The sequence below is a fragment of the Kitasatospora azatica KCTC 9699 genome, assembly GCF_000744785.1.
Classification (GTDB): Bacteria; Actinomycetota; Actinomycetes; order Streptomycetales; family Streptomycetaceae; genus Kitasatospora; species Kitasatospora azatica.
This window is the reverse complement of record NZ_JQMO01000001.1, coordinates 1-107,804: the sequence shown is the minus strand read 5'-3', so window position 1 is coordinate 107,804 and position 107,804 is coordinate 1. Positions and strand designations below refer to the sequence as shown.

The window sequence follows — 107,804 nt, the reverse complement described above, 5'->3', positions numbered from 1 at the left end:
TTGGGGAGCAGTGACGCGATCCCCTTCCCCGGCCAACGCACACCCTGAGCAGCCGCCGCGCAGGACGACTCGTCGCGTTCCGCACAGGGCGCGCAGGCGGCGCCTCAGGGCTCGCGGCGAATAGTTCGCAACCAAAGTGATTCCGCCGGACCGCCGGTTTGTGTACGTGCTTCCGGGCGCTCTTACCCAGGCGGGCGCTTCGCACTGATCCTGATGATCGGCCAAGGTCGCCGCTGAACCGTGGCCTCGGCCTCCCACGCCAGCTTGTTCCTATGAGAGGAAACTTGTGGCCATCGGAATTCGCCTGCCGCGCGGCTTCGCCGTCCTGGGCGCCGCCCTGCTCGCGCCGCCCGCCGCCGTTCCGCTGACGGCGTCCAGCGCCGCGGCGGCGTCCCCCATCTGCCTGAGCGGCAAGCTCCAGTACGACTACCAGTCGGCCGAAGCCGGCACGGGCAAGCCCACGATGACCAAGCCGGTCCGCAACGCGAACGTCCAGCTGTGGGGCAGGGAGAAGTCCACCGACACCCCGCACCAGCTCACCGCCGACTACCAGTACACCGGCGTCAACGACGGCGGCTTCAACCTCTGCTACACGCCCACCTCCACCACGTCGATGAGCAGCATCTGGGTGCGGTCCCGCACCGAGAGCACCAAGCTGTGGAAGGTCAGCGACACCACCGGCACCCCCTACACCCTGGACTCGCCGACCCTGACCAACGTCGCCGCCAGCACCTCCGTCGGCACCCTCAAACCGTCCGCCGACACCGCGCGGGCCTGGCACGCCTTCGATACCGTCAACCTCCTGTGGTGGTACCGCAACAACCCCACCAGCGACTGCTGGTCCACCCACGAGCCGAACAGCAACGCCTGCACCGAGCTCAACGTCCAGTGGAGCGCCAACTCGGCCGACGGTCCGTACTACGACCTGGCGGGCACCGTCCACCTGTCCGCCGCCGACCCCGACTCCGAGCACACCGTGCTCCACGAGTCCGGCCACTTCCTCATGCACCGCCTGTACAACGGACGGTGGCCGGCCATCACCAACTGCAGCCCGCACTACATCAACCTGGCCAGCTCCGGCACCTGCGCCTGGGCGGAAGGCTTCGCCGACTCCACCGCCGCCTACCTCCTCGGGGACCACCGCTACGTGTGGCCCAACGGCAGCAGCTACAGCTTCACCTACACCACCGGCTGGAACACCGGGGACCAGGTCCAAGGCAACGTGGACGGCTCACTGCTCGACCTGTGGAACAACCTCGACGACGGCTGGAACAGCACCATCAACGTGATGGCCGCGCAGACGCCCTCCACCTTCGCCGAGTACTTCAAGACCGACCGGCCCACGGCCAACCCCCCGCTCGCCACCACCGCAACCGCGCTCACCTACCTGGCCGCCCACGCCATCAACTACGGCCCCACCATCGTGGGCGACGGCCGGACCCACGCCCTCTCCAACAGCGGTGGGATGGCCCTGGAACGTGCCGACCAGTGCGGCACCTCCGGCAGCTCCCCCGCCATCCTCAACACCTACGACCCCACGCGCGCCAAGCAGCAGTGGACGCTGCGGGCGTATCCGAACGGCACCGCGAAGCTCATCGACGGCTGCCCGGACGCCCTGGTGCTGACCGCGCCCACCACCGCCGGCGGCCAGGCCACCCTACGGGCCGTCAACTCCTCCAACCCCTACCAGGACTGGCAGGTCACCCAGAACGCCAGCGGCACCCTGACGATCACCAACCCGGCGACCGGATACTCCCTCGACAGCGCCGCCGTCACCCTCGGCGCCGCCGTCACCGCCAACCCGGCCGCCAACGCCAACACCCAGAACTGGGCCGCCCTCACCTGACAGCCCGCAGCGCGCCGGCGCTCCCGCAGCCCCCGGCCGCGGGAGCGCCCCACCCACCAGCACACGAGCCTGTCCACAGGCGCGCCGCGCGCTGGATCACTGCTGGACCCGTCCATCACGCACGAAAAGGCGCGCGGCCGCGCGGTGCGGTGCGCGCGGCGGCGCGGTGCGGTGCGCGCGGCGGCGCGGTGCGGTGCGCGCGGCGGCGCGGTGCGGTGCGCACGGCGGCGCGGTGCGGTGCGCACGGCGGCGCGGTGCGGTGCGCACGGCCGCGCGGTGCGGTGCGCACGGCCGCGCGGTGCGGTGCGCACGGCGGCCCTACCGGGCCAGGCGCTGACCGAGCGCCACGCGCAGCAGGGCGAGCGCGTCGGCGGCACTCGCGCAGCGCGGTTCCTGGACGCCCGGGTTGGTCGGCCAGGTGGGGCTCCACATCTACGAAGACCCAGCCGGTCAGAGGCAGCTGCGGCGCACCCCGGGGCGGGCTGCCGGAACCTGGTCGGCGCCGCGCGGGCGGCCAGAAGCTGGTCGTGCCGGTCCATTCACGCTGTACACAGACCGGTCACCAGTAGCAGCCAGGGCCTCCTGGCGCTCGTCACTGCGCCGGTCGACGTGCGCAACCTCGAACCTGCGCGCAGTGGTCTGGCGTGTCCAGAGAAGCATGATCGAGGCGGCCAAGGTGAGCAGCGCGGCCCCGCCCCATAGCGTCGGTACCAGGCCGGCGACGAAGTCGGATCCGCTGCGGTAACTCCCGCAGACGGAGAACACGGTGGAGCCGACGGCGACTCCGAGGACGCCTCCGGTCTCCCGTAGGGCGCTGTTCACGCCGGCTGCGGGGCCCTGCTGGGCCGGGCCTGCGCGGGTCATCAGTAGGTGGGCGGAGGGGGTGAAGAAGAGGGCCATGCCGATTCCGCCAGCGAGCAGTCCTGGGACCTGGGTGGGGTAGGCGACGTCGGGTACGGCGGTCGTGGCGAGCCAGGCCAGGCCGAGGGCGCTGAGTCCCAGTCCTGTGGCTGTCAGGGCCCTGGCGTGGCGGTCGGCCCATCGGCCGGCCAGCGGGGCCACCAGCAGTGGCATGGCTGTCCACGGCAGCATGTGCAGCCCGGCCTGCAGCGGAGTTTGTCCCTGCACGGTCTGGAGGAACTGGGCGAGTAGGAAGACCGCGCCGAAAACTCCGGCGTGCAGGAGGAAGCCGGCCGAGTTGAGGGCGGTGAAGTACCGGTCGCGTAGCAGGGCGGGATCCAGGAGCGGGGCTTGGGCGCGATGCTGCCAGGCGAGGAAGCAGCCCAGCAGGGCGGTGCCGGCTGTGGCGACGGCGATGCGCAGTGGGGTGTTGCCATCGCCCAGGCCGGTTCCCGTCACCGCCAGGAGGATGCCGAGCAGGCCGAGGCCGGCCAGGGCGGTCCCGAGCAGGTCGAGTCGGGCGTGCGTGCCCCGGCTCTCGCGCAGCCGCCCTCTGGCGAGTGGCAGCAGCGCGCAGCCGATCGGGACGTTCAGCCAGAAGATCCCACGCCACGACCCGCACGCCATGACCGCTCCACCGACCAGCGGGCCGAGCGCTACGGCCACCCCGATTACCGCGCCCCACAGGCCCAGGGCGAGCCCGCGCCGTCGCTCTGAGACGGCGTCGGTCAGCAGGGTCAGGCTCAGCGGCTGAATCAGGGCCGCGCCCGTGCCTTGCACGACACGGGACACCAGCAGCGGCCTGACCCCCGGTGCCAGGGCCGCGAGAGTCGAGCCGGCGGTGAACAAGGCCAGCCCGGCGGTGAAGACTCGCCGGCGACCGTAGCGCTCGCCGAGGACCGCGGCCGGCAGCGGGAGCACGGCCAGGGTGAGTGTGAAGGCGTTGACCAGCCAGCCCAGCTCATGGGCATCGAGTCGCAGGTCGGTGCGAAGGACCGGCAGGGCAGCGGTGACGATGAGGTGGTCGAGGCCGCATACGAATCCGGCGATCGCGGTGATGATGCAGGTCCACCGGGCAGTTCGTGGGCTTCGTGCGCCGTCCTGGCAAGCCGCGCCTCGAACTGCCCTCACCGGACGGCGGCCTGCGCGGCCGGGTTATGAACCGGCGGTGCTGCGGGTCGGGAGGCCGACTGCCAGGGGACGCAGCGGACGGAAAGCTCGCCGGTTGGGCTGGTCCGCGGGAAGAACGATGCTCCCGGTCGGCGGTGGATCTCTCGCATCGCCTCCGGCACGCTCAGGTCGTAGGCGTGGTCGCCGAGGTAGCCGGGCTCGCTCGGCGGGCCGGAGGGGCAGGGGGAAGAGGATGTCCGGTATCGGTGGGCGTGGCCTGCCGTCAGGATCGCGGGCAGGGCGCGGTTCTGATAGAGGCGGTAGCCGTCCGGTGAGGGGTGGAAGCCATCCGGGCAGTAGAGCGCTCGCGGGTGGCTGCGGAACTCCGGTGCTGTCAGCGACACCACCGCCGCCCCGGCCCGCAGTGCGGCGGCGGTCTGCAGACTCGCGAGCCGCTTGGACCTCCGTCGGCCCAGCGGGCGGGCCCAGCGGCGTACCGCTCGCGCCGCTGATACGTCAGGGCAGGAGGTGACCACCACCTGCCAGCCGCCGGCCCGCAGGCGCTCGACATGGCCGGCGAGCCGGGCCGCGGTGCGGCGCAGGCTCACCGGGAGAAACACGTCGTTGCCGCCGATCTGGACGATCGCCACTCCCGGCTCCTGCGCCGCCACCGTGCGAATCTGGCGGCTCATCGAGGCGGTGGTGGCGCCGGCCCGGGCTTCCACCTGGACCTCGACCGGGCAGTCCAGGCCCGCTGCCAGTGCGTCGGCCAGGACGGCGGCGACGGTCTGCTCGACCCGGGTCACCCCGACCGTGACGGCGGAGGAGTCGCCGAGCACCGCCAGCCGAAGCGGTTCTCCGTGGGTTGGGCCGCGCAGCCCCTGCGGGTCGGGCACGCCCGAGCCGTCCCACAGGGGGTTGCGCAGCACGAGCCGGAACCCGGCGCGGGCGCCCGCGCGGCGTGCCCTGCGCGCTAAGCGGTCGCGCAGGGCACGCCGGGAAGCCGGGGACGGGGCATGGACGGGGGCATGGATGTCTCCTCTGATTGGCGCGGTGGATCGGTCCGACGAATTTCGGCGGTGCCGGACATGCGTCGTCCGCAAGCCGTCGGACCGGGCCGTAAGACGGTCGCGGTCCCTGCGTGTCGGACCGTGTTCGGCCTGATCGGGACGTGTGCGGCCCGTGGCTGAGCGGGCTGGCCGGAGGGCATCGGCGCTCGTGCGGTCGGTGTCAGCCGGTTCGGGCGGGGGCCGTGAGACGGGTACCGGAGGTGTCGAAGTCGAGGGTGGCTCCGAGCGGGTTCTCGTCGGCGTAGCGGTGGTCCGCGGTGTCGATGACGAGGGCGAGCCGGTGTCCGGGGCGGATGGTCCAGGCGGTGGCGGGTAGAACCACGTCCACTGGCAGCGGTCTCCCGGCGGGTTGGCCGTAGAAGGAGTAGGGCGTGTGGCTCAGCAACCGGGCCGTTCCCAGAGGGTCCACGTCGTACAGGTAGCTGACGAATGTGCCGTGGTCGGCGGAGCCGGTCACAGTGGTGTGCAGCCGCGGTGAGCCACGCAGTGCCCAAGGAGTGTCGAGCGGTCGGCTCTGCCACACGGCGGCCAGGGGCGGGACAAGCAGCGGGAGCACGGTGGTGGGCGGCAGGCCTACGGTGTCGAGGCGACCGGCAGCCGGGAAGAGACCGGAGTCGGCCGGCGAGTCGGCGCCGGCGACCAGGCGGACGGAGTCGGCGCCCGGGAGGGCAGGCTCGAGCTGTACCGCCCTGAGGGCGAGGTCGAGGGCGGCCCAGGTCGGGTAGCTCTCCAGCCGGTCGTCGTCGCGCGGGCGCATCAGGACGGGCCCCAGTGCCTGGGCGCCGTTGGGCCGGCCGCGCAGGAAGTGGTCCAGCCAGTCGGTGGCGTGCTCCCACACCCGGGCCTCGGGCTGGAGCAGGTCCGCTTCGCGGGCGCTGGAGTCACCGTGGCCGCCAGGACTCATCCACAGTTGGCGGGGGCCGGTCAGGGCGTCCAGGAAGTGGCCGCTCTGGCCCGCGGGGACCAGCGGGTCGCTCCATTCGCCTGCCATGAACACTGCGGTCTGATGGGCGTTCAGCTCCGGTACGAAGGAGGCCGGCGAGCGCTGCGTGGTCCAGTCGCGGACCGCCGCGATGTCCTCTCCTGAGCGGATCCGGGCCATGGCATCGCGCGTGGCCGGGCTCAAGCGGCCGTTGAGCCGGCCGATGACCTCCTGAAACGTCACCATCGTGCCGGCTGGGGTGTTGCCCGGATAGAAGGAACCCGCGAGGTCGGTCCACGGACACAGCGCAGCCACCGCCTTGATGCGGGCGTCGTGGGCGGCCGCGTTCAGGCTGAGCGCCGCGCCGTAGGAGGAGGAGAGCATCCCGATCCGGTCCGGGTCGGCGCGGGTGTGCGCCAACGCCCAGCTGATCACCTCGGAGGCGTCGGAGACGTCGGCGGGGCCGGTCATGTCGATCTCGCCACCCGAGCGCCGCAGCCCGCGCGGGTCGTAGGCGACCACCAGGTATCCGGCCCGCGCCAGCTCTCGGTGACGGTCGATGATGGTGTCCAGCGGCATGGCCCACCAGGCGCCGGGAATGACGAGCAGCGGGTGCGGTCCGGGCCCGGCGGGCTGGTACACGTCCACGGCGAGCGCGGTGCCGTCCGGGACGTGGACAGTGGTGCTGTAGGTACTCCCTCCACTCGCCTCGGCGCTGTCGACGGCCGGGAACGCAGTGGCGGCTTCAGCCGCCGCGACCGGCCCAAGGACGCCGCAGAGCGCCAGCATCGAGGCCAGCAGCACGCGCGGGGCCACCCGCCGGCCGACCGACGCGACGCGGTTGCCTGTCATCGGTTCACTGCGGGCTGACGGCGCAGCGCCTGCTCGATCACATCGGCGGCTCGGGCGGCGCCGCCGGCCTCCTGGACCTGACGGCGCATCGCGGCGACAGCGCGCGCGACGTCCGAGTCCGCGGCGACCTGCAGGACCGCCTCGCGCAGGGCCTGTGGCGTCGCCAGCTCCCGCGGCAGGTGCATCCCCAGAGACAGCTGCTCGATCTGGTGGGCGTTGGCCCGCTGCTCGGCCATCTGCGGCACCGCGACCAGCGGAACGCCGTACGCCAGGGCCTCCATCGTGCTTCCCATCCCGCCATGAGTCACGAACGCGCTCGCCTGGGCGAGGACGCTCAGCTGCGGCACGCTGGAATGGATCTCGATGCTGTCGGGAACCGGCCCGATCTCCCGGGGATCGACACCCGCTCCGACAGACATGACGACGTGCCAGGGCAGCTCCGCGAACGCCTGCACGCACGCACGGTAGAAAGACGGCCGGCGCGTGTACTGCGAGCCGAGCGAGACCAGCAGGACCGGAAGACCCGATGCCGGGGCCTGCCAATGCCCCTGGTACGAGCGGTCTCCGAGCGCCGGACCGACGAACGCGACCTTCTCGGCAGCCACGGTCTCCGCACGTCGCTGGAAGCTGCGCGGGAAGAACGCCACCGCCTCGCGGGGCGCGAGCGTGAGTTCGTGGACCGAGGCGGTGACGCCGTGGGAGGCCAGTGCGGCGGCAAGTTGCGCGTACCCCGGAATCTGCGCGATGTCCGCCACCCCGAGCAGCTCCTGGACGATCCCCTCGTAGGGCAGATGGGTGGGCGCCAGCTGAACGGCCGGCACCCGCCAGCGCGCGGCCAGCAACGGGCCGGCCCACGCGTACATGTCGTACAGCACGATCTCGGGATGGTCGTCGGCGAACGCCGCCGCCAGGTCGGGAAGCGCGACGACGGTCTGCATGACGGCCTGGGTGACCCCCGCCGCCAGGTCCTCCGGCGCCTCCTGGCCCGCAGCGGCGTCCTGGTAGACCACCGGGGTCGCCCCGACAGCCTTCACCTGCGCCGCGAACTCCTCCGTGACCGCATAACTCACGCGGTAGCCCCGTGCGACGAGCTCCGCCACCACAGCAAGCGTCGGGTTCACATGCCCGTGCTGCGGGACGTTGAACACCGCGACGTGCCCCCTGCCTCCCACGGCGGACCGGGATGCCGGGAAAGCGGCACGAGCGTGGGGAAGAACAGTCACGGTGGCTCCATCGGATAGACCATCACCGCCAAAGCGGGCGGGATCATTGCAGCGATCAACTGCCGTCCAGCAGCGAGGAACCGGCCGATACCGCCTAGTTCGCCCACACGAGGCCGGCGCCCCACGGTTGGTTGACAGACCACCGGACCACCCCCTGCCGCCGCGATGCCGACCGACCGTCGACACCGGCGAACTCACCCGCCAAAGAGGTACTCCTCCCGCCTACTCGACAGTGCGGTTCCCGAGGCGGCGATCTGACAGACTTCGATCTTGGTGTGGAGGTCCGGGCCGGGCCTCCACACCAAGCCACGGCGAACCTTGGCATCGGGGTGGAGGACGACTAGGTGCCCGTCGATTTAGGCGGTGCGCAGCCCAGCCTCGGCGAGGCAGGCTTTGGAGTTGGTGGGCGCCAATCGGGCCGCCGTTGCGGGAGGCGCAGGCGCTGACGCCGAGAGGACGCCGCAGGGCAGAAAGTGCTGGTCGGTGGGCTGCCAGCGGACCGCGACGGCCAGGTCGCGCGGTCCAGGTTGGAGTACCGCGCCGGGGCGGCCGTCCCCGGCCTAGACGACGTCGATGCCGGCGGCCGCGAGGGCGGCGTCCCACGGCGGCCGGTCGTCGTCGCCCGCGAGGGCCACGGTTCGGGTCGGGATCGGCGCGGTGGCGCGGGTCGTACGTCCGGCGACCCTACCCGGCCTTCCTGGCCCGCCCCTCCTCCTCCGCTCCCCCTCTCCGGCCGGTGGCGCCGCGAAGCGGGGCCGCCGGGCCGCGGACAACACCTCACGCCGTCGGCGCGCAGCTTCAGGTTGCCGGGATCTCGTCTCCGCTCCTGCCTGCGCGCCCACTCCCCTGCTCTCCTTCTCCTGCGACAGGCTCCGGTGCCCGGACTTCACCCGGCATCACAGCCGCAGGGGTCAGGGAGAAGTAGTCGGCCTCCGCCAACCTTGGACAAACGGGCCGTGAGCTGTACAAACGCCGCTTCCGGCAGCACCGCCTGACGCAACCTCAAGTAGCAACCCCGAGTAGCAACCGGCAGTAACAACCTCCAGAAGCAACCTCAGCGGGCAACCCGCGCCGGGCCGGGTCGGTGTGCCTGGACTCGTCGCTTCGTAGTTGGCCACTTTGCAGGCCAGCTGGGCCAACGCTTTTCCCAGCTTGTTGGCCAGTCTGAGCGGCCTGGTTGGCCACAGGTCAGAAGCGGATGAGTCCCCGGCCGAGCAGCACCGGCGGCCTTCGGCGCCGGCCCTGCCAGCACGGGCACCGTTTCGGACCGGCCCGAGACAATCGGGAGCCCGGGTCATTTCTCCAGGGCTGCCGCGATGCGGTCGAGGTCAGTGAGCAGCGCGGCCATGCGCTGTGGCGGGATCGCCTCCACCATGCGCTCTTCGATGGCGTAGACGGCGGCTTGGACCGCGGCCAGGCGTGTGTGGCCTTCCTCGGTGAGGTGGGCGGGCCGGGCTCGGCCGTGGTCGGCGGTGGCGGGGCGGGTGATCAGTCCCGCTTCCTGCAGGCCACGCAGGACGACGTTTCCGGACTGCCGGGTGACGAAGGTCGCGCGGGCGAGGTCGGCGTTGGACATGCCGGGGTGCAGGGCCAGGAGTTCGAGAGTGGCGTACTGCGGCACGGTCATTCCGTGCTCGCGCAGGACCTTGTCCATGGCGCTGCGCAGCGCGGCCTGGGCGCGTTTGAGCATGTAGCCCACGTGTTGGGTGACGTCTTTGGCGGGGTGCGGCGGCTCGGCCAACGGGCTCTCCATCATGTCAGCATTTTGACATAGGTTTCTCGGGATCCTAGTCTCCGCTATGTCAAAGTTCTGACATCAAGGATCGAGGGATACCCATGCCTGCCACCATCGACGGCCCCGACTTCGTCGCCCTGCAAGTGCGCGACGTGCAAGCAGCAGCGACCTTCTGCGAGCAGCACCTGGGCCTGCGCCGGGCCGCCGTCTCGCCGCCCCACGCGGTCGTGTTCGACACCAAGCCGACCCCGTTCGCCGTCCGCGAGCTCCTCCCGGGCGTCGACCTCGCCGACACCGCACGGCCCGGCCTGGGTGTGGTGCTCTGGTTCCGGACCGCGGACGCCCACCAGCTCCGCGACCGGCTCACCACCGCCGGAGTCAGGATCCTGACCCCCATGGCGGACAGCCCGTTCGGGCCGATGTTCTCCTTCGAGGGCCCCGAAGGCTACACACTCACCGCGCACGGAGGCTGACCGCAACCGCCCCTCTCCCTCACCCCCACCGGGTCCCGCGCAGCGGACCACCCGTCACACCTCGGCGCGCAGCACCAGGAAGTCGGCTTCGCCTCTCTGCTCCTGGTCTGCGCGCCTGCGCGGAGCACGGTCCATGTGCGGCTGTTGGAACCGGCTTCGACGGTGGCAGGCAGGTACGGATTGCCAAGAGCCCCGATCGGCTCAGGAGTCCTGGACGAGCAGCCTGCCCTGGGCGCCGTCCTCGGAGACGAAGGCGAACAACCTCGGCGACGAGCCGAGGTTGAGGTGGAACGGCGCCCAGTTCGAGTCGAGTTGCAGCAGCAGCCGCCAAGGGCCGCCGTCCGGCCACTCGTCGCCCTGGAAGAACAGCGGTGTTCCGCCGATCTTGTCGCCGTCGATCAGCTCGACGTGGTAGCGGTCCCGGTCGGCGGAGGGCAGGGCTTCGAGTTCCTCATCCGTCATGGGACCGGGCTCGTCGGCGGGGAGGAGATCGACGGTGAACTCCACCTGCGACCCGTCGACGCCGTACAGCCCGGGTCCGGTCGTCAGCGGGCGCACCGGGCCGGCACAGTCGCCGCCTGGCTGCACGATCACCGCGTTCTCGCCGCCGTCGGGGTCGACGACGTCGGGGTCGAAGAAGTCCTCTTCGTGATCGGCGTGGGTCACGAAGACGTAGGCCACCCTCCCGTGGCCGACCGCTCCGAGTACCGGGCCCAACTCGATCTGGCCGACGAACCGCATCGGCCGGTCCCATGCCGCGCTGATCGGCCACTGCGGGCCCGCCAACCACACGGGCTGGCCGCCGAACTTGGTGGTCGGCGTGGAGATCGGCCGGCCGGCCACGGAGAAGCCCGTGATGCGCAGTGTTCTCACCATGACCGGCATCATGCCAAGCGACAGCGACATCGCTGCCGTGTCCGAGGAGGACCGCCGGTCAAATCCGGCCCCCATTCGGCCCGGGGCGCTCGCGGAGCACTTCGCGAAGGCCGGCCTCGACATCCACGATGCCATCAAGATCATGAACGGCGGCATCGTGATGTGCCTGGAGCAGGACCTCGCGAAGGCCGCCTTCGACGTCCAGGAGATCGTGCAGGTCGTCGGCGACGGCCTGCAGGCCATCAGCGAAAGCCTGATCGTCATCTGCCGACGGCCGCTTCTCCGGCAGCTCGCGAAGACCCCTGAGCACTCTTTCCAAGAGCACCGTATCCGGCAGGCCGTCGCCCGGCGCGTGAAGGGCCACCAGGCCGGCCTCCACCAGGTCCGCGATGAGAATACGAGTCACACCGAGCGGCATGGAGAGCAGCGCCGACACTTCGGCCACCGACTTGGTCTCACGGCACAGGTCGTATACGCGCTGGTGCTCGGGGAGCAGCTTCGCGGGTGCAGAGCTCGCCGTGGTAATCACCAGTGCCTCGATGGCCAGCTGGTAGCGCGGGCGGGTACGCCCGCCGGTCATCGCGTACGGGCGGATCCACGGCGAGTCGTCCGTTTCGGTGGCTGCCTCGTCGTGGAACATGTGCTGGTCACTGTTCACCGGTCGTCCTCGCTCTCCTTGAGACGGTCGGTGGCGGCTTGGCGAGCCCGCATCAGATGGGCCCGCACTGTTCCCGCGTTCAGCTCGAGTTGCTCCGCGATCTCCGTTGGAGTGAAGCCCTGGAGCGTCAAGGCCAGGACCTGGCGTTGACGGGGAGGAAGGTCTCGCAGCACCTTCAGCACGTCGTGCCGGGTCTCGAACTCGGTGAGGGCGTCGACGTACGGCACCAGGGACGTCGGCTCCGGAAGGTCCTCGACGGGTTCCTCCATCCGCACTTGCGCAACCTTGCGGATCCACATCCGACCAGCGGCTTTGTAGACATAGGCCCGGGGGTGGGCGACGCTTTCCCAGCGCCGGAACAACTCGATCATGCACTCCTGAGCGGTCTCTGCCGCAACCGCCGCAGGCGCGCCGCTGGCGATCAGATACGCGATCAGCGGGTTAATTCTCGCGCGGTAGAAGGCGGAGAAGGCCCGGACGGTCTTGGAGTGCTCAGCGGCCCGGTGATCGATATGAGCCGGTTCGGCGAGGGGATCGGCGTCCTCAGCCGGGTCGTGGACACTCACGACACGTTCCTCATCTCCTGGCCGCGGGCGACCTGAATGTGAATGCTGTGGCCGTCGGGCCGACGCTCCACGATCTCTACCCGTCCGCCGTCGGCGATCGAGCGGGTGACCGAAGTAAGGTGCTGGCGCTGTACCTGCTCGTGCCGGGTTCGCCACCGCAGGCGTAGCCACAGACCAGCCAGCACACATGCCTTGCCGGTGATGATTGACACGACGCTCAGGACAACGGCTGCCGTACTCATCCGGTTCCCCTCCTTCGAAGGTCGGGCCGGCATGGCCCGACACCAGCTGAGAGGCCCGACGGGCCGTCACCGTGTACCGGAGCCGCAGATTTCTCAGCGATGCCGCCAACCGGCCAGGAAGTCGATCCGGGATCTGGCGTCTGCGCCGATGCCAGAGGCGATGCCGCGCACGCGCCCTCGCCATAGCGGCCGCCATGTTCGTACGCAGGCGGCAACCAACGCAGAGCAGTGCGCCCGGGTGCAGAACTACACCCGTGACCGTCCGGTCCGGCGGGCGGTTGCACCGCCCCAGCGGCCCACACCGGCTGCCCATGGTGATCACCACCGGCCGGAAACGGGACAATGATCAGATGACCGGCAGTCAGCACCTCCCCCGCGGGATCAGCGCCCTGATCCCGACCGCCCACACCACGGCCACACCCGGCGAGCGGGCCGCCGCCCAGATGCTCCACCTGCGCGAAGCCACCGTCCCGGTGCCCGTACTGGCGGCCGCCGCCGAACTGATCGCCGCCCACCTGGACGACCAGGACCCGGTCACCCGCGAAGCCGCCACCGCCGTCCACGCCCGACTGCTCGCCGCACTCGAGGACGCCGCACCCGGCCGGTAGCCGACACGCTGACCCGGTACTGGCCAACGGCCAGTACCGATGCAGCGGAGCGCGTTCGGCCGGGGCAGCACCCAGGGCGTCCCGCCGCCACAGCGCGGCGCCGCCTGTCGTCGCGTCAGGGGCCGTGAGGGGGTACCCCCTTGTCCTGCCGCCCTCTCGCGCGCCCGACCAAGGTCTGCGCCGGCGGCGCGCCTTTTCGCCGTTGCTCGTCGACGGCTCGATTCCTGGCGGGAAACCAGTCGGATAGGTGCCTGATCAGTGGTCCGAAATGTGAGATTCGGCCCGAACATCATGATCGGCTTCCTTGCCGCTCCACCAGGGCGGAGATCCCCCCTTTCGTCTGCGTGCCATCGCACTTCACTCCGGAGGACAAGCAATGCGGCACCGTCATACGCTACTGGGCACCATGCTCATGACCGTCGCTCTTTTGACCACCGTCGGCCCCGCACATGCCACGGCGAGCCAACACGGCCCCACCCACCTGCCCAGCGCCGTGGTCTCGCCGCCCGCGTTCAGCGACGGCAGCTTCGAGGAGCCGACCGCGCCCTCGGGCGGCTTCACGACTGTGGTCGTCGGGCAGAGCATCGGACCGTGGACCGTCACCCGAGGCTCGGTCGACCTGATCGGTGCGGGGTTCTGGGCGGCCGCCGACGGCGACCAGTCCGTGGACCTGAGCGGGGTTCAGGCGGGTACTGTCACGCAGAGCTTCGCCACCAACCCCGGGACTCGGTACCTGGTGAGCTACGCCCTGGCCGGTAACCCGAACGGCCTGCCGCTCATCAAGACGGGTCAGGTGCGAGTCAACGGAACCGACGTCCAGGACTTCACCTTCGACGTCGGCGGTAAGTCCACGGCCGACATGGGCTATGTCACGCAGAGCTTCCAGTTCGTTGCCAGCTACCAGCTGACGACGCTGAGCTTCGTCAGCACGACCTCCTCGGCCTACGGTCCCGTGCTCGACGGGGTGAGCGTCACCGCCATCTGCTGTTCCACTTGCGACAGTGAGGTGTAGGAGCAGCAGGTCGACGCCCGGGTGCCAGTGCCGACGTGCGCACCCTGCGCGGTAGCTCCCGGACATCCGCCCGACCGGTTCGCCGATCTGATGACCCTTCGCCTGAAACCGGTCTGGCCCCGCATCGCGCGTCGGCCGACAGGGGCCAGAACCAGGTTCCAGGCTTCTAGATGCCAGGTGGTTGAACGCGGCTGTAGGGGAGGGCGTTACTGGTGCCACCCGGCGTGGTGACAGTCACGTTGACCGGGCCGGCGCTGCCGGTAGGCGCGGTAGCGATGATCTGGGTGGCGGACACCACGACGAAGGACGCCACAGTGGCACCGAAACTCACCGCCGTGGCATTCGTCAGATTCGTGCCAGTCAAAGTCACCGAGCTGCCGCCGGCAACCGGCCCCTTGTCCGGGGCAAGCGAGCTGAGAGTCGGCACCTGCAGATAGGTGTAGGAGACACCGTTACTGGTACCACCCGGCGTGGTCGCGGTGACCTGAACCGTCCCGCCACCAGGAGGCACCGTAGCGATGATCTGGGTGGCGGAGACCACGACGAAGGGCGTCGTGGTGGCACCGAAACTCACGGCCGTGGCATTCGTCAGATTCGTGCCAGTCAAAGTCACCGTGTTCCCGCCGGCAACCGGCCCCTTGTCCGGGGCAAGCGAGCTGAGAGTCGGCGGGTTGAGGAGGAAGTAGGGGAGGGCGTTACTGGTGCCACCCGGCGTGGTGACAGTCACGTTGACCGGGCCGGCGCTGCCGGTAGGCGCGGTAGCGGCGATCTGGGTGGCGGAGACCACGACGAAGGGCGTCGTGGTGGCACCGAAACTCACGGCCGTGGCATTCGTCAGATTCGTGCCAGTCAAAGTCACCGTGTTCCCGCCGGCAACCGGCCCCTTGTCCGGGGCCAGCGAGCTGAGAGTCGGCACCTGCAGATAGGTGTAGGAGACACCGTTACTGGTGCCACCCGGCGTGGTGACAGTCACGTTGACCGGGCCGGCGCTGCCGGTAGGCGCGGTAGCGATGATCTGGGTGGCGGACACCACGACGAAGGACGCCACAGTGGCACCGAAACTCACGGCCGTGGCATTCGTCAGATTCGTGCCAGTCAAAGTCACCGTGTTCCCGCCGGCAACCGGCCCCTTGTCCGGGGCCAGCGAGCTGAGAGTCGGCACCTGCAGATAGGTGTAGGAGACACCGTTACTGGTACCGCCCGGCGTGGTCGCGGTGACCTGAACCGTCCCACTGCCGGGAGGCGCGGTAGCAGCGATCTGCGTGCCGGAGACCACGACGAAGGACGTTGCGGCAGCCGTGCCGAACTTCACCGAGGTGGTTCCGACCAGATTGGTGCCGGTGAGGGTGACGGAGGTACCCCCGGATCCGGCTCCCTGATTGGGACTGATCGACGTCAAGGCGGGTGCGGCCGACAGCACTGTCGGCGCGGTCGCCGAGTCGGAGTTCTGGGAGGTGTTGATGGACGCTCTCCTCACAGGGAGTGGCTCCGGGGCGAAGGTGCAGGCTCGCCTCAGAGCGGAGGGTTGTGATGGTGCGCCTGGGCAGAGGCGGTGTGCCTCTGCCCAGGCGCAGGTGGTGCCCGGCAGGGTGGACATGCCGAGTACGCGGCGGGCCGGTGTCAGATACCGGGGCCGGCCACGTAGGTGAAGCCGCCAGTCATGGTGGCGCTACCGCCGGTGGTGGTGACCACGACGTCCACCGCGCCCGCGGTTCCCGGCGGGGTGGCAACGGACAGCGTGGTGCTGTTGATGACGGAGAACGCCGCCGACGTGCCGTCGAAGGTGACCGACTGGGTGGTGGCCAGGTTCGTGCCGGTGATGGTCACTGCGGTCCCGCCGGAGGTCGAACCGGAGCTGGGCGAAATGGTGTTGACCGTCGGCGCGTCCTCGTACGTGTAGGACAGGCCGTTGTTGGTGCCGCCGGCCGTCACGACGGTGACCGGCACTGACCCCGCCCCGGTCCCCGCCGGCACGGTGACGCTGAGCTGGCTGTCGGAGATCACGGTCGGGGTCGCACTGTTGGGACCGAAGTTGACGGCCGAGGCGGTGGACAGGCCGGTCCCGTTGATGGTGATGGTGTTCCCGCCCGAGGTGGGCCCGGAGGTGCCGCTCAGGGATGCCTTGAACGGCGGGCCGATGTAGAAGAACGACAGCGGATTGCTGCTCCCGCCCGCGGTGGTCACGATGACGCTGACCACGCCGGCTCCCGAGGGGGAGACGACGGTGACCGAGGTGGGGGTGTTGGCGGTGATGGCGGCCGACTTGCTGCCGAACTTCACAGCGGTGGTGCCGGCCAGATTGGTGCCGGTGATCGTCACCGTGGTTCCGCCGCCGGTGGATCCCTGGTTCGGGCTGATGGGCATGACGTACCTCCTGATCGGGTTTGGTGGATGTGTACGAGAGCGATCTTTCGGCGGAATCAGGTGCTTCGGCGCGCTCGTCAGCGCCCGGTGCGCACTTGGACTCGCCGACGCGTGAAGTCGCCAGCTCGGCGACCGCCCGGAAACCCGACGGTCGACGTGGCCACATCGGCGTCCGGCTCTGGAAAGGTCCGTTGTTCTGAGCCCGGGTTCGGGCCGACCTGGTGCTCAGGTCGCTCGACTCAGAAGGAGGAGTGACGAAGATCCGAGGGCCGGTACTCGGGTGAGCATGTAGGTGGTGGTCGGCAGGGACTCCGAATCCAGGCCCGGCGCGGCGGCCTGCAAGCCGTCCAAGACGTGGATTCGCAATACGTCGGCCCCTTCTGACGTTGCGGGTGGTCCCAGTGCGCCGACTCGGGCTGCCTCAGCAGCCGAGCCGGTGGATCCTGCGCTCCGCCGGTGCCGGTAGCCTGCACCGGCCCCGAATGGTCCGTGGGGCCGACGAGCGGTTCACCCTGTCGGATACCTACAGTGAGCCATTTGCATTAGGGCGGCGGCAATGGTAGCGAGAGAGCGTCACCTGAACAGCAGAGCGCCTGCGGCGCAATCCTGCAGAAATCATTCACCCCACTCCCCCGTCGTACCATTCCACACCAATTCGTCAAATTCCTTGTACGGCATGGATATTGACCGATCTGGCATCGCAGCCAGCGCGACACCGCCAAACTTTCTCAGGAATGTCGCGTCATACGAACCGCAATTTCTACTCTCGGGGCGGTACCAGGCATAGTGGCCTCACAATTCCGCTCCCCGCTTCGGCTATGACGGCTGCCTGAGCGAATCGAGTGATTGCTGATTCCCTCGGCAATGCACGAGCATTATCTGGCGACCTGCCTGCACGCTGTTCGCATGGAGCCCACAAAAGTCCTGATGCCGGGACAGCAGCAGTCGGCCTTGAGACGACTAGCCATGACGGTCCTGCTAACGATCACGGCCATGGTGGCCGCAGCCGGGGCCGCACGTGCAGCCACACCGCTTTTCGCCCCAGCAGCCGACTACGCGGCCGGGCGCGCGCCGCGTTCGGTGGCGGTGGGGGACTTCAACGGCGACAACCACCTCGACCTGGCCGTCGCCAATGCCGGCTCCAACACCGTGTCAGTGCTACGCGGCGTCGGGAACGGCACCTTCCAGCCGAAAGTCGACTACCCCACCGGATCAACACCGTTGGCACTGGCGGTAGGTGACTTCAACGGCGACAACCACCTCGACCTCGCCGTCGCCAACCTCGGCTCCAACACCGTGTCAGTGCTACGCGGCGTGGGCGACGGCACCTTCCAGCCGAAAGTCGACTACCCCACCGGATCAACACCCTCCGGCCTGGCAACAGGCGACTTCAACGGCGACAACCACCTCGACCTGGCGGTTGCCAATGCCGGTGCCGCGACCGTGTCGGTGCTACGCGGTGTGGGCGACGGCACCTTCCAGCCGAAAGTCGACTACCCCACCGGATCAACACCGTTGGCACTGGCGGTAGGTGACTTCAACGGCGACAACCACCTCGACCTGGCGGTTGCCAATGCCGGCTCCAACAGCGTGTCAGTGCTACGCGGCGTCGGGAACGGCACCTTCCAGCCGAAGGACGACTACCCCACCGGATCAACACCCTCCGGCCTGGCAACAGGCGACTTCAACGGCGACAACCACCTCGACCTCGCCGTCGCTGCCACCGGCTCCAACAGCGTGTCAGTGCTACGCGGCGTCGGGAACGGCACCTTCCAGCCGAAGGACGACTACCCCACCGGGGCCTCGCCGTACGCGCTGGTAGCGGATGACTTCAACAGTGACGGTCACCTCGACCTCGCCGTCGCTGCCACCGGCTCCAACGCCGTGTCAGTGCTACGCGGCGTCGGGAACGGCACCTTCCAGCCGAAGGACGACTACCCCACCGGATCAAGTCCGTTCGCTCTCACGGTGGGAAATCTCAACACCGACGGCCGGCCGGACCTGGCCGTCGTCAACACCGACGCCAACAGCGTGTCGGTACTCCTCGGCATCCACACGCAGGCGGCTGCGATCACCAGCGCGGATGAGGTGACGTTCACGCAGGGACACAGGGGCGAGTTCACCGTCACATCGACGGGCGTGCCGGTACCGAGACTGTCCGAGTCCGGAGCGCTGCCGCCGGGTGTGGCCTTCGAGGACAACGGCGACGGAACCGCCTCGATCTCCGGCACGCCGGCGGCGGGTTCCAATGCCTCGTACGTGGTGACGCTGACGGCCCACAACTCGGCCGGACCGGATGCCACCCAGACCTTCACACTGACCGTCAAGGAAGCCTCCCCCAAGCCGCCCTGCCCGGAAGACCAACACCCTGGCGACGGGCACCACTGCGATCCCGCGGGCCGTGGCGACGGGCACCACTGCGATCCCGCGGGCCGTGGCGACGGGCACCACTGCGATCCCCCGGGCCGTGGCGACGGCCATCACGGCGAGCTCGCTGCCACTGGCGCGTCGTCGGTGCCGGCCTGCGCGATCGCCAGCACCGTGCTGCTTCTCGTCGGTGGGGCGGCAGTCAGGCTCGCTGCCCGAACCCACAGCGTCCGGGGCGCACACTCGCCAGCGGCATGACTCACCACCTGGGTGCCGGGTAGGGCGCGCTCTGCGGCGCCCGAGCGCACCTCCGCGGGCGCGCGCCGGGCCTGGGCCTGTCCTGCCGCACGGAACCTGCCGTGCAGCGGGACGGGCCCCATGAGTCGTCCCCTACCTGAGCGGCGATCGATCGGAACCCGTCATCGGACAGTGGTGGGGGGACTGTCCCGTCGGAGATGGTGTTCGGCAGCCACATGGAACCGGCGCCTGCGCGCGACAGGCGGCAGAACGGCCGGTCCTGAACGGACCGACCGATGATTCAGACCGCTACCAGGTTCGGCCGACCGGCACGCGGCGGCTGCTTGCGATACAGCGGCGCGGCGATGTCCGGCATACGGCCCTCGCGCACCTCGACCGCCGCCGCGCGCAGTGCGGCCTCCATCTCGCGCTCAGAGCTGTACTTCGCGATGAACGGGTGCAGCCGGTAGCTGTGACCGCGGCCGTCACCGCTGCGGATCACCAGGTTCCGCGCCACGAGCAGCTTCATCCCGCGGCTGACTGCCGATTCCAGGACGCCCAACCGCTCGGCCATGTCCACCTGCGTGTAATTGACCGCTCCACCGGACGCCTGCAGCTCGGACATGATCCCGAGAACCGCGATGGCCGTGGGCGTGAGTTGCAGCCTGTGGATCATACCGAGCACACCGGAAGGAGTGATCTCCATCGTTCTCCCTCAGCTCTCGCGGGCGAAGTCTTCAGGCCCGATCGTATCGGGGAACTCACTGGCCAGCTGCTCCGCCCTCACGTGGGCCAGCACGCCGTTCTGCTCATCGCCGTTGCCTCGGAAGCATAGCCGTGGGTTGACGTCGTAGCGCCCCCGTGCCCGATGGCGGCGAATGTAGTTCAGTTCGCACAGTCGGCCGATCGCGCTATTCACGCTGCTGCGAGCGGCACCGATCTCCTTGGCCATCTCCACCTGGGTCTGAACGAGTTCGCCTCGTGTCTGGGACCCCATCATGTGCAGCAGAACCGCGACCTCGACGGGCGAGAGCCGGTGAGCGACGATGCACCGTGCCAGCACCTTGGCCAAGAACCAATTGCTGGTCAGTGAGTAGCCCATCGATCCGGCCATGTCGTGGCTGGCACGCCTGGGACGGAACTTGACGGTGACCTCGTCGACTGGCCGGGCACTCGCTCCGAGCAAGTCCATCGCGAGCTGTTCGCCGAACTGATCCAGCAGGCTGACCAGCTCGGGCTCCGTCGCTGGCCCGGTTCGGCGGCGCGGCTTGCCTGCCGGCCGCAGAGAGCCACTCCGTGGTTCCGGTTGCACGTGACCTCCAGGGGACCGTTCTGACGCCCAGACAGTACCGGATCTTGCGACTACCTCGAAGATTTCTTGCGGCGAGTCGCAGGACACGTCAACGGACCGGACCGGACCGGGGCAGGCGCGGTCATTGTGTTTCCAACGCCTCACGTGGCAGTCCGTCGACGCAACTGGCGAAAGTTGCGCATTCCTCGAAGTTTGGAAGCCCTGTTCAGGACGCTTCCCCAGGGATCGGCCACATGATCGAGAGTTGACGGCCACGGCAGGAAATCTTCGAGCAATCCGCAAGTTACTGTCCTCACCTCGGGACAGTTCCTCGTGAAGTGTCCCCATTCGGGGACACTTCACGAGGAACAGCGTCATCCTCCAGGTGGAACGAGCCAGCCAGAATCTTCGAGGTATCCGCAAGATTTGCCAGAAGTGTCCCCGCTTACTGGTCACTGCGTGGCCTCTAGTGTCCGCTAGGACCAGACATTGGGTTCCGCGAACCAGCAGGTCAGAGCCAGTTTTTGCCTCGGGCCCTCTTACTAAAGACAGCAAGCACCCGGCTACCCGTCACGGAGTCCGGTCTCCTGGTCGGCTCCCGGCGACTCAGCGCTTGCCAGCCCAGGCCCTACCAGCAGCCTCCAGGCAGTCTGGCTCGACCGGCACCCTCCGGTGGGCTGACCGTACGTGCCGCTACCGCCACCATGGCTGGTCGCCGGCGCTGACCCAGCGATGAGGCAAGCTGGGCTGTACTGCGCCGATCGCGGAAGTCCGGCTGCCGCCGGACCCGGGCCCGGGGGGCCCTTTCCGCGCTCATTCATCAAGGGGCTAGGGACGGAGCGCGAACCGCCTGACGCGCGCAGGCAGGCGACATTGCCTCAGCTGACAAGGGTTCGGGGGCCATGTGGCAGTGGCCGGCCGACTCGGTCATGGTGCTTTCGTCGTGACATTGCCATTCCGGCAGTGGAGCCAGGCGGCGGTCGGGGGCGACAGCGCCCATGGCTTGGTTCCAACGATGCTGTCGGGACGGCGACTTCAGCAGGGGCAGGGCACGCTGAAGCTCAGTCAAAGCCTGTGTGGCCGCATCGTGGACCGACGACCAGAGCAGGGTGATGGCGGTCAGCCATCGGTGCGCAGGCTGGCCGGCGGGTATGACCGCAGTTGCTCAGTACCCGGCGGGAGGACGGTTCGGGTCGGCCTGCTGGACCTTCGCGGCCAGGTCATGGCCGTCACGTGAGACGCCGTACGCGGCCATGACGTAGTTCATCGCCGCGGCGAAGTTCGCCACCGGGTCATAGATCTTGTACGAGGTGCCGGCCTGGTGGTTCTCGGCGAAGGTCTGGGGAATGCACTGGGCGACACCACGCGAGCACTGGAAGGGCGCACCCGGGTGGGCCGAGTCGTTCGGCACTGGGGGTCCCACGGCGTTCGAGTCCGTCAGGTTGATCTGGTACAGGGGGCTGTTGTAGCCCGACTCCCGTGAGGCGATGGTGAGGAATCCGACGGTCCAACTGACCCGGGCGGCAGTTCCGGTGATGCCCAGTGCGTTGAGGGCTTGCGCGATGTAGCTGCCGCACGGGCCGATTCCCGAGCCCCAGGATCCGGCGCCGGAGAAGTCGATCATGGAGGTGGGGATGGGGCCGCGCGTCGCTACCGGGGGCGGTCCGGCGGCCGTTGGATCGCTGCTCCAGGACATCCGGCTCATGAGACTTCGACACCGATCGGGAACGTCTCGGCGTCGACCCGGGTGGTGGTGACGCTGTGGGTGAGCCCCGGGTTCGGGAACACGAGTGCCGTCTGGGCGCTGTTGTCGTTGCCGACCTGGATCGTGCGCACCACGGGAGGTGATCCTACGGCCCAAATGACCACGCGCAGCTGCGCCTTCGGCTTTCCGAACAGGGTGTTGTCGCAGAAGAACGAGACGTTGGAGCAGCTGCCGACGGGGAAGCTGATGGCATTGCTGCCGGTGGTGATCTCGATACCTGAGGGCATGTCTTTCTCCTGTGGGGTGGGTGGGTCGCTGGCGACGGTGAGACAGGCGACGGGTCGAAAGGTGCCGTGCCCGGCGAAGTAGGGGTACGGGATGGTGTGGCAGAGGACACCTGCAGGCGTGAACTCGTATCCGAGGTATGAGGATTGAGCTTCGTTTGCCCAAGCGCCGAATAGAACGACATGCCCCGCGTTACCAGCGGCGTCGTTCAGGATCGCGTCACCCGGCTTCAGGTCTGCCTTGGGAATCCAAGCGGCCTCGCCGTTCGGAACGAATCCTGTCGTGTCGTCCGAGTAGCCCAGGTCCCAACACATCGACACATAGCCTGAGCAGTCCGTGCGGTACCCATCGTGGGTATTGGCCTGGTCGTATACCAGGCCGATACCCACCCAGCTTTGCGCGCGGGGGAGCACTTGCGACCGTCTGATTGTCAGCATGCTTCTTTTCTTCCCAGTGAATTCGGGTTCGAACACTCAGTGCGCGAAACAGTGTGCTTACCCATGCGCCCTGTTGCTGCGCAGCCGCGGCCGCACTGTGTCAACGCCCACCCTGGAGAGCCAGGTCCGCCGCTGGAACTAGTGCCGCGTCAGGCAACCTTCGCCCCGTCGCGACGCCCGGCACGCACTCTCGCCGCACCGGCCGAAAGCCCAAGTACGTCCAGTACGAGGACTTCCGGCCGGCACGCCGAGAGCACGCACCGGACGCCGCTCCTTGACGGGCAAAGGTTGCCTGACGCGGCACTAGCCCTGTGCCATGGTGACCAACCGGGCCCGGTGCCCCTGGAAGCCCAGCCGGACCGTCCTGCCGCTGGCTCCGTTGCGGTTCTTGGCAATGGCCACCTCGACCGTTCCGGCGGTGGGTCCGGTGTCGGTGCCGTCCTCGGCGAGCTCGCGGTGCAGCAGGACGATGATGTCGCTGTCCTGCTCGATCGAGCTGGACTCCTTGAAGTCCGAGACGAGCGGCCTACGTCCGGCCGCGCCGCGGTTGAACTGGGCCAACGCCACGACCGGGAGCTCGAACTCGCCCGCGATCTTCTTGAGACCCCGGCTGATCTCGCCGATCTCGTGTGCCCGGTTGGAAGTTGACTTGGTGTTCTCCGGCGTCATCAGCTGCAGGTAGTCGGCGACCAGCATGGCGGGCGGGTTGCCACGCGAGGCCATCCAGCGCAGCCTGGCTCGCAGCTTCGACAGGGTCTGGCCGGAGTTGTCGTCGAGGATGAAGTTGTGGGCGTTCGCCATCCGGCAGCCGACTCGCGCGATGCGGTCCCAGTCCGCGTCCTCGAGCTTGTGCCGGACCAGGCGGTCGAGGAAGACGCCGGACTCGGCGGAGGTCAGACGGGCCATCAGTTCGCCACCGCCCATCTCCATACTGGCCACCAGGACCGGCCGGTTGCGGTGCAGTGCGACGTGCGCGGCCAGGTTCATCCCGAACAGGCTCTTGCCGCCGGCAGTCGCGGCGCCGACCGTCATGAGCTGGCCGGGCAGCAGCTGGATCACCTCGTTGATGTCTGGCCAGGGGGTGTCGAGCGCGCGTGGGTCGATCCCCGCCTCCTGCTCGTCGATGAACGCCTGCCAACGATCCGCGACCGACTGACGCGGCGTCGTGTCGACGGTGCCGGCCACGAGCGCCTGGAGCTGAGCCATGGCGGCCTGGATGGCTTGTGGAGCGTCGCCCATGGCGGCGTAACCCTGGGCGGTCATTCGGACGCCGGCCTCGATCATGGTGCGAAACGCCGCCAGGTCGCGGACCTTCTCCGCGTAGTACTCGGCGTTCGCGGCGGTGGGTACGGTGTTGATGCAGGTGTGCAGGTAGCTGACGCCGCCTGCCTTCTGCAGCTCTCCGCGGTTGGTGAGCTCGCCGGCTACCCGGATCGGGTCGATGTTGCCCTCGCCGCCGCATCGGTCGTAGATCGCCAGGATCGCGTTGCAGATCAGCTCGTGCGCGGGCCGGTGGAAGTCACCGGGGCTGCGAAGCACGTTGATCACGTCGTCGATGGCCGTGGTGGACAGCATCATGGCGCCCAGTACAGCTTGTTCGGCCTCGATGTCGTTCGGCTGCTCGCGCTCCAGCGCCTGCCGGGCCGCAGACGCGGGAAGGTCGTCGTCGTCCTGGGTCGGCAGGTGTTCGTTGTAGTCGGAATAGGGACGTGCGATGCTCACGGTGAAACTCCTGGTGGGTCTGTCGCCCGGCGGATGAGCGCGGCGTCGGACCCCGCCCAGCGATCGCGGGGCCACCGGCACATCCCCGCGCTGCGGCGGTGAGTTCGAGACGCATCGGGAGTCCGTCGGGCAGGCCGGCGTCCAGCTCCCGCGACAACGGCGTGGCAAGGGCGGCAGCGGGACGGAATATGACACTCTGTAACTATATGCACATGGAGAGTGGTTTTTTTCCTGGGAGTGTGACAGCGCCTCAGTAGACGGGCCTTCACCCATCCAGAGCGCACCGCGCATCATCATCGAGGCTCGGCCCCTTCCACTACATCGAGGCGCGGAAACGATTCTTCAGCTGACGACCGGTCAGCTGGCGTCGAAGCGCTGGAAGGAATCCTCTGATGCGTTCCACTAGAGCCCTCTTCACCGGCGTGGCCGTCGCGGCTGCGCTTGCCCTCACCTCTCCTGGCGTCGCCTTCGCCGGCAGCCCCAACCAGCCGGAGGCGAAGGTCAACGCCCAGCAGGCCGACGGCGGGCACGCGCCCTCCGACAAGGCCGAGGAGCACAAGAAGGAGGAGGAGCGGAAGGGCGAGGAGCACAAGGCCGAGGAGCACAAGGCCGAGGAGCACAAGAAGGACGAGGAGCGGAAGGGCGAGGAGCGGAAGGGCGAGGACCCCCAGAAGGAGCACCGGCACCCGCACGGCGGCATCCACGCCGGAGGCGGCGGCCTTGCCGGGTCCGGCACCAACCTGACCGGCGGTGTGGTTCTGCTGCTCGGCGGCCTGGGCGTGGGTGCCTACGCACTCCGTCGTCGCCAGGGCTCCCTCGGCGCGCTCTGAGTCATCTCAGCCCGTCACCGTGGCGGGCGGTGCGCGGCCACCTCCTGGGGCTGCCGCTCCGCCCACCACGGTGACGTTTTGAAGCCCACGTCCCGTGACTCGAACATGGAAGGCGATGCTGTATGGAGGGTCCGGCCGAGCCCACGCCGTCGCCAAAGCGGGAGCCCGCGCAAAGGAGCGTGTGGAACCGGTGGCTGCTGTGGTTGAGCGCTGGCGCGATCGCGGTCAGCCTCGGGCTGATCGACCAATCCCTCGCGGCGACCGGATCGGCCGCACCGCTGCCCACCCACCAAGTCGGCACGCCCACGTCCGGCACAAGCTCGGCCCCCCGCGCCACCATCGCCCCGGCCCCCTCCGGTCCGAGCTCCCCTGCTCCCAGTTCCCCGTCCGTTCCCGCGCCCGCGACGACATCACCGACGAGGCCGTCGTTGCCCAGCTCGCCGCCGAACCGCCTGCGGATCCCTCAGATTCAGGTGGATGCGCCTTTCGTCGCGCTGGCACTGGACAGCTCCGGCAAGCTCAGCGCGCCACCGGCGGACGACAAGAACCTGGTCGGCTGGTACCAAGGCGGTGTCACTCCCGGCGAGATCGGCACCGCAGTGGTCGTGGGACACGTCGACACCAAGACCGGACCGGCCGTGTTCCTGCCGCTCAGCACCCTCAAGCCGGCAAGCACCATTGACATCACCCGTGCGGACGGCACTGTCGCGACGTTCTCCGTCGACTCGGTCAAGGCCTTCGCGAAGGACGCCTTCCCTGACCACGAGGTGTACGACGACGCCCCCGACGCGCAACTTCGCCTGATCACCTGTGGCGGTGTGTACGACCGCAACCGCAAGGACTACGTCGCCAACGTCGTCGTCTTCGCCCACCTCACATCCGTCCGCCGGTAGCCCGCCGCTGCGCCGTGGCCCGGATTCTCGAGGCGCTCTGCCCGTCACACGCCCTCCGGGGATCTGTGTGCGCTCCAAAAGGAATAACTCTTCGTATATAAGTCATTACTTTGGGTAAGTGACCTTCTGTCGCCCGATTCCCTGGCGACCTCACCTCTCGTCCCAGAAGGAGCCACTCCCATGAGCGTGTCCATCATCGAGGCCCCCTCCCTCAAGAACGCGATCTCGGCCATCACGCGTACCTGGCACGTCCTCACCTTCGCGACGGTGGCCGACGCCGTCCACTTCCTCAACCTGCCGCCGGCGCAGGGACCGGGGGAGGCGGTCTTCTCCTACCGGGCGGACGGGGAAGTCGACCTGATGTACTTCCTCTGACCCGGGGCCGGTATCCGGGACGGCTGGGGAACAGGCGCGCCCGCCGGGAGCGCGCTGGGTTCCCCAGCCGTCCTCGTCGGCGGCTCGCCGAGGACTACCCCGCGGCCGGGCTCTGCCGGGGCCGGGCAGGACGCGTCGTCCCGTCGACGAAGAGCTCCCGCCAGACTGCGAGCGGGCCCCTCCCCCAAAGGCGCACTGCGGCGTCACCGGATCAAGTCACAGCTCTCACCTGTGGTGAAGCGCGTCAGCCTTCACATCCGTGTGACCGTCAAGAGAGCGCCGAGGCCCAGCCCATGCACCCTGTCGACCCCGACCATCGGCAACCCGCCATCGTCCTGGTATCGAGAGCCGGGCCACGCGGGCCCCGGGTCAGGCTGCTGATGGCAGCCGTTCTCATGGCGTTCTGTGCCACAGTCGCCTTACCCCAGGGCGTGGATCACTCGATCGCCCAGCGGCGGGTGGACTACCCCGAACGCAAGACTCTTCGGCCGGTCTCCTACGACCTGGCGTTACCCAGGCCACGCCTACCCGCACTGCCCCCGGGACCCGGGCCACGCCCCCTCCTGCCTGCCACGGCCGGATCGGCGTCGACTTCCTCCGGCAATCGTGCCCTGAACGTCCGTCCGCCCACGGCAGCCGATGACGCGATGATCCCGGGCACCGCGCTGGCGGCCTACCAGCGAGGGGCAGCCGAACGCGCGGTCCTCAGCCCTCAGTGCCACCTCTCCTGGGCGCTGCTGGCCGCGATCGGCAAGATCGCCTCGGACCACGCCAACGAAGGGCGGCTGGCATCCGACGGGACCGCGCTCGCACCGGTCGTCGGGCAGCAGGGCACCGGGACCAGCGACACCGCGAGGCCGGATCCCGACGCCTCGGCTCCGGACGACACCGTGCTTGACGCGGTGGGACCCATGCAGCTTGCTCCCAGCGCATGGAGGCAGTGGGCCGTGGCGAGCCGCCCGGGCACGGCCCCGGACCCGAACAACATCTTCGATGCCGCCGCGAGCGTAGGCGCCCTCCTGTGTGCCGGCAATCGAGACTTAGCGGACCCTGAGCAACTGTCAACGGCAGTGCTCTCGTACAACAGCTCCCGGGTCTATCTGATGGCGGTTCTCAGCTGGACCGTCCGCTATGCGCAGACGGACTCGCGGATCGGTCTGAACCACCAGCTGGCTTTGCCGGACACCGGACTCACCCCGGTGGGCCGCGACGTCGATGCTCCCGGGACGACTCCTGGCGTCGGCGGGAATCCCAGCGTGGCTGCGGCCCCCGCGACGACGCCGCAGGCCACTGCTGCTCCGCAACACCAGGAAGCCGGCACTCCCGCACCAGTTGCCCCCAGCCCGCAGCCATCCGCACCGCCCACGCCCCTGCCGGCGACGGCTCCCTCTCCGCCCATGGCTGCGACGTCGAGTCCCTCTTCCCCGAACGCCGGCACCACGACCGCGCCCGCCCCGCAGGCCCCCGCCACTGGGTCGAGCAGCCCGACGTCAGCGCCGACCGAGCTGCCGTCGCCCGCGCCGCTCCCCAACCCACCCGGACATCGCCCGACATCCGCCACCGACAGGCACCGCACTCTCCAGGGGGCTTGGTGATCAACAGTGACAAGATCGCCGGCCGGCGTCGCCACGCCGCCGGCGTGCTGCTTCCGCTTCCCTTGGCCCTGCTCCTCACGCTGGCCCCGGTCGGCGCGGCCACCGCGCACGCCGAGCCGCCCGCCCCGGTCGGCGCGGAGGAGCCGACGAACACCGCAGCGGACCTGACCGCACTGGCGACCACGGCGGCCGCTGCCGCCAACGCCGCCCAGCAGCGCCTGATAGAGGACTACCCGTCCGTTCTCGCCCTCGGTCTGGACGCCGGTTCCCAACCCGTCACCCCGTGGGCCTCCCGGGGCGAGCGCGCTCTGTCCTGGGCCCTGGACCAGATCGGAAAGCCCTACATCTGGGGCGCCCAGGGGCCCGACGCTTTCGACTGTTCGGGTCTGACCTCACAGGCCTGGCACGTGGCGGGCGTGGACATCCCGCGGACCTCCCAGGATCAGTGGAGTGAGTTGCCCAAGGTGACCGACGGAGACCTGCGCCCGGGTGATCTGGTCGTCTACTTCAAGGGCGCCAGCCATGTGGCGCTGTACGCAGGCAACGGCCTGATCGTGCAGGCGCCGCGCTCCGGCCGGACCGTGTCGCTGTCGCCGCTCGGCGCCATGCCCGTACTGGGAGTGGTGCGGCCGAGCTGAACCGCGACGGCTCACTCGATATCGACGTTGTCCCAGTCAGAAATTGGTGTCCCCACCGCGTTCAGCGCCCCACCCGGCCGAGCGCCTGCCCCGCCTGGCGGGGCGCGGAGGAAGGCGAGCGCAACCGTCCGACGGGCACCTTTCGCACTGATCACCGCCGCGGGCGTCATAGGGGCAGCCTGGCGCAGTCTTTCACTGCATGAGTGTCTTCCACCGGGCGCTGACGATCATCGTTCAGGGTGCGGATCCGACACGCAGCGACGCTCGCCACGCACGTCCAGAGACCGTCGTGCCCCCGTCAGATCGTCCATGCTGATCCAGCCGACCGGCCAGACCCTTGGGGAAATACCTCTGATGCTCAGTCAGACCGACCGCCCGATCGCCCTCGTCATCGGCACCCGTCCGGAGCTCATCAAGCTCGCCGGTGTCGCGCGCCTGCTCGGGGACAACGCCTTGCTGGTCGACACAGGCCAGCACTACGACGAAAGTCTGTCGGCCGACCTCTTCCACAGCCAGTCACTGCCCGAGCCCCAGGCGTACCTCGAGGGTGTCCACGGGCAGTGCCGGGGAGCGCAGATCGGCACTGCGATCTCCGCCCTGACAGCCGTCTTCACCACGACCCAGCCAGCCGCAGTGATCGTTCAGGGCCACACCAATTCGACCAGTGCGGGCGCCCAGGCCGCACAGTACTGCGACATTCCGATCATCCACGTCGAGGCCGGCCTGCGCTCGCACGACCGCACCGTGCTTGAGGAGCACAATCGTCGCGTCGTCGGGGTGCTGGCGGACGTCCACTGCGCCGCCACCCAACAGAACGCCGCGAACCTGATCGCCGAGAACACTGACCCAGCACGTATCAGTGTCACGGGCAACACCATCGTCGAGGCAACACTTGCCGCTCTGCCGGGTCTGAGCGACTGCCAAGGCATGCTCGCCCGACATGGCCTGACGCAGGACCAGTACGTCCTGACGACCATCCACCGACCCGAGAACACCGATGACCCAGAGCGGCTGGAAACGATCCTGCGTGAACTGGCGTCGCTGCCGCTCCCCGTGGTCTTCCCGACGCACCCGCGTACCGAGGGCCTGATCCAGACGTATGGGCTGGCGAAGCTCGCTCAGAGCCTGTACCGCTGCCCGCTGATGGGACACCCGGAATTCCTCGGTCTCGCCCGCAATGCGCGACTGCTGATTTCAGACTCCGGCGGTATGCAGGAGGAATGCACCGTCATCAAGAGGCCGCTGGTCGTCGTCCGCAACCGCACCGACCGGCCCGAGGCGATCACGGCCGGCTTCGCGACCCTGGTCCCGGAGCGCAAGCAGATCTCGCAAGCCGCGCTGAGAATCCTCGACGACGCGGACCTGCCGGCACGGCTCGCCGCGACCCGGTCCCCGTACGGTGACGGGAGAGCGAGCTGGCGGATCGGGCTGCTGGCAATGGCCCTCCAACGCGGCGTGGCCGCCGCCGATGCAGCGGCGGCTGTGCACCAGACCCCGATGTCGACCGACACCGGGCAGGAGCTGGCGATGAACGAGCTGCGGCTGGTGCGCTGAGGCCGACCCATTCCTTCGGCAGCCGCGTGCGCAGCTGAGCGCGCGAAGGCCCACCACCACACGTGTCGCAGGAGAGGAGTGCGACGTCGTCCGTGATCCGTCCTCCTGTCCGACTCGCTTGTACCGGCGCCTCAGGCTTGGCTGGTGATCCACGTGCGAAAACGTTTCAGCTGCGCCAGTTCGCCAACGATCACGTCGTCGCCGACGAACTCCGCTCTGAGTCTCATCAGGTCAGCCAAGCAGTCGTCTACTTCACTGAGAAGAGCTGACCTGCATGACACCTCGCCAGTTGATGCAAAATCATACATATGCCCGAATCCGCGATTCCAGTCCCGTGCCACCGACTGGGCCTCAGCCAGCCCGAACGCCTCCAATGTCTCCTCCTGACCCACTGGCCGCAGTGGCACGAATCTTATGCGGCGAGCGGCGGGTCCGGCAGCCGACAGGAGATGCACATCGATATTCGAGGAATCTTCACATGACACATGATACGAGAATGTAGCACAGTGGACCTGGAAGGTTGTGCGGAAATTTTCGACTTCCGCCGCACAGCGTTACTTGTGCGGCAGAAGTCACGCATATGCCGCTGGCAATCTCTCTCTCGGCAGCGGCCGTATGTCGAGGTGCGGCGAGGTTCTGCCGGGCGGCTACCACGTCGGCGCGGCCGGCCGACCGGATAGGCCGGGAGGCCTGCGATATACAGGCACAGTCCCGGACACCGCCGGTCACATGCGATGAGAGCAAGCCATCCGCGCGCAATGGTGAAGCGAGTCCGTCCGATACCGCCAGATCACCCAGGAATTCCCTGAATGCCTATTAATGAACCAGCTGATGAAACCGGAGAATCCTGCCAGGAACCACGGTCCGTAGACGACGGCCTCCCACATCAGGTCCGGCTCCCGGGCGATATGGGACGCCATCAGGTCCCGCAGGGAACCGAAGGCGGAGACCCAGAAGATCAGAACGAATGCTGTTGCACTCAGGCCCGCGAGGGCGCCGAGCAGTCGGCCGGCCCGTGCGGCGAGGCCGCCCGAGCCACGACTGTGGCGCCGCCGGCCGTGAGCCGGCACGCGGCACGAATGGGTTCCGGCACTGTGGGCGGCCGCCGATTCGTCGATCGTCTGTCGGCGAGATGCGCCGAACGCCGGCATCCCGTCGACTTCCGCCAGGTCGTGGAACTTCGGGTGTTCGGCGACCGGCCACGAACTCTGATCAGGAATTGTCGCCCATGGCTCTCCCGGAAATTCATCCGAGATTTCGCCTTCGAAGGGAATGGAGAAATCGCGCGTGCCATACATGGAATCCTCCGTCGGCTTTTCCGCTGTCTTCTTCTGGCACCTCAGGAGTTCCGGCGCTGCTGTGCTGGGCCACTTCACCCGACTGAGCGTACGCATCCTCGAGCTGGCTCAGCTCCCGGAACAGGGCTGCGATGGGGAGAAATGAGTGGGTCAGCGGGACACGGTGGCCGGCTCGCTCAAAATAGGCTCCCTTCGGCGCACCAAAAAGCTCGCTGTATTCCGGAACGAGGAGCCAATCACCCACCTTGTGACAGGTCAGGTATATCCCCGGTTCGGCATATTCAGGAACATCGTCGAGTTGCGTTCGTGAAGTCACATCCCCACTAACGAAGGCATCGTGGGGCGGATATGGATCCGGTGGCAGCGGTACCGGATCAGCTGGTTGCGGCGGATCCTCCGTCATGATGGCCGACCAGTTCCCTCTAGGCGGTCACCGACCTCGAGGTGAGTGGGTCGTGGCCGCCTGTGCGACGGCGCTGGGGGTGGGTCCGAAGGTGGCCGCACACGGTCGTCACATGCGCAGCGTGCTGTTGATGTCCTGCGTCTCCTCGTGCATGTTCCTGCACCTCTCGCAGGTCTGGAGGTGGCCGCGCATGGCCTCGGCCGCGCACTGCCCCAGCCGCCCCCGCGAGTACGTTGCGAGCCGCTCGACGAAGTACTCGCACCTCGCGGACCAGCTCCTGGGCTTCAGATGTGCCGTCAGGTAGGCTTGCCGCAGTCCTTCGCGGGCGCGGTAGGCGAGGGCTGCGACGCTGTTGGGGCTGATGCCCAAGATGCCCGCGAGATCCGCGGGTTCCTCGGCCTGCACCACCGTGTACCACAGAACGTCCTGCCAGCGTTCCGGCAGCGAGGCGAGTGCCTGGAGCACCAGGCTGTGGTCCATGTTCCTGAGTGCTTCGCTGCCGGCCGAGATGACGGTTTCGTGCTCGTAGGCAGTCACGTCCGGCACCGGCACCTGGCGGTCCGCAATCCTCGACCATTCTGTGACGATATTCCTGAGTACGGTCATCAGGTAGCCTCTGAAAGAGCTGGACGGGCCGCTTCCGGATCTCAGCACGTGGAGCACGCGAACAAATGCCTCGGCCACCAGGTCCTGCGCTGTATGCGGGTCCTTGGCGTAGAGCGAGGCAAAGCGTCTAGCTGCCCGCTCATGCCGCCTGAAAAGCTCCGCGAAGGCCTCTCCATCGCCAGCACGAACGCGATCCGCGAGTTCTTGATCTCCTGCCTTGCTGAGATCTTGAGCCGCCGAAAAGGAATACGATGGTTTATCGCCGGAGGTGCAGCATTCAGTCGGAAGCGACAAAACAACTCCTCGGGCAAATGTACGAAAATTATTTAGGTCGCTTGAAAGGCGAGCCCACCGGGACCGAGTAGGCAAAGTCATCGCGGATGCTATGCCTGGAAGCGGCTTGCCGGGGCCCCGACACGCGAAAGATTCTCCGATTTCAGTCCCCGTGAGCCGCCTTTCAATGCAGCCCGGGTAAAGCCTTCCCCTCATGGTGGGAATGTTTCCGGTGCCGCATCATCGACACAGGATTCCACTCTCGACGGGCGACTAGCAAAGATTCTCGCCGTCGGGTGAACCTGTGCTCGGCCGCGTCATATGCGGGCGAATTCTCCCTCTGCCGTGATCTGTCGACCGGCGGTATTCGAAAGCAGGAGGTCGCCGGCGGGCGGCCCGCCCCAGGCCCTCGCGCGTCGGTCAAGCGCGGGCCGCGGGAGGGCCACGTTGCCTACGTCTTGGTCGACGTGCCGGGGAACCGGGGGCGTGCGCCGACACGCAGGCACGCCGGCAGTGGTGAGATCCTGAACGAGGAGGGAGCAGAACAACGCCCCCACGGGGCCCTCTTGGCCCAGCGGTGGTCCGCCAGCGCAATGATTTCCATGATCGACAACCCGCCCCTGATCGCGTAACGACAGGATTACAGAACGTTACGGTCAGCGTCGAGCGATAACCGGACCGTGCCCAGAGGCGGTTCGTGTTGATCTTTTAGAGGAATTCCGGCGCTGCCAGCAGCTTTCCTTGTGACATCCGGCAGGCGAAGGCCCAAGGGGACCCGACTTCCGTCGAAAACTGTTGGCCCCTGGCGTGTGCGGCCGCCAGGACCGCAGCCACGGCTGCGGCGGTCGGCGTGCCGTTTGGCTCGGGGAGGAAAATGCGCAATTCGGCGAGCAGTAGCGCGAACAGGGCGCGCACGCGAGGCGCGCAGAGCGCGAACCGGCGCAACCAGCCGCGCACGGTGGCCTCGTGACGGCCCAGTTCGTGAGCGATTGGCCGATGTCCTCGCCCTGCGGCGACCAGCTCCAGTGCGGTTCCGATCACGGCCACGGTGTCCGCTCGGCGTGGCAGCGCCAGCTCGGACAGGAGGATGTGCGTGGTTCCGCACCTGGAACACCGGGCCCGCCGTGGATGCAGCAGCAGTCTCGATCCAAGAGTCCCCCGCAGCGCTCGGGGGCGGCCGTGGCCCCAGCCAGTCAGGACTCCGGAGCACCTGGGGCACTCCAGTTCGCCTGCATTGAGGAGTTGTTCGACGCGAAGCGGATCTGCATCAACACTGAGCACTCATCGCCTCCGCTGTGTCCTGCAGCCCTCCGTGCTGGTCACGGGGTATCGAGGGCGGCTCTGTCGTCCTGGCCATGATCTGCGCCAGAGCAACGTCCTTGACGCGTACCCAGAGGTGCGCTCATCCCATTGAGTGATCGGCTGCCGTATCCCGTCATCACCGCCGCGCGGACGCGTGACGAGCGGTGGCGTCATATCTGGCCAGCTGCCGGGTCTTTGAGGGCAGGGTCGTAACACGGGGGGCTGCGGACCACCAGCCCGGTACGGCCGGGTGGAGGAGGAGTTCGCATGCTGCGGTCCCATCTCGCGGCCGTCTGCGCGGCCCTGACGGTCCTGTCGACGTCACTGATCACGATCGCGGCCGCGGAGTACGAACACGGCCGCGGCACCGCACCCCGAGTGGTCCTGCCCGACATCGAGGTTCCCGCAGTGGCGCGCTCGCAGCCACTTGGCGTGGTCCCGGGCGACCAGCAGATCTCGGTGGTCGTCGCCCTGCGGCTACGTGACAGCGACGGTCTGGACCGTTTCCTGCAGGAGGCCAGCTCCCCGGGCTCTGCCGAGTACGGCAGCAAGCTGACACCAGAGGAGTTCGGCGTCCGATTCGGCCCGACCGAGGCCTCCCTGGGGCGGGTCAGGGCGTACCTAGGCGCGCACGGGCTCACCGTGGACGCGGCAGGGACCGATCGTCGGATGATCAGGGCTCACGGGACGGCCGTCGAGATCGGCGAGGCTTTCGGCACCCACGAGAGGGACTACTGGGATCCGCAGGCAGGCCAGGTGTTCTTCGCCAACGACGGGCCGCTGATACTGCCGGAGGACGTCGCGGCTGTGGTCGAGGATGTCTCTGGCCTGAGCAGTCACACCACGCTGAGGCCGCTTCTGGTGGCCGCCGACCAGCAAGGCAGCACGGCTGGAAGGACAACTCCAGACGGCCTGGTGCCATCCCAGTACAACAGCGCTTACCGCCTCGACCGGATGGGCGCCGACGGCTCGGGCACCGCGGTGGCGCTGTGGGAGTTCGACGGCTATTCACGGTCCAACCTCGCCACCTACGACACTCAGTTCGGTCTGTCCGGCCCAGCTGTCACCACCATCGCGGTGGACGGCGCGAGTTACGACCATGCCCCGGGGAAGGACGAGGCCGAGGTGGAACTGGACAGCGAGATCATCCGTGGCGTCGCGCCCAAGGCGACCCAGCTGGTGTACGAGGCGCCCAACAGCGACCTCGGCGAAGTCGACATGGCCGCCCAGACCGTCGCGGAGAACCGGGTGTCGGTCATCTCCATGTCCTGGGGTTCCTGCGAGCCCGACACCGTTCCGGCCACCATGACGGCAGTGACCGACTCACTCCGGCAAGCCGCAGCTCAGGGAATCACCGTATTCGCCGCCTCTGGCGATGCCGGCTCACGGGACTGCGCCACCTCCGCGAGCGGTTCGCAGTTCGAAGCAGTCGACTTCCCGGCCTCGGACCCCTACGTGACTGCGACCGGCGGAACCACACTGAGCCTGATTGGCGATTCCTACGCGTACGAGCTCGCTTGGGACCGCGCCGGCGGCGGACTCTCCGCCGTCTTCAGGCGACCGCCCTGGCAGCGGGGCACGAACAGGGTCAGCACCATGCGTGTCGTCCCGGACGTGGCCGCCGCCGCCGACCCGTCCGCTGGTTTCGCCCTCTACACGCGGGGCTCTGACGGGCCGGCCTGGCAGGTCATGGGTGGCACCAGCGCGGCGGCCCCGCTGTGGTCGGGGTTCACGGCGCTGTACAACCAGAAGGCAGCGGGCGCCGGCAGGCCGGCGCTCGGCCAGGCCAACCCCAGGCTCTACATGCTGGCCGAAAGCGCCGGCTACGACACGGTGTTCCACGATGTGCTCGTCGGCGCCAACCAGAGTTTCAGCGCGGGGCGCGGCCATGACCAGGTGACGGGCTGGGGCTCCCCGGTCGCCGACCAGCTGGCCGCCGCGTTGCTGCGCGGCGCCGCTGGTCCGGTCTCCGCGCCCGGGTACTGGACCAGCCCGTTCGTGGGCGGCGCGGTCGCCATGCGGGTCAATGCCGCGGAGCCAGACAAGGCCAACGACGCGAGCGGGCTTTCTCCCGGGCTGCCGGTCGACCCCCGGTTCGGGTCGGAAACCGGCACGTCGCCAGTGCCGGGAGCCTTCACCATGACTGCGACCGCCACGAGGCGCGCACGGCATCGCCCGGCCGCCGAGAACGGGCGCGGCTACCTCGGGACGGGGTGACCACCCGACAGCAGCCTTCGGCGAGGGGCTCTGGGGGCATTTCGCGTCCGAGTGGATGCATGGACTCGCGACCAGCGGGCAACTCGAGTCCCCCATCGGCGCGCCTGCACGAAATCTAGTGATTTCGGTCGACATTTCGCACAATGCGCGCCATATTTCTCGGCGACGATAAATTGTACTCGAATTATCCTGGCTGGAACGTTTCCGTGGATGGGTCCTAGGACAGGCGACTCCGGGACGATCCGGCCTGGACTGGGGGTCTGTCTGTTGCCCGACAACGGACACCGCCGCGGCCGGTGTGCGCGTCCGCCGCTGTCGGCGCAAATCGGCAGTCAACCGCACCTGCGACGCCGACGGCGACATGAGCGCGCCCCGTCACACGGCGGCGTCCGCGTCCTCTGGGCCGACCGCGCACCACACTCGCTTTCCCAGGCCTTCTCGGGGGTGCCAGCCCCACTCCAGTGCGAGCTGGCTGACCAGCAGCAGCCCTCGACCGGATTCCTGATCGCCCGTCGCCAGACGTAGATCGGGTGACGCGCTGCCGGCGTCATCCACCTCGATCACCAGCCGCTCCTGGTTCACTGCGAACCCGACCCGCACCAACTGCTGCGATGGCGTTCCGTGCAACCAGGCGTTCGTGACCAGCTCGCTCAACAGCAGTTCCCCGACCCAGGAGAACCGGCTCCCATCCTCGACCTGGTCCAGAAAGTCTCGCAGCCGCCGGCGCGCCAGGCCGGGCGAGCGCTGGCTGCACGTCAGCCAGGCATGGTCCTCCACTGTCAACTCGATTGTCCTGGTGAGATTTTCAGACACGGCAAAGCTCCCTAACGGCACGGTGGCGCACGGTGACGAGCCGGGCGGGTACGCCCTGGCGGCTGCCGGACTGGGGCATGGGAGTGCCAGAGCCCACGAGCCCCGTTGCTACTCATGGTCACCACACGACTACGTCTCGTATTCTGCTCCGGTCGATCCACCGTCTGCAAGGCTTCCCTTTAATTGAACCGAAATGACTGACCTGAACATTCGTCACCGGCAGATCTCCGGGATGATTTCATTTCGACTGTGGGAATTTCACAGCCGGGCAGCGAGAACCGGGCAGCCATGACCGATGGTCCGAGAAGATCGACTTGGTCTCGTCCGGCCGAGGCGGCAGAGAGGGCACCGGGTGCCGGATCGCTCAGTCCGTCAAGAAACGACGGACTGAGCGATCCGGCAAGCAAGTACTGGTCGGTTTCAGCCAAATGTGAAGGCCGGCTGAATTCAGGAATCCGCAATCGCCCGCGTACCGGGCTGCTGCCAGGGCTCCCAGGAGCCCGAGCGATCGACACGTTGCAGGGCGGATGCCGGTACTGACGGTTGGTCAAATGAGGGTCGTCCCCGTCATGCGGGAGACCGGGCTCATGGTGGGCCAGCCGTTCAGGGGGAGAAGGGCAAGGCGCTTGCGCAGTTCGGCGGCGGCCGCCCCGGCGCCGGAGTGTTCCTCCAGCACCCGCATCACGGCGACCATTGCCTCCAGTGTGCGATCGCGTAAGATCTGCTCGCCGGCCTCCATGGGGTCGGGGCTGCCAATGCTCGGAACGTCCAGCGCCTCCGCTACCGCTTCCAGCAGGTCAAGCAGGGCTGGGATCGTCAACGGAGCGAACTGGTCCTGTGCCATCAGGCATCCTCCTCGGCCGCGACAGGCTCACCTCGATCTGAAGAGGCCCGTGCCCCACCGGTGATGACGTCGTGCTGAGAAGCCGGCCGGACAGCGGTGCGGCTTCCTTGCCGGCGCCGCCTCGCCCGACTCGGGCCGGGCGGGCTACGACCACGATGGCACGGTCAAGCGGCACGGACGGCAGGTGTGGCCCTGGCCGACCCGCCGACCCGCCGACCCGCCGACTGCGCCACTCGGGCGACGGACGTCATGATCGGTCCTGTTCCCGCTCCATCAGGACGTGCTTCAGAAGTCCCGTCGGATCATCCTGCGGCGTCGGGTGTCCGTGTCCGCCCAGCCGCGCGGCCAGGTCGCTTCCGTAAGTTCGTTCGGACGTGATCGGGTCGGGGTGCGGCTCAACTGCTCTCGTACTGGGGATGTACGGGGGCGGCCGGCCGGTGTCCACAGCCGGGCCGTTCGCATCGTGAAGTCGGCGGGCCTTCTGAACCACATCCTGGTCAGGCGCAGTCGGCTTGGCCCGCGCCCCGCCGATGGAACGCCCGAGCGGCGGCTGGGTGCGAGGACCGGTGCGCGCGCCAGGGCGACCTTGAGGGCCGCCACGCGCGCTCGCGTCGTGATGGGCTGCGGCCGGGCGTGGTCCCCATGCTCCCGGCCGCAGCCGGCCGATCCCCCGGCCCTGCCACCGCGGGCTCGTCGAGGAGGCGACTCATTCGTTGGCCTAACCGGTGCGCGCGAGAGGTCATTGTCTTGGCAACAACCCTGGTTCTGGCAGCGACAGCCGCAACGCTCGGGTGGCCGCATGCCGAGGAGAGCGCGGCCGGCAGCGTCGTCGTACGCATAAACAGCGGCCGCGCAGGCGTGGCTACCCCTGACTTCACGATCGACAGCCTGACAGCGGCTCGCAGCACCGACGACCAGCCCAGCGTCGCCACAGTGGTCCATAACACCGGTGGCCAGCCCTTGGACATGGGCGGAGATCTTTCGATCATGGACGGGGTCGGCGGCTTGAGAGCTGGGCCGTTCCCCATCGCCTTCGGCGTCACGCTCGCGCCTGGCGCCAGCGCGCCGTTGACGGTGCGGTTGGACAAGAAGCTGCCGGACGGCCCGTGGACGGTGGAGCTGCGCCTGGTCGGTGGGATGGTCGAGCACAGCGTGTCGGCCAGGCTGAGCCTTTCGCCCGCCGGCCACGCCGCCCCGGCGGTGCAGCCGTCCCTCGACAGCGCCTGGTCCTCGCGCACATCCGGGAAGGCGGCCGTAGTCCTGGTGCTGGCGGCCATCGTCGCCTACTGGGGCTTCAGGAGACGGTTGGGGCCGCCGCCCCGCTAGCGCTCACGGGCAGAGCGGCCCGGCAGGGCGGGTTGCGCCGCCGGCCCGCCTCGCGCGCCGACCGGGTGGCCTCGGCCCGGGGGTTGCTAGGAGGCGGCAACTTCCATGTGATGTCGAGGCTCGGGCGCGCGGCCCACACCGTTCGGGTAACCGTGGAGCCCCGAGTGACTCCTGCCCTGGGGTGGCCGGCGCGGCGCCAGGCCCTCAAGTTCCTCGCGCTGTCGACGGGTTCGCTCCAGCGCGGTGAGGTTGCGTACCGCGCGACATAGAAGGCTCTTGACGGCACCGTGGCTCTTGTCCATGATCATGGCTGTCTCGGCGACCGTGCACTCGTGGACCAGACGCAGGATGATGCACTCCCGCTGCTGCGCAGTCAGCTCGCATACGACTGTCATCAGTGCCGCCTGGGAGAGCGACTCCAGGACCTGCTCCTCAGCGCTGCGCTCGAAGTCCGAGCCATCCGGCACATTGCTGGTGCTGACCTCCAGGCGGACCCGGCTGGACTTGAAGTAGTCGATCACCAGGTTGCGGGCGATCGTGACCAGCCAGGCATCGAACCTGCGGCCCTTCCATCTGAAGATACCGATCTTGGACAGCATCCGCATGAAGGTGTCGCTGGTCAGGTCCTGGGCGACCGCCCAGTTTCCGACCCGCTGGTAGATGTAGCGATAGACGAGGTTGGAGTACGTGCTGTAGAGAAGCGCGAAGGCCTCACTGTCGCCTTCCTGCGCTCGCCGTACGAGCTCGACCGTCGGGTCGTCGAATGTCGCACAATACGCGCAGCGGCCGGCGTCTGTGTCTGCTCCGGTCCGCCGGACGGAGTTCAGGGTGTGAGGGCACGGAGGCGGGAGCGTGCTCTCCCCGCGGGGCAGGCTGCTGGAATCGGAATGGTGGCTGGCGGTGGTCTCCGGGTGGGCCGGAGCAGCTGCGTCGTTCTGGGTGGGCAGGTACACGGGACTCCCAGAGGCGGAACTGTGGACGGGCACCTCGGCCGGAGTGGGACACCGACCGCAGCCCAGCCGCGTAGAGCGGCGGGTCAGCACAGGTACAGGACTGACTGCAGTGGCGCCGCCGGAGCCTCCAACCCGGCTGCGCAGGGGTGACGCTCCGGGAAAGCTGCTGCCGGCGGCCGTCGACTTCTGGGTGTTTGCTCCATCGGTCACTTGTCAGGAGGTCAGATCACCCTCCTGATGACGCGAACCTCGGCCACCGACCCACCCCTGCTGTCGCGGCGTGGATCGCCCGGGCCGTCACCAGAACCGCAGCAGGAGAGCCCGGCGCCACAGAGTTCTCGCATTCGTTGGTCGTGGTGTGAGCACTTCTGACGAACCGTCACCTCAGGTGGCCCGCAGCGCTCTGGACCCGGACCCGGTGCCCGGCGATGTGCAGGGCCTTGTCCCCACGACCCCGATCTACGACGCCCTGTGCAGGGAATACCGCCGCCTGTTCCGGGCCGTTCCGGGCGACCGGTCGGGCGAGGCGAGTTCTCCCCCCGAGGCGCTGCCTCTGCGGACCCTGCCGAGCGATCGAGGCGAGCCTGCCGTGTTGCCCCACCAGCCACGCCGCCCCAGCGACATGAACCAGACGTGGGAGCCCCCTGGCAAACTGTCGGGCCGGTATCCCAGGGACTTCCCCAACAGCCAGGGTTGGACCGCCGTCGGCTGCGGGCGAATCTGAGTGATGGCCGGTACCAGCGCGCAGCAATGCCGTGCGCGCTGCCCTGAGACAGGGTGAGCTAGCGGATGCCTGGGCCCTGTAGGAGGTGGTGCCGCGCCGAGAGCGCGCTGCGCGGCAGCGTGGCGCCTCAGCCCGGCGTTGGTGAGGGCAGCGGGCTCGCCACTGGGAGCCGAGGCTCGCCGACCGTCACATCTCCCGTTGGAAGGTCGACCCATCGGCCCTGGTACCGAAATGCGCCGTAGAACGTGTATTGACCTGGCTCCAAGTGCTGGGCGGCGGTGTAGACGAGCCCGCTGTCCGCCGACAGGTCGCAGACTGACACGTCGGGCACACCCTGGAAGTCCAGGTTGGTGCCGCCCTCGTCGCGGACCGCGACGGTGAGGTCCCGAAGCTGCGCGCAGCCGCCGCCGATCCGACGCACCGTCAGGCGCACCCGCAGATCGCCGGAGTGCTCGCCGGTCACGACGAGACTGTCCTGGACGACCCCGGGGTGTGCTGCCGGCGTGCCGGGGCTGCTCAGTGGCCCGGCCCCGGCGGCTGCCAGCACCGCGGCAGCTCCGCAGATCGCGGTGTGCACCTTCGCTGCGTACCTGATCAATGTGCCGCCTCCCGAGAGCGCAGCGGGGGATGACGCGATGGCCGTCCTGTGTCCGAGCCCCCGTCCGCGGACGCGAGCACAGCTCCCGCCGGGTACATGGAGGGTTCGGCGGTGGGGTTATGACCCGACGAGCGGTGATTGGCGAGGCCGCGCCGCAGGCGCCGGGGGTGACCGGCGCAGCGGGGCGGTCGGGCACGGCGGGGTAGCCGTCACGAATCTGCTGCTGGCCGCTCCATCAAGAGAGGAAAGCAGGGTCCCGCTTCGGCGCCTCTTCGGGGCGACGCGCTCACGGCCGGGAGCCGCTCCGACCTCCGGCGCCAGGAAGGCAGGGAACCGCACATGTGGTTTTGGCTTCAGCTCGTCCCCATCATCGTCTTCATGCTCATCGGCACGGTCGTGCTCATCCTTCTGCTGTGCCGGGCGGCCAGGCTGAGCGGCGAGGCCGACGAGCGCAGCAATGAAGCCTGGCTGGTCGGCCCGGGCCGATCCTCCGCCTTGGACGGCGATCCGCCACGGCCCTTCGACGGCGCTGACCTTGGCCACGAGTACGTCGAGAAGCCGAACACGTGACCGGCCATCGTCCGCGCGGAGCAACCTTGTTGTGCCGCAGCGGTAGCGATGTGCGTCAGACCGCCGGCACCCCTGACCAGACCCCGCCCGTGCGGCGGCCGAACCACCCCACAGAGAGCGAGCACACCGTGACCGTCCCTCCCCAGCGAGGAATGTTCCCCCGCCCCAGCGCGGATCGCCGTACCCGCCGCTTTCCCGTCCAGGATCCGGACAGCGCGGCTGCCGCCCTCGACTACACCCCGCTGCCGGCCCGGCCCGGCAGGTGGAACCATGCCGGGGAGGAGGAGGTGCGTGCCGACGACATCGACATGTGTCGTCTGCTGTTCGCCGAACGAGCGCCGAGTCGCCCACAACCCCGACGTCCGGCGAACTGGTACGAGGCCGTCATCACCAGGCGCACCGGGCAGCTCGGCTCTTCCCCCGTGCCCAGGCGCCGCTCTGGCGCCGAGCAGCCGCTCGCCCAGGGCGGCAACATCCGTGCCTTGCGTGGCACCGCCTGGGAGGCGATCCGGGAAGCGGCGGCCAGCGAGATCCCGTCCCCGCTGCGTGAGTACGCCAGGATGGTGACCGCTCAGGCGGAGCTGGTCTGCTGGCTGGCCGGCATTCTGAGCGGTTGTCACCAGGCCACCGCGCGCGCCTTGGACGAGCCTGCCGAGGACCGGTGGTCGCGGGCGGAGCTCCCCGACCAGACCAGCCTGACTCACCGGCTCCTCGCCGAAGAGGCGGACGACCAAGGTGAGGACCTGGAGCATCTGGTCTGCGGTCGACGTCACCTCAGGCTCGCGGACTGCCGTCTGGACCTCGTGATCTGGGCACGCCGCGCGGTGCTCCTGGAATATCTGGTCAAGCCGGGGCAGCTGCGCCCGGCCTTCTCGCGGCGCTCTGATGGCCTGTCGGCGGTTCCCCCACTGCCTCCCCGGCCGCCGGCTTCGGGCGGCTGGCGTCGCGGCGCTCTGCGGGAGACGACGTTCACCACCGACACGATGTACGAGTGTGACCGCTCCAGCCGCAAGGCCGAGGGGTGGGGGCCAGGTGGGCCCGAGCGCGCGGCTGTTCCTTCGGTGTGGGTTTGTCTCCTCCAGGCAGGCCGCACCTGGTGGCGCGCGCACAGGAACGGTCGGATGCCGGGCGCCGCGGACGGGGGGCCGCACGCGAGGTCCTGACCACGGCCGTCCATAGGGCCAGTCGCCCGCCGCGCCGACTTCAGCAGTCGGGACACCCTCTGGCTCGGCTGCGACCAGGTTTCAAAATTTTTTCTCCGCGGCGTCCCCGCCAATCGTCGAGGTCAGCGCTACAGCCTTGGCCGGTATCCGGCCGATCGCATGCTGAATTCAGGACAAAGTGCTGACCGGTGGCGTCAGCTGTGGGGCGGAGTCGCATCTGCGCGACAGCCCGTCGCAGCCCTGCGGACGCCTCACCGGGGGACCGTTCGGGCTGCTTGGCCTGCAAGAATGGCGATCCCACGACGGTTGGGGCGTCGAACGCATGCTCAGCTCGGGCCGTCCAGCGGACAACGGAGAAGGAATTGCCTGAGGGTTCCAAGCGACGAATAGCCTGAGTCCCAACCAAGGTAGGCAGTACACAAACGGTATTGAAGACAGCGAAGCGGCCCCCAGTCGCCAAACTTGGGCCGCCGCGCTTTCGCATAAAGCTGACTTCGGCTCCGACGGTATCAGGCGTTACCACGGTTTGTGACGTGGCGCCGCCGTTCGGCCACTGTGTGGCCCAATCTCATCCCGACCGGGGCCGAAGCGCAGCGGAAGGGCTTGAGCAACTTGCGCACCGCCGCCACGAGTTTCGACACCACCACCCCGAGCGCCAGGCGCGTCGGCGAAGCAGAAGCTTTCGCGACCGGCCGCGACGAGCCGGGCCGGCCAGCCAGCCCGTCGGCGGGCTCCCGCCCCGCCTCCTCCCCCGCCGGGCGCGAGCAGGCGCCACCAGGTCCCCTGAAGAGCCGTCCGGGGGGCGCGGTTGCGGGAGCCACCTGATGAGCCCGTCGGACGCCGACATGGCGCGGGTGGTGCCCGGCAGTGAGCCGGTGACGGAGGTGACCGTGCATGCGCACATGGTCTACGGGTCGGGGCTGCCGGACCCGTTGGACATCGTCGTGCTGCTGCACTTGATGTTCATGGTGGCGGGAGGCCAGTCCCCGACCATCACCACCTTGCTGGCCGCGCTGCGAGCTCAGGGCATTCGCAACAGCAACGGGAAGGGCGGGGGCCTCATCGGGCGCGACGCGGTCCAGGCCTCGTTTCGCCGGCTCGTGGCGGCCGGCTTCCTGCGCAGGGTCCAGCAGGCCCACGGGGCACGGGGGCAGTTCGGCGCCGCCGCCTACGAGCTCTACCGGCGTCCCGTGTTCAACCCGGACTGGACGCCGTCGGACCCCTTGCGCCCGATTGGTGACTCTCCGGAATCATCTCAGGTCACACCGTTCACGGTGACACCGGCTGCGGTACCGGCCAGTAACCGTGTTTCCGCAGGTCGGACCGTGGACGCTCACACCGTGCACGGTGACACCGCGCACGGTCACACCGGCCACAGTGGAGGGCGTGTTTCCGCAGGTCGGACCGTGGACGCTCACACCGTGCACGGTGCCGTCCACCCCCCACACCCCCCGGAGGAGGTAACTACCTCCTCCCCCAACCCCCTCACCACCCGTCACGCTCCACCCCCGCAGGACGACCAGCGCTTCAGCGAAGAGGACCTCGTACAGGCCGAGCGCTTCCTGCAGTTGCTGCCACCGCCGTGGTCCGCGGGTCGCCAACTGGCCAAGAGGCTGCGCCAGCCACTGCTGGAAGCCGCCACGGAGCAGGGCTGGTTGTTGGACCGTCAGCTCGTGCAGCAACTGACGAGAAATCCATACAAGATCAACAACTATGCCCGGGTGCTCGAGAAGGACCGGATCGCCAATCTGCCGCTCTACGAGGTGGTGCACGGATCGCGCCCTTCGCGCATCGGCCGCCAGCAGAGCCCGGCGCAACCCGCGGACCGGATCGACGGGCACTGCGGTGCGCTCGAGTGCGATCCGGTCACCCGTACCCGTGAGCATCGCAACGCCGACGGCCTGCTGACCCTGAGTCCCTGTCCGGAGTGCCGGCCCCAGAGGTACCGCCAGCCGCAATGACGGCCGTGTGAACCACCGGGGCGATCAACGCGGCCCGCCCCGGTGGGCTGCCGCCGAGCGCGGCATCAGTCATCAGCTGTCGCCGCCGCGCGTCCGGATGCCTTCAGGCGGCCCGGGAAGGCACCTTGGGCGCACCAGCCGCACTCTTCTTAGGATTGGGGCCGCACCCGCCGCACCCGCCCCCGCACGGGGCCCTCCAGGAGCCCGAGTGGTGACGGGCGGTCAATGGTGCCTGCCTGTCAGGGCGCATTGGCGGGCCCCGAAGCCGCGCCGGCGCTCGGGCATGGCGACTGACGAGAGGTCAGCGCGCCGGCGATTGATCGAAGACCTCTGATGGCCCCGTCCTCCGAGCAGGCGGCACCTGGTCCTCTCCGCCCGGCATTGAGCGGACGTCACCCGTCGGCACGCAGCAGACGTCATCGTCGCGCCCGTTGCCCTTCCACTTCTGCAAGGCGCCGATGAACCGTGCCGCTCTCGCCGTCCGCCTGTCAGTTGCGCCAACGCCGAGTCCGCCTCTGTGCGGTTCAACGGTCGTCACGAGATGACCGCCCCTCCTACCTTGCTCCACAAGGGACTTCCGTTGGACTCACGCACCAGACGCAGCATCGCCATCGCTGCAATCAGCACCCTCGCGGGCGCGATCTGCTCCGCCACCCCGGCTCACGCGGCACTGGCCTCTCCCATCGCCACCGCCTACGTCGCCTCGTCCGATGCCTTCGGGACGTTCAGCGCGGTGCCCCCGACGCCTTCCTCGACCTATCCGCCCGGCGGTACGTCGACCCAAGCCGGCCTCGCCGCGGGCCCGTTCTTCACCAACTCGACGCTGACCGCCATCACCGCCGGGGATCCGGTCGCCGGGACCTCCAGCGCCTCGGCCACGGTGCAGACGATCGACTCGTCGCTCGGCCTGGGCTTCCTGAGCCTCACCGGCGTGCACGCCAGTTGCGAGGCGGGCCCCGGCGGCGCGACCGGGTCCGGGGTGATCTCCGGGGGCTTCGTCTCCACTCCGACGACGCCCGCCCTGGCGTCCCCCAGCGCGACCCGTGCCCCTGCGGCCCCGCGCATTTCGCTGCCCCTCCCGGCGAACGCTGCGCCCAACACCGTCGTCACCATCCCGGCTGTCGGGCAGGTCACGCTCAATGAGCAGTCGACGGACGCCGACGGCGTGCTGACGGTCAACGCCGTCCACGTGGTACTGCCGGGTGTCGTCCAAACCAACATCATCCTGGGGCATGTCACCTGCGGTGGCGCACAGCCGGCCCCCTCGATCGTCAAGAGCGCGGCGGAGGCCTCCTTCGTCCCCGGGGAGACGATCCACTACACCTACCACGTGCGCAACAACGGCACCGAGCCGATGACCGGCATCACCGTGACGGACAGCGGACCGGGCACGCCCACGGTCAGCTGCCCCACGGACCCCTTGGTCCCGGGCGGCTCGGAGGACTGCACCGCCACGTACACCGCGACCGACGCGGACGCGGTGGCGGGGAAGATCACCAACACCGCCACCCTCACCGCTCAGCTGGGCACGGCCACCCCCCGTGCCAAGCGCGCCCCCCAGACCGTGACCGCCACCAGCAACAAGGTGACGGTGCCGCTCAGGGCGCTGACGGTCACGAAGTCGGCGATCGAAGCCGACTTCAAGGCTCCCGGTGAGACGATCCACTACACGTACACCGTCACCAACACCGGTCAGGCCGCTCTGAGCGGCCTGACCGTGACGGACCTGACGCCCGGGGTCGCCATCTCCGGCTGCGGAACCGACCAGCTGGACCCCGGCGAGTCGACGACCTGTCAGGCCACCTACGTCACGACGGCGGCCGACGTCGCCGCCAAGACGATCCTGGACCAGGGCACAGCCACCGCCAGCGACCCCGGCGGCCAGACGGTGACGGCCACCAGCGAGTCCGTCACCACTCCCCTGACCGCCGTGGCAGTGGTCAAGAAGGCAACCGAGGCCGAGTTCACCGCGGCCGGGCAGACGATCCACTACACGTACACCGTCACCAACACCGGCGCGGAGGCGCTGAACGGCATCACGGTGACCGACAGCGGCCCCGGGGCGCCGACGGTCACCTGTCCGACGGACGTGCTGGCGCCCGGTGCCTCGATGGACTGCACCGCCACCTACACCACCACCGACGCGGATGTGGCTGCCGGCAAGGTCGTCGACGCCGCGGCGGTGTCGGGCACGGGGAAGTCCGGCCAGGTCGTCACCGCCGACAGCAAGAGCGTCACCGTGCCGTTCGCCGGACTGAAGATCGTCAAGGCTGTCCAGGAGACCGCCTTCTCGGACGACGGGCAGCAGCTGCACTACACCTTCACGGTCACCAACGTCGGTAACGTCCCGCTGAGTTCACTCGCGGTCACGGACGCCTCGCCGGCCTACACGGCGGTGTCGTGCCCCGTGACCTCGTTGGCGCCGGGTGCCTCCACCACCTGCACCGCCACGTACGTCACCACCCACGAGGACATCGAGGACGGGAGGATCACCGACACCGCGACCGTCACCGCGTCCACCCCTGACAGCACCGTGGTGAACGCCGTGAGCAACACGGTCACGATCGTCGCCTGCGACCCGTGTGATGACCGCGACCACGGCGGCTGCCCGGACGGCGACCCCGGGGACGACCACCACCACCATCACCACGGGGACGGTGGTGTGCCCCGTCCCGGTCCGGAGAACGAGCACCCGAAGCACATCACGGGCGGCCAACGCCCGGGGCTTTCGGACCCCGCGTCCTACCAGCACACCGAGGCCTACCCGCACACCGAGGCCTACCCGCACGGCGGTTCTCTGGCCCAGACCGGGAGCGCGACCACGGAGATGGGACTCACCGCAGCCGGCCTGCTGGGCGTAGGCACGTTCCTGCTGCGGGGTTGGGGCACCCGCGGGGGCCGCGCGGCGCGACGACGCAGATGAGCCCGGCCAGCACCCAGAGCTGACTCAGCAGTCGTCCACCAGCGGGTGGTCAGGGAGCTCGCGGATCTCCTGACCACCCGCCGCCTCAGTGATCGCCCGTCGCCGTCGTCCGACAGCGACGGGCGATCACTGTCGTATCGTCCGCGGCCGTCGATGCCGCGGACAATCGGACAGCGTTCACACGACGCTTCATTTCGCGCTCGAAAGCCCCGCCGGCACGCCCGGTTCACAGCAGGGGAACTCCGGTGACGATGCGAAGGGACCAAAGACGCTGACACCTCGTCATAAGCCTCTCGAGCCCTGCTCCCAAGATGTGCGGAAGTAAAACGCTCCGCCTCTACCGCCGTCTGCGCACAGCACCGCCGTCTGCGGCCCCGCCCCCGGACAGCGACCCTCCCCGGCACGAGGTGGAGCTGTCGAAGGCGGAGGTGGACATCCTGCGCCGCGTCCTCGCGCTCGCAAGCGAGCTCGGCGAGTTCCGTGCCGAGGCACTCACCGCCGCACTCTCACGAGCCCTGCCCATCGCGGGCACCCATCGCTGGACGCTGCAGACCACCGAGGAACAGATGACCGTGATCGAGGCAGCGTTCCGCCTCGACGCCCTGGCCGGCGGCAGCACCCGAAGCCACAACCGCTTCCTGCGCACCTACCGGCAGCTGGGCCACCACAAAACGGTTGGCCTCACCAGCATCCCCGACCCGCGGCACGAGGTTCCTGCGCAGGCAGACGGTGCGCCAGGATGACCCAGGTGAGCAAGACGACCGACGGCCCGCCAGCGTCCTGGCACCCCAGCATGATTGGCGCCGGCCGAGTGCGCCGAAGTGAGGAAGGCATCACGTGACCGACCCCTACCAGCGTGCGTTCGACCTTCTCCTTGAAGCCCAGCGCGCCCTGACCGAAGGTCTCGACCAGGTCCCGCCACACGATCGACAGGCGCTCGGCCTGCCTTCCTTCGTGCAAGGGGGCTTCCCTGGCGGGGCACGCATCGAAGCCGCGCTCTACGCGACGATTTCGGCCCGGCACCTGGTCAGCTCGGCCATGGGGAACGAGCTTCCCGGGCAGCCGATCCTCCAGCGCACCCAGAGATTCCTCGCCCTGGCCGGCGGGTACGTGGCGCTCGCCTCGGAGATCGAGGCCCAGGAGCGGGAGGCCGATCGGAGCAGCGGCGCCTGAGCCGCGCGGCCCAGAACGCCGGTGGCCGGCCGCCTACGGCGCTGGAGGGTTTCCTCGGCTGCTGGTGGTCCTGGTCGGCACGGCGGCCGCCGGGGTGTGCTCGGCGGTGGCAGACCTGCGCCTGGCCGCCGAGGAGAACCCGGCCACCGCCGAGCTGCTCGCCGCCGTCCTGGCCGAGGCCGCCAGGATCGAGGACCTGGTCCAGCGCGGACCATCGGCCCCGTCTGGCGCCCGCTCAGCAACCGGGGCAGCAACCGGGGCAGCCGGCCCCGTGGGGTAGCCGTCGAGGCGGGCGAGCTGGTCGTGGGCGATGGCGAGGGGGTGGATGCGGAGTTTGAGGCCAGCCCCGGTGACCGCGTACCGCGCGAGCGGATGGCCTTCCGGGATCTCGGTCTTGGCCCGCTTGTCGAAGTGCGCGAGCGTGATGACGCGGTGGTAGGTGTCGTCGTCCGTGAGGACGAACCCGCCCTCGCCGCCGGACAGCGGCTCGGGGTCTCGCACCGCACCGGCACGGCGCGGAGGTGGAAGAGCGGGGAGGCGTTGGCCTGGAACGTCCACGCGGGGACGATGACCTCGTCGCCGGCCTTGATCCGGACGGCCCAGTAGGCGGCGTGCAGGGCCGGGGTGCCGGAGCTGGTGGTGACCGCGTGCCGGACATCGAAGTACTCCTGAAGACCGTCCTCCAGCTCGGCGACGATGCCGGACCGGCCGGGAATGCGGGTCATCCCCGGCCGGAAGGGCAACTGGCCTGGGCCGGCAGGTCAGTTGCCCTTCCCTGACGCGTTGGCCAACGCGTCAGGGCTGCTCGTGGCCGCGGCGGTACTGCCACGGCCACTTGGCGGGGTCGGCCCTGTCAGGGGGTGACCCGTCCGATCTGGCTCGCGGAGTTCTCGGTGAACCAGAGGTTGTCGTCGGATCCGGTGGTGATCTCCAGCGGGTTCGAGCCGGAGGTCGGGATCGACAGTTCCGAGATCGTGCCCGACGTCGTGATGCGGCCGATGTCGTTGCCGGCGTTCTCGGTGAACCACAGGGCCCCGTCCGGCCCGGTGGTGATGCCCCACGGGAACGGGAAGACGGAATCCGTGAGGTCGTAGCCGGTGAAGTTGCCGGCCGTGGTGACCTTTCCGATCTGCGCTGCCCCGGCGTCCGTGAACCACAGGGCCCCGTCCGGCCCTGTGGTGATGCCGACGGGCAGCGAGTCCAACGAGGGAACCGCGTACTCGGTGACCGAACCGCCGGTGGTGATCCGTCCGATGCTTCCGGACAGCAGTTCGGTGAACCACAGGGCCCCGTCCGGCCCGGCGGTGATGCTCACCGGGTAGGCGCCCGAGGTCGGAACCGCGTATTCGGTGACCGAACCGCCCGTGGTGATCCGTCCGACGTTGCCGGCGCCCGGTTCCGCGAACCACAGGGCTCCGTCAGGTCCGACGGTGATGCCCCAGGGGTAGGCGCCCGAGGTGGGGAGCGCGTACTCGGTGACCGAACCGCCCGTGGTGATCCGGCCGATCTTGTCGGTGCTCGACTCGGTGAACCACAGGGCGCCGTCCGGCCCCACGGTGATCTCGGCCGGCCCGGCGCCGCTGGTGGGCACCGAGAACTCGGTGAACGTGCCGGTCGTGGTGACGCGTCCCACCGCGTCTGCGGCGTTCTCGGTGAACCACAGGGCGCCGTCGGGCCCCGCGGTGATACCGACCGGGGCCGAATCGGCGGTCGGTGTCGCCAATTCGTCGATGGCCAGGCGAGGCTGCAACGCCTTCGGGCGGTCGTGCTTCGCGAAGAAGCTGAGGCAGTTCACGAGCCCGGCAGGCCCCCGATGCCGGAGGCAGGACTTCACCCACGGGCGCAGAGGCGGCCCGGGATGATGTACGGAGTCACCGAAGGCGACAGTGCCGGGCGCGCTGACAGCGACCGTCAGGGCAAGGACGGCGAGCGCGCGATAGAGCCGCTTGATGCGGCCAGGACGCTGGAACACGGGACACCTTTCCGAAGGACACCGCGGGAGCCGGAACGCCGGGATGACACGCGTCATCGGCGTCGGGGGGTGTGGTGGTGGTTGGGGGGCCGGTCGATACCGCGACACGCGGATCAGGCCGATATCGCTTTCGCGATCGCGCTGCACAGGTACAATCCCCGCTGAGTCGGCGTCAAGAACGGTGACTGAAGAGAAATCTCGGACTTCTTCCTTCGAAACTTCGGCAGAATTCCTCCCAGGTGACTGCAATCGCAAGTCCCTCTGGCCGTCGATGATCCCCGGGTCCGAGTTGGGTGGTCGGGGCCTGCGTGGTCGCGTTCGGCCGGGCGGGTGAATTCCGTTTGGTTGCTGTGCGTATGCGGATAGTCATTGATCGTCACTGAGGTGCTACCTGGATAGATGCCGTTCCAGGGCTTGGATGACGAAGGAGAGTTCATGCGTATCCGATATTCCGTAGCCGCCGCAGTCGCGGTGGTTGTCGCTGCCGCCGGAGTGGCCAGCGCCGCACCCGGCGACACGGCGGTCACGTTCTCTGTCTCGAGCGGTTCGTTGGCGATCTCCGTCCCCAGTTCGGCGAGCCTGGGGAGCGGGCTGCCCGGAAACTCCGTCAGCGGACAACTGGGCAGTGTCACGGTCACTGACGCGCGGGCCCTGCTCACGGCCGCCTGGACCGCGTCCGTGACCTCCACCAGCTTCAAGACCGGAGGCGGCACAGCCGCGGAGACGGTCGCGGCCAGCGCGGTCTCCTACTGGTCGGGAGCCGCGACCGCCACGAGCGGCTTGGGCGTCTTCACGCCCGGCCAGGCCACGGCGATCCTGGCCCAGACGCTCGACACCAGCCGCACCTCCTACGGCCTCGCCGCGGGTACCGGCAACAACTCCGCGACGTGGAATCCCACGCTCGTCGTCGCGATCCCCGCCAGTGCGGTGAACGGCGCCTACGCCGGGACGGTGACACATTCGGTCGCATAGCCGGGCCCGGCTGTTGTGCACGGCCGCGGCGGTGCTCGCGTTGGCTTGTGGCGCGAGCACCGCCGCGGCCGACGGTCAGGGTCAGACGCCGCCCTCCACCGCCGCGGCCGACGGTCAGGGTCAGAGGCCGCCCTCCACCGCCGAGGGCAGCATCGGCCTGCAACTGCTCGACGCACCCCGGGACCGTGAAGCCGACCCGCGCGCACACATGTACATCGTGGACCACCTCGCGCCCGGCACCGTCATCCACCGCCGGCTGCAGGTGACGAACACCTCCGACGTCGACCAGCGCGTCGACCTGTACGCGGGCTCCGCCGAGGTCGACGGCGGCACCTTCACCGTCGAAGCCGACCGTACCCAAAACGAGCTCACGACCTGGGTGTCGGTGGACGATTGCGTCTCGGACTCGGACGTGTCCGGTGGGGCGGCGGGCTGCGGCACACCGAGTACCGGGCCCTCCATGCCGCCGTCCTCCGCCGTGCGCGACGTCCCGGCGCACGGCACGGCCGTGGTCCGGGTCAACGTCCGGGTGCCGCCGAAGGCGTCCGCCGGCGAACGGTACGCCGTCCTGTGGGCGCAGGTCGCGGGCTCTGCCGGCCCGCGTGCGAACGTCCGCCTGGTCAACCGCGTGGGAGTGCGGATCTACCTCGACGTCGGTCCCGGGGGCGAGCCGCCGTCCGACTTCAAGATCGAGGAGCTGACTCCCGCGCGTGCGCCCGACGGCACGCCGAGGGTGCTGGCCAAGGTCCACAACACCGGCAAGCGTGCCCTGGACCTGACCGGATCGATGTCGATGACCGACGGGCCCGGATCCCTCAGCGCCGGTCCCTTCACGGTGAACCTCGGCACCACACTCGGCATCGACGAGACCGAGCCCGTTACCGTCCCCCTGGACAGGCAGCTTCCCAACGGCCCGTGGAAGGTCCGTCTCACGCTGGCCAGCGGTCTGATCCATCACACCGTCACGGCCACCATGACCTTCCCCAGCGGCTCCCAAGTCGGCGCATCGGTCACACCGGACCCGGCGGACTCCCCTTCGATGACGCGGGGCGTGGCCATGGGCGTTTCAGCCGTGGCCCTCCTGGCCTTCTGCGGCTACCGGATGGTTCGCCGCAGAAGGGTGGGCTGAACCCGACCCGCACCCGAATGCGTTCACCAACAGGGGATTTGCGCCGTCAGGCGACGGAGTGGGTCACGGTGCCCGTGTAGGTGCCCTGCACCGCCGCGGCGGGGATCGTGACGACCACCGTGGGGCTCCAGCTCGTGGAGTTGTTCCCGTTGCCGGTGGAGGTGAAGGAGGTTCTCGAACTGCTGAGAGCCTGTTTGGCCGAGGCGTCGCTCTGGCCCGGCGTGGCCGTCACGGTGCCGTTCGTGGCCGTCGCGGGCCCGGACCAGTAGTAGACGTTCGAGGTGGTGACCGTCTCGGCGGATGTGGCGCCGCCGGTGTGGAAGTTCGTGGCGGACACCGTCGCCGTCCACGTGCTGGTGGCCAGTCCTCGCCCATCCGAGACGGTCACCGAGCCGAGGGCCGCGCTGACGGTGCCACTGGGCGCCGCGCTGCCCAGGCCCGCGGTGGCCGGCACGCTGATCGACAACGTGCCCGTGGTCGGGATGACGCTGAGCTGGGAGCTGTTGCTGCCATTGGTCTCGACCGTGTCCACGACCGCGCGGGTGAAGCTGGCCTTGCCTCCGGAAGCGGCCGTAAGCTTCCCCGAGGCGGTGTAGATCGCGCCGCCGCCGGTGAGCGACGAGCCGTTTCCCGAGACAGTGACCGCCGTGGTGTTGTTGCGGTCGGCGATGAGCGTCAGACCGGCGAAGTCTCCCGTGGTCGGTGCGCTGAGGGTGGATTTGCCTCCGCCCTGGTCGGTGAAGAACGCGCCGCTGGTAGATGTCGGGCACGCCGTCGGGTAGGTCAGGCAGGCGAGGTAGATCGTCACCCCGGTGCCGACCAGCTTCCCGCCGGAGATCGTCACGCCGGTGGTGACGACGTACGTGCCGGGATTGAGCGTGAGCGTGCCGGTCACGCTCGAGATGCTGGTGTACACCCCCGGGTTGATCGTCTGGTTCCCGGAGATGTGGTTGACACTGGGGAACGGCGGGCTCGGTGTCGTGGGACAGGCCGACGAGGCCGGGCACTGGGCCAGGGAGGCATACGGGTCGGTGCCGGCGGGCTGGTTGGTCGGGGCCGGGCTGTACGCGCCGCCGCTCGACGTGGCGAAGCCGGCCGGTGCCGCCGGGCCGCCGATGGTGCCCCCGCTCGCGGTGACCGTCGTGGTGCCGTTGACGAGCGCGGCCTGACTGTTCGTCGAGTTGACCAGGATGTTGCCGGTGACCTGCAGGCTGCCGGGGTGGACGTACAGGGCGTCCGCAGCGCTCGGGTTGAGGACGCACAGGGCCGCCGTGCACGCGGTCGCGGCCCGAGCGGTGCCGGACGGACCGGTCACGACCCAGGTCAGCGCGGACGCGAAGACAAGGACCATGGCACAGACCGCGTGTGGCAGGCGGCACCGTCTGCGGGTGCGGATGTGTCCGCTCGCGGCCAGAGGGCCAGGACCCAGCACCCCGGGCGCGTCAGAACGGCATGCCGGCGCATCGGCCAGCCCATGGCTGCCCCCCACACCTCGGCCGGCGCCCGCCCTGGCGATGCCTGAGAATCCAACGGCGAGTCTCGCGGTCACGTCCGCCATCGTCAGCATGGCTCAGAACGTATCAAATACCCCATATTGGCCATGTGTTCCTGTGCGAAGTAGCGCCCGTTGCGTGTCGGGCTCCTCGCCCACGGACCGACCCCTCCCCCACGGCCATGTGGACAGGCCCGGCCGATCACCTTGTGCGGCAAGTCGGCGTCGGCCTCACGCGCCGCGTGGTTCTCCACGAGCTGCTCGATGGTGAAGTCGCGCTGCGGGTACACCTCGACGCTCCGCCGGTCACCGACGAGAACTACACCTGGATCTGAGCAGACGGCAGGGGCCTCGCAGCGCGCCGGCGGCGAGAGGCCCCTGCGCGTTCCCGAGCCGAGCCCCCCGAAGAACACCAGTAGCACGAACCTGACCGGGCGTCATCGGCAGCCGCATATCCTCCTAGAAGACTGATGAAGATCTTGGTGTGATCCGGGCGGCTGCCCTCAGGCGGTGGCCCGGATGTGCCAGGTGGTGCCGTTGTGGTCGAGTCCGAGGTTGATGAGTGTTCGGAGGTTGAGGGCGGCAGCGCGGGTGTGGAGCCAGGCGTTGTTCTTGATCGTTCCTCGATAGCGCAGTCGGCGGTTTCCGTGTCCGACGAGCCAGGCCACGGCTCGTTCGACCGGGGGCCGCCATCGGCGGTAGGCGGCCTGCCAGGCGGGATCGGCGGCTTGTTGCCGTGCGGCGCGCTGGAGGTCGTAGCCGGGCTGGATCCGCAGGGCCTTGCCGGTCTTGGAGGTCGTGCACCGCTCACGGAGCCAGCAGCCGGTGCACCGGTCCCCGAAGTTTGCCGAGCGGGGAAGGTCAGGGCCTCGATCGCGCGAGAGCGCAACGGTCGTGCCGGCTGGGCAGGCGACCGTGCCCCCGGCGGTATCAATGCGGAAATCGTCCAGGACGAACCCGCCCGCAACAGCGGGTCGTTGCGGCACCGGCTTGAAGTAGAGGCGGTGGCCGGCCAGGGCCTGGCGGGTCCCTCCGGTGGAGTACGCGGTGTCGCCGAACGCCTCCACCGGCTCGGTCTCGGCAGCGAGTAACTCGGCAGCGACGGCCGCCTCGTGGTGTTCACTGCCGCTACCGGGGGTGAGCTCGACGTCGGTGTAGATCACGGTCTCGGGTTCGACGGCGAGGTGGGCCTTGTAGCCGTCCTGGTGTCGGGTGCGGGTCTTGTGGACGTGCCGGGCCTGGGGATCGACGGTGGAGATGACGCGGTCAGGTGCCGTCCCTTGGGTAATGCGCCAGCGCCCGTCACGCCCGTCGGAGCCGTCGGCCGGCTCGACGTCCTGCCCGGCGACCAGGGCCAGGATCCCGACCGCGTTCGCTGCCTTCTCGCCCAGTTGCTGCTCGGGCAGGTGCCCGAGCAGCCGCAGCGCGTCGCCGACCAGGGCGTCCACCAGATCGGCCCGGGCCTGCTGGTCGTTCCAGGCGATGCGGGGCTTGCCCGGATCGCGGTAGTCGTGCGCGGTGCATTGCACGGCTGCGACCGCCTCGGCGCCGGGGACCTCGCGGATCACCGCCCGGACGGCGGCAATCAGCTGGGTGACGGTGTCCTGAGTGGCGACCGCGTCGTCCAGCACGGTCGAGTCAAGCGCTCGCTTCTGGCGGCCCTTCAACACCCCGGTCGCCTTCACGACCTCCCGCACGGCCTCGAACACCCGGTTGGGCTGGGCAGAACGGGCCAACCGGCGGCGGAAGTAGGACAGCAGCGACGGGTCGAACGCCGTGTCGTACAGGCCCAGCCCGCAGGCGGCCTTCCAACGAAGGTCACACCGTAGTTCCTGCACCGTCTCGAAGTCGGACAAGCCGTGCAGGGCCTGCAGCGTGATCGCCGCGGCCAGGATCTGCGGAGGCATGCTCGGGCGGCCGTTCGCCGACGGATACATGTCCGCGAACATCTCCACTGGAAACACCCGGCCACGATGCTCGGCCAGGAACGCGAACACACTGCCCACCGGGATCAACTCCCGGCAGGTCTCCCACACATCCGGCCCGACCGTCTCCCCGGCCCATTCCCCCATCGCCACAAGACGAGTCTGGCCCCACCGCTTGCTCGGTGGGGCCAGAACCCAACATCTTCATCAGCCTTCTAGGGACTGTCTTCCCGTGGCGTGATCTGCCGGAACACTTCGGCCCGTGGCAGACCGCCCACGGTCGTCCGGCCAGGTGGTCGGCGGACGGGACTTGGGCGAGGGTGCTCGCGGCCGTACAGGCGCGCTCCGACGCGGACTGGCTGGTCTCACTGGACTCCACAATCGTGCGGGCCCATCAGCATGCCGCGGCCAAAGGGGGGCACGAGCAGCGGGCTTTCAGGCGATCCCGCGGCGGGCTGACCAGCAAAATCCACCTGGCCTGCGACGGCCGTCCGCCGGCCTTCGTTCTGACCGGCGGAACCCGCAACGGTAGTCGAGAGGGCGTTCGCGCTGCTGCACCACTTTCGTCGCCTGCGGATCCGCTGGGAGATCCGCGACGACATCCACGAGGCATTCCTCTCCCTCGGATGCGCGCTCATCTGCTGGAGGAGACTGTGCTCTGTGCGGTCCTCGTGAGGCACCATCGCCGGTTCAGGGCGTGCTGTTTCCTTCCGCCAGGTCCTTGATCGCGCTGAGGCGGTGTTCCCACGCAGCGGCGAGAGTATCCATCCACTGCCTCGTGTACTTCAGCGGTTGCAGATCGACTTCGTACTGGACTTCGCGTCCGACTCTGCGGGGGCGGACCAGCTTGGCGCGCTCCAGGACGGCCAGGTGCTTGGCCACGGCCTGGCGGGTGACGGGAAGGCGTGCAGCCAGAGATGTCGAGGTGGCGCCACCTTCGCGAACGATGATGGCGAGCACCTCGCGTCGGGTCTGGTCGGCCAGCGCCACCAGGACATCCTCGGGGGCTCGGCCGGCCTCGGCGGCGTTGCTCATGCCCTGGTCTGTTGGCAGTCCGCGCGCAGTTGGTCGAGCTTGCCGGGCCAGTTTCGGCTGTTCGCGTGGTGCCGTTCCGCTGCTTCGTCGACCGGCAGGCCGAGCCGCGCAAAGCCGCTCTCGATCAGGGTGAGCCTGGTGCCTTCCGACGAGTCGTCCTCGGTCAGCGTGAACTCGACCAGCGTGGCGGAATGCGGGGCTCCTCGCCGAGCGAAGCCGGGCATGGCGCATTTCGTGAGGAGTTCTTAGCGGTCTGCCCAGGTTGGTATCTCTGCGACCTGTTCGCCGGCCCGCTCGGCGACCTGCTGCTCCTGCCTGACCACGATGCCGTGGCCGGACGCCTGGAGAAGGAACTCACCGCGCTGGCGGAAGTCCTGAAGCGCATCCCACGACGCGACCTGCTGTCCGTCCTCCGACGGGCGAGGCAGCTCGGTGTTCCAGGTCAGAGCAGGGCGGCCGCGAAGACCCACAGGTGCGGCGGCTCACCGACGGGGACGATGGCGAAATGCAAGATCACCTCGTTCAGCACGATGACCCGCACCGTGTCATCGGTGTCGTACCGGTCGGCCTGCGGATACGACCAGGGGTCGATCTCGGCCCGCTCCAGCGCCAGGCGCAGTTCCTCGCGGACCTCGGTCGGCATCACCTTGATGACGCGGCCGACCTCGGCGGCAATCCGCGCCGGGTGACGACCCGTCACTCGAAGACCTCGCCCAAGGGTATCGAGCCGACTTCGCTGCGGTCGTCGGCGACCCACTGCCGGTGGGCGGCGGCCGCGAGCGTGCGGGCTCGCTCGATCCGCTCCTCACCGCTCCCGTGGGCAGCAGCCTGATCGGCCGTCAACACCCCGGCCACGTACTCCTGCACGCTTCGGTCCGGGCGGCGGCCTCGGTCACGCGCTGCTCACGGTGCGTCGGGAGCTCCATCAGCGTCGTCATGACCCCACGGTACCGCCCGGCTACGCCCGGACGCCCGCTTCTCACCGCACGTAGGTGAGGCTCCACTGCTGAGTGGGCAGCCCTTGGTTGTCCCAGATGGCGATCCGGGCCCCGTTGGCACCGCCCGCGCCGCGGTCGGGTTCGAGGACGCGACCGTTGAGGCTGGAGATCGGCCCGGAGCCGGAGTGGTCGGCCGGGTAGACGTACCACAGCTGATCGACATCGGTGACGGAGCCGTCGCACGCCGCCTTCCACAACGACCATCCGTTCGGCCCCTGTGTCCAGCCGGCCAGGCAGCGGCCGTCGATCCCGTTCGCCACAAATCGGCGTGGGGTCTCATGCCGCAGGGTCGATGCGGTGAGGCGCGAGGACCTCCGGCACGGGTATCGGCATGGGGCGGCTGGGGGCCTGCGGTCCCCGGCGCTGTTGTCATGCGCATGGCGGCATGTCGCGATGTCGCCGGGCGGGTTGGGGACAGGGGGAAAGGGTTCCGGAGGGGTTGGCGGGTGGGTGAAGCTGTTCATCGCCAGCAGGGGACAGCCCCGGTGGCAGCCGGATGGAGCGTCAACCGCGGGGCGTGAAATCGGTGCAGGTGAAGTAGTTGGACCCGTCGAATCGAAAGAGGACCATTGCCATGATCAGCACCCGTATCGCCAAGGCCGCCGCGGTCGCCGCCATCGCCTTCGGGACCGTCGTTCTGCTGCCCTCGGCGGCTGCTGCGGTCGCTCCTGTCAGTGCCGGCGCGATGGTTGCCGCTCAGGATGCTCCTGCGGGGCAGCCTGTCGGGGCGGACAACCTCACCTGGGGCTGAGGCATGCATGGACCTCGTGTACGCCAGTCTGATGCGCCGCAGTCCGGCCGGGGCGCTTCGGGTGGGGGAGGCCGCCGAGGTGGTGGGGGCGTTGTGGGCCCACGCCACGCCGGGGGACGGGCTTGAGCACGCCTGTGCCCGCTCGGAGTTCGACCGGATCGACCTGCTGATCTTCCTCCTCGCCCAGGGGCCTGAGGCTCCTGCGGAGTGCAGCGCGACCCAGCGGGTCGACGTGTTGCTCGCCCGCTGTCACCGGGCCTCGCCCCTGCTGCACCGCCACTTCGTGGCCCCTGATTCCGCGCCCGGCCACTGAGCCTGATCTTCCGATCGGCTGTTCCTGCAGGACAGCCGTCCTGAAATCTGCGCTGACCCTTCTACAAAACCGTTTTGTCTGAAGAGATCTGACGATCCGTCAGGTAATGATGAATAGGAGTTTCTCATGTTCGCCAAGACCTCCCGTGCCACCCGTCTCGCCCTCGCCACCGCTGTCGCCGCCTCGGGGCTGGCCGGCATCCTCGTCAGCGGGTCCGCCCATGCGGTCGGCAGTTCCAGTGTCGGCGGCCAGATCAGCCGGTCCGAGGTGCTGGCCCGGGCCCAGTCCTGGGTGGACGAGGGTGTCCCGTACAGCCAGTCCTCGTACTACAGCGACAGCAACGGCAGCTACCGCCAGGACTGCTCCGGCTACGTGTCGATGGCCTGGCACCTCGACTCCAGCCGGGTCACCTGGACCCTGCCGCAGGTGGCCAGCCAGCTCGGGAGCTACGACGACCTCAAGCCCGGCGACATGCTCGACCGCTCCGACGGCGGTGCGTACGACATCCACGTCGTCCTCTTCGCCGGCTGGGTGGACAGCGCCCACACCGCCGCCAACGTCTACACCGAGTCGACCTGGGGAACCAACGCCGCGTACAAGACCTACAGCCGCAGCTACCTGAACTCGGCCGGCTTCGTCGGCTTCCGCTACAACAACATCGTCGAGTCCACCAGTTCCCTTCCCGACCCGGCCGGCCTGCCCACCGGCACCCTCGTGAAGTCGCCCAACAACTCGCTGGTCAAGCTGGTCATCAACGGGGCCGGCCTGGCCGTCGCCGGATCGGACGTGGCGCCCGACGGCTACAACCTGGGAGCCGTCGTCACCGTCGACGACGCCAAGTTCTGGGCGCTGCCCAGCTCGCTGCCCTCCGGCACCGTGGTCCACGACCAGGCCGGCGGCTCGGCCCGGTACGTGGTCGTCGGCGGCCAGGCGCTGCCCATCAGCGGCGCGGAGTGGACCGCGGACGGCTACAACACCCGCTCCGACATGGGCGTGCCCTCCTCCTGGCTGGCCACCGCCCTCAACGCCCAACTCCCGGCCGGCACCGCGGTGATGGACCAGTCGGGCACCGACAGCAACCGCTACGTCATGATCGGCGGCGCCGCCCTGCACATCTCCGGCGCGGAGTGGACGGCCGACGGCTACAACAACCAGCCCCTGATGGGCGTCCCGGGCCAGTGGCTGGCCGGCGCCGCCACCAAGACCCCGCCGACCGGGACCGTGGTGATGGACCAGTCCGGGACCGACAGCAGCCGCTACGTCATGATCGGCGGTGCCGCCGCGCACATCTCCGGCGCGGAGTGGACGGCCGACGGCTACAACACCCAGGCCCTGATGGGCGTCCCGGGCCAGTGGCTGGCGGGGGCCGCGAACGCCGCCGTCGCGAACGGAGCCCTCGTCAAGGGCCAGGCCGGCACCGACCCCGCCGTCTACGTCATGGTCAACAACTCCGCGCTGCCCCTGACCAACGCCGAGTTCACCAGCTCCTACGCCAACAAGCCGGTCGTGGGCGTCCCCGAGACCTGGGAGGCCGCCCAGGTCGCCCGCCCGCTGCGCAACGGCACCGTGGTCAAGAACGTCTCCGGCAACGACCCGAGCGTCTACGTGATGGCCGGCGGCCTGGCGGTCCCGCTCAGCGGCGCCGACTTCACCGCGCTGGGCTACGACAAGCAGCCCCTCCAGGCCGTCCCCGGCACCTGGGAGGCCGGCGCCGCCGCCAAGGCCGCCCCCAGCGACGGCACGCTGCTCCGGTCGTCCGACTCCAGCACCGTCTGGCAGGTCGTCAACGGCGGCAGCAAGAAGGCCGCGGCCGCCGGCAGCTACAACCCGGCCGACGTCGTGGCCGTCCCGACCGCCCTCACCGCCAAGCTCCCGACCGTGCAGTAGGCGCTGCGACGCCCACCGCCGCCCGGTCCCCCTGGACAGGGCGGCGGTGGGCGTCGTGTCCATACAGCTGCGCCCGGGTCAGGGCGTCCTGGCGGTAGTCCTTCGGCGTGGTGTCGTAGGCGGCGCGGAAGATCCGGCTGAAGACCGACGCGCTGGGGAAGCCCCAGCGTGCCGCGATGGCGTGAATGGCCTGGCCGCGCAGGTCCGGGCGGGCCAGGTCCGTGCGGCAGCGTTCGAGCCGGCGCCGGCGGATCGTGGCGGCGACGCCCTCGGGCCGCTCCTCGAACAGCGCGTACAGGTGCCGGAGCGAGATGTGGTGGCGGTCGGCGATCAGACGGGGAGTCAGGTCGGGGTCCGCCAGGTTCTGCTCGACGAAGGCGTCGATCCGGCCCAGCAGCGCCTGGGACCGGGCCTGCGCGGGCGTCCTCGTGCCGGCGCCGAGTTGCTGCAGCACGCAGGACGCGGTCAGCTCCACCGCCATGTTCCCGAGCCCCGGCAGGTCCTGGGGCCGGCAGTCCGGACCGTTGCCGGAGACCGAGACCAGGAACTGGGCCAGGACCGCCCCCAGGCCCGTCCTGCTGTCCAGGCGGCGGGCGAGCAGCCGGTCGACCTGCTGGGAGGGCAGCGGCAGCCGCGCCTTGGGTATCTGCAGCACGAGGGCCTCGACCTCGCTGCCGTCGAGCCCCGACCCGGACTCGTACGGGCGCGAGGTGTCCCACAGCACCATGTCCCCGGCGCCCAGCCGCGCCTCGCGGCCGGCCTGCGCGTACCAGGCGGAGCCCCTGGTCACCAGCCCCAGCTGGTACTGCTCCGGATCCCCGCGGCGGATCAGCGCCGGGGTCCGCCGGGAACGCAGCGGGGAGTAGGAGAACCTCGACATCTGGGCCGGCCCGAGGTCCAGCAGGGCACCCTCCGCGTAGAAGCCGCCCGCGTCCTGCGGGTTGAACGCCGAGGGCATCAGGGTGTTGGACACCGTCTCCACGAACCAGTCGAACCTGTCCGACGCAGGCAGTTCGGCCGCACTCGCGCTGTGCCACATCGTCGGACCCCCCGTCGTTCCCGCCCCGCCGCCCCGGACGGTGCAGCGTCCGGGATGACGTGCAGTCTGCCGGACGGCTCGAGATCGTGCTAGCAGTGTGCTCCGGCCCGGGCGGGGGCCTTCGCACGCACCGTCAAGGAACGCCGCACGGCGTGCACACGGCCGCGGTCGGCGTGACCGTAGGCTCCGGCGTGGAGTTGGCGCGGGTGGCCTGGGGGGTGCCCGCCGTCGTCGATGCGGGGGACGGATTTCGTGCTGGAAACACTCGGGCTGACCGCCACCGCGGCAGCCGTCTACCAGTCCATGCTCGACCACCCCAGCCTCGGCGTCGACCAACTCGCCGCCGCCTGCGGCCTGACCCCGGTCCAGGTGCACGACTGCCTGGACGAGCTGGCCGAGCTGATGCTCGTCCGGGCGTCCAGTGAGCACCGCGGACAACTGCGCGCGGTCAGCCCGGACATCGGCCTCGCGGACATGCTCACCCGCCAGGAGGCCGAGCTCGCCGCCCGGCAGGCTCAGCTCGCCGCGTCCCGCGCGGCCGTCAGCCGGATGGTCGCCGACCGCGCCCAGCAGCGCTCGACCCACGGCGAGCGCCTGCTCGGCATGGACGCCATCCAGGGGCGGCTCGAACAGATGGGCCACGCCGCCCGCAGCGAGGTCCTCGGTGTCCACCCCGGCGCGGCCCAGCGCCCCGAGGACCTGGCCGCAGGACGCCCCGCCAACGCGGCGGCGATCGCCCGGGGCGTCGTCATCAAGTCCCTGTACCAGGACGTGACCCGCAACGACCCGCACACCACCGTCTACGCGCACTGGCTGATCAGCCTCGGCAGCGAAGTCCGCACCGCCCCGGTCACCCCGCAGCGGCTGGTCATCGTCGACCGTACCCAGGCGCTGGTCCCGATCGACCCCGCCGACACCCGCCAAGGCGCCCTCCACGTCACCGAACGCGGCATCGTCACCGCGCTACTCGACCTGTTCGAGCAGGCGTGGAGCGCCGCTGTGCCGCTCGGCGCCACCCGTCCCGAGGACCCGGAGACCGGTCTGACCGGCACCGAGCGCGAGCTGCTGCGGCTGCTCGGCACCGGTCTGACCGACGACGCGGCGGGCCAGCGGCTCGGCATCTCCTCACGGACCGTCAGCCGGTACATGTCCTCGATCATGGAGCGCCTCGGCTCCGCCAGCCGCTTCGAGGCCGGCATCAGGGCCGCGCAGAAGGGCTGGCTCTGAGCGGTTCCGGCGGCCCGCTCCTGGTCCGGGACGGGGAAGGGGCGGGCTACCCGGAGGCGGTCCGACGAAAAGTCAGATGCAGAGACTGCGGGCGTAGTTCACCCGGTTCATCAGGTCGATTACCTGCTCCGGCGAGCTGACCGGGATCGAGGTGGTGTGGTACCGCCCGCCGCCGGAGACCGTGACCTGGACGTGGCCGGTGGTCTTCTTCTCCTTCATCAGCAGGAAGAGCAGGCCGATCACAGAACAGGAAGAAGATGATCGCCAGCACGATGCCGGCCGGGGCGATCCGCTCCTCGGTGCGGGACCCCAGTCGGGGCCTGTGGCTTCAAGGTCGCGGTACGCGGCCTCGACGGCGATCCGGGCGCCGGACTCCATGGCGGCTTCCAGGCGGCGGCGAGCGGGATGCGGCACCGTTCGCCGGCCTTATTCCGGTGCCGGCGGCTTCCAGGTGCTCTGGGGGGCACCGGTGCGGTGGGTGCGGACGATGCGCTCGACAGCCGGCGTGCGCAGCCCGTCCGGTGTCATCGAGCACTCGCCGAGGTCGAACCACTCGGTCTCCTGCGCGAAGGCCTGGGTGCCGATCCGCACGTGCCGGGTGGTGCCGACGCTGTCGAACCCCACCCGGTGCACGAACCGGCGGCGCACCAGTGTCTCGTCGTCGACCGGCACGGACACACCCAGGACCGGTTCCACCGTGTCGTCGTCCCAGACCGGGGCCACCGCAGCAGCTTGAACTGGCTCCGCTGAGGAGCAAGTTGATCTGGCTCCAGTTGTCCCGTGTCGGATGATCTGGTCTTTGGGCGGAGCTGTGACCTGGTGCGACCAGATCGGCTGAGACGCCAAATTGGCAGAAATCTCAGTTGCTCTGGTCCGGCTCCACCATTTCGAACGGTAGCCACGGCTGGATGCTCAGCCATGTCTGGTAGTCCTTGGGGATCAACGAGCCGCGCCGACCTCGACCTGCGCAACAGTGGTCTCGGCACGTGCGGCTCCCGAAGCGCACGACGAAGGATTCTGTGAACAAGACCGATCTGATGGCGAAGGCGCCCTCGATCGCGGCCGCCATGGCCGCCGCCGACGTGAGCGCCGACATTCAGCTGGCCCAGACCCGCTACCGGGCCGCACTTGTCTCCAGCTGGGGCATCCCGGCCGGAGCGTCGGTCCTGGAGGTCGGCTGCGGACAGGGCGACATGACGGCGGTCCTCGCCGAGGCCGTCGGCCCGCAGGGCCGGGTGGTCGCCGTCGACATCGCGGATCCGTCGTACGGCGCTCCGGTCACGCTGGGGCAGTCGGCGGAGCACCTCAGGGCGACGCCGCTGGGCTCCCGCATCGACTTCCGCTTCGGCCTGGACATCCTCGACGAGGCGGTCACCTTCCCCGACAGCGGGTTCGACTACACAGTCCTGGCACACTGCTCCTGGTACTTCGCCTCCCTGGATCAGCTGTGGGAGACCCTCGCCCGGGTCCGCCGCTGGTCACGGAACCTGTGTTTTGCCGAGTGGGACCTCGCACCCCGCTCGGCCGACCAACTGCCCCACCTGCTGGCCATCCTGATCCAGGGGCAGATCGAGGCGAGCGGGTCGCGAGGCGAAGGCAATGTGCGCACGCCGTTCTCCCACGAAAGCCTGCTCCGGGTTCTCCCAGCGACAGGCTGGGCCCCCGTCCCGGGGCAGGCCGTGGACACAACCGACCTACAGGACGGCGACTGGGAGGTGGACGCCTGCACGTCACTGCTCGACAACGTCGACCGGATGGCTGAGCTGCCGCAGGCGGTACGGGACCTGGTACTAAGCCAGGCGGATGTGCTTCGGTCCCTGGCGAAGGACCGCGGCAACACGCCGCTGCCGGCCTACTCGCTGACCGCCCGCTGAGCGGACCGGTCAGGCGGGACACCAGTGGGGCTTTGAGAGCGACATGCCCACGCCCGAGTGAATGCGGTACGCCGTCCGCCCGGCACGTCAGGGTGAGTCCGACGATCACGGTCTTGCGGAGACCGCTCTGTGGTCGCGGTCATGTCGGGAGGCCGGCTCGTGCAGGGTGGCCGGCCGGGGAACGGCCGCGTCCTAGTGGTCGGGCTGGGTGGTCACCTGGTCCTCCTCGGTGGTGGCGGCCGCCTCGGTAGCGGGCCGCAGATTCGACGGTAGCGGTCGGCGGGCGGGTGGTGGGACGGTCTGGGTCATGCGGCACCGGTCAGAACGGCCGACTGCTGAGAGCGGGCGGCGCGCAGCGGGACGGCGTAGCCGCGGGCAACGGCCAGGGCGGCGCGGTGGCTGTCGCGGTTGCGGCGGGCGTGGGCCACCTCGGCGGCGGCCAGCTCGTCCTCCACCGCCGACCGGTGGGCTCCCTCGGGCTCGCGCAGGGTGGAGTTGCGGCGGATGATCTCCTCCTTCTCGGCGGCCTCCTCAAGCATGGCCTCCCTGATCCGGGCCTGCTCGTGCATCTGCCGGCGCAGCTGCTGGTAGGCGGCGCTGTCGGCGAGCGGGCGCGTCGCCGGGGCGGGGGCCTGGTCCTCGCGCGGGCGGCCGGGTCGAGTATCCGGTTCGGTGTCGGGCGTCGGGCTGGCGGTGGCGGCGCCGACGCGGATCTCGATGGCGCGGACGGTGTCGGGTCGGGCGCCGTTGAGCTTGGCGAGGAGCTGGCGCTGCTCCAGGCGCAGCTTGGTGGCCCAGGCCGGGGAGTCGCAGGTGATGCGCAGGGTTCGGGTGTCGGCGGTGAAGCCGGCCGGGAACCAGTGGAGCGCTTCCTCGGCGCCGACGAGTTGGGCCCAGTTGTTGCGCATGCTGCCCTGGGCGGTGCCGAGGGCCCAGCCCTGGGCTGCGGCCATGGCGGGCACGACGGCGGCCAGGGTGGAAGGCTCGCGGGCGTCCCGGCCGGCGCGGGCAATCTGCTGGCGGGTCGGCGCGGTCTTCCTCAACGGCACGTTGCCGTTGAGGCGAGCGGTGCGGCGGGCGGTGCGCAGCGCGGTGCGGGCCAGGTCGGCGCCGCCGGGCTCCTGGGCGAATCGGGAGCCGTCGGTCATCGGGTCACTCCGAGCTGGACGTTGGGGCTGGCGGCAAGGTGGGCGTACCGGGCGACCAGGTCGGCGCCGAAGCGCTCGAAGGCTTGGTCGCCGGCGGCTTCCATCTGGGCGTGCGCGGCCGCGGGCAGGTAAGCAGCTTCGAGCAGGTCCTGCCTGGTCGCGGGCGCGGTGGTGACGCCCGTGCCGAACAGGTCGGCCATGAACTCCAGCTCGCCGGCCAGTTCCTGGACGGCGACCACGGAGGTGTCCTCGACCCGGACGGCGGCCCGCTCGGCCACCGCCTGGTCGTGCTGCTCCTGCTCGACGTCCCCGCGCAGGGCGTGCGCGATCAGCGAGTGCGGCCGCTCCGGGCGCCACAGCACCCCGGCGCACCCGTACTGACCTGCGATCTCGCCCAGCCAGGCCATGACCTGGTCCTGGCTCCAGCCTCGCTCGGCGAGGTCGTTGAGGACCCACCGCAGCTGGTCGTGCGAAGCCTGCCGCACCCACGGAACCCGCCGGTACGCGACCCGGGCCAGCTGGTCGCCGGCCACCATCATCGCCGCCGTGACGACCTGCCCGAGCACCGTGCGCCGCCGCTGCCTAGTCGGCCGCGAGGCCCGCTTCTTCCTGGTGGCTGACTTCTCGACACGGGCCCCGCCCGTAGTTTTTCCACCACCCACGAGGGAGGAGCTCACGCAGTCAGTGGTACCACCCTCCATTGGGGTGCAACGCGAGGTGCTGACGGTCCGTCCGGTGCCCGTGTGACGACGGGTGCGCCGCAGCTTCTTCACCGCGAGCTTCCCGAGCTCCGCGATCAGGCCCCGGCCCTCCTCCGAGATGCCGGTCATCCGCCGCCCGATGCCCTCGCCCGCAGTGCGGATGCCCAGCGCCTGGTCGTAGCTGGCCGGGATGAGGCGCTCGTACTCGGACGCTAGGCAGGTGACCCGCTGCTGACCGGGCGTCATCGGCAGCCGGGTACCGACCGAGCGCCAGGCCAGCAGGCCGGTCGCCTGGAGGATGTCCCGGTGGTACTGCACGGTCCGCTTGCTTGCCTTCAGCACACGCATCAGGTGCGCGATGCTCGGGCGACACGGTGTCAGCTGGGAGAGGACCTCGGCGAGCTTGAGCGTCGTCTCGCCGAACTTCGGGCCGTGCGTCGGCGCGTAGAGGCCGGCACCGTGTACCCAGTGGACCGCCTGCATCCACGAGTACCCGTCCAGCGCGATCCGCCCGGCCGTCCCCGACACCATCTGGTGCTCCAGCGGCACCCACCCAGCCCTCTTCACCACGACGTCGCCGCCGGCCATCCCCACCCGCTGGCCGGGAACGACCAGGACAGCCGAAGCCGGGTGTCCCCCGTGCCGCTCCAGCAGCGCCTCGGCCGCGTTCATCGCCCGCTCCGGTACCGGCGGTCAGAAGCACTGCGGAGCGAGGAGCCAGCCGAGAAGACGAAGACGGACCGCCGGACCAGCGCGCGGTGCGCCCTCGGAGCGGACCGCATACGCATCACCGCGTCCGAGAACGTGCGCTGGCATGCAACTGCAGCCGCACCCGAACGAGTGATTTGCGTCACGCCATGCTGACGGCGCGTCGACGCGACAGGGCGGCAACCGCGGTTGGCGAGGGCGTGACTGGCCAGGCAGCACACGGAATCCGGACGTACGGAACAGGCGGCAGGAGTGCCAAGAACGGCCGGCAGTGCGGAGTCGGAGGCGACACCACGAGCACGGCAGGTCTGGCAGCCCCGGCAGGGCTGCTGCAAAATGACAAAGCCTCCTGGAGACAGGTGGGCACGCAAAAGGCGCCCTCGGTGCTTTTTGGTTCTGGGGAGAACCTGGAAATTGCCTGATCAACCGGTTGGCGCCGGAGATCGGGCCTTCGCTCGACGAGGTGGAACTCGAAGAGCAGTGAAGTGAGGCCGCGGAGGTCTGGTGGTGGAACACCAAGACCAGGGAGCGGCCAGGGCGGTGTAGGCCGGGTGGAACCGGTCAGGAGCCGCCCGCGGTCGGCTACGTCACCTCAGCAACCCCCTCGCGGGGAGAGGTACGGCCGCGCACACGACGACGGCACCCCGCCGGAGCGACCGACAACGGATCGCGTCCACGGCGGGGTGCCGCTTGTGTGCTTCGGAGCGCGTACGGGTACGCTGCATCATGTCCACCTTTTCTGGACCGCGGGAGCTGGCCCCTTGCCGGGGGCGCGGCTCCCAAATTCGACGCCGCTCGGACTTGCCGGTCCGGGCGGCGAATTTTTTTGTGCCGATCAAGTGCGCCACCAGACTACTCCCCCACAGCACCGCGCACGCACGTCCCCACCCTCCGTGTCGAACTGACACCGGGACAGGCTGACTGAGCGGCAGAACCGCCGCTACCGAACTCATCAGGGCCCCGCAGGGTCTTGGTAGAGGGGCGGTCTGGTCCCCAGCTGCCGTCGGCGAGGCGCTCTGCGACGGAGTAGCGAGAGGGCGGTAGATCGGTCGTCGTCCGCTGGGGTACCGCTGTTTCGCCTCCGGGGCCGTCGTAGCCGACACACCGGCAGGGCCAATCCGCGTTGTCGGCGGAGTAGGCGACATCGGTGCCGCAGGTCATCAAGCTGCCGCCGACTGTGATGCTGCGGTAGCCGTGGTTCTGAGCCCGATGCCCACACCCGCAGATCGCGAGTTTGAACGGGCGGGAAACGAGCGCGACCGCCTGCTGCGGCAGCGTCCCGGTGTTGATCTGTCTTACGAGACCGGATACCAGCTCAACGGGGTCATCGTCAGAGAGGTCGAACCATTCCCCCTCCAGACGGCGGGGCGCAAGCAGTCGATGGAGCGCCGCCTCCAGCTCTCGACCGCCAGCGAATGTCGCCAGGAGCTTGAGCCTGGAGGGGGAACCGCACTGCAGCGCCGCGAGCCGGCGCTGCAGATGGGGTCCCGGTAGCGATGGCCGCGAAAACAACGGATATCGCTGACCAGCAGGAATGCGGCTTGGCCCGCTGGTCAGCCTTCCCGCCCGACGTGATCAGCGGTGGCGCCCTCGCGGTGCTTGCGCAGCTCTCGGTACAGCGTGGAGCGGCTCACCCCGAGGTCGGCGGCGACCTGTTCGGGGATCGCGCCGCCCTTGATCCGCTGGGCGGCTCCGGCGCGCGTGGTGGCGTTCAGCTTGGCGGGGCGTCCGGTGGGCAGGCCGCGGGCTTCCTTGGCGGCGCGGGCACCGGCGGCGCGCTCCAGCATGTAGATCCGTTCCATCTGCGCGAACATCGCCAGTAGGGCGATGGCCATATCGGTGCCAGGGCCGGGGTCGCTGGTGTCCACGGCGAGCTTGTCGCCGAGGGTGCGCAGGAAAATGTCGTGCTCGGTGAGGTCATGGACGAGGTTGAGGGTCTCGCGCATGTTGCGGCCCAGACGGTCCAGGGTGAGCACGTTGATCCGGTCACCGGGCCGGGCAAAGCCGAGCAGGGCGGTCAGACCGTCGCGATCCATGTTCGCGCCGGTGCGCTTGTCGACGTAGATGTGGTCCTCGTCGATGCCAGCGGCGCGCATGGCGTCGATCTGCCGGGTGAGGTCCTGGGCGGTGGTGCTGACACGGCAGTACGCAAGATCCATGCACACCACTGTCCCAGAATCTAGAGCTGTGGCGGGGCTTCTGACACACCGTTGTGACACCAGGTTTTGACACAGGCAGACCTGCGGCGACGTGATCGCCGGATGACGGTCACGCCTCGGTGTCAGATCCATGCTTGTGAGACTGGTGATCAGAACCGTCCGGACTCGCCCTCCGGGTCGGCGAGGGCGGAGGCAAGGTTGTTGCGGACTTTGCCAGTCAGCGGGTGGTCGGCGCCCAGCACCCGCTCGGTATCGGTCAGGGTCTGCTCGTACAGCGGCTGGTCGCGCGGGCGAGTTGGCCCTGGTCGTTGAGAAAGAGCCCGGTGTGGTTGAGCAGGTCCGCGGTGGTGGCGCTATCGGTGTCGGGGGGTGCGTGGTCGGTGAGAGCGTCGATGTGGGGCAGCAGTGCGCGCCAGGCGGGCCAGGTTTCGGGGTCGTCCCAGGTTGTCTGGTACAGCGGTGTGCAGGTGGGTGGTGGCCTGGTCGCGGGCCTGGTCGATGAGTTGGGGGGCGCGATAGGGGTCGTGGGGGTCGGGGGTGCGGGCGAGGGCCTGGACGAGCCGGTGGACGGCCAGGGTTGCGGTGGCGGGGTCAGCGGCGGTCACGCTGTAGGCCGTCAGGAGGCCGAGCGCGGCCTGCAGCGCGGGCGGGTCGGCCAGGCCGTCCAGGAGGGTGGCGGGGATCTGGTCGGGCGCGTACCAGGCCAGGAGTCGCAGCACGTCCGCCGCCAGGGGCTCGCGGTCGGGGATGCGGTCCAGGGTGATGCGCCAGATCTGGGCGATGGTGCGCTCGGGCATGGTGGCGACGGCGCCGGCGCGGTACATCGCCGCCGGGTACTGGTCGAGCAGGTCGAGGTAGGCGCGAGGCGTGGTGAGGGGGCTCTGCGCCAGGTAGGCGCCGGCCTGTTCGACGGCCAGGGGCAGGTGGCCGAGCCGGGCGCACAGTTCGGCGGCGCCGTCCAGGTCTCGGGGGCCGGTGGTGGTGGCGATGCGGGTGAGCAGGTCCAGGGCTTCGGTCTCGTCCAGGATGTCCAGGCGCTCCAGCTCGCGGGTGCGGCCGACGAACAGGCCCGGGCGCACCGCCAGGGTGTCCAGCCCGGCCGGGGCCGCCACCTCGGCGGGCGGCCGCAGCGCCTCGGGCGGCAGGGACACCGCCCGGGAGTTGTCCCCGGTCAGCACGGGGGCGTAGTTGTCCCCGCCGATCACAGCGGCCCGCTCGCCCCCCGCCTCCACCCGCGTACCAGGTCCGGCGGTGGGTAAAGGCGGCTGTTCGCTGCCGCGGCGAAACGGCCACCTCACGGGTGCGCGCTGCCGGGCTGGTCACCGGTGGAGAGCGAGCCGGAGTTGTCCCCGCCGATGGTGATCGAACGCTCCCCGGACGCGGACGCCGTCTGCGGCGGTGAGGCCGGCGGGGCGGGGGGTTGTGCGGTGGCGGGCCCGGCGGGGGTGGGCTGGGCGGGCACAAGAGCGTCGCCGGTGGAGATGGCGCCCTGGTTGTTCCCGCCGATGGCCACGGCGCGCGCTGGCGTGGCCTGCACCGAGGGGGCGGACGGCGTCTGCCCGGTCGTCCCCTGGCCGCTGGTGGCGAAGCCCTGACCCCACACGGCCGCCAGCGCGGCCAGCGCCGCGCCCAGTGTGGAGGCCAGTGGCCAGCGGATCGCGGGGTCCTTCAGCAGTGACGGCAGCACCACCGCCCCGCACAGCCACACCGGCACGGCGAAAGCCAGGAGCGTTACGATCCCCGCCACCGCCCACCTGAGGTTCCGTCCCATACCGCCCCCACCCCGCCGACTGTCCGTGTCCACCACCACGATCGCAGCAACACCCCTGCTCTGCACCGCCCTTGCATACAGAGACCGGACACAGGCGAGCCCGTGGCGTTAGGGCCGCTCGCGGCGTCGGGGCCGCAGCGGCCGGTAGCCGGCCGGGTCGAGCTTGGCGAGCTCGGTGTCGACCTCGACGTTGATCGTGCCGAAGAAGTTCACGTTCTCGCTGTGGGCCGGGGAGATGTGGGCGAGCAGTTCGTCGTCGACGGCCCGGCCCTCGGCCCGCATCTGCGCGATGGCCAGCCCGTAGTACTCGGTCGTCCAGGTCACCACGGCGTTGGTCAGCAGGGTCAGGCACCAGGCCTGTTCGGTCTGCGCGGCCAGGTGGCGATGCCGGATGGCACCCTCGTGCGCGGAGGCGCGCACCCAAGACGACACCCCCGAGCAGCCGGACCCGAACCAGCTCACCTGCCTGTAGCCCGCTGACCTGACGGAGGACCACGTGCGCCGCGTCATCGCCCCCAGCCCCGACAGCCCGAGCAGCCAAGCCGTCGGCGTGGACTTCGACGAGACCCTCATGCTGGTCGACCGGGGGTGGATGGACGGCCAGGTGTACGGCGAGCCGATCCCCGGCGCCATCGAGGCCCTGCGCCTGCTCGCCGCCCACCGCGCCGTCTTCGTCTACACCGCCCGACACCGCCGATTCCACGAAGCCGTCGCCCGATGGGTCACCCGGCACAGTGGCCTGGCGACCCGGGTCAACGACGACCCCGACCGGGCCTACTGGACCGAGCGGGGCGAAATCCTGGTCACCAACCTCAAGCTCGGCGCGGCCTGCTACATCTGCGACAAGGCCGTGCACTTCGACGGCGACTGGACCGGCACTCTCCCCATCGTCACCCGAGCCATCGGTCTGGACCGTGCTGACGGCCGCGTTCCGGCCTGACCCGCACAGCGAAGGGCCCGGCCCCTCTGGTTTCGAAGCCAGAAGGGCCGGGCCCTTCTGTGTTTTCGGGCGAGGTCAGAATTTCTTACCTCGACCCGAGGCTGGCTACTCGACCACCTCGGCGTCGACCGGGATCAGCTTGCGTGCCTCAGTGATGCGGGTCTGCACGCGGCCGATCTCCGCTTCGAGGCTGTCCAGATACCCGCTGAGAGCGGCCGAGTCGATGTCGGCGGCAGCTTTCACGGCGGCCGGGGCAAGCGGCTTGTACGCCCGCTCAGCGTTGGGCGTGCTGCACCTGCCGCACCGCCAGGCTTCCTACGACGAAGGCCCATGTACCCAGCGTCTGCTGGTACACGGGCAGCACCGAGGCCGTGATCGGCCACCGCCCGCCCCGCGTCTTGGCGGCGGCTGCTTCCTCACCGAAGCCCGTCACGCCGGTCGGCGTCTGCTGCGCCGCCGCTGAGCCGAGCACCCTACGAAGAGAGCCCCGTACACCTAGGTGTACGGGGCTCTCTTCGTAGGGTGCTCGGGAGGTGTCTGGGCTGCTGCTCAGCCTGGAGCCTCAGGGACCGGTATTACCCGGTAATAGGTCAGCCGCCGAGGTTGTTGATGAGCGCTTCGGCGAGTTCTCCTATCTGATCCTGGGTCAGGACGCGGCGGATGGCGTCGGCGAACGCCGGGACGTCGTGCCAGTCGACATCCCGTACCGCATTGGTGCCCTGAGCTGTCCGGGGCTCCGGTACACCCGCGGCGTCAGCGACCTTGGTCGCGCCCGCTGCGCGCTGAGCCGCGGCCTGCGTGGGCGCCGGCGCGGGGGCATCTGGTACCGGCGAAGGCTCGCTCTCCATTACCGGGTAATAGGTCTCGGGGTCAGGCTGCACCGAAGCGGCGGCCACAGGTTCGGCTGCCACGACCTTCTCGGAGGGCTGTGCCCGCGCTGAATCCATTACCGGGTAATAGCCGGAGGCCTGCGCCTCATAGGCGGCCATCTGCTGCTCACGGGGGAGTGAGACGTAGGACCGTGCGGCCTTGAGCCCGAGCTCGCCGGAGGCGATCTTCGCCTGAAGAGCCGGGTCGAGGTTCAGAAGGGCGATGCGCTGCGAGACGAAGCCCTGGGTCTTGCCGATTCCACGAGCGGCCTTGGTCTGAGCCATACCCCGTCCGGCGGGGGGCGGATCGGTGAGCACCCGCAGCGCCTGGGCCTCCTGAATGGGATTCAGCCCCACTCGCAGGAGGTTCTCCGCCACAGCCCACACCAGCGGGTCTTCCGCGGCGGAATCGTTCACATAGGCCGGCACTTCCTTCAGCCACGCCTCCTGTGCGGCCGCCAGGCGGCGGTGCCCGGCGACGACGACGTAGGTGCTGGCGCGGAGGGCGGCGGCGTGGGCGGGGTTGTGCCGAAGGAAGGCTTCGGTCGTGCACACGGTGAGGGGGCTGATGATGCCCACCTCCTGCACGCTGAGGACGAGCTCGTGGAAATCGTCGTCGTCCAGATCGACGGCGCCACGCGGGTTGTCCGGGTTGGGCGCGATCAGGGACACACTGATGACTGGAGGGCGCGGCGTGGCCTGGGTGGGTTCGTCCAGCGGCTCGCCGTCGAGCATGTCGGCGAGGTTCACTCGGCGGCTCATCGGTTGCCCCCGCTCAGGTTCAGCTCGAGCGCCAGGCGGAAGAAGTCCTCGCGGGCCTCGAACGCGGCCCGGTTCGGCTTGTACTGCGTGACAACCAGTCCCTCCGCGGCGGCACGGGCATGGATCTTGTAGTGCCGCACCACCGTCTTGGCGAGCGGGAACCCGTTCTTCTCCACGAACTCCTGGGTCTGCTTCAGATCGACCTCGCCGTCGCGCGGGTCCCAGTTGTTGATGACGACGGTGTACGGCAGGCCTCGCGGCTCGATGATCTGCTTCACCGTCCGTACGGTCGGCTTGAAGCTGAGCGCCTCCGGCTCGATCGGCAGGATCACGCTGTCGGCGTTGTCGAGCACAGCCCGCAGGATGTCAGCGGCCTTGCCGTCACCCAGCGGGTCGGCGGTGGTGTCGTCGTCGGACAGGTCCAGCCAGCCGGGAGTGTCGACGAAGATGTGCTTGACCGACTGGATGCCTCGCAGCTTGCGCAGCGAGCCGAGGTCGTTGTGAGCCTGGGTGAACAGGAACGGGAGCTCGTCGCCGACCCGGTTCGACCACCACGCCGTCGATCCCTGCGGGTCGACGGACACCGCGAGGACCGGTGGTTTCTCCCCTGCCTTACGCCCTATCACCTCGGCGGTCACCGCAGCGAGGTTGACGGTCAGCGTCGACTTGCCGACGCCGCCTTTCTGGTTCAGCAGAACATGCACGTGTGCCATGAAAGCTCCGTTTGCTTCCCAAAGGTTCTGGTACTTCGGACGGCCACAGGATGTCAGAAACCTTGGCCACCCCGTGAACCGAGTGCCGTGACGGCGTGGCGTCCGGCACGCTCACGCCAGTAAAGCGTGCACGAGCAGAGGGTCGCGCGGACCCGCCTGAGACAGCAGTCCCCGTGTCAACTGGTGTTGACGAGCAGCGGCGGTACGAACCGCCCGTGCGATAGGCCCGAGGCGGGCAGTACGGGGCGCCTCCGGGGCGTCCACCTACAGTTGGGGCTCGCTCTCGCCCGGGTGACGTGCGCTGGTCCGGGGCGAATCGGCGGCTACGAACGACGGCAAGACCCTCACCGCGTCCAGCCAGGTCGACATCGACGACATGGTTCCGCTTGTCCGTCGCCTCCCTCACTGGAGCACGACGGTGACGCCGTACTCGCGCAGGAGGTTCACGGTCTCCTCGAAGTAGGACAGGCCACCGAGGTGGGCCAGGACGTGTCCGGCGAGGGCGTGGCGGGCGATGGCAGCGTGGTGCCAGACGAGGGTGAACGGGGGGACGACGGAGGGCCCGCCGCCTAGGTAGTCCTGCACCGAGTCCAGGTCTCTGCCGTAGTTGGCGCCATGGCCGAGCAGGCTTCGCCGAGCGCCAGGAGCAAGCCGCTCCTGTCGGTGACGTGCTGTCCGTCCAGGTGGTACGTCCCGCCGGAGAGGCCCTGCAGCCCGTACGGGCCGACGCGGGTGAGGTCCAGCCACTCGGACCGGCCCTCGGCGTCGAACTGTGCCCACTGGTTGGGCCGCGTGGGAACACCGTCGGACCAGATCTCCCAGACTGCGCGAGCGGCCATGGTGGGGCGGTCGTCACCGGGGTCGGTGATGGTGACGTCGATCAGGGCTCCGCCGAGGACGGATGGGCGTGCCTCGACGGTGTCCAGGTCGAGGCGGTACCCGGTGCGGCTGCTGGGGGACGGCGGCGCGAAGGTCGGTCCGGGCGGCCTTTGTCCGCGGGTGCGTTGGCGGTGGTCCGGCGCCAGAGCAGGACGGTCATGGCGATGACGGCCATCACCCAGGGGCGGCGTCGTTCGAGCGATCTGTCCGGTTTTGATCACGTGATGTCGAGGGTGGCGAGTGGGCGGTGAGAGTCCCGGGTGTGGTGGCGGAGCCGGCGCGCGGCGGGCGTCGGCTTCCTCTGCCACCGCATCCCTCTCCCATAGTCACCGCCACTCACCACTGGCATCGACTACGGGCCAGAGCCGGTCCTCTGCGGATCCCCGGTCGAAGGGGACATGCAGCCTTTGATTGCTCCAGGCGGGCTGCGGCAGGCGGCGGAACGTGTGTGGCGGGCCCGCAGCCCGGGCCCGCCACACGTTGCGTCGGGCGGTCAGATGTTGATGATCTGCAGGTAGGAGCCCGCGTTGTCGGAGGAGTTGTAGCCGGCGACGTAGAGCGTTTGGCCGTCCGGGCCCACTGTCACCCCCAGCGCGTGCTCCAGGTCGGAGGGGGAGACGGTCTCGTCGGGGACGGGCGTGTTGGTCGCCGTGTCGTAGGCGTAGATCGTCGGTCCGGGGTTCTGGGTGTCCACCGAGACGTACAGGCGGGTGCCGTCCGGGTCCATGGCCGTGTCTTCGACGGCGAACGGGGTCTTCAGGTCGATGTCCGCGAGCTGGGTGTCGGTGGTGAGGTCGAGCACGAGCTCGTGGTTGCCGGCGGCCAGCGCGTACAGCCGGGTGCCGTCCGGGCTCAGGCTCACGGTGCCGTTGAAGCCCGCCGACGTGACGGTGCGCACCACCGCGGGGTGGGCGCCCGAGACGTCGAGGTGGAGCACGCCCTGCGGGGTCGTGATGTACGCGTCCTTGCCGTTCGGCCGGAGCAGGATCGACTGCACCACCCCGGCCGGCAGGGGCGTGATGTCGGTGAAGGCGTTCTGCGCGACGGAGAAGGTGAGGATGCGGCCCTGGCCGACGGGCGGCTGGAAGTCGGCGAAGGGCTGGTCCTGGTCCAGGTAGAGCGTCGAGCCGTCCGGGCTGATGGCCAGGCCCACGGTCCCGCCCGGCCGGTAGCCGGCGGGGCGGGGCTGGTCCGGGTACGGGATGCGGGCACGGACGGTGTTCGTGGTGGTGTCGAAGACGTTCAGGGTGCCTGCGGTGACCAGGTAGATCAGCTTGCCGTCGGCGCTGAACGCCTTCGGGCCGCTCCACATGTCGCTGCCGACCTGCACCCCGGCGGTGATCTGTCCGGCCTGGGTGTCGATCACTTCCAGGCTGTTGCCGGAGTCGCCCTGTCCGACCCCGAGGTAGGCGGTGGTGCCGTCCGCGCTGACGAGCGGGTGGCCCCAGGGGCTGGCCGGCAGCGTGATGGTGGCCTCGCCGCCCGGAACGGGATCGACGGCGCAAGCGGTGCCCGGGGCGGCGTTCGCGGTTGCGGCGCTGGTGGCCAGCAGCGCCCCGGCGAGCGCCAGCGAGAGTAACAAACGAGCCTTTGCCGTGAGCGAGTTCACGTTCCCCCCAGGGAGTGGCCAGTACTGGTGGACGTGAGGCTACGGCAGGTCCGCGTCAGCGCGGGGCCGGTTTCCCGAGAGTTCGGCACGGGAAACCGGCAACGGGTCGCGACGGTGAGGCCGAGACAACCGACGGGGCGGCCCGTCGTCGACCCCGCAGCCGTCGGGGCGCCGTGAGAGCGATTCAGCACGAACCCTTTCGCCGGCCGATGGATCCGGCCCGGCCGGCTGGTGAGTACCGACAGCGCTGGTGCCGCCGACGACCTCGCGGACGCCCTGCGGGAGTTCGCCGACCGGGCCGGCGGACCCGGCGCGGCGGGCGCGGTCTGGGTCACCATCGGTACCCCGCACGACGTCGAGCAGCGCACCGTCCAGTTCCCGGTGAACGTGGCCGACTGGGTCACCGAGCTGGTCCGGGAGGAGACCCTGGCCCTGGAGGCGGGCACCGCGGGCCGGGACCCGGGCGGTGGGTTCGGCGAGGTCGATGACTGGTGAGCTGTTCGGTGGGCGGGCGGCGGCCGGGCGGAGGACGGCACGGGGAGCCGCCGGCACAGCGCCCGCGTGCCCGGGTGACGATCAGGAAGGACATGAAGGAAGCGGAGGGCTGACGTGGGCGAGAAGAGCGACTTCCCAGAGGACCTGGTGGCGCTGGAGGAAGCCCGCGTGCTGGCCCGGCGCGACCTGGACTGGTACGTGCGCACCGTCGAGGTCGAACGCCGCGCCGCCTACCCGGACCCCGAGAAGGTCGTCGAGCGGTGCATGTGGCCGGATGACCTGCTGAACCGCTGGTACGGCCTGCGCGAGGCCTACGCGAGGGCAGCCGCGGCGGTGAAGGCCCACCCACTGCTCGTCCAGGCGCGGGCCGAGGGCCGGCTGTGGCCCGTGGAGGCGCAACTGCGCGGGCAGGTGCCGCGCGTCGAGGTCCACCGGGCTCCCGGTGGCGCGGAGCGGGTGGTGGTCCTGGTTGACGGCGTTGCCCAGGACACGCCGGCCGGCGGGGTCGTGCCCGGGCAGGGTGGCGTGGAGCGGGCGGCGGCCTGAGCAAGCGGGCCGGGTCGGCTTCCCGGTCAGCCGTCGGTGCGGCCCGGGTCCACCAGGCCGCGCCAGGTGGGTTGTCGGAGGTGGCCTGCCGCCGTGACCTCGAGGTAGGCGACGTCGGCCTGCAGGACGGGTCGGGCGAACCGCACCTCGGTGCCGCGCGGTAGGCCGAGCGCGTCGGTGGTGAACGGCGAGCGCGGCACCTCGATCCGACGCAGGGCGGTGGCCAGCGCGCGCCGCTCGGCCGTGGACAGCCCCGAGCCGACCGAACCGACGTACAGCAGCCCGGCGTCGACAGGGATGCCGATCAGCAGCGAGCGCACGGTGGCGCCGGCCTGGCCGCCGGGCAGCCAGCCGCCGAGGGTGACTCGGGAGATCTGCAGGTGCTTGAGCTTTCGCCAGTCGTTCGAACGCGCGCCCGGCTGGTAGGCCGACGTGCTCTTCTTGGCGATGACGCCTTCCAGGAAGTGCGCCTTCGTCCAGGCGAGGGCCTCCTCCACGCTCGGCCAGGCCCCCGGCGCCGCGATGTGCGGAGCGCCGAGTCCGAGCTGGGCCAGGTCCTCGCGCCGGACCGAGTAGGGCTCATCGAGGAGCGTGCGGTCGCCGCGCGCCAGCACGTCGAATGCCACGTACAGGGCGGGGGTGGCGGTGGCGCCGGCCTGGATCGCTTCGGGGCGGGCGCGGTGGACGCGGCGCTGCAGCAGTGCGAAGGACGGGCCGCCGTCCGGGCCCGGGATGACGATCTCGCCGTCGAGCAGCAGCGGCCCGGGCACGTGGGCGAGCGCCGCGGCGACCTCGGGGAACCGGGCGGTGTAGTCGGTGCCGGAGCGTCCGACGAGTCGGACCGCGCCCTCGCCCTCCAGGTAGGCAAGGCTGCGGACGCCGTCCCACTTGACCTCGCCGACCCAGCCCTCGCCCGCCATCGGACCGGTCGTGGCGAGCATCGGCTCGATGTGCGGAAGCCGTACCCGGTGGGCTGCGGGGGAGGGGGGAGTCACACCTCCAGCGTGCGACCGACCAGCGGCTCCCGCCACGACTCGGCGACGCCCGGAGGTCGCCGTCCTTGTGCTTCAGGTGATGGCCCTGCGGGCTTGGGTAGACGTACCACGATCCGCGCCTCCGCCTGCCCTCGTCGAGCACAACGCTGCCGGGCGGCAGGGATTCGGTCATCGTTGCAACCTATTGCCGCGACCCGACCGGGCATGCTGGCGGACATCTGGTCGCGTCTTTACGCCCCAAAGATTCCGGTGCACTCGACTCCCGGACTGATCATGTGCTCCCACGCGCCCTTGACGACCCGTCACCTGGGGAGGAGCGTCGTGCAAAACTGCGCAACCGGCTTGGAGCGGGCGGGCACTGTGGCACTACGGTTCAAGGGCATCGACCCGGACACACCCAACGGCGGCTCGCCGACGGTGTGGCTGGAGGACGAGAAGGCGGAGATCGTCATCCAGGGCTGGCTGCCCGACCAGGAGATGCCCCGCACGGTCGGCGAGACCGACTGGGTGCCGGGTCACCCCGTCGGCGTTCCGGACCACGAGGGCGTCGTCCGTGTCCCGGTCCGGATGATCCCCGCTTTGAGGAAGGCTCGTGATGACGCAGAACGTGCCGGACTTTGGCGCTCTGCTGAGGAGTGCTGAACGCTCGGCGTGCCATCTGGAGATGCGCGACTCCTACATGGACGACCCGGTGTTCGCCGACTGGCGCGCCGGCCTTCCCGTCGGTCGGCAGGATTCAACGGGCGGAACGGGACTGGGCAGGCAGCATGGGCAGAAGCACGCCTCACCCGCAGCAAGGCAGGACCTGCTGAGCCAATAGCCGGCCAGTAGTTCTGCGGTCTTCGTCCCGGACGCGGATGCGCACGGCCAAATGACCGCTCGGGCCGCGCAGGCTGTCAGAACCCGTACATGGAGCGCCATTTGTCGAGTGCCGGGACGGTCGCTGGCCGACGACGGTCGGGGCGAGGCTCGGTTTGAGGCGGGTCATCGCGTGCACGACGTCGATGAACGGTGAGTCCAGGAGCGCCTGCCCCAACTCAACGGCCTCGGGGGCACCTTCTTGGACCAGGACGTACCAGTCGCGCAGGTTGGAGCAGGCCTTGAGGAAGGCGGCCTGGCGGCCAAGCGACTCACGATCACCCAATCGGGGCTCCCGTTCGACGCACACCCCTCAAGATCGGAAAGACGACGGCTTCGTATAAACACCAACGAGTGACAGACCGTTCCCTACACCCCTTGCTGGTGTTTACACGGTGACGCACAGATAAACAGGCAGCGGGCAGGACAGGGGGAGGCGCGGGCATGGTCGGCAATATGGCGGAAGTCGTACTGCGGGAGAAGTCGTCGGTCGAGCGGCTCCTGGAGTGGCATCTTGCGGCTGCGCGTGACTGGCTCGGATACCCGGGGCCGGGATCCCGGGGTTGAGGCGCGGGCGGCGCGGGTCGCGGCGGTCGGCATCTTCAAACGTGATGTCCATCGCGAGTACGTAAGGGCCGTTGTTGTGTGAGCTTGGCGTGATGTCGGAGAACGGGCTGGGGGCGGCCGGGCGACAGGCGCAGGACTGACTCGGTCAGCACGTGGAGTGGCTTGAGACGCAAGCTTCCCACGCGCGTGGCCTTCAGACGGATGAACGCGGGCAGCGCCGCAGGGCCTCTCGCAGCGAGGAAACAGGAGACCCAGGCATGAGGCAGACGGCGGAAGACGCGGCGGAGTCGGCCCTTCCCGAGGAGTTGGTAGCTCTGCTGACCGGCCACCTTAATGTGCAGGCGGAAGCCGGTGAGCTCTCCGGCAGGACGACGTTCGAGAGTCTCGGCCTGGACTCGCTGTCGATGATGGAACTGGTGGTGGCGGCGGAGGAGGAGTACGGGATCGTCCTGCCCGAGGACGCCCTGGACCTGCGCCCGTCTTCGACCCTGGGCGAGGTGGCTCGGGCGTTCGAGCATGCGCGCTGAGATCGCGGTCACTGGGCTGGGGCTGGTGACTCCGGCCGGGCATACGGTGGAGGCGAACTGGGCGGCTTTGTGCCGGGGGCGCTCGCTGGCCGCGACGGATCCCGACCTGGTGGGACTGCCAGTCGACTTCTCCTGCCGGGTGACAGACTTCGACGCCGAGACGGAGCTCGGCCGGGCGTCGGGGCGGCGCGTGGACCGCTTTATCCAGTTCGCCCTCGTCGCCGCCCGGCGGGCTGTCGCGGATGCAGGCCTCGATCGTCGTACCTGGGAAGCGGAGCGGGTCGGTGTCGTGCTGGGCGTGGGATCGAACAGTTTGAGTGCGTACGTCACTGAGTTCGGTCACCTCGGCGCCGGGCGGCCGGAGCGGGTCTCGCCACTCGCGCTCCCGCGCAGCGTTCCGAGCATGGCCGCGGGTGAGGTCGCCATCGACCTCGGCGCGCGCGGCCCCAACTTCACCACCGCCAGCGCCTGCGCGTCGGGCGCCACGGCGATCGGAGTGGCCCGGGACCTGCTGCGGTCGGGTACCTGTGACATCGTGCTGGCGGGCGGGAGCGAGTCGGCTCGTTCGCGCATGACGGCCACGTGCTTCACGCGCATGCGGGCGCTGTCCCGGCGCAGGGCTGAACCGGACCTGGCCAGCCGGCCGTTCGACGCGCAACGTGACGGCTTCGTCCTGGGCGAGGGTGCCGGCATCCTCGTCCTCGAACGCGCCTGCGCGGCTCGGGCCCGCCGGGCTCCCGTCCTGGCGCTGCTGCGGGGTTACGGTGCCGGCGCCGATGCGCACCATCCCATCGCCCCGCACCCGCAGGGCGACGGCGCGGTCCGCGCTATCCACACCGCTCTCGCGGACGCCGGGTGCGAGCCGGGGAACGTCGGCCACGTCAACGCGCACGGTACCTCCACCCCGCTGAACGACGCGGCCGAGGCACGAGCCCTCGTCCGCGTCTTCGGTGACGATGGGCCGCCGGTCACCGCGTCCAAGGGCGTGATCGGGCACGCGCTTGGGGCGGCCGGGGCGATCCAGGCGGCGTACACGGTTCTCGCGCTGCGCCATGCGGCCGTCCCGCCGGTGGCGAACTTCGATGGCCAGGACGGGGACCACAAGCTGGACATCGTCGCCGGACGTCCCCGCCCCACGCGCGGCAACGCGGGGATCAGTTGCTCCTTCGGCTTCGGTGGCCAGAACGCCGTTCTGCTGTTCACGGCTTCCTAGTGGGAGCCAGACGAAGCGTCCGGATCGGATGCAAGACGGAGGCACACGGATGGATGCGGTGCGGCGCCGGGCCTGGCGGGTGGTGGTGAGTGCCCTGCTGGCGGCGGTGTGCGCGGGGGTGCTGGCCCCGGTTGCCTTTTCGGCGCTGAGCACGGGCGGCGCGGTTGCGACGGACACGGAGGCGACGCGCGCCAGACGGCAGGCAGAGCGGCTTGGCGTGCCCTCGCCCGATCTGCTTCTGGCCGTTTCACAGCGCAACGGCGATGAACGCGAGGCCCGCGTCCAGGACGGCACCACAGCGGTGGTGGAGAAGCTGGCTGGGCAGCGCGACGTCAAGACCGTGTGGTCGGCACAGACCACCGGTGACACGTGGCTGCGCTCCAAGGACGGACGGACCCAGCTGGTCGCCGTACGGCTGAAGGGGACGGACAAGGAACGTAAACAGGTGGCGCCCGATGTGGTGGCGGCGGCCCGCTCGGCCGTCCCGGGGATGCAGGTGGAGCCCAGCGGCGAAGTGTGGGCCAACCGGGAGATCGACGAGACCATCGAGCGCGATCTGAGCCGGGCCGAACTGCTGGCCGCGCCGGTACTCTTCGTCGTCCTGGTCTTCGTCTACGGGTCCGTGGTGTCCGCGCTGCTGCCCGTGGTCGTGGCTGCGCTGGCCATCGGCTGCACCATCCCGCTTCTGGGCCTGCTGGCGCAGGTGACCGACGTTTCACGGGTCGCGGTGAACGCCGCCTCGGCGATCGGTTTCGGCCTGGCTGTCGACTACAGCCTCTTCCTGCTGGCCCGCGTACGGGAGGAGACCTCGCGGGGCGCAGACCTGCACACGGCGCTGGCGGCCGCCCGCCGCTCCAGCGGTCGTTCGGTCGCATTCTCCGCCGCCGCCGTCACCGTATGCCTCGCCAGCGCTTTGCTGGTGCCGGTGCCGATGCTGCGCGCACTGTCCCTGGCCGGCATGATCGTCACCGTGCTGGCGGCGCTGGCCGCCCTGACCGTGCTGCCCGCCTGTCTGCGGCTGCTCGGCCCCCGGGCCCAGGCGTGGGACCCGCTGGCGCAATGGCGGCGTGCCCATACCGGGGACGTAAGTCGCTTCTGGCATCGCATGGCGTCCACGGTCACCGCACGGCCCCTCCTGGCGGGCGGCCTGGCGGTTCTTCTGCTGGCTCTGCTGGCCCTGCCCTTCACCCACGCACAGCTCGGCGTTGTGGACGAACGCACGCTGCCTTCGTCGGCTCCGGCTGCCGCCGCGGCCGAGCGTGTACGCGCCGAGTTCACCGCGCCACCGGAGCGGCTCCTCACCGTGGTCCTCACCGGACCGCGGGCAACGGACGGTGCACCGGCTTACGGCGACCGACTCGCCCGTGTCCCGGGCATCACTGGTGTCCGCGTGATGCGTGTGGCTCCGTCCGGTGAGGCCGTCGTGCTGCTGGCGGCCATGTCCGCCGCCCCCGGCACGCCGGAGGCGGACATCGTGGTACGCGAGGTACGGCAAACCCCCGCCCCGGGAAGCGTGGCGGTGGGCGGGCGAACCGCGGAGGTCGGCGACACGACGAACGCCGTCCTCGGCGCCCTCCCGTGGTGCCTGTTTCTGCTGGCCGCGGGGCTCCTGGCCCTCCTCAGCGCCTTCACCCGCACCCTGGTTGCCCCCCTGAAAGCTTTGCTCGTGGCCGCCGCCAGCCTCGGGGCGAGCCTCGGCGCGCTCGTCGTTCTCTTCCAGGACGGCCACGGCAGCGCAGTACTCGGCCACTTCATGGCGACGGGAACGCTGGACGCCTCGACCCTGCTGTTCGTCCTGTTCATCGCGCTCGCCCTGTCGGTGGACTACGAGGTCTTCCTGCTCGGCCGTATCCGGGAGGAATACGACCGCTGCCGAGACAACCGCACCTCGATCATCGAGGGCGTCGCCCGCACCGGCCGACTGATGACGTCCGCTGCGGCGGCCGTGGCGATTTCGACCGCGGCCATGTCCACCTCCCACGTCGCCCTACTCAAATTCATCGGCACCGGCGTCGCGCTCGGCGCGCTCGTGGACGCCGTCCTGGTACGGGGAGTTCTGGTGCCCGCCGTCATGGCGGCCCTTGGTCCGGCGAATTGGTGGGCTCCGGCCCCTGTCAGGTCTCCGGTGTTGATCAGTGCACCTGTGAAGAAGGGCGGAAGCTGATGTCGATGCGTCAGACGACACATGACCGCACCCGGCAGTCGGGGGCCGTCGGCCCACAGGTGGTGGCGATCCAGACGGTCTTCCCGCCGTATCAATACCGGCAGGAAGAGATCCTGGCCGCCCTGGCCTGCACGACGCTGCTGGAGTCCGAGACGGGCGCTCTGGTCCTCCGCAAGATCCATGCCAACTCGGGTGTGGAGACCCGCTCGCTGTCCCTGCCGTTGGACAAGCTCGTCGATCTCGCCCGCCGGGAGGACTTCACCGAGCAGAACCGCGTCTGGCTCGACACCGCCATGGATCTGGGGGAACGGGCGCTGATCGGCGCGCTGCGCACCGCAGGCGTCCAGCCGGAGGAGGTCGACGCGGTGATCAGCACCACCGTCACAGGGCTGGCCGTGCCGTCCCTGGAGGCTCGGCTCGCCCACCGGGTCGGGCTACGACCGGACGTCAAACGTATCCCTCTGTTCGGCAGCGGCTGTGCCGGAGGCGCCGCAGGTCTGGCCCGGCTGCATGACTACCTACTGGCCCATCCCGACCAAGTGGCCGTCCTGCTCGCCGTGGAACTGTGCACACTGGCGTACCAACTCAAGGACGGCTCCGTGGCGAACATCGTCGCCGGCAGCCTCTTCGGGGACGGCGCGGCCGCCGTCGTGGCCGTCGGAGCCCAGCGGGACGGCTGCCCCGCCGGGCCTGAGCTGGTGGACACTCACAGCCTGCTGGTCCCCGGCACCGAGGACGTCCTTGGCTGGGACATCGGCGCCCACGGCTTCCGGATCCTGCTGTCGCCCGAGGTCCCGACGCTCACGGAGAAGCACTTGCCCACGGCCGTTCAAGGGCTCCTCGCGCGGCACGCGCTGTCGCCGCACCAGATCACGAGCTGGATCATCCACGGTGGCGGACCGAAGGTCTTCACCGCTGTACAGCAGGCCCTGAACCTGCAGCCGGGCGCCTTGGAACTCACCCGGCGCTCCGTGGCCGAGCGGGGCAACCTCTCGTCCGTCTCCGTACTGGACATCCTGCACGCGGCCATGGAAACACCACCCCCCACGAACACACCCGGCCTGGTCGCCGCCATGGGGCCGGGGTTCGCCATCGAACTGGTCCTCCTCCGCTGGTAGGGGCCTCCCGCCGCCACCGAAACCTGCCGACCGCATGACAAGAAAGGCGTCACGGACCGTGCCCGCCATCCCCGCAGACGTACGCATCCTGATCGACCTCGAACCGGTGGTCGCCGATGCACTCGACACGCACTTCCGGACTGCCGTCGACTGGTACCCGCACCAGTACGTCCCGTGGAGCCAGGGCCGTGACTACGACGGTCTCCTCGAAGGGGAGCCGTGGGACCCCTCCCAGCAGAAACTGAAGGCGGCCGCTCGGGACGGCCTCCTTTACAATCTGCTCACCGAAGAAAACCTGCCCAGTTACCACCGGGTGATTGGGGAGATGCTGTCGCTCGACGGCCCTTGGGGTGTCTGGGTCAATCGATGGACCGTGGAGGAGTCCAGGCACGGCACCGCCATCCGCGACTACCTCGTGGTCACCCGCAGTGCCGATCCGGTGCTTCTGGAGGACGCCCGCGCCGCGCATGTGCAGCACGGCTACGAGATCGACTACCGCGGCGACCTCATCGCCTCTCTGGTCTACGTCACCATCCAGGAACTCGGCACCCGCGTCAGCTACCAGGGAATCCGCCGACTGTGCGACGAACCGGCGTGCGGGGCTCTGATGCAGCGCATCGCCCACGACGAGAACCAGCACATGCTCTTCTACCGGACCACCCTCCAGGCGTGTATGCGAATGCACCCCGACCGAACGCTTCAGGCTGTGGCCAAAGTCCTCAAGACATTCCGTCCCCCCGGCCACGCCGCACCCGGCTTCGGCCGGCTGATCAGCTCCCTGGCTAGGTCGGGCATCCTCTCACCGGAGACCTACTACAAGGACATCGCCCTTCCCTTCGTCCGCATGCTCGGCGTCCTCGACACCACCGGACTGACACCGGTCGGACAGCACGCCCAGGAGGAGATCGCCGCGCACATGGAGGAATCAGCGGACCGTGCCGGCAGATACCGCGCCCTGGCCGAACGCCTCAACCGACTCGCGACCGCTTAAAACGAAGATTCCGCCGTCCGGGAGTGAGAAAGACGATCCGACATGTCCCTGGGCTGGGTGACAATCCCCGTAAGTCTGTTCGTTCTCGTGACCGCGGTGGCCGTCGTGCGCCTGGTCGAAGTGACAACCGCCCGTCGCAACGCGCGATGGGCCATCGACCGTGGCGGCGTCGAGCACGGGCAACGCCACCACCCCGTCATAGTCATCCTTCATGTCTGCCTGCTCGTTGGCGCTGTTGCAGAGGTCGCCCTCACCGGACGCGCCTTCGTCCCTTTGATCGGCTGGCCGGCGCTGGCCGTCCTCATCCTCGTGCAGGCAGGCCGCGCCTGGTGCATGAGGGCGCTCGGCCCCCGGTGGAACACCCGCGTCATCGTCGTGCCCGGGCTACCACTGGTCACCACCGGGCCCTACCGTTGGATGCGGCACCCCAACTACCTCATCGTCCTGTTCGAAGGCATCGCCCTGCCCCTTGTCCACACCGCATGGATTACTGCCATGCTCTTCACCATCGCCAACACGCCTTGGCTCGTCGTCCGCGTCCGCACGGAGAACGCGGTGCTATGGCCCGAGGTGGGACCAGCGGCGCGGGGCAGTTCGTGGAGCTATTCGCCGACCTCGTCGACGGACCCCTGCTGTTCGCGCTGCGCGTCACCTACCCGCACATCATCGTGAGCCTCGATCGGCGAGGTCCCCGCGCGTGGACCTGTGGGCTGCGGTCGGCCGCTGCGCGCAGGCCGAACGGACAGGGCACCGTTGTTCCGGGACGCGCTCCACCGCGCTCGCGACCGCACCGCGCTCGCGACCGCACCGCGCTCGCGACCGCACCGCGCTCGCGACCGCACCGCGCTCGCGACCGCACTGCGGTCGCGAGCGTCCCGGCTCGGCGCGGTCGACGGCAGGTGCCGTGCCTCGCCCAGGCCGGGGCACACGGTTTCCGAACCCGTTGACAGTGGTCTCGTAGCGCGTGAAGAGCAGAATGAGGGCTGTCGGGGCGGCCACGGCCCGGCACTGACGGAATGTCAGACGGGCGAGGCGTGCTGCTCGATTCCGCCGAGGACCACAACCACCTCCTCACCGCCGGCAGCGGTGTCAGGTCGGACGAAGACCTCGACCTGCGGCACGAGGCCGCGCAGTTTCTCCTCGACCGGCCACAACCGCCGCTCGGCCTCGGCCGCGACCAGCACGGGATGCGCCTTGACCGCCGCAGCGGCTACCGCGTAGGCCGCGCGCAGCTCATGCCAGCGCTGCACCTGCTCGTCGGGCCACATGCCGCGCTCGACGGCCTGCTCCGGGCCGGGAAAGGCCGCACGGCGTGCGACCTCGACCGTGCGCACGTACACGTCGATTTCGCGGCGCGCCGCGACCCGGGCGGCTTCCAGGTCCAGCAGGTCCTGCGGGAAGTCCTCGCTCACGTTCACCGTTCCCCGTCTCCTGTTCCTCGTTCGTCTCTGGTCGATCCTTCGCCGCCCCGGGCCGTCGAGGCGGTCGGCACTCCAGCCGCCTCGCCCGGGCGGTCGAGCGCCGGCACCCCGGTGGCGGTCACCGGCGGACCGCAATCCGCGGCACCCCGGTGACCGGATGCCGCGCCGGTAGCTCGCACCGCTCGGCCTCCTCGACGGGGCGCACGCGCCCCTCCTGATCGGGCAGCCACACCTCGACGCCACGGCTCGGGTCCGCCACCCCGGCCAGCGGCCCGCGCCCCAAGCGGACGAACGTGCTCGTCAGGTGCCATCTCCCCCTGGGCGTTTCAGAGAGCGTTTCAATGTGAGCATGCGTGCGAGCATGAAAGCGTGCATAGACGAGAGGCGGTGTGCTACCTTTTTCGATAGGAGGTATGTGATGTCTGAGATTTTCGCGGCGGTCGACGCTCTGATCGCCCGAGCCCAGGGGGGCGGGGACCTGCCCGATCCCGTCGAACGCAAGCGCCTGCGGGAGGCCGCCGACTTCACCCAGGAAGAGGTCGCTGCGGCCCTGGAGGTCCGGCGGGAGACGTTCGCCAAGTGGGAGGCCGGCACCGCGCAGCCGCGGGCCCCCAAGCGCGGCGCCTACGCCTTCCTGCTCGCGGGCTTGGCCGACGTCCACGGCACCCAGGGTCCGGACGGCTGGCTCACCCTCGCCCGCCGGGCCCGCCCCGTCGACACCGGCACTGATGCCACGGAAGGGAAGTGACACCCTGATGGACCGCAAGACGTACACCGCTGAGCTCGCCGGTCTGCGCGAGCTGCGCACCGAGATCACGGCCGCCGAGAAGGTCGTCGCCACCGCGCAGAAGGAGCTGGACAAGCTCACCGCCCAGCGCTCGCGCCGCGTGGCCGGGCTCGCGGGGTACGAGCGCGCCCAGGCGCCGGCCATCGCGAAGGCCTCCGGGTTGTCGGTCGGCGACGTCGTGCGGATCGCGCCGCTGCTGGACCCGACCCCGGCCGCCGTCCGCGCCGCCAAGACCGACGACCAGGCCGCGGCCGCGCCCGCCCCGGCGCCCGTGGCCGAGCCGGTCGACGAGCCCGCCGTCGCGGTCGCCCCGGCGCCCGTGGCCGAGCCGGTCGACGAGCCCGCCGTCGCGGTCGCCCCGGCGCTGACCCGCCCGGCCCCCGTACTCGAGCAGCCGGCCCCGGCCGTGACCGAGGCACCGACCGAGGTCGAGGACCAGGCCGTCGCCGAGCAGCCCGCCCCCGCCGCTGCGCCGGTCATCCCGGCGGTCTCGGTAGCTCCGGTCGCTGCCGCGCCGCGCCCGGTGGTCGAGGCCGGTCCGCGTGAGCTGCCCACCCTCCCGGAGGGCCCGGCTGGTGCCCGGTTCGAGGCCGTCACCACGGGCCTGGTCTCCAAGCGCCCGAACTTCGTCCAGCAGGCCCGCTCCACGGTGTTCCTGGACGCGGCCGCCGGGATGCTCGCGGTCCGCGACCAGGTCGTCCGGGTCGACCTCGGCGCCCGCACCCCGGGCGAGATCCTGGACGCCGTCCACGCGACCGCGCCCGGCACGGAGCGGATCTACATCACCGCCGGTGCCCCCTGGCACGACGGCGCCGAGCGCTACTCCACGCTCAAGGACGCGGTGAGCGCGTGGCTGAACACCCCCAGCGAGCGGTGGACCACCGCCGTGGGCTCCGGTCGGGACAAGCTCGCCGGGCACTTCGTCCACCAGCGCCAGCCCGTCGGCCGCTACGCCCCCGCGAGCGCCCCGGACAGCGGCAGCACCGAGATCCGCTCCATGGGGGAGTGGTTCGACCCGGACGGCGCCGACGTCGTCACCTGCCGCCAGGCGTTCACGCTGCTGTGGCAGGCGCTGCGCCGTCACTGGGACGACGCCGTGCTCATGGGCTCCCCGAGCCAGACCGGCCGGGACCTGTGGTCGCGCACCATCCCGACCACCGGCAAGTGGGCCGGCGGCTACCCGGTCCTGTCGGAGGAGCTGCGGGGTCTGCTGCACGCGACCGGCGGGCAGGGCCGCACCGAGCTGATCCTGCCCCCGCGCGTGCCGGAGCAGCTGCCCGCGCTGGTGGAGTACGACCGCACCTTCGCCTACGCCAAGCACCTGTGGAAGTCGCCGGTCGGCACGCCGCGCCGGATCACCGCCGCCGCGTTCGCGGCGATGAGTGAGCAGGAGCAGACGAAGGCGTTGATGTCCTGCTCGCACTGGAACATTAAGGTGATGGTCCCTCAGGGATGGGAGCATGTCGGGCTGTTGCCGGCGCCGGTGACCGGTGACCGTGCCTGGGTCTACCCGGCCACACCCGGTGCCACGTTCACCACGTGGGCGGGCGGCGCGGAGGTCCACCTCGCCCTGTCGAACCACATCGCGCCGTGGCGGATCGAGGTTCTCGGCGGCCTGCTCTTCGAGGACGGCAAGCCGCTCGACGAGTGGGGCAAGCGCCTCAAGGCGGCCTGGGCGGACCTGACCAACCTCTCCAAGCTGCACGGCGACGAGCGCCAGCGCACCGCCGCCTACCTCGCGTCCCGGGCGGTGCGCAGCGTGCTGCTGTTCGGCCTGGGCGGTTTCGCCCAGCGCCCGCGTCTGGTCTCCGGCACCACCCCGCTCGGCGAGACCCTCCCCGCCGGGGTCGAGATCCTCGGCCAGGACGACCAGGTGGTGACCTGGCAGCGGCAGGCCGGCTTCTCCCGCGACCCGTACGCGCACCCCGAGTGGGCCGCCTACGTGTGGTCGGGGGCGCGGGCGGCGCTGCTGGACATGAAGTACCGGCAGGGCAAGGAGGTCATCGGCTACGCCGGTGCCCTGCACGCCAAGCCCGGCACGGTCGTCTACTTCGGCACGGACGGCATCGCCCTGACCGAGCGACAGCCCTGGCCCTACCGGGGCGAACCGGGGGACTACCTGCTCAAGGGCCACCTGACCGGCCCGGTCGAGCACCCGACCAGCCAGGAGCAGTACCTCAAGCTGCGCGGCCTGGGCCGCGCCGAACTCGCCGAGAAGGGAGCTGACCAGTGAGCCCGGCCGACCCGAACAACCCGAACGAAGCCGCCCGGTTGACCCAGGAGTTGCTGGACCAGGGCTACAGCAAGCGGCAGGTGGCCAAGATGCTCGGCCGCGACACCTCGCTGGTCTCGCAGTTCTTCACCAAGGGCAAGGGCGCGTCCATGGTCAACGCGCTGCGCCAGGTGGTCCGCGCGGTGCGCGGCGGCGAGCGCGACGAGGAGGCGTTGTCCGGGATCGCGGAGGCGAACACCAGCCGCCGCCGGACCAAGACCGGGCAGAAGGCGCGGGTGCGCGGCAAGGACACGGTCGGCGAGGCGGGCGGGTCGATGGCTGGCCGGGCCGGGAAGCAGGCCATCAAGTCCGGCGCGAGCCACCTCGCGCCCGTGGTGCACGAGACCGGCCAGGCCGGAGGCCGCCTCGCCTTCACCGTCCGGATGAAGGCCAACCAGTACGTCCACTCGGCCGGTTCGGCAGACGACTCGCCGGGCCTGCGCCGCGGGTTCATTCCGCGCGCGGACGGTACCGAGGAGCGCACCTACGGCTCCAGCTCGACCGGCGGGTTCGACGCCGCCGAGTGGTCCCAGCGGGTCGCGGACCACCACGGCGACGTGACCGAGGCGATGCGGGAGTGGCTGGTGGAGACCGGCCGCGCCGTCGAGGACGCCGATATTGCGTATCTGGAGGTGAGGGGTTGGATCCCCGAGGACCAGCAGTAGTCCGGGCGGCCTCTCCCCATCCATGACTTGGCCCCGGGGAGAGGCCGCCTCCGACCTTTCCACAGCACCGCCTCGTCCCGCCGTCTCAGCATCCGAAGGAGAAGCACCGCCGTGGAGACCACCACCGCCACCGAGGCCGACGTGCCGGCCGCGTTCCGCGCCGCAGCCGGGCAGCCGGTCCCGGCGCAGCCGTCCGGCACCGCCGCGGTGAACCCGCTGCCGCTGCACTGGTTCCAGAAGGACGCGGTGGCGGCTGCGGTGCGCGAGGTGAAGGACGGCGGCCGCGCCACGGTGGTCGCCGCGACCGGCTCCGGCAAGACGCTGATTGCGGCTGGCTGCGCCCGGCGCGTGGCGGCGAAGGGCCGGGTGTTGGTGCTGGTGCCGACGATCGAGTTGCTGGAGCAGACCGCGGAGGCGTGGTCGTTGCGGGGCGGTCGCCGGGGGCTGGCTGTCGCGGCCTGTTCGCGGGATGAGGCTTTGGAGAGCGCGGAGGCCGGAGGCCGGGTCCATGCCCGGGTGACCACGCAGGCCCCGCGGATCGCCGACCTGGTCGCCAAGGAGAAGGCCGGCGAGCCGGTGACCGTGTACGCGACCTACGCCTCACTGGAGCGCATCGTCCAGGCCCACCACGACTTCGGCCTGCCCGAGTGGGACCTGGTGGTCATCGACGAGGCGCACCGCACCGCCGGCGCGGAGGGCAAGGCCTGGGCCGCGATCCACAATGACGCGGACGTGCCCGCGAAGCGCCGCGTCTACTTCACCGCGACCCCGCGGATCGCCGACGACCGGCGCGCGAAGGACGGCCTGGCCGACCTCGCCGACGGCGAGAAGCTGCCCGCGCTCTGCTCCATGGACTCGCAGGAGATCTACGGCAAGGTCTGTTTCACCTGGACCCTCGGACAGGGGATCGAGCACGGCTACCTCGCCGACTACCGCGTCCTGGTGCCGGTGGTCACGGACGAGGACCTGCGCGAGCTGCTCAACCTCCCGGCCATCGCGGACCTGCGCTCCCAGCGCAGCAACGAGGAGCTGCTGCGCCTGGCGCTGCAGATCGCGGTGCTGCGCGCGGTCGCCGACCTCGGCCTGCGCCGGGTCATCACCTTCCACTCCCGGGTCACGGCGGCCCGCGAGTTCGCGAACACCCTGCTGGACGCCTCCCAGCTGCTGGAGGACGCGGAGCGCCCGGAGCGGATCTGGGCGAAGGCGGTGGCCGGCACCGACCGCCTCAAGGACCGCCGCGCCGCGTTCGCCGACTTCAAGGCCCACACCGGCGACGACGGCGAGGAGTGCGGCATCCTCTGCAACAGTCGCCTCCTGACGGAAGGCATCGACGTTATCTAGGGCTGGTGTCGGTGTGGGTGACGTTTGGTGTGGTGCTGAGCTGCGGTGATGTGGTCCTGTAGCGGGTGTTGGTGGTGTGTGAGGCACGTTTGCTGTGGGTGTCACCTGCGGGGATGAATGCCTGGGTCAACGACGGGTACTGCTCGGGTGGTTGTGGCTACGGTGCGGTCCATGGATCCAGGGTTCATGGCGGAGCGAGCGGTCGCCCCGGCCACCGGCGAGGCACGCTGGGTGGTAGCCGATACCGTCACGTTGGAACTGCACCTGGAAGCAACGGCGTTCATCGCGTCGCTGCGCTCGCGGGGGCTGTCGTCGAACACCGAGCGCGCTTATGCGGGCCGTGTCGTGCTCTACCTGAACCACTGCGCCCGGCGGCGCTTGGACTGGCGGGCGCCGAGCTTCCTGTCGCTGTCGGGCTTCCAGCGGTGGCTGGTGACCGAGCCGCTGCCGCCTCGCGGCCGCATTCTGCGGCAGGGCAGGCCGGCCTTCCGGTCGCAGAACACGGCGAACGCGGTGATGACGGCTGTTGCCGGGCTCCTGCGGTTCTGCGTGGCGAACGGCTGGGTCGCACCCCGGGTGGCCGGCCTGCTGTCGCAGCCCAAGTACCTGGTCCATCTACCGGCTGGCTACGACGCGGGGGAGGACAACCAGTTCCGCACGGTGGACGCGGCCGCGTTCCGCTTCCGGCTCACCGACCCCCGCTACGAGGACCTGTCGTCAGATCAGATCGCCCACATGATCGGCCTCGCACCCAGGGCGCGGGATCGGTTCCTGGTCGCGCTGCTGGCCTGTACGGGGGTGCGGATTGGTGAAGCGCTCGGGCTGCGTCGCCAGGACATGCACCTGCTCGCCTCCTCCCGCGCGCTCGGTTGCACCACCGAAGGCCCTCATATCCACGTCCACCGGCGCACCGACAATCCGAACCGCGCGCTGGCCAAGACCCGCAAGCCCCGCACCATCCCCGTCACCGCCGATCTCGTGGCGCTCTACACCGCCTACCGCTATGAACGCGACGCCGTGGCCGCGGCCGCCGAGGGCGACATGGTCTTCGTGAACCTGTTCCGCTCACCGCTCGGGCGGGCGATGTCGTACCCCAACACCAAGGAGATGTTCGACCGGCTCGCCCGCGCGGCCCGCCACGCCTGCCGCCCGCACATGCTGCGCCACTCTGCCGCGACGACGTGGCTGCGCGAGGGCGTGGACCGCGACGTCGTGCAGTACCTCCTCGGACGTGTCTCGCCGCTGTCGATGGAGCGTTACCGGCACGTGGACGACACCGAGACCCGCGCCGCGGTCGAGCGGCTCCAAACCCTGCGGGAGAACCGATGACGCCGACGCCCCTCGCCGGGAACCTGCGCCTGCTGCCCCCGGGGCCCGCAACGCCACCGCGGCCTGGCCGGCAGCCGGGCGAGATCGTTTTGCCTCAGGGAGTGGAGCCGGCCGCCTGGGCCACGTGGCTCGCCGAGAACACCGACCCGACGTGGTGGGAGGGGGAGTGGGACCAGGGACGCTGGCTGTTCACCGGCCGCCTCGATAACCCCCGCACCGTCGCGTCGGCCTGCCGCACCGCGGCCTGCGACCAGGTGGTCAATGCCCGCAACAGCTTCTGCACGATGTGCGAGGACCGCCTCAAGGCATCAAGCCTGGGCGCGCAGGAGTTTGCCGCGACCCATGTTCCCCAGCGCGGCCGGGCGCCGCGCGGCTTGGTGGTCGTCCGCTGCGCCGTGACCCGCGACGGGGTGCGGTGCGTGCGTCCCAAGCACTGCCGCGACCTGTGCTCCGCACACTACGGAACCTGGCACTACCACCGGCGTCGAGGCAATGAGGACCAGTGGTGGAGCCACATCGCGGTCCCGTTCACCGATGAGGTGCCCTGCCTGGTTCCGGTCTGCCCCAACCCGTCCTTCAACGCCTCCGGGCTGTGCGGCTTCCATTCACGGGCGTGGACCCGCGACAACCGCACTCGTCCTACCCCGATCGCCACGTGGGCGCCGGACCAGGTTCCGTACGTCGCCGCCCACCAGTTCAGCCTCGCACCCCTGACCGACCTGGTACGCCGAGAAGTCCTCTACGCGCTGCAGCAGGTCGACCAGTGGGCCAGGGTCCTTGGACCTGCGAGGATCCGCGCCCTCGTCCGTGACCACACCGGCGCCGCCACCCTGCTGTCCGACGAACCCATCCAGCTCTCGGCACCCAAGGACGCCGCCTACCGGCGCACCCTCAACGAAATCCATACCGCCCTACGGGCGGGCTTCGAGGAGTTCACCGGCCGCCCCACCCGCGGCGAGGACGTCCTGGACCTGCGCGCGATCGGCCTGCGTGCCACCAACGGCCGCACCCGCCGCCAGTTCCCCGCCACGGTCGACCTCACCCCGGTCATCGACCAGCCCTGGCTGCGCCGCGTCCTGCGCTTGTGGGCCAGCACCGAGCAGCCCCGCACCGACGAGTTCAACCGCTCCCTGCGCGCCACCACCATCGCCTCCCGCGCTCTCGCGCAGCGACCCGGAGCCGGCCATGACCCGGCCGCGCTGCGCTTCGCCGACGTCAGCGCCGTCATCGACGGCTTCCGCACCGCCCTCAAACTCGACGGCACGCCCTACAGCTCCGGCTACCGCAACGCCCTTACCGGCAGCTTCTTCCAGCTCATCGACTACGGCCGCCGCAGCGACGTACTCGACGACCTCGCCGGCACGTTCAGCCGCGACGCGGTCCACCACACCGTCGGCCGCGACGACGACAACGAGGACGAGATCGGCAAGGCCATCCCCGAGTCGGTCATCCGCCAGCTCGACGCCCACCTCGACACGATCGGCCACGGCACTGTCGCGGGCCGGCGCGACATCCCCGCCGCCGACCTCCACCTGCTGTACCGCACCGTCTACACCGTGCTGCGCGACACCGGACGCCGCCCCCTGGAAGTTGCCTCACTGTCCCGCGACTGCCTGGAGACCGACCGCGGCCAGACCTCCCTGATCTGGGACAACCACAAACGCCGCCGCTACCGCCGCCGTCTGCCGATCACCGCCTCGACGGCCCAGGCCATCCGCGAATGGCAGCAACACCGCAACCACCTGGACCTGCCGCCTCAGGTGACCGCTACCTCTTCCCTGCCCTCACCGAGCAGAGCAACGCCGACTACCTGTCTCCCGGCTACATCAGCGAGACCCTGCGCACCTGGGTCGCCTCCATCCCCCAGCTGTACGGCGAGGGTATCGACGTTCACGGCAACCCGCTGCCCTTCGACCGCACCCTCATCTACCCCTACGCCTTCCGCCACTCCTACGCCCAACGCCACGCGGACGCTGGTACCCCCGTCGACGTCCTGCGCGAGCTCATGGACCACAAGTCCATCGCCATGACCCAGCGCTACTACCAGGTCTCCCTCAAACGGAAACGGGCCGCCGTCACCACCCTCAGCGCCCACGTCGTCGACCGACACGGCAGCCATACCCCGACCTCCACCACCGCCTACGAACTGCGCCAGGTCGCCGTCCCATACGGCGGCTGCACCGAGCCCTCCAACGTGAAGGCCGGCGGCGCCTCCTGCCCGATCCGATTCCAGTGCGCAGGCTGCGGCTTCTACCGCCCCGACCCCTCATACCTGCCCGCCATCGAACAGCACATCAACGAACTGCGCGCCGACCGCGAGAGCGCCCTCGCAATGGACGCCGCCGACTTCGTCATCACCGCCCTCACCGCCCAGATCACCGTGTTCGAGCAAGTCGTCACCCGCATGAACCGGTACCTGGCCGACATGCCCGCCCACGAACGCTCCGAACTCCAGGAAGCCAGCATCGTCCTGCGCCGCGCCAGAGCAGGCGCACCCCGCCCCCTCCTGCCCCTGATCGCCATCGACCGCACTCCCACGGGCCGCCAGTGAACCGCACCGGAAACCCCGCCCCTCTCGCCCTCGCCCGCGCCCGCATCAGCGCCGACAAACGCCGGCGAGCCCTCGACGCCATCACCACCCTCGAACGCGACGGCCACCCCGTCACCCACACCACCGTCGCCCGCACCGCCGGAGTCTCCACCTGGCTCACCTACACCGACACCATCCGCCCCCACATCCAAGCCGCCCAGCACCGCCAAACCACCCGCCCCGCCCCCACCCCGGCCGGCCCGGGCACCACCTCCTCGGCCACCGCCACCCTGCGCACCGAACTCGAACTCGCCCGCCAAGAGATCAAGCAACTACGCCGAGAACGTGACCAGACCCAAACCGCCGTGCGCCACCACCTCGGACGCCAACTCGACGCCCTCACCACCCACGACCTCACCACCCGCATCGACGAACTCACCCACCACAACCACCAACTCGCCGACCAGCTCCAGCAAGCCACCACCCACAACAACGACCTCCAGCAGCAGATCACCACCCTCGAAAACGACCTCGCCGCCGCCCGCACCAGCCTGCGCCGCATGATCCGCAACGAGAACATCAACATCAGCCCGAACCCCGCTGCCACCGCCATCGGACGAGAACCCGGCCGCACCCCGTCCGATAACGTCTGAAAGGGCGGCTCAGGCGAGCGTTCCGACAGAACACGACCGACCCGGCACTCCTCCGCCGCGGGCTCCCACCGCCGAACACGCCCCCCCAGCAAGGAGAAACCCACCCCGTGGACACCACGACCACCGAGCCGACCGCCGTCGCGGTGGCGTCGCGCGTGATGGAGCCCGGCCTACCCGCCCCGTCGCGGCCCCGCGATGGCGTCCTGCCGCTGCACGGGTTCCAGAAGGACGCGGTCGCGGCCGCGGTGCGTGAGGTGAAGGACGGCGGCCGGGCGACCATTGTGGCCGCGACTGGTTCCGGGAAGACCCTCATCGCCGCCAACTGCTCCCGGCGCCTGGCCGCGCGGGGGCGGGTGCTGGTGTTGGTGCCGACGATCGAGTTGCTGGAGCAGACCGCCGAAGCCTGGTCCACGAAGGGCGGTCGACGGGGCCTGGCGGTGGCGGCGTGCTCGCGCCAGGAGGCTTTGGAGAGCGCGGAGGCCGGCGGGCGCATCGAGGCCGTGGTGTCCACGCAGGCCGCCCGGATCGCCGACTTGGTCCAGGCCGCGGAACCGGGTGAGCCGGTGACCGTGTACGCCACCTATGCCTCGCTGGAGCGCATCGTCCAGGCGCATCAGTTGTGCGGCCTCCTGGCCTGGGACCTGGTGGTGGTCGATGAGGCGCACCGCACGGCCGGCTCGGACGGCAAGGCGTGGGCGGCCGTGCACACCGACGACCAGGTTCCCGCCGTACGCCGGCTGTACTTCACCGCCACTCCGCGGATCGTGGATGAGGCCCGGGTGCCGCGCGAGGTGGTGGATGTCGCCGAGGGCACTGTCATCTGCTCGATGGACGACGAAACCATCTACGGCAAAACCGTGTTCACCTGGACCCTCGGCCAGGGGATCGAGCACGGCTACCTCGCCGACTACCGCGTCCTCGTCCCGGTGGTCACCGACGAAGACCTGCGGGACCTCCTCAACCTCCCCGCCGTCGCCGACCTGCGATCCCAGCGCACCAATGAGGAACTGCTGCGCCTGGCCCTGCAGATCGCGGTGCTGCGCGCGATCGCCGACCTTGACCTGCGCAGGGTCATCACCTTCCACTCCCGGGTGACCTCGGCGCGGGAGTTCGCCGGCACCCTGCTGGAGGCCGCGGAACTGCTGCCCGACGCGGAACGCCCGGAGCGGATCTGGGCGAAGGCGGTGGCCGGCACCGACCGCCTGGGCGACCGCCGGGCCGCGTTCACGGAGTTCAAGGCCCACACCGGCGAGGACGGCGAGGAGTGCGGGATCCTCTGCAACGCTCGGCTCCTGTCTGAAGGCATCGACGTCCAAGCTGTGGATTCGGTGTGCTTCGCGGACCCGAAGTCGAGCGTCATCGACATCGTCCAGGCAGTCGGCCGTGCGCTGCGCCAGTCCTACCGGCAGGGCAAGGTGTCCTGGGTCATCATCCCGGTCTACCTCCCGACGCCCGTGGTCGGCGACGACACCGCCGCCGCGGACCCGTCCGAGGTCCACGACGCCGGCGAAGCCGTGAAGGCCGAGGCCGACGCCGAGATCGAAGCCAGCTCCTTCCGCACCATCTGGCGGGTCCTGCGAGCCCTCGCGGCCCACGACGCCCGGGTGGTCGGCCGGATCACCGAACTGCGCGCCTGCCGCTCGCAGGGCACCGCACACACCACCGCGGCCAAGCCTGCCGAGAGCGCGGCCCCCGAAGCGGGGGAGGCCGAGCAGCAGCCGGCCCCGGTGGAGTCGCCGATCGAGTGGCTGCGGATCAACGCCCGGCAGCACGCGGCGCGGATCCTGCAGACCGTGAAGCTGCGGGCGTTCAACCCGCGGGCTGCCGAGTGGCAGCGGATGCACGCGGTCGCGGCGGTCTTCCACATCGAGCACGGCCACCTCGACCCGACCGACAAGGCGAAGCACGTCGAGCTGATCTCCTGGCTCGCCCGCCAGCGCCACCTGGGCGGCCAGGGCCTGCTCGACCCGGCCCGCGTCAGCGAGCTGGACGCGCTCGGCATGATCTGGTCGAAGAACGCCAACGCCTGGGAGCGCGGCGCCGCCTACGCCGCCGCGTTCCAGCGACAGTACGGCCACCTGGCGATCCCGGCGACCGCGAAGCTGGACGACTACGCGGTGGGGGCGTGGATGCGCCGCCAGCGCAAGGCCGACAACCTGACCAAGGACCAGGTCGCGAAGCTGGACGCGTTGGACGAGCTGTGGCGCCTGGAGCCGGACTGGAACAGGTCGTACCGCCGCCTGCTCGCCTACCTCGCCGCCGGCGGCATCCTCGATGGCCCGGCGAACCGCACCGGCCTCGGCGACGACGCGGCGTTCCGGCCCGGCACCTGGCTGCGCAAGCAGGACAAGGCCCGCACCGATGGGAAGCTGACCGACCACCAGACCGCGCTCCTGGACGCGCTCCACCGGCACGCCGAGACCGTCACCGGCTGACCCGCCCCGTACGCCCCGCCGCCACGTCCTCCTCGCTGCCTGCTCCCCAGGCGGCCGCATCCGCAACGCTGCCCAGCCAGTCCAGCAGTTCGGCGCGCAGGCTCCGCTCCTACCGCCGCACGGTGGCCTACCTGAAGGCCAGCGGCACGCTCACCGCTGCCGACGCGGACCTCGCGTTCCGCCCCGGTGCCTGGCTGCGCAAGCAGGACAAGGCCCGTACCGACGGCAAGCTCGCCCCCACCAGGTCGAGCTACTGGACGCACTGCAGGGCCGTCACCGCCGACAGCCGACCTGTTCGCACATCTGCCCGTCCCGACTGCCACGGTGAGCACGCCGCTTAGGCGGATGGCCCGTGGTGGGCGCGGCTGAAGGACCACAGGCAGGCATCTGTGGTCGGCCAATGGGCCGGGTCAGTCAGCCCTTTCCAGGGCATTTCTGCAGCTCACGTCAATTCCCTGGCGATGGCCGGGGCGCGTGAATTGCCGGGCCCTTTCGTGCCTGCCCGTCGGTGCTATCCTGGGAATTCCACACGCGAAAGCGCCCGGGCGTCCGCCAAGACTGGCCCGGGCGTCTTCCGATGTTTTCTTAAACACTACTGAAATGAGGACGAGTCAATGAGTGCAACCAATTACACGGAAACATCGACCATCACTGTTCAGCATGTCTACAGTACCTCGGTTGAACGTAGCGAAGCAATCGGAGATGATGACAAGAGTTCCCATGTAGGAGACGGTACTAGTTCGGGAGACTCATCTCGTACACGGGAAGTATCCAACGTGGGAACTAGTGCCAAGGATGACAGCGAAGCACGAACGTTTCGTAGGAACCTCGTAGTGTTCGTCAGCATCATCGGATTTGCAGTATTCCTCAGCATCATGGGGTGGCAGTACCTACTTCTCGGAGGAACCGTTGGAATTATGGTGAAGGGATGCGCAGTCGCATGGCGCCATATTTCACGTGACTGAGTTGATGGCTCCACCAAAATTAGATCGGAAGATGTGAGCTAAGAGCGGACCGCAGAAACTTTGCGGTCCGCTTCACTTTTTGAGACCATCATCAACTTGAACGACGAAGTGCACGCCGAAACAGCCCGCCAAACCGGTCCGATTGGCAATCAGTGCGCTCCTGGACCTCTGCGTGTCAGGACTTCGCTCTGTACTGGAGGTGGTCGGAGAGATCGTTGAGGCGAGAGAAGATCGCGGTACTGAACTCCCGGTCCAGGCGCGCGCGGTTGGTGGCGGTGTCCCATGCCTTTTTGTCGGTCACCACGATGTCGCAGTAGGGGATGGCCATCGACAGGGCGGTGATGTCGCGCAGGTCGTTGATGGACCAGTTGCGGTGGATGTCCTGGAGGTAGTGAAACTGGATCAGCGAGGCCACCCGTCGTGAGGGAAGCGACATCAGGAAGTCGGTGAGATCTTCCTTGCTGTGCCACGGGCTGCTCTTCGTGTAGCCCGCGCTGATCAGCGCGCGCGTGTAGTTGTCGATGATGTCGAAGGACAGCTGGCGGGCGCAGATGAGGTCCAATGGGCGGGAGCCGTACTCGGGCATGGTGCGCAGGGTGTTCACCATGACGTTGAAGCTGTCGAGCTCCCTGTCGGCGATGCCGCGCGCCGCGTACGGGTCGTACCCGGGGATCTGGACGCGTTCTCCAGCTGAGGGACCAGCCAAGAACATGTACTCAGCACGCGTGTTGGCCTCCCTCTCGAGATCCTTGACCGTCGTCCCCATACGGGCCGCCAGCTGCAGGCGGTCCTCGGCCGTTCCGCCGATCAGCCTCAGCTGCCGGGGTTCGCCGAGAGCGGCGAAGCCGGCACCGACGCCGAACTTCTTCACCTTGATGGGGAACATGGGACGTCGGAGCCGGCGGTGTAGCTCCTGCGACAGCTCTTCGTCGATGATCTTTGAAAGCGGGGCGATGGTTACGGGCTCTCGTGACAGCTTCATCATCGCATCAGCCGCTCGTTGCCGCTGGTGGTCGCGGGGATTCTCAGCCAACTCCATGTAGTGCACCACCGACAGCGGGAACACTAGCCGCCCCTGCTCGGCCTGCTGCGCCAGGTCTTCAAGGACGGCTACATGGTTTGCCTGCTGCGGCTCGCCTGCCAAGGCGTCACCAAGGGCATACCAGTGGTTCAAGTCCAGGTAGACGCTGCGAGGTTGAGGATCTGGTGCCATACCGGGAGGGTACGGGCAACGCGAGCAGTTGCTCTTCCTATTTGGGGCAGCAATGGGAACCGTCAGGGCTTCAGCCGTCCTCACGATCTTCCGGCGCCGCGTCGTCCGGACCGGCTGGAGTGCCCGCAGTGCGTGCAGGCCCGCGCTGCAAAGGACGTGGGCCCGCTGGTGCCAGGGGCGTTTCAAAGTCCTGGTGATCACATGAGTTCGCAGGCCAGAGCGGTCTGGAGGGTCCGGGTAGGCCCGTCACGTACGCATCGAAGCTCCAGTTGAACGAGGTGACCTTGCCAAGTCGCCTTGAACCGCTGGAGCTTCGATGTGCCGTCAGTCTGCCACCGTCTGTCTCGTCAAGTCGCCCACTCTGGAGGAGGTGGCGGGACTCTCGCTGGTGGAGCGGTTGCGGGTGCTGCCGGATCCGCGTCGGCGGCGCGGTGTGCGTCACCCGTTCGTGGCGGTGCTGCTGGTTGCTGCCTCGGCGGTGGTCGCCGGCGCGCGCTCGTATGCGGCGATCGGCCAGTGGTCCGCGAATGCTCCGCAGCAGGCCCTGGCCCGGCTGGGTGCTCGTGTGGCGGGCGCGTTGGGGGTGCGCATCGGGCCGAGCGCCGCCACGATCCGACGGGTCGTCAACCTGGTCTGCCCCCGGGGCCTGGCCGATCTAACCGGTGCTGATCCCGGCGGTGCGGACTCGGTGGCCGTGGACGGCAAGACCGCCCGTGGCTCCCGGAACGGCCAGACTCCCGCCGCCCACCTGCTGGCCGCGATGACCGGTGACGGCCGGACCGTCACCCAGCTACGGGTTCCCGACAAGACCAACGAAATCACGTGCTTCGCCACGCTGCTGGAGCCCTACGACCTGACCGGGATCACCGTCACCGCCGACGCCCTGCACACCCAGCGCGCCCACGCGCGCTTCCTCGTGGAGGAGAAGAAGGCCCACTACCTGCTGGTGGTCAAGGCCAACCAGCCTGAGCTGCACCGCCGGCTGCGGTCACTGCCGTGGAAGGACGTCACCGCGAGGCGCTACGACCGCGAGATCGGCCACGGCCGCAAGGAGACCCGCGTGACCAGGGCACTCACCATCACCGGTCTCGGCCTGGACTTTCCCCACGCCGTCCAGGCCGTGCGGATCCTGCGACACCGCACCGACCTCAAGGTTGGCACCGTGAGCCGTCAGACCGTCTATGCGATCACCGACTTGACCTCACAAGAAGCCTCACCCCAGCGCCTGGGCCAGCTCGCCAGGTCACAGTGGACCATCGAGAACCGGCTGCACTTCGTCCGCGACACCACCTTCGGCGAGGACGCCTCGAAGATCCGCACCGGCCACGGACCCGAGAACATGGCGACCCTCCGCAACTTGGCGATCAACACGCTGCGACAGCACGGACACCGCAACATCGCTGCCGGCCTCCGCCACGTCTCCTACGAGCCCTTCAACAGGCCGCTGGACCTCCTGGGCATCGCCTGACCAGCCGGTCTACATGATCACCGGGACTTTGAAACGCCCCTGCCGCTGGTGCTGACGGTGCCGTCCAAGCGGGAGCTGGTGGCCGCGCTGGTCTCCGCTCCTGACGATCCGTGGTGGGAGACGCGGGTGCTCCACGCGAAGCTCTACCCGGCGAAGGCGCTAGGTGTGACCTGTTGTTGTCTTGGGGCGTGGATGGTCCTGTAAGCCATGTTGTCTGGACCTTTAGTTGGGTTTGTTGTGGGGGTTAGTGGGGTGTCCGGCCTGGGGTGTCGGGGCCAGATTGGTGACTGTGTGTGGTGTCTGGTGGGATCGGGGCCCTGTCGGCCCGTTGGTGGGGTCGGTCGGGGTGCTATGAGTCTGTATTCGGGTTGGAATTCTGTGCGGCTGTTTTTGTGGATTGGCTGCCTGTGGTGTTCTGAACTCGGGTCGGATTGGTCGGGGTGTGGGGTGGTTGGTGGGGGCGGTGTTCGGTTTGGTGCTGGTGGTTGCGGCGGCCCCGGCAGCAGTCCCGCTGCGTGTCTGTGTGTCGGCACGTGGCAGCATCTGGCCATGACCGCTTGCCCGAGACGTTTCACTGCCGGCCGCACCGTCTTTCTCGGGTATGCCGTGCTGCTCGTCGTGCTCGGGGTCTGGACGACGGTGCAGCCTTGGGCCGATCCGTTGTCTGGTTCCGGTGAGTTGCCTGCGGTTGGCTTTGCGGTGGTGTCTGCGCCGGCGGCGCTTCCGCTGGTCGCGACCGGTGTTGGCGGTACGTTGAGCGACCCGGCTTTCAACGCCCTGGTCGTCCTTGTCGCACTTGCCGAGGTTGCCGTCCTTCGCTGGGTGCTACGGCGCCGCGCGCCGAAGTGGCGGGCGGCTGACTGAGCGTCTGGCTGGGTGTCAGGCCGGGCGTGGTGTGGCGGCACGCTCGCGGTACCCGCTGGCCTGCCGGTGCCCGGCCCGCCGTCCTGGTCGGCCGCCAGGCCGTCCCGCTGTGGCCTGTCGGCTGCTCTCCGGGCCCGCGCCGCCGACCGTGCCCGCTGCGCCGTCGTTGGCCGGTTGGCTGGGCGGCCGTCAGGCCACCCTGGTTGCCGGCCTCGTCCTGGGTTGCTGTCGGGTTGGGTGGGGCTAGTCCTCGTCCGGGGTGGTTCGGTAGCAGGTTTCGAGTCTGTTGAGTGCGTGGAGCCCGTCGTCGTAGACGGTGGTGGTGGGCCATGGTGGGGTTTCGGCGCGCCGGGACCAGGTGGGGTGGACGACGGCTGCCTGATACGGGGCTCTGCCGTTGAGGGCGTTCTCGTCGTCGAGGCGAAGGAGGACGTCGTCGCAGGCCCCGCACTCCAGCCAGGGGGTGAGGGGGATGTTGTGGAGCGGATGGCCGGGTGAGATCTCCCGTGCGAGTTCGACGGTGATTGCCGCGGCGCGTGGTGAGTTCTCGACCTCCCACCACCACTGGTCGTCCGCTTCCAGGTCGGGGCACCAGCGCACCGCGGAGGTGGCTTTGGCCGATACGCCGAGCGCTTCGGCCAACTCGAGGACGGCGGCCCGGTCCGCGCGCCGTAGCGGGGTGTGACGGTCGGAGAGTTGGTCGGCGAGGTCCTCGATGGCCAGCTCTGCCTCGTCGGCGTCCCAGGTCGACAGCATGGTGGTCGCCGGTACGGCGGGTTCGAGCAGGCGAGCCAGCCGCAGGAATTCGGAGCGGTGGAGTGTCCAGGGGATCGTCACAGCGGTCATTGCATCAAAGACCGGTATCCGCTCCGGGGCCGATGTCACCGCCAGCCTCGCTGCCCGTTGCTGCGCCCGGGCCTTCGTTGAGAACCGCCAGCCGTGTCCGCGCCGCTGCGCCCTGGTCGCCGTCCGGGCCGTGCCCGGCTGCTTCGGCGTCCGGCTCTGGTGCCACCGTTCGGTCCGGTCTGCTGGGTGGTGTTCGGTTTGGTGTCGTCGTCCTGATGATTGCCTCGGGGGCATCTAGCGGGATTTCTGGGAGGGCGGGAATGGCTGGTGTTGTGTCGGCCGCGAGAGGCGTAGGCCCCTTTCTTGCGTGCCTGAATTCGGTTTCCCTCTGCTGCACCCCGCACGGCTTTTCTGTTTCGCTGGTCGTGTCCCGCTTGGTGGTGTAGCCGATCAGTCGGTGGGCGTGTTGGGTAGTGCGGGGGCGCTTTCGGGGAGCTTGGCAGGGTAGAGCTGGTCCATGCTGCCTTCGGGCAGGTAGCGGCGGGGGAAGGCGATCCACTCGTCGTGGAGCTCGAAGAGCACGGCGGTGACCAGTCGCAGGAGCGCGTCGTCGTTCGGAAAGACCTGGACGACGTCGGTGCGGCGTTTGATCTCGCGGTTGATCCGCTCCAGCGGGTTGGTGGACTGGATCTTCTTCCAATGTCGTTCCGGGAAGACGGCGAAGGCGGTCAGGTCGTCCTTCGCTTCCAGCAGCATCGCTTTGACCTTCGGGAACTGGGCGCCGAGCATGTCGGCGACGGTGTCGAGTTGGGTGCGGACCCCCTCGGCGGTGGACTGGGCGAAGACCGTGCGGATCGTCGCGGCGACCATCTCGCCGGCTTCCTTGTTGATCACGCTGAACACATTCCGTAGGAAATGGACCCTGCAGCGTTGGTAGGAGGCCCCGAGCATGACTTTGCGGATGGCCTTGACCAGCCCGAGGTGGTGGTCGCCGATCACGAGCCGGACTCCGGCAAGGCCGCGTTCGCGCAACGAGCGAAGGAACTCGGTCCAGAAAAGTTCGGTCTCGCTGTCGCCGACCATGACCCCGAGCACTTCGCGGCCGCCGTCCTCGGTGATGCCGGTGGCCACGACCACGGCCCGGGAGACGATCTGGTGCTCGACCCTGGCCTTGCAGTAGGTCGCGTCCAGGTAG

The 107,804-nt window shown here is 69.5% G+C and carries 104 protein-coding genes and 4 pseudogenes; 50 read left to right on the top strand and 58 right to left on the bottom strand.

Translation table 11 applies throughout. The features are described 5' to 3' along the window. Positions 1 to 286: 286 nt before the first annotated feature. Positions 287 to 1,846, top strand: coding sequence for an RICIN domain-containing protein (locus BR98_RS00505; protein WP_051969136.1), 1,560 nt, complete (start codon positions 287 to 289; stop codon positions 1,844 to 1,846). A gap of 450 nt (positions 1,847 to 2,296) precedes the next feature. On the opposite strand, the gene BR98_RS00500 is transcribed toward BR98_RS00505, so the two are convergent. The 5 genes from BR98_RS00500 to BR98_RS00480 form a co-directional block, all read right to left on the bottom strand. Beyond that, complete coding sequence (locus BR98_RS00500; protein ID WP_063774688.1) at positions 2,297 to 3,877, bottom strand: MFS transporter; 1,581 nt, start codon at positions 3,875 to 3,877, stop codon at positions 2,297 to 2,299. Then, entirely contained in the window at positions 3,874 to 4,785 is a 912-nt protein-coding gene (locus BR98_RS00495) for an SGNH/GDSL hydrolase family protein (protein ID WP_051969135.1), read from the bottom strand. Before BR98_RS00495 ends, BR98_RS00500 begins: the two co-directional genes overlap by 4 nt. A gap of 301 nt (positions 4,786 to 5,086) precedes the next feature. Beyond that, complete coding sequence (locus tag BR98_RS00490; RefSeq protein WP_051969134.1) at positions 5,087 to 6,700, bottom strand: alpha/beta fold hydrolase; 1,614 nt, start codon at positions 6,698 to 6,700, stop codon at positions 5,087 to 5,089. Continuing rightward, positions 6,697 to 7,923 (bottom strand): macrolide family glycosyltransferase, encoded by a 1,227-nt coding sequence (locus tag BR98_RS00485; RefSeq protein WP_407639400.1) that lies wholly within the window; start codon positions 7,921 to 7,923, stop codon positions 6,697 to 6,699. Before BR98_RS00485 ends, BR98_RS00490 begins: the two co-directional genes overlap by 4 nt. A 1,294-nt stretch (positions 7,924 to 9,217) precedes the next feature. Further along, complete coding sequence (locus BR98_RS00480) at positions 9,218 to 9,679, bottom strand: MarR family winged helix-turn-helix transcriptional regulator (protein WP_035838695.1); 462 nt, start codon at positions 9,677 to 9,679, stop codon at positions 9,218 to 9,220. Between the two features lie 80 nt (positions 9,680 to 9,759). Here BR98_RS00480 and BR98_RS00475 point away from each other — a divergent pair, with 80 nt between their 5' ends. Further along, complete coding sequence (locus BR98_RS00475) at positions 9,760 to 10,131, top strand: VOC family protein (RefSeq protein ID WP_035838691.1); 372 nt, start codon at positions 9,760 to 9,762, stop codon at positions 10,129 to 10,131. Between the two features lie 201 nt (positions 10,132 to 10,332). On the opposite strand, the gene BR98_RS00470 is transcribed toward BR98_RS00475, so the two are convergent. From BR98_RS00470 to BR98_RS00455, 4 genes and pseudogenes are all read right to left on the bottom strand, one after another. Beyond that, positions 10,333 to 11,007, bottom strand: a complete 675-nt coding sequence (locus BR98_RS00470) for a YwqG family protein (protein ID WP_157537203.1) — start codon at positions 11,005 to 11,007, stop codon at positions 10,333 to 10,335. Between the two features lie 286 nt (positions 11,008 to 11,293). Then, positions 11,294 to 11,647 (bottom strand): annotated as a pseudogene (locus BR98_RS40725) (DUF742 domain-containing protein); the annotation flags it as partial. A 14-nt stretch (positions 11,648 to 11,661) separates the two neighbouring features. Further along, positions 11,662 to 12,231 (bottom strand): RNA polymerase sigma factor, encoded by a 570-nt coding sequence (locus tag BR98_RS00460; RefSeq protein WP_051969131.1) that lies wholly within the window; start codon positions 12,229 to 12,231, stop codon positions 11,662 to 11,664. Next, positions 12,228 to 12,473: a hypothetical protein gene (locus BR98_RS00455; protein ID WP_035838689.1), complete on the bottom strand. Its 246-nt coding sequence runs from the start codon at positions 12,471 to 12,473 to the stop codon at positions 12,228 to 12,230. Before BR98_RS00455 ends, BR98_RS00460 begins: the two co-directional genes overlap by 4 nt. 350 nt (positions 12,474 to 12,823) lie before the next feature. Between BR98_RS00455 and BR98_RS00450 the strand changes: the two genes are divergently transcribed. Further along, on the top strand, positions 12,824 to 13,081 hold the full coding sequence (locus tag BR98_RS00450; protein WP_157537201.1) for a hypothetical protein: 258 nt from the start codon (positions 12,824 to 12,826) through the stop codon (positions 13,079 to 13,081). Positions 13,082 to 13,457: 376 nt separating this feature from the next. Next, the gene (locus BR98_RS00445; protein ID WP_232247178.1) at positions 13,458 to 14,093 is read left to right on the top strand and encodes a choice-of-anchor C family protein; all 636 of its coding nucleotides are present in this window, start codon (positions 13,458 to 13,460) and stop codon (positions 14,091 to 14,093) included. Between the two features lie 166 nt (positions 14,094 to 14,259). Here the strand turns inward: BR98_RS00445 and BR98_RS00440 are convergent, their stop codons facing one another. Both BR98_RS00440 and BR98_RS00435 read right to left on the bottom strand, forming a co-directional pair. Then, on the bottom strand, positions 14,260 to 15,513 hold the full coding sequence (locus tag BR98_RS00440; RefSeq protein WP_232247177.1) for an IPT/TIG domain-containing protein: 1,254 nt from the start codon (positions 15,511 to 15,513) through the stop codon (positions 14,260 to 14,262). 200 nt (positions 15,514 to 15,713) lie between these two features. Further along, on the bottom strand, positions 15,714 to 16,457 hold the full coding sequence (locus BR98_RS00435; RefSeq protein ID WP_035838684.1) for an IPT/TIG domain-containing protein: 744 nt from the start codon (positions 16,455 to 16,457) through the stop codon (positions 15,714 to 15,716). Between the two features lie 846 nt (positions 16,458 to 17,303). Between BR98_RS00435 and BR98_RS35830 the strand changes: the two genes are divergently transcribed. Beyond that, positions 17,304 to 19,082 (top strand): FG-GAP-like repeat-containing protein, encoded by a 1,779-nt coding sequence (locus BR98_RS35830; protein ID WP_157537196.1) that lies wholly within the window; start codon positions 17,304 to 17,306, stop codon positions 19,080 to 19,082. 280 nt (positions 19,083 to 19,362) lie between these two features. Here the strand turns inward: BR98_RS35830 and BR98_RS00425 are convergent, their stop codons facing one another. From BR98_RS00425 to BR98_RS00405, 5 genes are all read right to left on the bottom strand, one after another. Next, positions 19,363 to 19,767, bottom strand: a complete 405-nt coding sequence (locus BR98_RS00425; protein ID WP_063774687.1) for a MarR family transcriptional regulator — start codon at positions 19,765 to 19,767, stop codon at positions 19,363 to 19,365. 9 nt (positions 19,768 to 19,776) lie between these two features. Then, entirely contained in the window at positions 19,777 to 20,373 is a 597-nt protein-coding gene (locus tag BR98_RS40005; RefSeq protein ID WP_198042084.1) for a replication/maintenance protein RepL, read from the bottom strand. A 1,144-nt stretch (positions 20,374 to 21,517) separates the two neighbouring features. Further along, a complete protein-coding gene (locus tag BR98_RS00415; protein WP_051969128.1) occupies positions 21,518 to 21,976 on the bottom strand; it encodes a hypothetical protein in 459 nt (152 codons plus the stop codon). A gap of 77 nt (positions 21,977 to 22,053) precedes the next feature. Continuing rightward, positions 22,054 to 22,815 carry an NlpC/P60 family protein gene (locus BR98_RS38775; protein WP_232247176.1) on the bottom strand — a complete coding sequence of 254 codons (762 nt, stop codon included), beginning with the start codon at positions 22,813 to 22,815 and terminating at the stop codon, positions 22,054 to 22,056. Positions 22,816 to 23,082: 267 nt separating this feature from the next. Next, positions 23,083 to 24,501: a replicative DNA helicase gene (locus tag BR98_RS00405; protein ID WP_232247175.1), complete on the bottom strand. Its 1,419-nt coding sequence runs from the start codon at positions 24,499 to 24,501 to the stop codon at positions 23,083 to 23,085. A 392-nt stretch (positions 24,502 to 24,893) separates the two neighbouring features. Here BR98_RS00405 and BR98_RS00400 point away from each other — a divergent pair, with 392 nt between their 5' ends. The 5 genes from BR98_RS00400 (at position 24,894) to wecB (ending at position 30,386) form a co-directional block, all read left to right on the top strand. Continuing rightward, entirely contained in the window at positions 24,894 to 25,331 is a 438-nt protein-coding gene (locus BR98_RS00400; protein ID WP_035838677.1) for a hypothetical protein, read from the top strand. A gap of 122 nt (positions 25,332 to 25,453) precedes the next feature. Next, a complete protein-coding gene (locus tag BR98_RS00395; protein WP_083975818.1) occupies positions 25,454 to 26,224 on the top strand; it encodes a class F sortase in 771 nt (256 codons plus the stop codon). A 180-nt stretch (positions 26,225 to 26,404) separates the two neighbouring features. After that, positions 26,405 to 26,599, top strand: a complete 195-nt coding sequence (locus BR98_RS00390) for a hypothetical protein (protein WP_035838675.1) — start codon at positions 26,405 to 26,407, stop codon at positions 26,597 to 26,599. A gap of 1,591 nt (positions 26,600 to 28,190) precedes the next feature. Next, positions 28,191 to 28,832, top strand: a complete 642-nt coding sequence (locus tag BR98_RS42430) for a C40 family peptidase (RefSeq protein WP_051969126.1) — start codon at positions 28,191 to 28,193, stop codon at positions 28,830 to 28,832. Between the two features lie 309 nt (positions 28,833 to 29,141). Beyond that, complete coding sequence (wecB, locus tag BR98_RS00375; protein ID WP_083975816.1) at positions 29,142 to 30,386, top strand: non-hydrolyzing UDP-N-acetylglucosamine 2-epimerase; 1,245 nt, start codon at positions 29,142 to 29,144, stop codon at positions 30,384 to 30,386. A gap of 131 nt (positions 30,387 to 30,517) precedes the next feature. On the opposite strand, the gene BR98_RS00370 is transcribed toward wecB, so the two are convergent. From BR98_RS00370 to BR98_RS41865, 5 genes are all read right to left on the bottom strand, one after another. Further along, positions 30,518 to 30,778, bottom strand: a complete 261-nt coding sequence (locus tag BR98_RS00370) for a hypothetical protein (RefSeq protein ID WP_157537187.1) — start codon at positions 30,776 to 30,778, stop codon at positions 30,518 to 30,520. Between the two features lie 333 nt (positions 30,779 to 31,111). Then, positions 31,112 to 31,684 carry a hypothetical protein gene (locus BR98_RS00365; protein ID WP_035838669.1) on the bottom strand — a complete coding sequence of 191 codons (573 nt, stop codon included), beginning with the start codon at positions 31,682 to 31,684 and terminating at the stop codon, positions 31,112 to 31,114. Continuing rightward, positions 31,632 to 32,087, bottom strand: coding sequence for a hypothetical protein (locus BR98_RS38770; RefSeq protein ID WP_157537185.1), 456 nt, complete (start codon positions 32,085 to 32,087; stop codon positions 31,632 to 31,634). The genes BR98_RS00365 and BR98_RS38770 overlap by 53 nt, the downstream gene beginning before the upstream one ends. A 108-nt stretch (positions 32,088 to 32,195) precedes the next feature. Then, positions 32,196 to 32,987: an RNA polymerase sigma factor gene (locus BR98_RS37205; RefSeq protein WP_198042083.1), complete on the bottom strand. Its 792-nt coding sequence runs from the start codon at positions 32,985 to 32,987 to the stop codon at positions 32,196 to 32,198. A 687-nt stretch (positions 32,988 to 33,674) separates the two neighbouring features. Continuing rightward, positions 33,675 to 34,247, bottom strand: coding sequence for a DUF6431 domain-containing protein (locus BR98_RS41865; protein WP_035838667.1), 573 nt, complete (start codon positions 34,245 to 34,247; stop codon positions 33,675 to 33,677). Positions 34,248 to 34,646: 399 nt separating this feature from the next. Between BR98_RS41865 and BR98_RS00350 the strand changes: the two genes are divergently transcribed. Next, on the top strand, positions 34,647 to 36,485 hold the full coding sequence (locus tag BR98_RS00350; protein WP_198042082.1) for a S53 family peptidase: 1,839 nt from the start codon (positions 34,647 to 34,649) through the stop codon (positions 36,483 to 36,485). Positions 36,486 to 36,860: 375 nt separating this feature from the next. Here the strand turns inward: BR98_RS00350 and BR98_RS00345 are convergent, their stop codons facing one another. Continuing rightward, on the bottom strand, positions 36,861 to 37,298 hold the full coding sequence (locus tag BR98_RS00345; RefSeq protein ID WP_198042081.1) for an ATP-binding protein: 438 nt from the start codon (positions 37,296 to 37,298) through the stop codon (positions 36,861 to 36,863). Positions 37,299 to 37,845: 547 nt separating this feature from the next. Next, the gene (locus BR98_RS00340) at positions 37,846 to 38,142 is read right to left on the bottom strand and encodes a hypothetical protein (protein WP_035838665.1); all 297 of its coding nucleotides are present in this window, start codon (positions 38,140 to 38,142) and stop codon (positions 37,846 to 37,848) included. Positions 38,143 to 38,889: 747 nt separating this feature from the next. Here BR98_RS00340 and BR98_RS00335 point away from each other — a divergent pair. Further along, complete coding sequence (locus BR98_RS00335; RefSeq protein ID WP_157537181.1) at positions 38,890 to 39,468, top strand: hypothetical protein; 579 nt, start codon at positions 38,890 to 38,892, stop codon at positions 39,466 to 39,468. Between the two features lie 86 nt (positions 39,469 to 39,554). Here BR98_RS00335 and BR98_RS35815 read toward each other — a convergent pair whose 3' ends face one another. Together BR98_RS35815 and BR98_RS00320 are read right to left on the bottom strand one after the other, a co-directional pair. Next, positions 39,555 to 40,421 (bottom strand): sigma-70 family RNA polymerase sigma factor, encoded by an 867-nt coding sequence (locus tag BR98_RS35815; RefSeq protein ID WP_051969121.1) that lies wholly within the window; start codon positions 40,419 to 40,421, stop codon positions 39,555 to 39,557. 851 nt (positions 40,422 to 41,272) lie between these two features. After that, the gene (locus BR98_RS00320) at positions 41,273 to 41,743 is read right to left on the bottom strand and encodes a hypothetical protein (RefSeq protein WP_157537178.1); all 471 of its coding nucleotides are present in this window, start codon (positions 41,741 to 41,743) and stop codon (positions 41,273 to 41,275) included. Between the two features lie 378 nt (positions 41,744 to 42,121). On the opposite strand from BR98_RS00320, the gene BR98_RS00315 reads away from it, so the two are divergent. The 6 genes from BR98_RS00315 (at position 42,122) to BR98_RS00290 (ending at position 49,533) form a co-directional block, all read left to right on the top strand. Further along, the gene (locus BR98_RS00315) at positions 42,122 to 42,313 is read left to right on the top strand and encodes a hypothetical protein (RefSeq protein WP_157537176.1); all 192 of its coding nucleotides are present in this window, start codon (positions 42,122 to 42,124) and stop codon (positions 42,311 to 42,313) included. A 287-nt stretch (positions 42,314 to 42,600) separates the two neighbouring features. Then, positions 42,601 to 43,476 (top strand): hypothetical protein, encoded by an 876-nt coding sequence (locus tag BR98_RS00310; protein ID WP_157537174.1) that lies wholly within the window; start codon positions 42,601 to 42,603, stop codon positions 43,474 to 43,476. Positions 43,477 to 44,300: 824 nt separating this feature from the next. Further along, entirely contained in the window at positions 44,301 to 45,437 is a 1,137-nt protein-coding gene (locus tag BR98_RS00305) for a hypothetical protein (protein WP_035838653.1), read from the top strand. A gap of 580 nt (positions 45,438 to 46,017) precedes the next feature. Next, the gene (locus BR98_RS00300; RefSeq protein ID WP_035838651.1) at positions 46,018 to 48,360 is read left to right on the top strand and encodes a choice-of-anchor P family protein; all 2,343 of its coding nucleotides are present in this window, start codon (positions 46,018 to 46,020) and stop codon (positions 48,358 to 48,360) included. Between the two features lie 407 nt (positions 48,361 to 48,767). Beyond that, complete coding sequence (locus BR98_RS00295) at positions 48,768 to 49,103, top strand: DUF6417 family protein (protein ID WP_035838649.1); 336 nt, start codon at positions 48,768 to 48,770, stop codon at positions 49,101 to 49,103. A gap of 94 nt (positions 49,104 to 49,197) precedes the next feature. Further along, on the top strand, positions 49,198 to 49,533 hold the full coding sequence (locus BR98_RS00290) for a hypothetical protein (protein WP_035838648.1): 336 nt from the start codon (positions 49,198 to 49,200) through the stop codon (positions 49,531 to 49,533). A 33-nt stretch (positions 49,534 to 49,566) separates the two neighbouring features. Here BR98_RS00290 and BR98_RS37195 read toward each other — a convergent pair whose 3' ends face one another. The 3 genes and pseudogenes from BR98_RS37195 to BR98_RS00275 form a co-directional block, all read right to left on the bottom strand. Then, positions 49,567 to 50,034 carry a hypothetical protein gene (locus BR98_RS37195; RefSeq protein ID WP_198042086.1) on the bottom strand — a complete coding sequence of 156 codons (468 nt, stop codon included), beginning with the start codon at positions 50,032 to 50,034 and terminating at the stop codon, positions 49,567 to 49,569. A 53-nt stretch (positions 50,035 to 50,087) separates the two neighbouring features. Further along, positions 50,088 to 50,258, bottom strand: a pseudogene (locus BR98_RS40000) (DegT/DnrJ/EryC1/StrS family aminotransferase); the annotation flags it as partial. Positions 50,259 to 50,386: 128 nt separating this feature from the next. Then, on the bottom strand, positions 50,387 to 51,652 hold the full coding sequence (locus tag BR98_RS00275) for a Vgb family protein (RefSeq protein WP_198042080.1): 1,266 nt from the start codon (positions 51,650 to 51,652) through the stop codon (positions 50,387 to 50,389). A gap of 252 nt (positions 51,653 to 51,904) precedes the next feature. Between BR98_RS00275 and BR98_RS00270 the strand changes: the two genes are divergently transcribed. Continuing rightward, positions 51,905 to 52,477 (top strand): hypothetical protein, encoded by a 573-nt coding sequence (locus BR98_RS00270; RefSeq protein WP_198042079.1) that lies wholly within the window; start codon positions 51,905 to 51,907, stop codon positions 52,475 to 52,477. Positions 52,478 to 52,508: 31 nt separating this feature from the next. Then, positions 52,509 to 53,606: a peptidase gene (locus BR98_RS00265; protein WP_198042078.1), complete on the top strand. Its 1,098-nt coding sequence runs from the start codon at positions 52,509 to 52,511 to the stop codon at positions 53,604 to 53,606. Positions 53,607 to 53,652: 46 nt separating this feature from the next. Here BR98_RS00265 and BR98_RS35810 read toward each other — a convergent pair whose 3' ends face one another. Together BR98_RS35810 and BR98_RS00255 are read right to left on the bottom strand one after the other, a co-directional pair. Continuing rightward, on the bottom strand, positions 53,653 to 54,957 hold the full coding sequence (locus BR98_RS35810) for a hypothetical protein (protein WP_051969119.1): 1,305 nt from the start codon (positions 54,955 to 54,957) through the stop codon (positions 53,653 to 53,655). Between the two features lie 644 nt (positions 54,958 to 55,601). Next, positions 55,602 to 57,170, bottom strand: coding sequence for an IS1182 family transposase (locus BR98_RS00255; protein ID WP_051969118.1), 1,569 nt, complete (start codon positions 57,168 to 57,170; stop codon positions 55,602 to 55,604). 74 nt (positions 57,171 to 57,244) lie between these two features. Here BR98_RS00255 and BR98_RS42740 point away from each other — a divergent pair. Together BR98_RS42740 and BR98_RS38760 are read left to right on the top strand one after the other, a co-directional pair. After that, positions 57,245 to 57,541, top strand: a pseudogene (locus tag BR98_RS42740) (transposase); the annotation flags it as partial. Between the two features lie 10 nt (positions 57,542 to 57,551). Next, a pseudogene (locus tag BR98_RS38760) lies at positions 57,552 to 57,698 on the top strand (IS5/IS1182 family transposase); the annotation flags it as partial. A gap of 15 nt (positions 57,699 to 57,713) precedes the next feature. On the opposite strand, the gene BR98_RS00250 reads toward BR98_RS38760, so the two are convergent. The 5 genes from BR98_RS00250 to BR98_RS00230 form a co-directional block, all read right to left on the bottom strand. Further along, a complete protein-coding gene (locus BR98_RS00250; RefSeq protein WP_051969117.1) occupies positions 57,714 to 58,058 on the bottom strand; it encodes an ArsR/SmtB family transcription factor in 345 nt (114 codons plus the stop codon). Beyond that, positions 58,055 to 58,282 (bottom strand): SRPBCC family protein, encoded by a 228-nt coding sequence (locus BR98_RS00245; RefSeq protein ID WP_035838641.1) that lies wholly within the window; start codon positions 58,280 to 58,282, stop codon positions 58,055 to 58,057. The genes BR98_RS00250 and BR98_RS00245 overlap by 4 nt, the downstream gene beginning before the upstream one ends. A 218-nt stretch (positions 58,283 to 58,500) precedes the next feature. Beyond that, complete coding sequence (locus tag BR98_RS00235) at positions 58,501 to 58,758, bottom strand: hypothetical protein (protein ID WP_035838637.1); 258 nt, start codon at positions 58,756 to 58,758, stop codon at positions 58,501 to 58,503. Continuing rightward, a complete protein-coding gene (locus tag BR98_RS38755; RefSeq protein ID WP_157537170.1) occupies positions 58,755 to 58,925 on the bottom strand; it encodes a hypothetical protein in 171 nt (56 codons plus the stop codon). The genes BR98_RS00235 and BR98_RS38755 overlap by 4 nt, the downstream gene beginning before the upstream one ends. Positions 58,926 to 59,037: 112 nt before the next feature. Next, positions 59,038 to 59,316, bottom strand: coding sequence for an RICIN domain-containing protein (locus BR98_RS00230; RefSeq protein WP_035838635.1), 279 nt, complete (start codon positions 59,314 to 59,316; stop codon positions 59,038 to 59,040). Positions 59,317 to 59,630: 314 nt separating this feature from the next. Here BR98_RS00230 and BR98_RS38750 point away from each other — a divergent pair, with 314 nt between their 5' ends. The 3 genes from BR98_RS38750 (at position 59,631) to BR98_RS35805 (ending at position 62,007) form a co-directional block, all read left to right on the top strand. Next, positions 59,631 to 59,807, top strand: a complete 177-nt coding sequence (locus BR98_RS38750; protein WP_157537168.1) for a hypothetical protein — start codon at positions 59,631 to 59,633, stop codon at positions 59,805 to 59,807. A gap of 7 nt (positions 59,808 to 59,814) precedes the next feature. After that, the gene (locus BR98_RS00225) at positions 59,815 to 60,120 is read left to right on the top strand and encodes a hypothetical protein (RefSeq protein WP_035838633.1); all 306 of its coding nucleotides are present in this window, start codon (positions 59,815 to 59,817) and stop codon (positions 60,118 to 60,120) included. 126 nt (positions 60,121 to 60,246) lie between these two features. Then, positions 60,247 to 62,007 carry a hypothetical protein gene (locus BR98_RS35805; RefSeq protein ID WP_051969116.1) on the top strand — a complete coding sequence of 587 codons (1,761 nt, stop codon included), beginning with the start codon at positions 60,247 to 60,249 and terminating at the stop codon, positions 62,005 to 62,007. Here the strand turns inward: BR98_RS35805 and BR98_RS00215 are convergent. Continuing rightward, entirely contained in the window at positions 61,979 to 63,046 is a 1,068-nt protein-coding gene (locus BR98_RS00215) for an AraC-like ligand-binding domain-containing protein (protein ID WP_063774685.1), read from the bottom strand. The two genes, BR98_RS35805 and BR98_RS00215, sit on opposite strands and share 29 nt — an antisense overlap. Before the next feature lie 252 nt (positions 63,047 to 63,298). On the opposite strand from BR98_RS00215, the gene BR98_RS00210 reads away from it, so the two are divergent. Next, entirely contained in the window at positions 63,299 to 64,273 is a 975-nt protein-coding gene (locus BR98_RS00210; RefSeq protein ID WP_035838631.1) for a LuxR C-terminal-related transcriptional regulator, read from the top strand. 72 nt (positions 64,274 to 64,345) lie between these two features. Here BR98_RS00210 and BR98_RS38745 read toward each other — a convergent pair whose 3' ends face one another. Both BR98_RS38745 and BR98_RS00200 read right to left on the bottom strand, forming a co-directional pair. After that, positions 64,346 to 64,516, bottom strand: a complete 171-nt coding sequence (locus BR98_RS38745) for a hypothetical protein (protein WP_157537166.1) — start codon at positions 64,514 to 64,516, stop codon at positions 64,346 to 64,348. A 183-nt stretch (positions 64,517 to 64,699) separates the two neighbouring features. Beyond that, a complete protein-coding gene (locus BR98_RS00200) occupies positions 64,700 to 64,996 on the bottom strand; it encodes a hypothetical protein (RefSeq protein WP_035838628.1) in 297 nt (98 codons plus the stop codon). A gap of 296 nt (positions 64,997 to 65,292) precedes the next feature. Between BR98_RS00200 and BR98_RS00195 the strand changes: the two genes are divergently transcribed. Beyond that, the gene (locus BR98_RS00195; protein WP_035838625.1) at positions 65,293 to 66,147 is read left to right on the top strand and encodes a class I SAM-dependent methyltransferase; all 855 of its coding nucleotides are present in this window, start codon (positions 65,293 to 65,295) and stop codon (positions 66,145 to 66,147) included. 305 nt (positions 66,148 to 66,452) lie between these two features. Here the strand turns inward: BR98_RS00195 and BR98_RS35800 are convergent, their stop codons facing one another. The 7 genes from BR98_RS35800 to BR98_RS00160 form a co-directional block, all read right to left on the bottom strand. Beyond that, positions 66,453 to 67,295 (bottom strand): DciA family protein, encoded by an 843-nt coding sequence (locus tag BR98_RS35800; protein WP_051969115.1) that lies wholly within the window; start codon positions 67,293 to 67,295, stop codon positions 66,453 to 66,455. Next, entirely contained in the window at positions 67,292 to 68,668 is a 1,377-nt protein-coding gene (locus BR98_RS00185; protein ID WP_035838622.1) for a hypothetical protein, read from the bottom strand. The genes BR98_RS35800 and BR98_RS00185 overlap by 4 nt, the downstream gene beginning before the upstream one ends. An 888-nt stretch (positions 68,669 to 69,556) precedes the next feature. Next, positions 69,557 to 70,216 (bottom strand): GIY-YIG nuclease family protein, encoded by a 660-nt coding sequence (locus BR98_RS42420; RefSeq protein WP_198042077.1) that lies wholly within the window; start codon positions 70,214 to 70,216, stop codon positions 69,557 to 69,559. Between the two features lie 41 nt (positions 70,217 to 70,257). Then, positions 70,258 to 70,863 carry a recombinase family protein gene (locus tag BR98_RS00175; RefSeq protein ID WP_035838617.1) on the bottom strand — a complete coding sequence of 202 codons (606 nt, stop codon included), beginning with the start codon at positions 70,861 to 70,863 and terminating at the stop codon, positions 70,258 to 70,260. A gap of 353 nt (positions 70,864 to 71,216) precedes the next feature. After that, a complete protein-coding gene (locus tag BR98_RS00170) occupies positions 71,217 to 72,095 on the bottom strand; it encodes a hypothetical protein (protein ID WP_157537164.1) in 879 nt (292 codons plus the stop codon). Positions 72,096 to 72,157: 62 nt separating this feature from the next. After that, positions 72,158 to 72,610: a hypothetical protein gene (locus tag BR98_RS35795; RefSeq protein WP_051969114.1), complete on the bottom strand. Its 453-nt coding sequence runs from the start codon at positions 72,608 to 72,610 to the stop codon at positions 72,158 to 72,160. 132 nt (positions 72,611 to 72,742) lie between these two features. Continuing rightward, complete coding sequence (locus tag BR98_RS00160; protein ID WP_035838612.1) at positions 72,743 to 73,054, bottom strand: Tn3 family transposase; 312 nt, start codon at positions 73,052 to 73,054, stop codon at positions 72,743 to 72,745. Positions 73,055 to 73,130: 76 nt separating this feature from the next. Here BR98_RS00160 and BR98_RS00155 point away from each other — a divergent pair, with 76 nt between their 5' ends. Then, the gene (locus BR98_RS00155) at positions 73,131 to 73,574 is read left to right on the top strand and encodes an HAD family hydrolase (protein ID WP_035838609.1); all 444 of its coding nucleotides are present in this window, start codon (positions 73,131 to 73,133) and stop codon (positions 73,572 to 73,574) included. 105 nt (positions 73,575 to 73,679) lie between these two features. Here the strand turns inward: BR98_RS00155 and BR98_RS38740 are convergent, their stop codons facing one another. The 7 genes from BR98_RS38740 to BR98_RS00130 form a co-directional block, all read right to left on the bottom strand. After that, a complete protein-coding gene (locus BR98_RS38740; protein WP_157537162.1) occupies positions 73,680 to 73,817 on the bottom strand; it encodes a hypothetical protein in 138 nt (45 codons plus the stop codon). Between the two features lie 31 nt (positions 73,818 to 73,848). Further along, on the bottom strand, positions 73,849 to 74,046 hold the full coding sequence (locus BR98_RS00150; protein ID WP_035838607.1) for a hypothetical protein: 198 nt from the start codon (positions 74,044 to 74,046) through the stop codon (positions 73,849 to 73,851). A 118-nt stretch (positions 74,047 to 74,164) separates the two neighbouring features. Next, entirely contained in the window at positions 74,165 to 75,193 is a 1,029-nt protein-coding gene (locus BR98_RS00145; RefSeq protein ID WP_051969113.1) for a ParB/RepB/Spo0J family partition protein, read from the bottom strand. Positions 75,194 to 75,201: 8 nt separating this feature from the next. After that, positions 75,202 to 75,918 (bottom strand): ParA family protein, encoded by a 717-nt coding sequence (locus BR98_RS00140; RefSeq protein WP_035838603.1) that lies wholly within the window; start codon positions 75,916 to 75,918, stop codon positions 75,202 to 75,204. 402 nt (positions 75,919 to 76,320) lie between these two features. Further along, positions 76,321 to 76,503: a hypothetical protein gene (locus BR98_RS39995; RefSeq protein ID WP_051969112.1), complete on the bottom strand. Its 183-nt coding sequence runs from the start codon at positions 76,501 to 76,503 to the stop codon at positions 76,321 to 76,323. Further along, positions 76,488 to 77,018 carry a hypothetical protein gene (locus BR98_RS39990; protein ID WP_198042076.1) on the bottom strand — a complete coding sequence of 177 codons (531 nt, stop codon included), beginning with the start codon at positions 77,016 to 77,018 and terminating at the stop codon, positions 76,488 to 76,490. Before BR98_RS39990 ends, BR98_RS39995 begins: the two co-directional genes overlap by 16 nt. 272 nt (positions 77,019 to 77,290) lie before the next feature. Continuing rightward, complete coding sequence (locus tag BR98_RS00130) at positions 77,291 to 78,379, bottom strand: YncE family protein (RefSeq protein WP_035838600.1); 1,089 nt, start codon at positions 78,377 to 78,379, stop codon at positions 77,291 to 77,293. A gap of 258 nt (positions 78,380 to 78,637) precedes the next feature. Here BR98_RS00130 and BR98_RS00125 point away from each other — a divergent pair, with 258 nt between their 5' ends. Continuing rightward, complete coding sequence (locus tag BR98_RS00125) at positions 78,638 to 78,901, top strand: hypothetical protein (RefSeq protein ID WP_035838597.1); 264 nt, start codon at positions 78,638 to 78,640, stop codon at positions 78,899 to 78,901. Between the two features lie 114 nt (positions 78,902 to 79,015). After that, positions 79,016 to 79,447 (top strand): hypothetical protein, encoded by a 432-nt coding sequence (locus BR98_RS00120; RefSeq protein ID WP_035838594.1) that lies wholly within the window; start codon positions 79,016 to 79,018, stop codon positions 79,445 to 79,447. 26 nt (positions 79,448 to 79,473) lie between these two features. On the opposite strand, the gene BR98_RS00115 is transcribed toward BR98_RS00120, so the two are convergent. Next, positions 79,474 to 80,442 (bottom strand): ATP-dependent DNA ligase, encoded by a 969-nt coding sequence (locus BR98_RS00115; RefSeq protein WP_157537159.1) that lies wholly within the window; start codon positions 80,440 to 80,442, stop codon positions 79,474 to 79,476. Positions 80,443 to 80,646: 204 nt separating this feature from the next. On the opposite strand from BR98_RS00115, the gene BR98_RS42220 reads away from it, so the two are divergent. Together BR98_RS42220 and BR98_RS42215 are read left to right on the top strand one after the other, a co-directional pair. Further along, on the top strand, positions 80,647 to 81,084 hold the full coding sequence (locus BR98_RS42220; RefSeq protein WP_324606647.1) for a hypothetical protein: 438 nt from the start codon (positions 80,647 to 80,649) through the stop codon (positions 81,082 to 81,084). Next, positions 81,038 to 81,262 carry a DUF6879 family protein gene (locus BR98_RS42215; RefSeq protein WP_157537157.1) on the top strand — a complete coding sequence of 75 codons (225 nt, stop codon included), beginning with the start codon at positions 81,038 to 81,040 and terminating at the stop codon, positions 81,260 to 81,262. Before BR98_RS42220 ends, BR98_RS42215 begins: the two co-directional genes overlap by 47 nt. Here BR98_RS42215 and BR98_RS39985 read toward each other — a convergent pair. After that, positions 81,227 to 81,586, bottom strand: a complete 360-nt coding sequence (locus tag BR98_RS39985) for a hypothetical protein (protein WP_198042075.1) — start codon at positions 81,584 to 81,586, stop codon at positions 81,227 to 81,229. The two genes, BR98_RS42215 and BR98_RS39985, sit on opposite strands and share 36 nt — an antisense overlap. A gap of 538 nt (positions 81,587 to 82,124) precedes the next feature. Between BR98_RS39985 and BR98_RS00105 the strand changes: the two genes are divergently transcribed. From BR98_RS00105 to BR98_RS00080, 6 genes are all read left to right on the top strand, one after another. Further along, complete coding sequence (locus BR98_RS00105) at positions 82,125 to 82,394, top strand: acyl carrier protein (protein WP_035838587.1); 270 nt, start codon at positions 82,125 to 82,127, stop codon at positions 82,392 to 82,394. Further along, on the top strand, positions 82,384 to 83,607 hold the full coding sequence (locus tag BR98_RS00100; protein ID WP_035838584.1) for a beta-ketoacyl-[acyl-carrier-protein] synthase family protein: 1,224 nt from the start codon (positions 82,384 to 82,386) through the stop codon (positions 83,605 to 83,607). The genes BR98_RS00105 and BR98_RS00100 overlap by 11 nt, the downstream gene beginning before the upstream one ends. A 49-nt stretch (positions 83,608 to 83,656) precedes the next feature. After that, entirely contained in the window at positions 83,657 to 85,771 is a 2,115-nt protein-coding gene (locus tag BR98_RS00095) for an MMPL family transporter (protein ID WP_051969110.1), read from the top strand. A 62-nt stretch (positions 85,772 to 85,833) separates the two neighbouring features. Further along, positions 85,834 to 86,889 (top strand): type III polyketide synthase, encoded by a 1,056-nt coding sequence (locus tag BR98_RS00090; RefSeq protein ID WP_232247173.1) that lies wholly within the window; start codon positions 85,834 to 85,836, stop codon positions 86,887 to 86,889. Positions 86,890 to 86,947: 58 nt separating this feature from the next. Next, positions 86,948 to 87,880 (top strand): acyl-ACP desaturase, encoded by a 933-nt coding sequence (locus BR98_RS00085; RefSeq protein ID WP_035838583.1) that lies wholly within the window; start codon positions 86,948 to 86,950, stop codon positions 87,878 to 87,880. A 42-nt stretch (positions 87,881 to 87,922) separates the two neighbouring features. Continuing rightward, positions 87,923 to 88,552, top strand: coding sequence for an isoprenylcysteine carboxyl methyltransferase family protein (locus BR98_RS00080; RefSeq protein ID WP_063774684.1), 630 nt, complete (start codon positions 87,923 to 87,925; stop codon positions 88,550 to 88,552). A 347-nt stretch (positions 88,553 to 88,899) separates the two neighbouring features. Here BR98_RS00080 and BR98_RS00075 read toward each other — a convergent pair whose 3' ends face one another. Further along, positions 88,900 to 89,298: a hypothetical protein gene (locus BR98_RS00075; RefSeq protein ID WP_035838581.1), complete on the bottom strand. Its 399-nt coding sequence runs from the start codon at positions 89,296 to 89,298 to the stop codon at positions 88,900 to 88,902. A 421-nt stretch (positions 89,299 to 89,719) separates the two neighbouring features. On the opposite strand from BR98_RS00075, the gene BR98_RS00070 reads away from it, so the two are divergent. The 10 genes from BR98_RS00070 (at position 89,720) to BR98_RS00030 (ending at position 101,654) form a co-directional block, all read left to right on the top strand. Next, entirely contained in the window at positions 89,720 to 90,049 is a 330-nt protein-coding gene (locus tag BR98_RS00070; RefSeq protein WP_035838579.1) for a helix-turn-helix transcriptional regulator, read from the top strand. 7 nt (positions 90,050 to 90,056) lie between these two features. Further along, on the top strand, positions 90,057 to 92,321 hold the full coding sequence (locus tag BR98_RS00065) for a hypothetical protein (RefSeq protein ID WP_035838575.1): 2,265 nt from the start codon (positions 90,057 to 90,059) through the stop codon (positions 92,319 to 92,321). After that, positions 92,318 to 93,025, top strand: coding sequence for a hypothetical protein (locus BR98_RS00060; RefSeq protein WP_035838572.1), 708 nt, complete (start codon positions 92,318 to 92,320; stop codon positions 93,023 to 93,025). The genes BR98_RS00065 and BR98_RS00060 overlap by 4 nt, the downstream gene beginning before the upstream one ends. 111 nt (positions 93,026 to 93,136) lie before the next feature. After that, positions 93,137 to 94,366: a DEAD/DEAH box helicase family protein gene (locus tag BR98_RS00055; RefSeq protein WP_051969108.1), complete on the top strand. Its 1,230-nt coding sequence runs from the start codon at positions 93,137 to 93,139 to the stop codon at positions 94,364 to 94,366. Between the two features lie 171 nt (positions 94,367 to 94,537). Next, positions 94,538 to 95,695: a tyrosine-type recombinase/integrase gene (locus tag BR98_RS00050; RefSeq protein ID WP_232247172.1), complete on the top strand. Its 1,158-nt coding sequence runs from the start codon at positions 94,538 to 94,540 to the stop codon at positions 95,693 to 95,695. 101 nt (positions 95,696 to 95,796) lie between these two features. Then, positions 95,797 to 97,725, top strand: a complete 1,929-nt coding sequence (locus BR98_RS00045) for a hypothetical protein (RefSeq protein ID WP_232247180.1) — start codon at positions 95,797 to 95,799, stop codon at positions 97,723 to 97,725. Next, on the top strand, positions 97,620 to 98,246 hold the full coding sequence (locus tag BR98_RS40705; protein WP_232247179.1) for a tyrosine-type recombinase/integrase: 627 nt from the start codon (positions 97,620 to 97,622) through the stop codon (positions 98,244 to 98,246). The genes BR98_RS00045 and BR98_RS40705 overlap by 106 nt, the downstream gene beginning before the upstream one ends. Then, positions 98,243 to 98,878 carry a hypothetical protein gene (locus BR98_RS00040; protein WP_232247171.1) on the top strand — a complete coding sequence of 212 codons (636 nt, stop codon included), beginning with the start codon at positions 98,243 to 98,245 and terminating at the stop codon, positions 98,876 to 98,878. Before BR98_RS40705 ends, BR98_RS00040 begins: the two co-directional genes overlap by 4 nt. Before the next feature lie 107 nt (positions 98,879 to 98,985). Then, on the top strand, positions 98,986 to 101,313 hold the full coding sequence (locus tag BR98_RS00035) for a DEAD/DEAH box helicase (protein ID WP_051969106.1): 2,328 nt from the start codon (positions 98,986 to 98,988) through the stop codon (positions 101,311 to 101,313). Between the two features lie 122 nt (positions 101,314 to 101,435). Continuing rightward, complete coding sequence (locus BR98_RS00030) at positions 101,436 to 101,654, top strand: hypothetical protein (protein ID WP_035838569.1); 219 nt, start codon at positions 101,436 to 101,438, stop codon at positions 101,652 to 101,654. A gap of 799 nt (positions 101,655 to 102,453) precedes the next feature. Here BR98_RS00030 and BR98_RS00025 read toward each other — a convergent pair. Then, the gene (locus BR98_RS00025; protein ID WP_035838566.1) at positions 102,454 to 103,491 is read right to left on the bottom strand and encodes a hypothetical protein; all 1,038 of its coding nucleotides are present in this window, start codon (positions 103,489 to 103,491) and stop codon (positions 102,454 to 102,456) included. 316 nt (positions 103,492 to 103,807) lie between these two features. Here BR98_RS00025 and BR98_RS00020 point away from each other — a divergent pair, with 316 nt between their 5' ends. Both BR98_RS00020 and BR98_RS00015 read left to right on the top strand, forming a co-directional pair. Further along, complete coding sequence (locus BR98_RS00020) at positions 103,808 to 104,959, top strand: ISAs1 family transposase (RefSeq protein WP_232247170.1); 1,152 nt, start codon at positions 103,808 to 103,810, stop codon at positions 104,957 to 104,959. A 549-nt stretch (positions 104,960 to 105,508) separates the two neighbouring features. Further along, complete coding sequence (locus BR98_RS00015; RefSeq protein WP_035838564.1) at positions 105,509 to 105,823, top strand: hypothetical protein; 315 nt, start codon at positions 105,509 to 105,511, stop codon at positions 105,821 to 105,823. Positions 105,824 to 106,066: 243 nt separating this feature from the next. On the opposite strand, the gene BR98_RS35780 is transcribed toward BR98_RS00015, so the two are convergent. Both BR98_RS35780 and BR98_RS00005 read right to left on the bottom strand, forming a co-directional pair. After that, complete coding sequence (locus BR98_RS35780) at positions 106,067 to 106,660, bottom strand: hypothetical protein (protein WP_157537154.1); 594 nt, start codon at positions 106,658 to 106,660, stop codon at positions 106,067 to 106,069. A gap of 399 nt (positions 106,661 to 107,059) precedes the next feature. Beyond that, positions 107,060 to 107,804: IS256 family transposase (locus BR98_RS00005; protein ID WP_035838562.1), on the bottom strand; the 745-nt coding region annotated here is incomplete at its 5' end.

Excerpts from the sequence above, each read along its gene's own strand:
- BR98_RS00490 (WP_051969134.1), bottom strand. The coding sequence starts at position 6,700 with ATGACAGGCAACCGCGTCGCGTCGGTCGGCCGGCGGGTGGCCCCGCGC.
- BR98_RS00480 (WP_035838695.1), bottom strand. The coding sequence starts at position 9,679 with ATGATGGAGAGCCCGTTGGCCGAGCCGCCGCACCCCGCCAAAGACGTC.
- BR98_RS00475 (WP_035838691.1), top strand. The coding sequence starts at position 9,760 with ATGCCTGCCACCATCGACGGCCCCGACTTCGTCGCCCTGCAAGTGCGC.
- BR98_RS00470 (WP_157537203.1), bottom strand. The coding sequence starts at position 11,007 with ATGGTGAGAACACTGCGCATCACGGGCTTCTCCGTGGCCGGCCGGCCG.
- BR98_RS00455 (WP_035838689.1), bottom strand. The coding sequence starts at position 12,473 with ATGAGTACGGCAGCCGTTGTCCTGAGCGTCGTGTCAATCATCACCGGC.
- BR98_RS00450 (WP_157537201.1), top strand. The coding sequence starts at position 12,824 with ATGACCGGCAGTCAGCACCTCCCCCGCGGGATCAGCGCCCTGATCCCG.
- BR98_RS00445 (WP_232247178.1), top strand. The coding sequence starts at position 13,458 with ATGCGGCACCGTCATACGCTACTGGGCACCATGCTCATGACCGTCGCT.
- BR98_RS00435 (WP_035838684.1), bottom strand. The coding sequence starts at position 16,457 with ATGCCCATCAGCCCGAACCAGGGATCCACCGGCGGCGGAACCACGGTG.
- BR98_RS00425 (WP_063774687.1), bottom strand. The coding sequence starts at position 19,767 with ATGGAGATCACTCCTTCCGGTGTGCTCGGTATGATCCACAGGCTGCAA.
- BR98_RS00415 (WP_051969128.1), bottom strand. The coding sequence starts at position 21,976 with ATGATCGACTTCTCCGGCGCCGGATCCTGGGGCTCGGGAATCGGCCCG.
- BR98_RS00400 (WP_035838677.1), top strand. The coding sequence starts at position 24,894 with ATGCGTTCCACTAGAGCCCTCTTCACCGGCGTGGCCGTCGCGGCTGCG.
- BR98_RS00395 (WP_083975818.1), top strand. The coding sequence starts at position 25,454 with ATGGAGGGTCCGGCCGAGCCCACGCCGTCGCCAAAGCGGGAGCCCGCG.
- BR98_RS00390 (WP_035838675.1), top strand. The coding sequence starts at position 26,405 with ATGAGCGTGTCCATCATCGAGGCCCCCTCCCTCAAGAACGCGATCTCG.
- wecB (WP_083975816.1), top strand. The coding sequence starts at position 29,142 with ATGCTGATCCAGCCGACCGGCCAGACCCTTGGGGAAATACCTCTGATG.
- BR98_RS00365 (WP_035838669.1), bottom strand. The coding sequence starts at position 31,684 with ATGTATGGCACGCGCGATTTCTCCATTCCCTTCGAAGGCGAAATCTCG.
- BR98_RS38770 (WP_157537185.1), bottom strand. The coding sequence starts at position 32,087 with ATGACGGAGGATCCGCCGCAACCAGCTGATCCGGTACCGCTGCCACCG.
- BR98_RS00340 (WP_035838665.1), bottom strand. The coding sequence starts at position 38,142 with ATGGCACAGGACCAGTTCGCTCCGTTGACGATCCCAGCCCTGCTTGAC.
- BR98_RS00315 (WP_157537176.1), top strand. The coding sequence starts at position 42,122 with ATGCTCATCGGCACGGTCGTGCTCATCCTTCTGCTGTGCCGGGCGGCC.
- BR98_RS00305 (WP_035838653.1), top strand. The coding sequence starts at position 44,301 with ATGAGCCCGTCGGACGCCGACATGGCGCGGGTGGTGCCCGGCAGTGAG.
- BR98_RS00270 (WP_198042079.1), top strand. The coding sequence starts at position 51,905 with ATGCCGTTCCAGGGCTTGGATGACGAAGGAGAGTTCATGCGTATCCGA.
- BR98_RS35810 (WP_051969119.1), bottom strand. The coding sequence starts at position 54,957 with ATGGTCCTTGTCTTCGCGTCCGCGCTGACCTGGGTCGTGACCGGTCCG.
- BR98_RS00255 (WP_051969118.1), bottom strand. The coding sequence starts at position 57,170 with ATGGGGGAATGGGCCGGGGAGACGGTCGGGCCGGATGTGTGGGAGACC.
- BR98_RS00250 (WP_051969117.1), bottom strand. The coding sequence starts at position 58,058 with ATGAGCAACGCCGCCGAGGCCGGCCGAGCCCCCGAGGATGTCCTGGTG.
- BR98_RS00245 (WP_035838641.1), bottom strand. The coding sequence starts at position 58,282 with ATGCCCGGCTTCGCTCGGCGAGGAGCCCCGCATTCCGCCACGCTGGTC.
- BR98_RS38750 (WP_157537168.1), top strand. The coding sequence starts at position 59,631 with ATGATCAGCACCCGTATCGCCAAGGCCGCCGCGGTCGCCGCCATCGCC.
- BR98_RS00225 (WP_035838633.1), top strand. The coding sequence starts at position 59,815 with ATGGACCTCGTGTACGCCAGTCTGATGCGCCGCAGTCCGGCCGGGGCG.
- BR98_RS35805 (WP_051969116.1), top strand. The coding sequence starts at position 60,247 with ATGTTCGCCAAGACCTCCCGTGCCACCCGTCTCGCCCTCGCCACCGCT.
- BR98_RS00215 (WP_063774685.1), bottom strand. The coding sequence starts at position 63,046 with ATGTGGCACAGCGCGAGTGCGGCCGAACTGCCTGCGTCGGACAGGTTC.
- BR98_RS35800 (WP_051969115.1), bottom strand. The coding sequence starts at position 67,295 with ATGACCGACGGCTCCCGATTCGCCCAGGAGCCCGGCGGCGCCGACCTG.
- BR98_RS00185 (WP_035838622.1), bottom strand. The coding sequence starts at position 68,668 with ATGAACGCGGCCGAGGCGCTGCTGGAGCGGCACGGGGGACACCCGGCT.
- BR98_RS00175 (WP_035838617.1), bottom strand. The coding sequence starts at position 70,863 with ATGGATCTTGCGTACTGCCGTGTCAGCACCACCGCCCAGGACCTCACC.
- BR98_RS00140 (WP_035838603.1), bottom strand. The coding sequence starts at position 75,918 with ATGGCACACGTGCATGTTCTGCTGAACCAGAAAGGCGGCGTCGGCAAG.
- BR98_RS42220 (WP_324606647.1), top strand. The coding sequence starts at position 80,647 with ATGCTGGCGGACATCTGGTCGCGTCTTTACGCCCCAAAGATTCCGGTG.
- BR98_RS42215 (WP_157537157.1), top strand. The coding sequence starts at position 81,038 with ATGACGCAGAACGTGCCGGACTTTGGCGCTCTGCTGAGGAGTGCTGAA.
- BR98_RS00105 (WP_035838587.1), top strand. The coding sequence starts at position 82,125 with ATGAGGCAGACGGCGGAAGACGCGGCGGAGTCGGCCCTTCCCGAGGAG.
- BR98_RS00100 (WP_035838584.1), top strand. The coding sequence starts at position 82,384 with ATGCGCGCTGAGATCGCGGTCACTGGGCTGGGGCTGGTGACTCCGGCC.
- BR98_RS00095 (WP_051969110.1), top strand. The coding sequence starts at position 83,657 with ATGGATGCGGTGCGGCGCCGGGCCTGGCGGGTGGTGGTGAGTGCCCTG.
- BR98_RS00080 (WP_063774684.1), top strand. The coding sequence starts at position 87,923 with ATGTCCCTGGGCTGGGTGACAATCCCCGTAAGTCTGTTCGTTCTCGTG.
- BR98_RS00070 (WP_035838579.1), top strand. The coding sequence starts at position 89,720 with ATGTCTGAGATTTTCGCGGCGGTCGACGCTCTGATCGCCCGAGCCCAG.
- BR98_RS00065 (WP_035838575.1), top strand. The coding sequence starts at position 90,057 with ATGGACCGCAAGACGTACACCGCTGAGCTCGCCGGTCTGCGCGAGCTG.
- BR98_RS00050 (WP_232247172.1), top strand. The coding sequence starts at position 94,538 with ATGGATCCAGGGTTCATGGCGGAGCGAGCGGTCGCCCCGGCCACCGGC.
- BR98_RS00025 (WP_035838566.1), bottom strand. The coding sequence starts at position 103,491 with ATGGCACCAGATCCTCAACCTCGCAGCGTCTACCTGGACTTGAACCAC.
- BR98_RS00020 (WP_232247170.1), top strand. The coding sequence starts at position 103,808 with ATGTGCCGTCAGTCTGCCACCGTCTGTCTCGTCAAGTCGCCCACTCTG.
- BR98_RS00015 (WP_035838564.1), top strand. The coding sequence starts at position 105,509 with ATGACCGCTTGCCCGAGACGTTTCACTGCCGGCCGCACCGTCTTTCTC.